The 115,343-nt window shown below is 54.6% G+C and carries 105 protein-coding genes, 1 tRNA gene, 1 other RNA gene, 1 pseudogene and 1 other annotated feature (2 of these 109 cut by a window edge); of the genes and pseudogenes, 39 read left to right on the plus strand and 69 right to left on the minus strand.

Annotated features, from left to right (window positions below):
* The 4 genes from SPL01S_RS04970 to SPL01S_RS04985 form a co-directional block, all read right to left on the minus strand.
* A protein-coding gene (locus SPL01S_RS04970) for a type I polyketide synthase (RefSeq protein ID WP_063197957.1) crosses the window boundary here: on the minus strand, nt 1-4,501 show its 5' portion. Its footprint begins 3,338 nt before the window's first position; the window shows 4,501 of its 7,839 coding nt (coding positions 1-4,501); it begins with the start codon at nt 4,499-4,501; its stop codon lies beyond the left edge, outside the window.
* A gap of 55 nt (nt 4,502-4,556) precedes the next feature.
* The gene (locus SPL01S_RS04975) at nt 4,557-5,231 is read right to left on the minus strand and encodes a hypothetical protein (protein WP_232047455.1); all 675 of its coding nucleotides are present in this window, start codon (nt 5,229-5,231) and stop codon (nt 4,557-4,559) included.
* Nucleotides 5,232-5,423: 192 nt separating this feature from the next.
* On the minus strand, nt 5,424-5,834 hold the full coding sequence (locus tag SPL01S_RS04980; RefSeq protein ID WP_006324029.1) for a membrane protein: 411 nt from the start codon (nt 5,832-5,834) through the stop codon (nt 5,424-5,426).
* 121 nt (nt 5,835-5,955) lie between these two features.
* A complete protein-coding gene (locus SPL01S_RS04985; RefSeq protein ID WP_063197959.1) occupies nt 5,956-7,854 on the minus strand; it encodes a beta-ketoacyl synthase in 1,899 nt (632 codons plus the stop codon).
* Nucleotides 7,855-8,074: 220 nt separating this feature from the next.
* Here SPL01S_RS04985 and SPL01S_RS04990 point away from each other — a divergent pair, with 220 nt between their 5' ends.
* On the plus strand, nt 8,075-9,100 hold the full coding sequence (locus tag SPL01S_RS04990; RefSeq protein WP_044033763.1) for a GlxA family transcriptional regulator: 1,026 nt from the start codon (nt 8,075-8,077) through the stop codon (nt 9,098-9,100).
* Nucleotides 9,101-9,811: 711 nt separating this feature from the next.
* Here the strand turns inward: SPL01S_RS04990 and SPL01S_RS04995 are convergent.
* The 5 genes and pseudogenes from SPL01S_RS04995 to SPL01S_RS05020 all read right to left on the minus strand — a co-directional run bounded on the left by SPL01S_RS04995 (nt 9,812) and on the right by SPL01S_RS05020 (nt 18,509).
* On the minus strand, nt 9,812-11,425 hold the full coding sequence (locus SPL01S_RS04995; RefSeq protein WP_063197962.1) for an SNIPE associated domain-containing protein: 1,614 nt from the start codon (nt 11,423-11,425) through the stop codon (nt 9,812-9,814).
* A 972-nt stretch (nt 11,426-12,397) separates the two neighbouring features.
* Nucleotides 12,398-12,772, minus strand: a pseudogene (locus SPL01S_RS25000) (transposase); the annotation flags it as partial.
* A gap of 80 nt (nt 12,773-12,852) precedes the next feature.
* A complete protein-coding gene (locus tag SPL01S_RS05010; protein ID WP_063197967.1) occupies nt 12,853-15,135 on the minus strand; it encodes an nSTAND3 domain-containing NTPase in 2,283 nt (760 codons plus the stop codon).
* Between the two features lie 216 nt (nt 15,136-15,351).
* Nucleotides 15,352-17,298 (minus strand): ATP-dependent nuclease, encoded by a 1,947-nt coding sequence (locus SPL01S_RS05015; RefSeq protein WP_073972020.1) that lies wholly within the window; start codon nt 17,296-17,298, stop codon nt 15,352-15,354.
* Between the two features lie 284 nt (nt 17,299-17,582).
* A complete protein-coding gene (locus SPL01S_RS05020; RefSeq protein ID WP_063197973.1) occupies nt 17,583-18,509 on the minus strand; it encodes a helix-turn-helix transcriptional regulator in 927 nt (308 codons plus the stop codon).
* 342 nt (nt 18,510-18,851) lie between these two features.
* Between SPL01S_RS05020 and SPL01S_RS25155 the strand changes: the two genes are divergently transcribed.
* From SPL01S_RS25155 to SPL01S_RS05030, 3 genes are all read left to right on the plus strand, one after another.
* Complete coding sequence (locus tag SPL01S_RS25155; protein ID WP_155729004.1) at nt 18,852-19,013, plus strand: hypothetical protein; 162 nt, start codon at nt 18,852-18,854, stop codon at nt 19,011-19,013.
* A gap of 81 nt (nt 19,014-19,094) precedes the next feature.
* On the plus strand, nt 19,095-19,439 hold the full coding sequence (locus SPL01S_RS05025; RefSeq protein WP_063197975.1) for an FxLYD domain-containing protein: 345 nt from the start codon (nt 19,095-19,097) through the stop codon (nt 19,437-19,439).
* Between the two features lie 49 nt (nt 19,440-19,488).
* On the plus strand, nt 19,489-20,163 hold the full coding sequence (locus tag SPL01S_RS05030) for a hypothetical protein (protein ID WP_063197977.1): 675 nt from the start codon (nt 19,489-19,491) through the stop codon (nt 20,161-20,163).
* 516 nt (nt 20,164-20,679) lie between these two features.
* Here SPL01S_RS05030 and SPL01S_RS05035 read toward each other — a convergent pair.
* From SPL01S_RS05035 to SPL01S_RS05045, 3 genes are all read right to left on the minus strand, one after another.
* A tRNA-Arg gene (locus SPL01S_RS05035) sits at nt 20,680-20,756 on the minus strand.
* A 146-nt stretch (nt 20,757-20,902) separates the two neighbouring features.
* Entirely contained in the window at nt 20,903-21,199 is a 297-nt protein-coding gene (locus SPL01S_RS05040) for a hypothetical protein (protein ID WP_063197980.1), read from the minus strand.
* Nucleotides 21,196-21,396, minus strand: coding sequence for a hypothetical protein (locus SPL01S_RS05045; RefSeq protein ID WP_037430385.1), 201 nt, complete (start codon nt 21,394-21,396; stop codon nt 21,196-21,198). The genes SPL01S_RS05040 and SPL01S_RS05045 overlap by 4 nt, the downstream gene beginning before the upstream one ends.
* Nucleotides 21,397-21,605: 209 nt before the next feature.
* Here SPL01S_RS05045 and folD point away from each other — a divergent pair, with 209 nt between their 5' ends.
* Both folD and ybcJ read left to right on the plus strand, forming a co-directional pair.
* Entirely contained in the window at nt 21,606-22,472 is an 867-nt protein-coding gene (folD, locus tag SPL01S_RS05050; protein WP_006324012.1) for a bifunctional methylenetetrahydrofolate dehydrogenase/methenyltetrahydrofolate cyclohydrolase FolD, read from the plus strand.
* 10 nt (nt 22,473-22,482) lie between these two features.
* Nucleotides 22,483-22,695 (plus strand): ribosome-associated protein YbcJ, encoded by a 213-nt coding sequence (gene ybcJ, locus SPL01S_RS05055; protein ID WP_004949428.1) that lies wholly within the window; start codon nt 22,483-22,485, stop codon nt 22,693-22,695.
* A gap of 61 nt (nt 22,696-22,756) precedes the next feature.
* Here the strand turns inward: ybcJ and cysS are convergent, their stop codons facing one another.
* Nucleotides 22,757-24,142: a cysteine--tRNA ligase gene (gene cysS, locus SPL01S_RS05060; protein WP_006324011.1), complete on the minus strand. Its 1,386-nt coding sequence runs from the start codon at nt 24,140-24,142 to the stop codon at nt 22,757-22,759.
* A gap of 331 nt (nt 24,143-24,473) precedes the next feature.
* On the opposite strand from cysS, the gene ppiB reads away from it, so the two are divergent.
* The 4 genes from ppiB (at nt 24,474) to purK (ending at nt 27,456) form a co-directional block, all read left to right on the plus strand.
* Nucleotides 24,474-24,968, plus strand: coding sequence for a peptidylprolyl isomerase B (gene ppiB / locus SPL01S_RS05065; RefSeq protein WP_062793098.1), 495 nt, complete (start codon nt 24,474-24,476; stop codon nt 24,966-24,968).
* A gap of 10 nt (nt 24,969-24,978) precedes the next feature.
* Complete coding sequence (gene lpxH / locus SPL01S_RS05070) at nt 24,979-25,701, plus strand: UDP-2,3-diacylglucosamine diphosphatase (RefSeq protein ID WP_006324005.1); 723 nt, start codon at nt 24,979-24,981, stop codon at nt 25,699-25,701.
* A gap of 166 nt (nt 25,702-25,867) precedes the next feature.
* Nucleotides 25,868-26,392, plus strand: coding sequence for a 5-(carboxyamino)imidazole ribonucleotide mutase (gene purE, locus SPL01S_RS05075; protein WP_062869890.1), 525 nt, complete (start codon nt 25,868-25,870; stop codon nt 26,390-26,392).
* A complete protein-coding gene (gene purK, locus SPL01S_RS05080) occupies nt 26,389-27,456 on the plus strand; it encodes a 5-(carboxyamino)imidazole ribonucleotide synthase (RefSeq protein ID WP_062869889.1) in 1,068 nt (355 codons plus the stop codon). Before purE ends, purK begins: the two co-directional genes overlap by 4 nt.
* 65 nt (nt 27,457-27,521) lie before the next feature.
* On the opposite strand, the gene galE is transcribed toward purK, so the two are convergent.
* From galE to ybbA, 4 genes are all read right to left on the minus strand, one after another.
* Nucleotides 27,522-28,538 (minus strand): UDP-glucose 4-epimerase GalE, encoded by a 1,017-nt coding sequence (galE, locus tag SPL01S_RS05085; protein ID WP_063197982.1) that lies wholly within the window; start codon nt 28,536-28,538, stop codon nt 27,522-27,524.
* Between the two features lie 73 nt (nt 28,539-28,611).
* The gene (locus tag SPL01S_RS05090) at nt 28,612-30,018 is read right to left on the minus strand and encodes a sugar porter family MFS transporter (protein ID WP_063197984.1); all 1,407 of its coding nucleotides are present in this window, start codon (nt 30,016-30,018) and stop codon (nt 28,612-28,614) included.
* Nucleotides 30,019-30,438: 420 nt separating this feature from the next.
* A complete protein-coding gene (gene ybbP / locus SPL01S_RS05095) occupies nt 30,439-32,871 on the minus strand; it encodes a putative ABC transporter permease subunit YbbP (RefSeq protein ID WP_063197987.1) in 2,433 nt (810 codons plus the stop codon).
* Nucleotides 32,868-33,554: a putative ABC transporter ATP-binding protein YbbA gene (gene ybbA / locus SPL01S_RS05100; RefSeq protein WP_013811808.1), complete on the minus strand. Its 687-nt coding sequence runs from the start codon at nt 33,552-33,554 to the stop codon at nt 32,868-32,870. Before ybbA ends, ybbP begins: the two co-directional genes overlap by 4 nt.
* On the opposite strand from ybbA, the gene tesA reads away from it, so the two are divergent.
* The 3 genes from tesA to SPL01S_RS05115 all read left to right on the plus strand — a co-directional run bounded on the left by tesA (nt 33,525) and on the right by SPL01S_RS05115 (nt 35,899).
* Nucleotides 33,525-34,163 (plus strand): multifunctional acyl-CoA thioesterase I/protease I/lysophospholipase L1, encoded by a 639-nt coding sequence (gene tesA, locus SPL01S_RS05105; RefSeq protein ID WP_162136580.1) that lies wholly within the window; start codon nt 33,525-33,527, stop codon nt 34,161-34,163. The genes ybbA and tesA overlap by 30 nt on opposite strands.
* A 25-nt stretch (nt 34,164-34,188) precedes the next feature.
* Nucleotides 34,189-34,965 (plus strand): SDR family oxidoreductase, encoded by a 777-nt coding sequence (locus SPL01S_RS05110; RefSeq protein ID WP_063197989.1) that lies wholly within the window; start codon nt 34,189-34,191, stop codon nt 34,963-34,965.
* A 79-nt stretch (nt 34,966-35,044) separates the two neighbouring features.
* Nucleotides 35,045-35,899 carry a thioredoxin family protein gene (locus tag SPL01S_RS05115; RefSeq protein WP_063197992.1) on the plus strand — a complete coding sequence of 285 codons (855 nt, stop codon included), beginning with the start codon at nt 35,045-35,047 and terminating at the stop codon, nt 35,897-35,899.
* Nucleotides 35,900-36,179: 280 nt separating this feature from the next.
* On the opposite strand, the gene cfa is transcribed toward SPL01S_RS05115, so the two are convergent.
* Nucleotides 36,180-37,331 carry a cyclopropane fatty acyl phospholipid synthase gene (cfa, locus tag SPL01S_RS05120; protein ID WP_013811805.1) on the minus strand — a complete coding sequence of 384 codons (1,152 nt, stop codon included), beginning with the start codon at nt 37,329-37,331 and terminating at the stop codon, nt 36,180-36,182.
* A gap of 262 nt (nt 37,332-37,593) precedes the next feature.
* On the opposite strand from cfa, the gene SPL01S_RS05125 reads away from it, so the two are divergent.
* Complete coding sequence (locus SPL01S_RS05125) at nt 37,594-38,499, plus strand: SPFH domain-containing protein (protein WP_063197995.1); 906 nt, start codon at nt 37,594-37,596, stop codon at nt 38,497-38,499.
* A gap of 2 nt (nt 38,500-38,501) precedes the next feature.
* Nucleotides 38,502-38,963, plus strand: coding sequence for an NfeD family protein (locus SPL01S_RS05130; protein WP_063197998.1), 462 nt, complete (start codon nt 38,502-38,504; stop codon nt 38,961-38,963).
* On the opposite strand, the gene cueR is transcribed toward SPL01S_RS05130, so the two are convergent.
* The gene (gene cueR / locus SPL01S_RS05135) at nt 38,960-39,361 is read right to left on the minus strand and encodes a Cu(I)-responsive transcriptional regulator (RefSeq protein WP_062793112.1); all 402 of its coding nucleotides are present in this window, start codon (nt 39,359-39,361) and stop codon (nt 38,960-38,962) included. The genes SPL01S_RS05130 and cueR overlap by 4 nt on opposite strands.
* A 107-nt stretch (nt 39,362-39,468) precedes the next feature.
* On the opposite strand from cueR, the gene copA reads away from it, so the two are divergent.
* The 6 genes from copA (at nt 39,469) to SPL01S_RS05165 (ending at nt 45,105) form a co-directional block, all read left to right on the plus strand.
* Nucleotides 39,469-42,189, plus strand: a complete 2,721-nt coding sequence (gene copA, locus SPL01S_RS05140; RefSeq protein WP_063198001.1) for a copper-exporting P-type ATPase CopA — start codon at nt 39,469-39,471, stop codon at nt 42,187-42,189.
* 169 nt (nt 42,190-42,358) lie between these two features.
* A complete protein-coding gene (locus SPL01S_RS05145) occupies nt 42,359-43,162 on the plus strand; it encodes a TraB/GumN family protein (RefSeq protein ID WP_063198004.1) in 804 nt (267 codons plus the stop codon).
* 227 nt (nt 43,163-43,389) lie between these two features.
* Complete coding sequence (gene ybaK, locus SPL01S_RS05150; RefSeq protein ID WP_004949396.1) at nt 43,390-43,869, plus strand: Cys-tRNA(Pro)/Cys-tRNA(Cys) deacylase YbaK; 480 nt, start codon at nt 43,390-43,392, stop codon at nt 43,867-43,869.
* 141 nt (nt 43,870-44,010) lie between these two features.
* Complete coding sequence (locus SPL01S_RS05155) at nt 44,011-44,193, plus strand: DinI-like family protein (protein WP_063198006.1); 183 nt, start codon at nt 44,011-44,013, stop codon at nt 44,191-44,193.
* 118 nt (nt 44,194-44,311) lie between these two features.
* Nucleotides 44,312-44,761: an STM2901 family protein gene (locus SPL01S_RS05160; protein ID WP_063198008.1), complete on the plus strand. Its 450-nt coding sequence runs from the start codon at nt 44,312-44,314 to the stop codon at nt 44,759-44,761.
* Nucleotides 44,758-45,105, plus strand: a complete 348-nt coding sequence (locus SPL01S_RS05165) for a DUF1493 family protein (RefSeq protein WP_063198011.1) — start codon at nt 44,758-44,760, stop codon at nt 45,103-45,105. Before SPL01S_RS05160 ends, SPL01S_RS05165 begins: the two co-directional genes overlap by 4 nt.
* Nucleotides 45,106-45,165: 60 nt before the next feature.
* On the opposite strand, the gene ushA is transcribed toward SPL01S_RS05165, so the two are convergent.
* Nucleotides 45,166-46,818, minus strand: a complete 1,653-nt coding sequence (gene ushA, locus SPL01S_RS05170) for a bifunctional UDP-sugar hydrolase/5'-nucleotidase UshA (protein ID WP_063198013.1) — start codon at nt 46,816-46,818, stop codon at nt 45,166-45,168.
* Nucleotides 46,819-47,000: 182 nt separating this feature from the next.
* Between ushA and SPL01S_RS05175 the strand changes: the two genes are divergently transcribed.
* Nucleotides 47,001-48,221, plus strand: a complete 1,221-nt coding sequence (locus SPL01S_RS05175) for an MFS transporter (RefSeq protein WP_063198016.1) — start codon at nt 47,001-47,003, stop codon at nt 48,219-48,221.
* 244 nt (nt 48,222-48,465) lie between these two features.
* Nucleotides 48,466-50,157, plus strand: coding sequence for a YbaL family putative K(+) efflux transporter (gene ybaL / locus SPL01S_RS05180; protein ID WP_004949391.1), 1,692 nt, complete (start codon nt 48,466-48,468; stop codon nt 50,155-50,157).
* A 271-nt stretch (nt 50,158-50,428) separates the two neighbouring features.
* On the opposite strand, the gene SPL01S_RS05185 is transcribed toward ybaL, so the two are convergent.
* From SPL01S_RS05185 to SPL01S_RS05225, 9 genes are all read right to left on the minus strand, one after another.
* A complete protein-coding gene (locus SPL01S_RS05185) occupies nt 50,429-51,733 on the minus strand; it encodes an inosine/guanosine kinase (protein ID WP_063198018.1) in 1,305 nt (434 codons plus the stop codon).
* 76 nt (nt 51,734-51,809) lie between these two features.
* Nucleotides 51,810-52,772: a ferrochelatase gene (hemH, locus tag SPL01S_RS05190; protein ID WP_063198019.1), complete on the minus strand. Its 963-nt coding sequence runs from the start codon at nt 52,770-52,772 to the stop codon at nt 51,810-51,812.
* A 190-nt stretch (nt 52,773-52,962) separates the two neighbouring features.
* Nucleotides 52,963-53,607, minus strand: a complete 645-nt coding sequence (adk, locus tag SPL01S_RS05195; RefSeq protein ID WP_062869875.1) for an adenylate kinase — start codon at nt 53,605-53,607, stop codon at nt 52,963-52,965.
* Between the two features lie 201 nt (nt 53,608-53,808).
* Nucleotides 53,809-55,674 carry a molecular chaperone HtpG gene (gene htpG, locus SPL01S_RS05200; RefSeq protein WP_062869874.1) on the minus strand — a complete coding sequence of 622 codons (1,866 nt, stop codon included), beginning with the start codon at nt 55,672-55,674 and terminating at the stop codon, nt 53,809-53,811.
* Nucleotides 55,675-55,815: 141 nt separating this feature from the next.
* Nucleotides 55,816-56,421 (minus strand): recombination mediator RecR, encoded by a 606-nt coding sequence (gene recR / locus SPL01S_RS05205; RefSeq protein ID WP_004949381.1) that lies wholly within the window; start codon nt 56,419-56,421, stop codon nt 55,816-55,818.
* On the minus strand, nt 56,421-56,750 hold the full coding sequence (locus SPL01S_RS05210; RefSeq protein WP_004949379.1) for a YbaB/EbfC family nucleoid-associated protein: 330 nt from the start codon (nt 56,748-56,750) through the stop codon (nt 56,421-56,423). Before SPL01S_RS05210 ends, recR begins: the two co-directional genes overlap by 1 nt.
* Before the next feature lie 41 nt (nt 56,751-56,791).
* Entirely contained in the window at nt 56,792-58,741 is a 1,950-nt protein-coding gene (dnaX, locus tag SPL01S_RS05215) for a DNA polymerase III subunit gamma/tau (RefSeq protein WP_006323989.1), read from the minus strand.
* Nucleotides 57,395-57,459, minus strand: a sequence feature (DnaX frameshifting element). It overlaps the preceding gene by 65 nt.
* Before the next feature lie 92 nt (nt 58,742-58,833).
* The gene (gene apt, locus SPL01S_RS05220) at nt 58,834-59,385 is read right to left on the minus strand and encodes an adenine phosphoribosyltransferase (protein ID WP_063198020.1); all 552 of its coding nucleotides are present in this window, start codon (nt 59,383-59,385) and stop codon (nt 58,834-58,836) included.
* Nucleotides 59,386-59,708: 323 nt separating this feature from the next.
* Nucleotides 59,709-60,089: a DUF454 family protein gene (locus SPL01S_RS05225; protein WP_063198021.1), complete on the minus strand. Its 381-nt coding sequence runs from the start codon at nt 60,087-60,089 to the stop codon at nt 59,709-59,711.
* Between the two features lie 150 nt (nt 60,090-60,239).
* Here SPL01S_RS05225 and priC point away from each other — a divergent pair, with 150 nt between their 5' ends.
* Together priC and rsmS are read left to right on the plus strand one after the other, a co-directional pair.
* Complete coding sequence (priC, locus tag SPL01S_RS05230; protein WP_004949371.1) at nt 60,240-60,776, plus strand: primosomal replication protein PriC; 537 nt, start codon at nt 60,240-60,242, stop codon at nt 60,774-60,776.
* A gap of 109 nt (nt 60,777-60,885) precedes the next feature.
* On the plus strand, nt 60,886-61,065 hold the full coding sequence (gene rsmS, locus SPL01S_RS05235; RefSeq protein WP_004949369.1) for a pleiotropic regulatory protein RsmS: 180 nt from the start codon (nt 60,886-60,888) through the stop codon (nt 61,063-61,065).
* A gap of 45 nt (nt 61,066-61,110) precedes the next feature.
* Here rsmS and mscK read toward each other — a convergent pair whose 3' ends face one another.
* From mscK to acrR, 3 genes are all read right to left on the minus strand, one after another.
* Nucleotides 61,111-64,497 carry a mechanosensitive channel MscK gene (gene mscK / locus SPL01S_RS05240; RefSeq protein ID WP_063198022.1) on the minus strand — a complete coding sequence of 1,129 codons (3,387 nt, stop codon included), beginning with the start codon at nt 64,495-64,497 and terminating at the stop codon, nt 61,111-61,113.
* Nucleotides 64,498-64,597: 100 nt separating this feature from the next.
* Nucleotides 64,598-64,951: a DsrE/DsrF/TusD sulfur relay family protein gene (locus tag SPL01S_RS05245; protein WP_006323985.1), complete on the minus strand. Its 354-nt coding sequence runs from the start codon at nt 64,949-64,951 to the stop codon at nt 64,598-64,600.
* Between the two features lie 13 nt (nt 64,952-64,964).
* Entirely contained in the window at nt 64,965-65,645 is a 681-nt protein-coding gene (gene acrR / locus SPL01S_RS05250) for a multidrug efflux transporter transcriptional repressor AcrR (RefSeq protein WP_006323984.1), read from the minus strand.
* Nucleotides 65,646-65,787: 142 nt separating this feature from the next.
* Between acrR and sdeX the strand changes: the two genes are divergently transcribed.
* The 4 genes from sdeX to ykgO all read left to right on the plus strand — a co-directional run bounded on the left by sdeX (nt 65,788) and on the right by ykgO (nt 70,727).
* Complete coding sequence (gene sdeX, locus SPL01S_RS05255) at nt 65,788-66,975, plus strand: multidrug efflux RND transporter periplasmic adaptor subunit SdeX (protein ID WP_006323983.1); 1,188 nt, start codon at nt 65,788-65,790, stop codon at nt 66,973-66,975.
* Nucleotides 66,976-66,992: 17 nt separating this feature from the next.
* On the plus strand, nt 66,993-70,139 hold the full coding sequence (gene sdeY / locus SPL01S_RS05260; RefSeq protein WP_063198024.1) for a multidrug efflux RND transporter permease subunit SdeY: 3,147 nt from the start codon (nt 66,993-66,995) through the stop codon (nt 70,137-70,139).
* A gap of 180 nt (nt 70,140-70,319) precedes the next feature.
* Nucleotides 70,320-70,574, plus strand: coding sequence for a type B 50S ribosomal protein L31 (locus SPL01S_RS05265; RefSeq protein ID WP_004949355.1), 255 nt, complete (start codon nt 70,320-70,322; stop codon nt 70,572-70,574).
* Nucleotides 70,575-70,586: 12 nt separating this feature from the next.
* A complete protein-coding gene (gene ykgO, locus SPL01S_RS05270; protein ID WP_004949353.1) occupies nt 70,587-70,727 on the plus strand; it encodes a type B 50S ribosomal protein L36 in 141 nt (46 codons plus the stop codon).
* A 115-nt stretch (nt 70,728-70,842) separates the two neighbouring features.
* Here the strand turns inward: ykgO and SPL01S_RS05275 are convergent, their stop codons facing one another.
* Genes SPL01S_RS05275 through SPL01S_RS05285 form a run of 3 tightly spaced genes read right to left on the minus strand, consistent with a single transcriptional unit; the run spans nt 70,843 to nt 73,314 of the window.
* Nucleotides 70,843-71,721 (minus strand): metal ABC transporter substrate-binding protein, encoded by an 879-nt coding sequence (locus SPL01S_RS05275; protein ID WP_063198026.1) that lies wholly within the window; start codon nt 71,719-71,721, stop codon nt 70,843-70,845.
* Nucleotides 71,722-71,746: 25 nt separating this feature from the next.
* Nucleotides 71,747-72,604, minus strand: a complete 858-nt coding sequence (locus SPL01S_RS05280; protein ID WP_063198028.1) for a metal ABC transporter permease — start codon at nt 72,602-72,604, stop codon at nt 71,747-71,749.
* Nucleotides 72,601-73,314, minus strand: a complete 714-nt coding sequence (locus SPL01S_RS05285) for a metal ABC transporter ATP-binding protein (RefSeq protein ID WP_062869870.1) — start codon at nt 73,312-73,314, stop codon at nt 72,601-72,603. Before SPL01S_RS05285 ends, SPL01S_RS05280 begins: the two co-directional genes overlap by 4 nt.
* 478 nt (nt 73,315-73,792) lie before the next feature.
* Here SPL01S_RS05285 and SPL01S_RS05295 point away from each other — a divergent pair, with 478 nt between their 5' ends.
* The 3 genes from SPL01S_RS05295 to hha all read left to right on the plus strand — a co-directional run bounded on the left by SPL01S_RS05295 (nt 73,793) and on the right by hha (nt 74,901).
* A complete protein-coding gene (locus SPL01S_RS05295; RefSeq protein WP_081113142.1) occupies nt 73,793-74,119 on the plus strand; it encodes a hypothetical protein in 327 nt (108 codons plus the stop codon).
* A gap of 159 nt (nt 74,120-74,278) precedes the next feature.
* The gene (tomB, locus tag SPL01S_RS05300) at nt 74,279-74,647 is read left to right on the plus strand and encodes an Hha toxicity modulator TomB (protein ID WP_004949348.1); all 369 of its coding nucleotides are present in this window, start codon (nt 74,279-74,281) and stop codon (nt 74,645-74,647) included.
* A 50-nt stretch (nt 74,648-74,697) separates the two neighbouring features.
* Nucleotides 74,698-74,901: a hemolysin expression-modulating protein Hha gene (hha, locus tag SPL01S_RS05305; protein WP_006322256.1), complete on the plus strand. Its 204-nt coding sequence runs from the start codon at nt 74,698-74,700 to the stop codon at nt 74,899-74,901.
* A 240-nt stretch (nt 74,902-75,141) separates the two neighbouring features.
* Here hha and SPL01S_RS05310 read toward each other — a convergent pair whose 3' ends face one another.
* Nucleotides 75,142-75,678, minus strand: a complete 537-nt coding sequence (locus SPL01S_RS05310) for a cytochrome b (RefSeq protein ID WP_006323971.1) — start codon at nt 75,676-75,678, stop codon at nt 75,142-75,144.
* 60 nt (nt 75,679-75,738) lie between these two features.
* Nucleotides 75,739-77,160, minus strand: a complete 1,422-nt coding sequence (gene gbpA, locus SPL01S_RS05315; protein WP_062869867.1) for an N-acetylglucosamine-binding protein GbpA — start codon at nt 77,158-77,160, stop codon at nt 75,739-75,741.
* A gap of 279 nt (nt 77,161-77,439) precedes the next feature.
* Between gbpA and gspS the strand changes: the two genes are divergently transcribed.
* Entirely contained in the window at nt 77,440-77,814 is a 375-nt protein-coding gene (gene gspS / locus SPL01S_RS05320; RefSeq protein ID WP_063198035.1) for a type II secretion system pilot lipoprotein GspS, read from the plus strand.
* Here gspS and SPL01S_RS05325 read toward each other — a convergent pair.
* The 16 genes from SPL01S_RS05325 to ffs form a co-directional block, all read right to left on the minus strand.
* Nucleotides 77,811-78,641, minus strand: a complete 831-nt coding sequence (locus SPL01S_RS05325) for a prepilin peptidase (RefSeq protein ID WP_073972022.1) — start codon at nt 78,639-78,641, stop codon at nt 77,811-77,813. The two genes, gspS and SPL01S_RS05325, sit on opposite strands and share 4 nt — an antisense overlap.
* A gap of 32 nt (nt 78,642-78,673) precedes the next feature.
* Nucleotides 78,674-79,135 carry a type II secretion system protein GspM gene (gspM, locus tag SPL01S_RS05330; RefSeq protein ID WP_063198037.1) on the minus strand — a complete coding sequence of 154 codons (462 nt, stop codon included), beginning with the start codon at nt 79,133-79,135 and terminating at the stop codon, nt 78,674-78,676.
* Entirely contained in the window at nt 79,132-80,262 is a 1,131-nt protein-coding gene (gene gspL / locus SPL01S_RS05335) for a type II secretion system protein GspL (protein ID WP_063198040.1), read from the minus strand. Before gspL ends, gspM begins: the two co-directional genes overlap by 4 nt.
* Nucleotides 80,263-80,265: 3 nt before the next feature.
* Complete coding sequence (gspK, locus tag SPL01S_RS05340) at nt 80,266-81,201, minus strand: type II secretion system minor pseudopilin GspK (RefSeq protein WP_062869863.1); 936 nt, start codon at nt 81,199-81,201, stop codon at nt 80,266-80,268.
* A complete protein-coding gene (gene gspJ / locus SPL01S_RS05345; protein ID WP_062869862.1) occupies nt 81,198-81,809 on the minus strand; it encodes a type II secretion system minor pseudopilin GspJ in 612 nt (203 codons plus the stop codon). Before gspJ ends, gspK begins: the two co-directional genes overlap by 4 nt.
* Entirely contained in the window at nt 81,806-82,183 is a 378-nt protein-coding gene (gene gspI, locus SPL01S_RS05350; RefSeq protein ID WP_232246030.1) for a type II secretion system minor pseudopilin GspI, read from the minus strand. Before gspI ends, gspJ begins: the two co-directional genes overlap by 4 nt.
* Entirely contained in the window at nt 82,173-82,664 is a 492-nt protein-coding gene (gene gspH / locus SPL01S_RS05355; RefSeq protein ID WP_063198045.1) for a type II secretion system minor pseudopilin GspH, read from the minus strand. The genes gspI and gspH overlap by 11 nt, the downstream gene beginning before the upstream one ends.
* Nucleotides 82,664-83,140: a type II secretion system major pseudopilin GspG gene (gene gspG, locus SPL01S_RS05360; protein WP_062869859.1), complete on the minus strand. Its 477-nt coding sequence runs from the start codon at nt 83,138-83,140 to the stop codon at nt 82,664-82,666. Before gspG ends, gspH begins: the two co-directional genes overlap by 1 nt.
* A 5-nt stretch (nt 83,141-83,145) precedes the next feature.
* A complete protein-coding gene (gene gspF / locus SPL01S_RS05365; protein WP_081113143.1) occupies nt 83,146-84,357 on the minus strand; it encodes a type II secretion system inner membrane protein GspF in 1,212 nt (403 codons plus the stop codon).
* Nucleotides 84,347-85,843 carry a type II secretion system ATPase GspE gene (gspE, locus tag SPL01S_RS05370; RefSeq protein WP_063198049.1) on the minus strand — a complete coding sequence of 499 codons (1,497 nt, stop codon included), beginning with the start codon at nt 85,841-85,843 and terminating at the stop codon, nt 84,347-84,349. The genes gspF and gspE overlap by 11 nt, the downstream gene beginning before the upstream one ends.
* On the minus strand, nt 85,840-87,732 hold the full coding sequence (gene gspD, locus SPL01S_RS05375) for a type II secretion system secretin GspD (RefSeq protein ID WP_063198240.1): 1,893 nt from the start codon (nt 87,730-87,732) through the stop codon (nt 85,840-85,842). The genes gspE and gspD overlap by 4 nt, the downstream gene beginning before the upstream one ends.
* Before the next feature lie 125 nt (nt 87,733-87,857).
* Nucleotides 87,858-88,364 carry a type II secretion system protein N gene (locus tag SPL01S_RS05380; protein ID WP_062869856.1) on the minus strand — a complete coding sequence of 169 codons (507 nt, stop codon included), beginning with the start codon at nt 88,362-88,364 and terminating at the stop codon, nt 87,858-87,860.
* 49 nt (nt 88,365-88,413) lie between these two features.
* Entirely contained in the window at nt 88,414-88,905 is a 492-nt protein-coding gene (locus SPL01S_RS05385) for a winged helix-turn-helix domain-containing protein (protein ID WP_062793149.1), read from the minus strand.
* A 412-nt stretch (nt 88,906-89,317) separates the two neighbouring features.
* A complete protein-coding gene (locus SPL01S_RS05390; protein WP_062869855.1) occupies nt 89,318-89,812 on the minus strand; it encodes a FidL-like protein in 495 nt (164 codons plus the stop codon).
* Complete coding sequence (locus SPL01S_RS05395) at nt 89,797-90,597, minus strand: winged helix-turn-helix domain-containing protein (protein ID WP_063198051.1); 801 nt, start codon at nt 90,595-90,597, stop codon at nt 89,797-89,799. Before SPL01S_RS05395 ends, SPL01S_RS05390 begins: the two co-directional genes overlap by 16 nt.
* A gap of 344 nt (nt 90,598-90,941) precedes the next feature.
* An RNA gene (ffs, locus tag SPL01S_RS05400) (signal recognition particle sRNA small type) lies at nt 90,942-91,038 on the minus strand.
* Between the two features lie 158 nt (nt 91,039-91,196).
* Between ffs and SPL01S_RS05405 the strand changes: the two genes are divergently transcribed.
* Entirely contained in the window at nt 91,197-91,511 is a 315-nt protein-coding gene (locus SPL01S_RS05405; protein WP_004949344.1) for an MGMT family protein, read from the plus strand.
* 65 nt (nt 91,512-91,576) lie between these two features.
* Here SPL01S_RS05405 and SPL01S_RS05410 read toward each other — a convergent pair whose 3' ends face one another.
* Nucleotides 91,577-92,068 (minus strand): YbaY family lipoprotein, encoded by a 492-nt coding sequence (locus SPL01S_RS05410; protein WP_062869853.1) that lies wholly within the window; start codon nt 92,066-92,068, stop codon nt 91,577-91,579.
* A 230-nt stretch (nt 92,069-92,298) separates the two neighbouring features.
* Between SPL01S_RS05410 and tesB the strand changes: the two genes are divergently transcribed.
* Entirely contained in the window at nt 92,299-93,162 is an 864-nt protein-coding gene (gene tesB, locus SPL01S_RS05415) for an acyl-CoA thioesterase II (protein ID WP_063198059.1), read from the plus strand.
* 87 nt (nt 93,163-93,249) lie between these two features.
* On the opposite strand, the gene amtB is transcribed toward tesB, so the two are convergent.
* The 5 genes from amtB to SPL01S_RS05440 form a co-directional block, all read right to left on the minus strand.
* Nucleotides 93,250-94,536: an ammonium transporter AmtB gene (gene amtB, locus SPL01S_RS05420; RefSeq protein ID WP_062793157.1), complete on the minus strand. Its 1,287-nt coding sequence runs from the start codon at nt 94,534-94,536 to the stop codon at nt 93,250-93,252.
* Between the two features lie 36 nt (nt 94,537-94,572).
* Entirely contained in the window at nt 94,573-94,911 is a 339-nt protein-coding gene (gene glnK / locus SPL01S_RS05425; RefSeq protein WP_004949337.1) for a P-II family nitrogen regulator, read from the minus strand.
* A 299-nt stretch (nt 94,912-95,210) separates the two neighbouring features.
* Nucleotides 95,211-96,989, minus strand: a complete 1,779-nt coding sequence (locus SPL01S_RS05430) for a SmdB family multidrug efflux ABC transporter permease/ATP-binding protein (protein ID WP_062869851.1) — start codon at nt 96,987-96,989, stop codon at nt 95,211-95,213.
* A complete protein-coding gene (locus SPL01S_RS05435; protein WP_063198061.1) occupies nt 96,982-98,757 on the minus strand; it encodes a SmdA family multidrug ABC transporter permease/ATP-binding protein in 1,776 nt (591 codons plus the stop codon). Before SPL01S_RS05435 ends, SPL01S_RS05430 begins: the two co-directional genes overlap by 8 nt.
* Nucleotides 98,758-98,851: 94 nt before the next feature.
* Nucleotides 98,852-99,313 (minus strand): Lrp/AsnC family transcriptional regulator, encoded by a 462-nt coding sequence (locus SPL01S_RS05440; protein WP_004949329.1) that lies wholly within the window; start codon nt 99,311-99,313, stop codon nt 98,852-98,854.
* A gap of 122 nt (nt 99,314-99,435) precedes the next feature.
* On the opposite strand from SPL01S_RS05440, the gene SPL01S_RS05445 reads away from it, so the two are divergent.
* On the plus strand, nt 99,436-100,476 hold the full coding sequence (locus SPL01S_RS05445) for a PLP-dependent cysteine synthase family protein (protein WP_063198064.1): 1,041 nt from the start codon (nt 99,436-99,438) through the stop codon (nt 100,474-100,476).
* A 58-nt stretch (nt 100,477-100,534) separates the two neighbouring features.
* On the opposite strand, the gene cof is transcribed toward SPL01S_RS05445, so the two are convergent.
* Nucleotides 100,535-101,359 carry an HMP-PP phosphatase gene (gene cof, locus SPL01S_RS05450; protein ID WP_020453710.1) on the minus strand — a complete coding sequence of 275 codons (825 nt, stop codon included), beginning with the start codon at nt 101,357-101,359 and terminating at the stop codon, nt 100,535-100,537.
* A 103-nt stretch (nt 101,360-101,462) separates the two neighbouring features.
* Between cof and SPL01S_RS05455 the strand changes: the two genes are divergently transcribed.
* Complete coding sequence (locus tag SPL01S_RS05455; RefSeq protein ID WP_063198242.1) at nt 101,463-103,187, plus strand: SgrR family transcriptional regulator; 1,725 nt, start codon at nt 101,463-101,465, stop codon at nt 103,185-103,187.
* A 121-nt stretch (nt 103,188-103,308) separates the two neighbouring features.
* On the plus strand, nt 103,309-104,007 hold the full coding sequence (gene queC / locus SPL01S_RS05460) for a 7-cyano-7-deazaguanine synthase QueC (RefSeq protein WP_062869849.1): 699 nt from the start codon (nt 103,309-103,311) through the stop codon (nt 104,005-104,007).
* Nucleotides 104,008-104,196: 189 nt separating this feature from the next.
* Here the strand turns inward: queC and SPL01S_RS05465 are convergent, their stop codons facing one another.
* The 9 genes from SPL01S_RS05465 to bolA form a co-directional block, all read right to left on the minus strand.
* The gene (locus SPL01S_RS05465) at nt 104,197-104,610 is read right to left on the minus strand and encodes a YbgC/FadM family acyl-CoA thioesterase (protein ID WP_006323939.1); all 414 of its coding nucleotides are present in this window, start codon (nt 104,608-104,610) and stop codon (nt 104,197-104,199) included.
* Nucleotides 104,611-104,767: 157 nt separating this feature from the next.
* Entirely contained in the window at nt 104,768-105,151 is a 384-nt protein-coding gene (locus SPL01S_RS05470) for a ComEA family DNA-binding protein (protein WP_063198067.1), read from the minus strand.
* A 138-nt stretch (nt 105,152-105,289) separates the two neighbouring features.
* Nucleotides 105,290-107,173, minus strand: a complete 1,884-nt coding sequence (gene ppiD / locus SPL01S_RS05475; protein WP_004949311.1) for a peptidylprolyl isomerase — start codon at nt 107,171-107,173, stop codon at nt 105,290-105,292.
* Nucleotides 107,174-107,355: 182 nt separating this feature from the next.
* On the minus strand, nt 107,356-107,628 hold the full coding sequence (hupB, locus tag SPL01S_RS05480; RefSeq protein WP_062869847.1) for a nucleoid-associated protein HU-beta: 273 nt from the start codon (nt 107,626-107,628) through the stop codon (nt 107,356-107,358).
* Nucleotides 107,629-107,844: 216 nt separating this feature from the next.
* A complete protein-coding gene (lon, locus tag SPL01S_RS05485; protein ID WP_063198069.1) occupies nt 107,845-110,199 on the minus strand; it encodes an endopeptidase La in 2,355 nt (784 codons plus the stop codon).
* Nucleotides 110,200-110,392: 193 nt separating this feature from the next.
* A complete protein-coding gene (clpX, locus tag SPL01S_RS05490; protein ID WP_004949303.1) occupies nt 110,393-111,664 on the minus strand; it encodes an ATP-dependent protease ATP-binding subunit ClpX in 1,272 nt (423 codons plus the stop codon).
* A 162-nt stretch (nt 111,665-111,826) separates the two neighbouring features.
* On the minus strand, nt 111,827-112,450 hold the full coding sequence (clpP, locus tag SPL01S_RS05495) for an ATP-dependent Clp endopeptidase proteolytic subunit ClpP (protein WP_004949301.1): 624 nt from the start codon (nt 112,448-112,450) through the stop codon (nt 111,827-111,829).
* A gap of 439 nt (nt 112,451-112,889) precedes the next feature.
* Entirely contained in the window at nt 112,890-114,194 is a 1,305-nt protein-coding gene (gene tig / locus SPL01S_RS05500) for a trigger factor (protein ID WP_062869846.1), read from the minus strand.
* Between the two features lie 366 nt (nt 114,195-114,560).
* On the minus strand, nt 114,561-114,875 hold the full coding sequence (bolA, locus tag SPL01S_RS05505; protein ID WP_004940361.1) for a transcriptional regulator BolA: 315 nt from the start codon (nt 114,873-114,875) through the stop codon (nt 114,561-114,563).
* Between the two features lie 365 nt (nt 114,876-115,240).
* On the opposite strand from bolA, the gene SPL01S_RS05510 reads away from it, so the two are divergent.
* Nucleotides 115,241-115,343 carry the 5' end (the start) of a lipoprotein gene (locus SPL01S_RS05510; protein WP_006323933.1) on the plus strand. 476 nt of this gene lie beyond the right edge of the window, so 103 of the gene's 579 nt are visible here — the first part of the coding sequence; it begins with the start codon at nt 115,241-115,243; its stop codon lies beyond the right edge, outside the window.

Raw genomic sequence — 115,343 nt, forward strand, 5'->3', positions numbered from 1 at the left:
TTGCGCGATACAGCCTGGACCAGTCGATGTCATGCCCTTGCTGCCACAACGAACCCAGCAGCGTCAGCAGTGATTGGTATTCATGGCGATGATCGGCGGCCGCCAAAATCGGTTGGCTGCGATCGGTGGCGGCGACAAACTTGCCCAGCGAACTGTCGGCGCTCAGATCCACAAAGGTATATTTCCCTTCCTCCTGCAGCGCCTGTATGCCTTGCAGGAAATGAACGGGTTGCCGGATTTGTTGGCTCCAGTAGTCGGCATCGGTGTGCCGGCGCGGCAGCGCATCCAGATTGCTGTAGAAAGGGATATTCCCCTCAGCGAAATCAATATGCTGCGTCAACCAAAGGCGATACGCCGGCAAGATGGGATCCATCAGGTGAGAATGGAATGCGTTGGTGGTTTTGATCCGGCGGGCATGGCCGCCTTGCGCTGAAATCGCCTGCAAGCAGGCATCAATCGCCGGCGAACTGCCGGTGATGGTGGTCAGCGTCGGCGTATTGAACGCAGCAATATCGATATCATCGGCCCAGGGGGCGATACCGCGGCGGACCTCGTTTTCGCCGCTGAACACCACCGCCATCGCACCCCGCTGCTCCAGGCTGTCCATCAGGTGTGCACGCTGATGAACCATCGCCAACCCCTGCTCCAGCGAAATCTGGCCGGCGACAACCGCAGCGCAATACTCGCCCAGGCTATGGCCAATCACCGCCGCCGGGCGTAGCCCGAACTGCAACAAGCTGTCCGCCGTGGCATAACTGCAGGCAAACAGGGCCAACTGGCAGGTTTTGGCGCAATGCTGCCAACGGTCGTCCTGCGCATGCAGCGCTTGCCGAATATCGATTTGATACTCTTCCTGAACCCGCTCAGCCAGGCTATCGAAGCACGTGCGGTAGTGCGGCAGATGCTGGTATAAAGCCGCCCCCATGCCGATTTGCTGCGTTCCCTGCCCAGGGAAGAGCCAGACCTGAGGGCGCGGTTTTTCCACTTTACTCGCGGTGAGTTGCGCCAGGTTTTCTGCCAATTGCCGGCGATTGGCGCCATAGGCAAACCCACGATAGCGCGGGTGGTCATAACGGGTATTGACCAGGCGACACCATGCCGGGACGTCAACGTCGTGCTGCATTTGCAAGGTGCTATAAATGCCGTCACGCTGCGCGTTGAAACCCTGCTCTTCGTGCGAGGCCACCAGCAGCAGCGTCAGCGGCTGGGCCGCCTCATCGCGCTTCGCAGCCTGTGGACAATCACGCAGTATCACGTGGCTGTTCGTCCCGCCGAAGCCAAAACTGCTGACACCGGCATAACGTTGGCCCGCCGCAGACTCCCAGGCGCAAGGGTGACTGCCCGCTACCGCCACCCGGCGGCTAATGGCGGCGATATGCGGATTTTTCTGTTGGAAATTCAAATGAGGCACGCGCTGTTGGCCATGCAGCATCAACGCGGTCTTCACCACCCCAAGCACGCCGGCTGCGGCTTCGAGATGGCCAATATTGGTCTTGATCGATCCCACCTGAACCGGTGCCGGTTGGCTCCGCTCGGCAAACACCGCTTCCAGCGCCTGATACTCAATCAGGTCACCCAGCGCAGTCCCGGTGCCATGCGCTTCCACATAGTCGATGTGATTGCTGTCGATGCCCGCCTCGGCCAGCGCCCGCGCGATCACCGCCTGCTGCGATGGCCCGTTAGGCGCCGTGATGCCGTTGCTGCGGCCATCCTGATTGATGGCGCTGGCAACCAAGGTGGCATAAACCCGATCGCCATCGGCCAATGCCTGCGCCAGGGGTTTCAACACCACGATGCCGCACCCCTCGCCACGCACATAGCCATCGGCGCGCGCGTCAAAGGTTTTGCACTGGCCGTCCGGCGCCAGCATCTGCGCCTCGGTGAAGACCTTTTGCAAATGCGGCGTCAGCGCCAGATTCACGCCGCCGGCAATGGCCAGCGAACTGCGCCCCGAACGCAGGCTTTGCATGGCCCCGTCGATGGCCACCAGCGAAGAGGAACAGGCCGTATCAATGGCGACGCTCGGCCCTTTAAAATCATAAAGATAAGATATGCGGTTGGCGGCAATGCTGTGCGCATTGCCCAGCCCGCTATACGCGGAAACCCGGTCGCCCGAGACCAGGGCATAATCACTGGCGCTGATGCCGATAAACACTGCGGTGTCGCTGCCCCGCAGCGCCGAAGCCTGTAACCCCGCATCGGTCAGCGCCTGTTGCACGGTTTCCAACAGCAGGCGATGTTGCGGATCGATATACTCCGCCTCGCGCGGCGAAATGCCAAAGTAACCGGCGTCAAAATCGCTCACGCGGTCAAAGAAACTGCCCTTGCGGTTAAAACCACCGAGTGCAGAGCCAGCCCAACGGTGAGCGGGTATTTCACCCGTGGTGCTTTGCCCCTGCTGCAACATCGCCCACAGCGCCTGCACGCCACTGTGGCCTGGCAGTTCAACCCCGATGCCAATCACGGCGATATCCTGGCTGGCCACGGCCGTCCTGGCGGCTTCTGGTCGCGCAACGGGTTGCAACAGACCCGCAGCCAGCTTATTGATCGTCGGATAATCGTAAATCAGCGCCGGCGACAGCTCACGCCCCAAATGTTGCTCTAACTCGCCGATCACGCCAACCGCCTGTAACGAGTTCAGGCCAAAGGCGGTAAAAGCCTCATCCCACTGTTCTTCACCGACAGCGCCGTTGACCGCAGTGCCGATGATACCGGCGATAAGCGCGGCCAGGGCAGGCACGCTGTATGAGGCAACATCGGCAACCTGGGCGGTTTGCGGCTGCTCGGCCCGGCTACGCCATTGCACCGCCAGTTCATTTTGCCGGTACATTTCTCTGGCGCGGGTACGTTGCAATTTGCCACTGGTGGTGCGTGGAATGGCCCGGCGGCCGACCCATACCCATTCCCCCAGGGTTATGCCGTGCCGCTCGGCCACTGCGGCATTCAAACGCCGGTTCAACGCTGCGGTATCCAGGGTCTCTTTGAGACGTTCCGGGATCTCCAGCAAGGCCACCGCCTGTTCAGTTTGGGCAACCTCGGCGGCGAAGACGCAAACGGTTGCGTCTGCCAGCAAAATATCTGCTCCCCTGATCGTTTCCTCGATATCCGTCGGGTAATGGTTTTGCCCATTGACGATCAACAGTTCTTTCACACGTCCGGTGACGTACAGCGCCCCCGCTTGCAGGAACCCCAAATCGCCGCTGCGTAACCAATGCGCCGGATCAGGCTCGATGCGCGCCTGGAAGGTGGCCTCCGTCGCCGCCGGGTTATCCCAATAGCCGGCCGCAATGCTGGGCCCACGTAACCAAATCTCGCCGGTTTGCCCGGCCGCAAGCGGTTGTAGCGTCTCGGGATCGACAATGCGGACATCGGTGCCGGGCAGCGCCTCGCCACAGTTGACGACATCCCCCGATTTTTCTTCGGCGACCGCCATCCCCTGGCCTTTCTCCCTGCCGGTAACAATCAGCGTGGTTTCCGCCATGCCATAGCAGGGTAAAAACGCCCGCCCCCGGAAGCCGGCCGGGGCAAAGTGTTCACTGAACTGGCGCAACGTAGCTGGGCGGATAGGCTCTGCACCGCAAAACGCCACATCCCAGCTGGAGAGATCCAGGCCTTCGGCCTGCTGCGGGCTGATTTTGCGCACGCAGAGGTCGTAGGCGAAATTGGGGCCACCCGACGTCGTCGCACGGTACTCTGACACCTGCTTTAACCAGTTAAGCGGGTTTTTCATCAGCATCATCGGCGACATCACCCGGCAGGGGAATGCCCCGAATACCGGCTGAAGCAAGCCGCCGATAAGCCCCATATCATGGAAATGCGGCAGCCATATCATGCCGCGGCTTTCATTGTGGTGACCGAAATAACGATGGATGGCTTGAGAGTTGGCCCACAGGTTGCCATGAGTGACCATGACCCCCTTTGGCGTACCGGTTGAACCCGAGGTGTATTGCAAAAAAGCCACATCGTCGTCGCTCACCGGTGCAGGGTTAAACGCCCCTGAAAAATGGCTATCGAGATGCTGAAGGCGATACCCCACCGGTAATGCCACGGCGGGCAGTTGATCAAAGGTAAAAATTAGCGGCGCCAGCGGTAAACTGAGCGATATTAAGGTTTCAGCGCCTTTCCCTGTGGTGACAATAAATTCCGTTTTCGCATTGCGTAAAACCCCAATAAAGCGCTCCCACGCACTGCCTGAGGCCTTGGCCGGCATAGGAACAGGCACGGCAATCATGCCGGCATAAAGACACCCGAAAAAAGCGCCAATAAAATCTTCGCCGTCGGGATAAAGTAAAATAACCCTGTCGCCCCGATGACCGTATTGCTGAAGTGCGCTAGCCAGAGATGCGGCGCGCTGATGCAATTGTCTGTAACTTTGATTCTTTATTTCTTTGGCACTTCGCAAAAATTCAAATGCCGTCTTGTCGGTATGTTGAACAGCAAGTTCGGGCAATAGTTGGTTGAAGGAATTAAATCCCCTGTTAAACAACTGATGAGACGGCATAATGATTAGCTCTTTATTCTCAATATAAAATATGAAAAGTTAAATTAGCCTGAAATTATTTTGCGGCGCGGCCGGCAAGCAGATCGTTGCAGAAGTCATTCCATACCTTCAGCCACAGATCCACACGTTGTACCATTTCCTCGAAACGATCTTCCGTTATCGCCTGGCAGAATAAAATCCAGGCATCTTCAGAATGACCATCTTCAATCGACTCGCCGGTTTCCGTTTCTACGTGAATGCTGTGATAACCGCGGGAGACGTCGATGTCGGTCGCCACGTCCACGCTCTTCGCCCAAGGCGTCGCAAAATCATGGAACACCGTTTCCGCAACGGCCAGCAGCGCGACCAGCTGCGGGTAATCGCCGTAGGCGTTTTCAAAGGTTGCGCGGCAAGCCACGGAGCTGGACATCGGCAACCAGGCTTTCACCTCGTCCTCACTCATACCCAGCTGTTCAATGGTATTGAAGAATTGTACATAGTGCGCCAATGCAGGCTGGCCATTATAGCTGCCGTCACTGCCGGTCCCCGGGTGGAAACCCAATTCGTCCAGCAGGTTGATCTGCAGCAGGAAACGCGCGGCCATTTTTGCCCGGGCGCCCAGGCGGCCTTCCAACTGTTTTGCCGAGCTCAGCGCTTCGATCACCGCATCGGTAAAGACCTGGGCGAAAGCATGATAAAACTCCAGATGGAAGACTTTCATCTGGTTGAGGTCAAATTCACCGCTATTCATTTTTGACAAGATAGGGTTTCTCATCAACGGATGAGATTCAACGCGATCAATTAATCTCTTTGCAAATTTATGATTACGTTGATAGTTATTCTTTTCTACCGTTGCAGCAATAGCGTCTCTGCCGAGTTGGCGTGCACTCAGTAACGTTTCCATTATTAGGATCTCAATATAAAAACTACGGTTGATAGAAGATTACAAGGCGGATACCTTGCCTACGGCCATAACAACCAAGGCAAACATCCCACAGCTAAAAGGAATAACCTGAATATATTTGAAGGGTAAGTAAAAACAGGCGGCAATCAGCAATACAGGAATACCCACGGAAAGAATGACCATGCATATCGCCGCATAATACTTGTAAACGTACGGAACCTGTAAGGTGTCAATGCTCATGCCATAAAGCATTGATATTAATGGCAGCATAATAAAAGCGATATGCGCCAATCTCAACATCCTGCGGTTTAAATCGGTGTAATTCTCATGCCCTTTAGGCGCCCGAAAAGGCCCCTTAAAAGCGTACATCCCCATTAAGCCGCCCATCATAATACCCACAACAATACCGCCCCAACCAAAGGCAATCAGCATCTCACTGAGATTAACCACTTTACTTCTCCTGATTATTATCACCACACAGATAAGGTGCTTGCGGAATCGCAAGCACCCTTATAAATAAAAAATAGTGTTCTGAATAACTTCAACGCTACAAAGTTATAAATCCGTATAATTAAAAATCTGTAAATTGTTTAACTTTGGAATAATGAATCGGTTGTTCAAATCCCGGCATCGTGATGCCGTTCATGTCGATCTTAACCTCATCCTCATTCATGCCATGCTGCCCAAAAAGATAGATAACGTTCAATTCACCGCGCGATGCCGCCGCATCATAAGCCGCCACCTGTTGTTCTACCTGCCGCCTGCGCTGCCGGTAGTCGGCAAAGGCCTGTTCACCATGCCGCTTGCGCAACCACTGCACCGTCAGTTGCGGTGAGTAGACCACGCCGGTAGCATTATTTCCGCCAAACCCTTTCGAGTTGATAAAAGCGATCTGCGCCTGGTCGGCAGACAAAGGCCGATCCTGGGTTGGGATCAGCAAGCGAGCATCATTCACCTGCGGCGATATTTGATTCACGCTCTTGATTCCCGGCAAGATACCGTACTTAAAGGTACCCAGGCAGCTAATCAACTGATCGCCGCTCGCCGGCCCCAATGAGTGCCCCAGATAAGATTTCACCGCCGTGACGGGCCATGCGTTAATGGAAAAGGCTTCGGCGACCCGGTCAAAGATCTCGGCTTCGGACACGCAGTTTTTTGGCGTGCTGGAACCGTGCGCCTGGATAAAAGAGCCTTTCTGTACGCATGCCAACCCGGCCATCGTGACGGCAGAGGCTACGGCCTTCGCCATAGTGATGTAATTGCCCGGCCCCGGCGAGGCGATAGAGCGTTTATAACCGTCGGCGTTAATGAAAACATCGCTCACCGAGCCGTGGATCTCCGCCCCCAGCTGCAACGCCAGCTCATCATCCATCAGCACAATATATTGGCTGGACTCGGCAATCACAAAACCGCAGCTGTTGCCGAACGGGCGGCTGCTGTTGCGCCAGTCTGCCGTTTCGGTTTCATCGATACGTTTGAGCTTGCTCTCCGTCGCCAGCGCCCCCATCGCATCAAAGCCCTCGATCACTTCCGAGGTGATCGGCGCCTCCGCGCTCCCTACGATGGCCACGCGGATCCTGCCCGCCTTAATATCTTCTACTGCAGCATTCAGGTTGTAGAGGAAAGTGGCGCAGGCGCCCAGGGTAGCGCTGGTGTGCCCCACACTGCCCAGCACATAGGCATTCAAAAAATCGGCGCACATGCTGTTCAGGCCTAACGGGCACTGTTTGGCGCTGACGCGGTTGCCCTTCAGCCGCGATTGCAGCATACCGCCAAACCCTTGATCGTCGAGCTGCCCCAGAATATTGCCGGAATACACCCCTAGCTGGTCTGGCGCAATCAGCGCCCGGATTTCACGCCACGGGATCCCCAGAGCATTAATGGCATCTGAAGCCGCGACGATCGCCATCTGCAACGCACGGGGATGAAACTGCGAGCTGTAGTGGTCACCCGGCCTGAACCCCTGTGGCAATTGCCCGGCGGCCTGCGCTTCAGTGCGCAGCGTGACGTCGATTTTGCAGTCCATTTCACCGCGAACGGTAATGCGCACCCGATCGTCCGGAAGCGGCTCAGCCCGCCACCCCTGCGGCAGAGGCTGGGGCACCTGCCGGCTGGGTAGATCAAAACTCAAGGCTTCCGCGCCCGCAGCCATATTCAATTTGGCATGGCTGGCCACGGCATCAACGTCAAAATACTCTTTGGCGATCTTCCTGATCAGTGTGCCTTGCAACACGGCTTCTTTTATTTCAGCCGCTGCCTGTGCGGCTGAGCGCATATTCCCTTCCGCGTTAAGGTAGCCGTCATCCTGATATTTAAGCAATCCCATCAGTACTGCTAATGATAATAGCGTTTCTTGCTGCTGGTCCTCCGGCAAAGACTCCATGACCATGCGACGAAACGCGTGGTGCGAAGAGCTCCGACCTGCGGGCCCGTAGCCACCGAAGGCGGTTATGACAGGTAACTTGACCATAGAGTATCCTAGCCTTTCTGCGGCATCGTTATGCCTTCACTTACTTTAGATAATTTACAGATATCAGTTTACAAAGCGTGGGCAAAAGCTATTATGAAAATCCGGCCAAAATGCAGACTTTTTTGGCCAAGACAGGTGTGAAAAGCAATAACCAAATAATAAATCAGGTATTTACCGGAAAATGAGAAATACAAAGATAGGATTTGTATTGTGTGAACACATGCTGAGTTCAGGCCTCAGCCTACCGATAGAAATGTGGAAATCAGCAGCAAGCAGTTATTTCGCGGAACAAAGAAACAATCAGAAAAATCAAGATAAATACACACTTACCCTATGCAGACCCGAAAATATCCTCAATATTAGTACGATCAGTATTAATAAAAATCCCATACCTACACACAGCGGTTTTAGCCTGATTGCCGATGACGTACTGGAAGACGATGCCGATTACGACATCATCTATCTGCCCGCCATCTGGCGCAATCCGCGCCCTATAGTAAGACAGAACACGGCCATCACCCGGTGGCTGACAATGCAGGCGGCAAAAGGCACGCGGATAGCCGCCGTCGGGACGGGGTGCTGCTTTTTGGCCGAAGCCCGACTCTTGGACGCTCAACCGGCAACCACCCACTGGCACTATTTCGAACAGTTTGCACATGATTATCCCGAGGTGAATTTAAAAACAAAATACTTCATCACCCAGTCCGAGAATATTTTCTGTGCTGCCAGCGTTAAGGCCCTTTCCGATCTCACGATTCATTTTATTGAGACCATCTACGGTAAAAAAGTGGCAAACCATACGCAACGTACCTTCTTCCACGAGATCCGTAGCCACTTTGAACGCCAGTGTTACAGAGAAGAAAATAAGCCTCATCCTGATGAGGATATAATCCAGATCCAAACCTGGATAAAAGATAATTGCATGACAGATTTACCGATGCAAAAACTCGCCGATATGGTAGGCATGAGTTTGCGCAACTTTAACCGCCGCTTTAAAAATGCGACCGATATTTCACCCTTGCAATATCTATTGAAGGCTAGGATTGAGTCCGCAATCAATATGTTACAAACGACCAATTTGAGTATTCAAGAAATTGCCGGTCTGGTGGGTTACCAGGATATTGCGCACTTTAACCGCCAGTTCAAACGCATCTCCAGCGTTTCACCCGGTGATTATCGCAAAACCGTTCGCGCCAAGATGTTCCGCACGGAACACTCCGCCGCCGAGGCTGAATCAAGACTTTAACCTGACGGGGCCCCGCAAGGGGCCCCCACTCCCATCTCATGCCCAATCAGCCAGCTTTCGCCACGCGTTCGCTCAATGGCAAGCGCCACATCGTCCTGCTCTTGGGATCAAACTTCACGGTGTCATCGGTATTATCGCCTACGGAGCCAAGATCCTGGATTTTTGCGGCAATCTGTTCATCTGTGGCCGCAGTGTTGCACAAGATCTCGGTCGGCACCGCATGAGCGTGCGCATCTGTCGTTCATCATGCCGTGTACCGGTCGGCTAGCGCAGTGGGAATTTTGCGTCGGTGAGCGTGATGTTGACTGAGTGCCCAGTTCATCCATCAAAATTTACGATGACGTATTGGGTGTGGCGTCCTTGGCAAAACAGGGTATCGGCATTTGCCAGAGCTACGAATTTATCGTTCATGACCGAATGGAAAGCGGTCGGTCGATAGGAATAGTGCCGTATTTGCGCGGCCGTTCACACCCCTTCTCGGTGGTATACGTACCGCATCGCCGGCAACTCGGGCCATGATCGAACTGCTGTGTTTATAGGGGATTTTGGGGAGAACTGTCTATAAGAGCAGGGGTTCAGAAATCGAAGATATCCACCCGGGCTTATATTCCGGGTTTGATATATCTGTTTCCTGACAGGCTCTTTTTAGCGAACTGAAGAACAACTCTGCCAATCGAGCCTCTTTTAGGAGAAACTTTTCCGTACTGAAGTTTAAATGGTTTCGGCAAATCGAGGCTGTTTCACTTCATAGTTCGTTAGTGTGGCTTCCGCTGCCTGCTGTTTACGAATTGCCTTCGTTTCATGATAGTGCTGGGCACTTGCGGTTTCGATAAAGTCCACGTCATTACCCGCCACATCAAACACCGCCGCTTTAATGTCTTCCAGACTCACGTTAAAGAACTCTTTACGTTTATTCACTAGGTTGGTGCGCTTCTCGCTGAAATGCTGGTGAAGCGAGTTTTCCATGGCCGGAGCATCATCACTATGGATCATCGCATGGACATCGAACAGGAATGGGACAGAAGCACTACCCAGTTCGTCTACGCGGTCTTGTGGGTCTAGGCGACGCGTCATACCAATTTTAAAGACGTTCTCTCCAAATGAACCGATGTTAGAAATAACGTAAACGTGGCCGCGTTTGGTTTGCTGCGCCATGCTCAGGGCTTTCTGCCCTTTCAGCTCTGCTTCGGTCAGAGCATCTTGTAAGATGTCTATCTTCTCTTGATATTTTGATGCCTGTTCAGCAGTCATTTTTGCCAGTTTCTCGGCCATTTCTTTACGTGCTTTATCCAGAGCTTTCTGAGCACGGCGTTCTTCCTCTTCAGCTTCACGAATGGCCCTGTCAATCTCAGCCTGGGCTTTACGTTCCTCCGCCATCTGAGCACGGATTTCGCGTTGTTCTTCTTTCTCTTCCTGCTTTTTGGCCCGATATTCAAACGTGAGCTGCAGTTCTTCAATTTTCAGATCACGATAAGCGTGGTTGATATGGATCTGGTTCACTTCGTTCAGCTTATTCAACACATCAAAGGCTTTATAGATACGTGACTCCATGGTTGCCGCGTTCTTAAAGTTTGTGTTGGCAATGGCTGCATCACATTCACCGTTAAACGCACGGGCGGTCAAGTTGATACCACGTGTGGTCATCTTCTTACCTTCGGTCTTCGAGCCGCTTACGGTCCATTCTGTGGAGCAGTAGATTGCACCCAGCGCGGTCTTCACACGCAGCATATCTTTCTGACGCTGGCGGTTGGCACGGATAGCATCCTGGAAAGCCTCAGAGGTATCAAAATCGAAGTGCGGTGCATAGAAGCCCATCTCGGCAAAGTCCATGTCGTCTTTATAGATGGACAGTGCTTCTTCCAGCTCGTCAAGAGTGATCTTCTTGTCTCGGTATGAAATGCGTAGCTCGTCAATCTGCCTTTCGATTTCAGCACGTTTGGCGTGTTGCGTTTCCACGGCAGCCAGTGCGTCGGCGTTCAAGCGCTTGGCAGCGACCCGTGCATCAGAAAGGATGCCATCGGCACGCGTGATAATAGTTTTTGCTTCAGCTTCGCTGGCAGCGATAGTGGTAACCGCTACGGTTTTCGCTTCATCCAAAATGCGCTGTGAATCGGTTTCCAGCTCTTGTGCCGTTTCCTTGGCAAGGTTGAGGATACGGTCGGCTTCCGCTTCAGCATCCGTGATAGTCGCGTAACGTTCGAGACGTACGGCTTTGTCTGCAGCATCTGCTTTAGCGGCTTTTAATTTTTTGTTTTTTACCACCAACACAACCAAGACAGCGATGAAAGCAATAACTCCTGCGGCTGAGTAATATATGAAATTCATTGAAAACTATCCCTGTAAATTGACTATCTGTTATGAGTGTGATGAAAGCACCCTACCTACTCGGGCTTTTGTGATCGATATGGAGAGATATAATAGCGAGTCTGGCCACCCATAGTTTTTCGGTATCATCCTACCCATGAGCAGTAGCATTCAGCTGTCTGAGACTGGAATACCTACACTATGGAATATATCTCAGCAGAGATAATACAAAAAACCTGATACACATACACTTTATTAATAAGAATAACGGCAAAATTTTTACTGAGTTGAAGTGAGAAACACTAGCTATTCTCATAGACCTCCGTCACCGGAGCACAGCTCGATATCCGGGTGATGGAAACAAAAACGCCGGGCATTAGCTCAGCTTGTAAATTATTTGCCTGCTAATTCTTTACTTCAGGAGTCAGTGGTATCTTTGGAATCTCATACAACCAATCAGGAAAAATTATGGCATCATTCGCCATTCGAGTAGAACTTCATAATGCAGACTCTGATGATTATTAAGAACTACATAAGGAAATGTCAGGAAAGGGATTCAGGCGAAAAATTATTAGTGGCGATGGAGTTAAATACCAATTATCAGACACTGAGTATAATTATTCGGGTGAGACTACAAGAGACGATGTTCTAGATAAAGCCTAAACTACAGCCAATTCAATTAAAGCCACCCCAAGAGTCTTAGTGACTGAATATTTGGGCAGGAGATGGAAAGGCTTGAGGAAGTTAGATTAAGTGCCGCACTCATCCGAAGCGCTATCACGGCGCTCCATCGCGATAAACGCAGCTGGCAAAAATTCTCTGGTTAATTTTTTGGGTTAAACATTATTAAGGTGACGTTGCTAACAACTCACTGAGATCGATTCTTTTAACTCGTTTGGTAACGCAGAAATTTCATTGTATTATCCAAATAGAAAAGGCTACGCACTGTAAATGTAATAATGGCTATTACCTTTCAGGAGCTAATACCTCTCGGTTATCCGGCTGATAGAGAAACACCGTCCTGCTCAGCGATAATTTTCTGCATGCCTGACGTATACTCATCGTAAATTGCGTTACCATACAGCTGACGAGTTCACGCTTATCGCTGGTTTTAAAGTTTTTTTCGATAACGTCTTTGAGAGCACGACACTCCAGACTAAGGTCGGTAAACATCTATTTCAGACGACGATTATCATCCTCCAGATCTTTGATTTTTCTGATATCAGCGGCTTCCATCCCGCCATATTTAGCCTTCCAGTTGTAATAACTGGCTTCAGAGATAGTGGCCTCACAGCAGACGGTGCGTCCGGCTTCGACAGACTTCAGAACGGCGATGATCTGCTCCTCAATGAATCGGGCTTTTAGCATGTTGATCTCCTCAAAAGATATATTCAGTATGTCTGAAGATCTCTAAAAGTGAATGGTTCGTTTTGCAGGGATGCTTACATTTACTCGTCAACATCATCGAAAATACTCCGCCCTGACGACAAATTTGTACTCTGGGCTTCTTCTGTTTCTAATTCGTCGTAATCCACAGCTTCGGATTGTTTCTGCTTCAGCCTATCTTTCTTAGCTTCGATTTCACGAATGAATTGTTCAGATTTTTGCCATTCATCTTCATCATAAAAATCCTCACAGTAAAGTTCATTGTTCTCGTCACGAAATCGCTCCAAAAGGCGTGTGACATCGTAGAATGCTTCGTCTACATCATCGTCTGTACCCCAGGAATCCTCTATATCTTGGATTATTTCATTCATGTTAGAGTAAAACCCGACTTTTTGGACTGAAAGCCTAGCGGCATTCTCTTCTTGCGAGAGTAAAACTCCGACAAAGTCGGCCTCGATGAAACAATCTGAATGGTTTACTGCGGCAAGGTCGCTCAGCCTGTCCAGTACTTTTATTCTGAGCTCATCACCGAGTAGACCATTTGCATTCAGCCTACCCAGTATTGTAAGGCTATTATCGTATCTTCTCGCAGAGTTGATTAAATCAAGCAAATTAGCCTTTGTTTTGTCGTTATTGAAAAAAAGCCCCAAGAATTCAGGTGAACACCTGCTTGCCAAAAATGAGAGTATTGGCCTACTGATGGAGGCTCTGTTGCCACTAGGATCGATGATGTCCAGAACGCTGTTGAACATACTGTGTGGCACAACCAGTTTTATCCCCTCAATCCCCATATCACCACAACTGATTTCCTCGATTAATCTTTCCTTTGTGACTCCCGAAAGGTAGATATCGACGAGTTCTGGATTACCCGAAACATCGGTTGCGAAAGCATCGCGAATGGTTGGATGCCGGAATGTCCAGCAGTGTTGGTCTTGTGTTTTGCTAATCCTGAGAAGTGAATCATCTAATGCTGACAATGCAGCTTTTACGTCGCCAAGATTTGATTGCATGGACGTGATGATATTGGTTGTCTGAGGGGTTTCTAACCGAATTGGTATTGGTAGTTCCCCTCCATTTGCAAATACGAGGGCTAAGGCCGCTCTTTCAGCGGGTGCAAACCCACCTATAATGTCTGCCATGATCCCTGTGGGATTTGAGAAAAAACCAACGACCCCTGCTTCGTTAGGCACAAGCTTATTCGTGAACTGAGGATTGGCGAATCTTCGGGCAATTTCCGGAAGAAACTTGGGCACTGATACTACTACTGGTAGGAAATTTTTTATCGCCTTTCGAAATGCCTTATTCTGTTTCCCAAGCTTCAAGTGGTTGTACAGGATCATGGCTTTTTCAGGATCGGAGAGTTTCTCAACTTCAATTGTGACTCGGCTATCTTTGAATAACTCGAATTTATTTGTATTTAAGCGATTCTGGGCTGCACGGAAGATATAGCTGCGCGAAGTGAAAATCACTCGCGCTCCCTTATGTATAGCAGCTTTCAACTTAGGGAGCCTTTGATTCCACTCCTGGACTCGGTTAAAGTCGCAATGATTAGATCCAAAAGCATCGTCAACCCAAAAAAATTGTCCTGGATCGTCTGGGTTCCATTGCCTATCCAAATCTTCCGGCGAACTTAAAATCAGTGTTTGCAATCCCCACTCATCAGCCGCTGAGAGCGCTAACAAATTAGCTATCATGGTCTTACCACTTGCAGGTTCACCTATAAGCATCACAAATCCGTGATCCCTGAGAGCGTGTGCACAACGGCGGTATGCCTCTGTGGGGACGAAGCATGCAAGATCGGGAGCAATCGAATCGAGAACACTTTTCGCTTGCCGAAATGCCTGATTTGTAATGATCTGGGAAAGGTCACCAAGGCCATATATTCGGGGTACCATACGCCTAAGACTTGGGTGTAAAGATATGCTGTGGTTTATCCATTCTGCCCCGTAAATCCTTGCGAACCTTGCACCAGCTTTCCGCATGTCCTCTTCCATCACGGCGGCTGTTTCGGCGGAAACTGAACAATTAGTGAATAGAAGGTATACATCGGCTAGCCCTTTACTCACAAGCCGCTCAATCTTAGGAAGTTCATCACTAACAACTCCCTTTGAAAGCTTCATTCCTTGTTTGCTGGTATGTTTACATTGAGTAGTAAAACTACTGCTTATGTCATCACCGAAACCAGTTCCAGACCAAGTGCCATAGAAAGCCCCATCGCGGCCGCCATCAACGCCGTCAGAGAATACTTGAAATGTCTGCCCAAAGGTCTCTTTCAAGATACATGACACGAGATCCTCGAAAGCCTTCCATCCAAGTTTGTGGAGGTCGAACTGGATTGATTGCATTGATTTTCTTAGGATTATGGATTTAATAGACACCTATTTTAAAGTGCATGTTGGGGATGTCTAGAGATTGCTTACAAGGACCTAATAAGGTAAGTGTTTACTCTAGCAATGACTACTATGTTAGTAGTCAATAAAAATTGTCATTTCTGACGTAATCCATCCCCGTTAGATTTCTACTACCTCAGAATAATCATATACATGCCGCTTCCTTCAGCTTTAGACCTTAAAGCGCACATCCTCCGCATATCCATTCAGCTCAGCCCACCCAGAAACAACTCCCAGTAACTTTTCCATATAAAGATCGTGATTGATTTCATTCCCAAACGAGCAATGCTCCTCAGAGTTCAGAAGGGAATCCATTAGCCTCTGAACCCGTTCCGCTAACTCATCATCCAACTTGATCTGCAGGTAAGCATTCAACGGCTTATCCTTGTATGCTTCCCGGTGACCAAGGAAGCGTTCGAAGTCAGGTACACTGACTCGATGGCGGACTGTTAGTCCTGCGTTTCTGGCTTGGCACAATGCTTCATGGATTTTTCGGTTTTCAGTCCACATTCCATTTTTAACTCCATCGGAGCGGTTAGGTGAATCCGAATCATGGACAAGACTGAAGTGGATTTTGAAGTGAGTCAGTACCTTGATGAGCGGTACCAAGATGGCCTTCCCCCTAGCTCGTATGACCGCAATCTGATCCATCAATGCATTATCACGCTCAATGATCGAGGCCATAAATGCAGCATGTTCGGTATCGCCTTCAACGAGAATTGGATGGGAACCGAAGAATACCTCTGAAAAGCTGGGGTCGATATGTTGCAATGCCTGCAAGCGCTGTTTTTCATCACCTTCAAAAGCTATATGGTCAGAGCGGTAAGTTCTTGGTGTAACTGCTGAATTTTCTTCGGAATTATCGCGTTCAAGCCTCACAATAGTTGTGTGATCTTCAAATGGATTGATAAAACACGGAGAGTGGGTAGTCATAATCACCTGCCAGTCTGGATTCTTAGCCAACTGATACAGATGTTTCTGTGCTGCACGAGCAGCCATGGGATGAAGGGCATTCTCGGGTTCATCAATTAACAGCAAATAGCCAGGAAAGGCTGGATCGTCAGGACTATCAGGGATCGGAGCACCACTATCATGGGCATCCAACTGGGCTCTAACCTGAGTAAGTTCATCATTAAGGGCACCCAAATCAGCGTTCTTAGGTGGCTTTTTTAGCTTCTTCTCAAGTTCAGTTACTTCTTTCTCAAGCCGCTTGCGGAATTCAGCACGTACTTCTTTGTCGCGATTAAGTTCATTGTGAACTTGCAACATTGACCAGAATAGTGCGCGGCGAGCGCCCGTGCCCTGCTGGCTAAGAGAGGTATTGGCCCTCCCGTCAGTGATTTTTAAACTAGATCCATTCTTGATGAGATCCGCAACTTTAGGAGCCAGAGGGGCTGCACCGATACTCAGACTAACATCCAGCCCCGGAAAAATACCTTTAAATCCCTCGGAAACTCGGCCCGCAATACCATTGAAATGTTCTTGATGCTGTTCACTAAGCAAGTTGATACTTCCGGAAACACTTTCAATCGCTTTTGCCAATGGCGATTCGGGATTAAGCCGCGCATTTTCAAGCTCTTTCTGTAAAGGGGCGAGAGCAAAACTTAGAAGCACATCTTCTGTTTTGCCTGCATCATCCAGTGATCCTATACGCAAAGGTCTTGGTAGACGTGAGTTGAAAACTGAATCAGCGCCGCCTGCTTTAGTGTCCTCTGCCCAGTCCCCTTCACCATGCTCTCCCGCGGTAGGATCCCAAGTTGTACGAACTTTTAAAAAATCAGGTGCTTTCCACTGCCAACGGCTTTTAACGACCAGAAAACCGTCTCTTTCTTGTTTCCATTTTGCGTCTACATTACCAATACCGTCAGGAATGTGAACTTCAAGCAAAATTTCTGAATGCTCATCCTCTGAAGCATGCTGGTGTCGATCATTGCTGGCATCAAATGCCATCGGCCCTTTAGCTAACTCATATGCTCGTAGGACTGTGGATTTACCAGCGTTGTTTTTACCTACAAGACAAACAATGTTATCGAGCGCTATATCTATGCCTTCATTCCCTATACATCCAATGTTCCGGATGGTCATACGAAGCAATTTTGAACGATTCTCTGCTGCCATACATCCCTCTTAATTACAAACAGATAGCAGTCTTACTCTACATAAACGAACCATCCAAAAAAGTGATGCCAACTATAAATACGTATTTTTACGAATAACATTGCTGATTTTACAGGTATATTTTCCGGCACAATATGGATAGAGGGATGTGATGGATGAGCTTTGTTGCAAAGCCCCTGCTCAGGAGGTAAGCCAACAATGGCTTGTTGGTTAAGATGAGAACAGCCCGTAGAAGATGAAGAGGGTGGCTGCAAAAGCAGCCACAAATCAATCTGTTGTAATAATTACACGTTTTTTTGTTCAAACAATGGTGCTAGACACTGAACTTCTCGTAAAGCCTCGGCATTCAGTACATCAAAGTATAACCACTTATTATTTTCATCATTGGTCAGGTCAATTTTCCAATTGGTTTTCACATAACAGGCCAGTGCTGCGCGGCAGGTGACGGAATGGACGTTACCATTGATAGAGAACTCGCGCGATATCTCATTAATTGTTTCTTTTGGCAAATTCTTTTTAAATTCAATAATAAAGGTGATTTCTTCATCCCACTCCCTATCCGTCTTCTCAGCAAGAGTCGGTGAAATTGATGCATCCAAATGAGCATCAAAAAGCCTGGATAGTTTGAAGTTCTTAAAGCCACTGCGATGTGGTTCTTCTTCATTTCGGTCATAGGCTCTGAAATACCAGTTCTTGCGGTCAACAAACAGTGCTGATGGAAACAGTATCCTTTCCCTGTGATCACCACTTTTTGAACCATATGAGCATCTAATGGCGCATTGTCCTTTTATTGCCCTTGTTACCGCAGCTACCTGTTCTTCTTTGAGACGTTCCGGCTGATAGAGTGGGTCCACCTCATCAATGGGTAGCATAGGCCGCTTTTGCATTAATTCGGAGCGCGTAAACCCATATTGAATAAGGTTAAGGGCAGTGTGAACACTAATCCTGATCAGAGGGGTATAGCTGTCTGCAAGGATAACAGTTCTTTTGGTTGTAGTATCAATGCTGCAGTTATCTGGTTTTAACTCCCGATAGAGAGCAAGATCCTTAGATGCTGCAGCCTGAGCAACCTTGAACTCAGCCATAATTTCAGCTCTGGAGATGCTGCCAAGGTAGCGAATACAGAGATCTATGTACGCAAGTCGTTCTGCCTGGGGGAGTGAATAGGCGTCGACCAGCAGTTCCAGATGAACATCATGAAACATTGTCATCGATACGCTCCAACTTATGATCTATTAAATATACTGTGTATTATCACATGTTGCGCTGCTTTACGCAATGAGATAGGATCGCCTCAGTCGAGAAAGTAATCAAATCGACATGATAGCTCAGGAAGGTTCATTCAGGTGAAGTTGTTGGTCTGGTTGGATTAATTCTGAGGGGGGGTGAAGGACTGTTTGCAGACAGTCCTTCACCAGAAAAACAAAAACTCTGCGGAGCGTCATTCACCACTGAGTCTTGCTGATCCGAATGTTGAGTATACGTTAATCATAGCGTAGCCGACAAGCCTGCCTCCGGTGAAATGACACTCCGTGCAATACAAGGAGTGGTATATGACCACACCACGAATGGGCTACTGCCCACGCTGTAAACAGGATTGTGAAATCACTTTTGCTACAAAAGCCATTCATGAAAAGACGGGTAAGGTGATTCTGCCGAAAAAGGGTAAAGTTCTGGTTATTCCCCATTGCACGGCTTGCCGTAAAACAAAGTAGTTGCATTACCGGTATTAGGCAGGTCATTACGTCCTGCCTTTATTCACCACCCGTAGCTCAATACTTATAATTGGTAACTCAATGAAAAAAACTCTTCGCAATATCATCTTTACTGTCGCTATGGTCTCTGGTTCAGTGCTTGCTGCAGATGGTAGCCAACAGGTATCCCTTTCTGACCTTCGCTTTGCCACAACTCCAAATGGAATGCAGCAGATTGAAGGTAATGGTATTAATATTACCAGTCAGACACTAAAGCATGTGTTCGTGAAATTTAACCTTCTTCAAAATAATACCGTAGTGGGGCAAACTATCGCGATGGTAGAAAATCTTGAGGCCGGACAGCGCTGGAAAGTACAGGCTCCTTATAACAGCTTTGCTGTTAAGCCTGATAGTTTTAAGGTTACTGAGGTTGATGTTATTAATTAAGGATTTTATTAAATGGTTTGTTCTCAGGAGTGAATCATCAGGAATATAAATGAACACATTGACAGTATCTCTGGTAACAATAATGATTCCCGGTGTCATTATGGCCCTGATTTATGATACCTACACGCAACATAAATCGTGGGATTCATTTCGATATGTTCTGATGTCTGTGGTTTTTGGCATCGCCACTTATCTGGCAATGCAGGCAGCAGTAAGTTTATTTCAACTGATTGCGGGGATCGGTGATACCAAGTCCATTAACTGGAGATTACTGTCAGTCTGGTCAATTCCCAATGAGGAAAAGATAGCGATTAATCCACTGGAGATCTTATTTGGCGGGCTTTGTGCTATCCCCTTGGGGCTGATAGCTGTCTATCTTGCGACCAAGCGGACATTTCATGAACTGTTACTGCGTAAGGGCATTTCAAATAAATACGGTGATGATAATGCCTTTATACGGTCAGTTGAAATCATGCACAGAAATGCAGGGCAATGCTACGTTCTGTTGCATGAAAATAACATGCTCATTCATGGAACAGTCTATCTGTATAACGAAAATGAGAAAACGCAGGAGCTGGGGCTTTTAAATGCTACCGTGCTCAATTCGGAAACAGGAGTTGTTCTCTGGACGACTGGGTTTATTTATTTATCAAAAGAATACGGTAAAATGATCGTATTTGAAAATTACATTGAGGTTCCACATGAAAAACAATCAGACGCCTAAAAAAACCAGCATGCCGACTTTTGATGGTCGGCAGGTCAGGATTCAAGATGGGCTACAGATGGCAACAAATGGTGCTCAGGTAATGTCTGAGGGTCTTCAGATGGTAACCCGGCCACAGCAAGGTACTCAAACTCCCGGATATGGTTGTCAGACTTCGGGTCAGACGACATCCCAGACTTCTTTTGTGCCAGCAAGTGGCCCGAAAATCCCACCAATAAAGAAATAATAGCGACATAAAAAAGCACCAGTAAAGTAACGGTGCTTTTTTATTTTATCAAAAAAAATATTCTGCTGACAATTTACAAAGCCATTTTTTATAACTTAATGTAATTGGCCATAGGTGTCTTAAGAGAAGCAAGGATAATTTCATTAAAGACAGTACATATCGATAAACTACTTCATTTTATTTCCGATCTAACAAGATGGCTAGCTGCCACGATGGCGGGCAATGTCACTAATCTGGCACTTTTGGAAAATGTAGTTGTTGGAAAGCAGAGGTAACTCATTGAATCTTAATGGTACGCCCTACAGGGCTCGAACCTGTGACCTACGGCTTAGAAGGCCGTTGCTCTATCCAACTGAGCTAAGGGCGCATTGGGATGCGGCAACCGGGGGTTGCGGGTTGGGATTATACGGTCAGAGGTCACTGAGTCAATGCCTTTTCATGACGTTACGGCGGCAGCCGTGCTTTATGGCGATTTTTCGCCCATCACCCGTGCCGCCCATTGGGCCAACGCCTTCATTTATCTTGGGTGAGATCCGGCAGCAGGCTGCTGCTGCGCTGGGCCAGGCCGCGATCGGCGGTGGTGGGAAGGCGTTCGGATTGCTCCTGCCCTGCCGGGCGTTGCAGGCAAACGCGGGCCGAACGCACCACCGCGTTGATATTCCCCCAGTCGGCATGTTGCGCCGTCAGCAGGTTGCAGGCCGCCGTTAGCTGCTGGCTGAGCGCGGCGCTGACCGGTGCAGCATTTAACGAGGCGTGGCCCAAGGGCATCCACGCCAGCAGCATAAAACCTATGCCCACGAGTTTTCTCATGCTCGCATCCTCCGGTACAACGCGTGCAGCCGCGCTCTCCATGAAGGCTGAGCCTTGTGTACGGCGAGTTGGTGCAACGCAATCAGTTGAGCCACATCCGCCGGGTGCAAAGAAGAGTCGAACACCGTTTCACCGACGTGTTTCGGTTGGCTATCAATCGGGTGGTGCAATGAGTGCAACCGGGCGATGACCATCATGATTTTTACTCCCGTACCGCAGTATGAATAATGCCAGCTTACGCAGCAGCCGGTAAAAAAGGCGTAGAGGATCATTCCGTTGGCATAAAAAAAACGTAAATCCCCACCGGCAAACGCCGACGATCGCGATTCAACGCCTGACAGCACGCTCAGCTTCTGACAAAATAGCGCCATCCCCCGCTTTTCTTAATTGATGGATTTCCTCACTGATGGCAGCAAAGATTATTGATGGTAAAACGATTGCGCAGCAGGTTAGAAACGAAGTGGCTGAGCAAGTTAAACAACGTCTGGCGGCCGGCAAACGCGCCCCGGGCCTGGCGGTTGTGCTGGTTGGCGTGAACCCGGCGTCACAGATTTACGTCGCCAGCAAGCGCCGCGCCTGTGATGAAGTGGGCTTCCTTTCCCGCTCTTACGATCTGCCTGCCACCACCAGTGAGGCCGAGCTGCTGGCACTGATCGACAAGCTGAACGCCGACGGCGAAATCGACGGCATTCTGGTGCAGTTGCCGCTGCCGGCCGGCATCGATAACGTCAAAGTACTGGAACGTATCCATCCGGATAAAGACGTCGACGGTTTCCACCCGTACAACGTCGGTCGCCTGTGCCAGCGCGCGCCGAAGCTGCGCCCCTGTACCCCGCGCGGCATCGTCACCCTGCTCGAGCGTTATAACATCGACACTTACGGCCTGAATGCCGTGGTGGTTGGCGCATCCAACATCGTTGGCCGCCCGATGAGCATGGAGCTGCTGCTGGCAGGTTGCACCACCACCGTGACCCACCGTTTCACCAAGAATCTGCGTCATCATATCGAAAACGCGGATCTGCTGGTGGTGGCGGTCGGTAAACCGGGCTTTATTCCGGGCGATTGGATCAAACCGGGCGCGATCGTGGTCGATGTCGGCATTAACCGTCTGGAAAGTGGTAAAGTGGTCGGTGACGTGGATTTCGATGCCGCCAGTGAGCGTGCAGCCTACATCACCCCGGTTCCGGGTGGCGTTGGCCCGATGACCGTTGCTACACTGATCCAAAATACCTTGCAGGCCTGCGAGGAATATCACGACGTTCAACCTAAATAAGTAAGGCAGTATGGAAACTTTTAATCTGGATAGTCACCCGCACGTCGAACTGTGCGACCTGCTCAAGTTCCAGGGCTGGTGTGAAAGCGGCGGTGCCGCCAAAGAAGTCATCGCCGAAGGGTTGGTGAAAGTGAACGGCAAAGTCGAAACGCGCAAACGCTGCAAAATCGTCGCCGATCAGGTGGTGGAGTTTAACGGCGGCCAGGTTGTAGTTAAGCCGTAAGCCCCGCTCCATAGAAAAAGGCGCTGATAGTCAGCGCCTTTTTTGTTTGCGGCTGCGCCTGTTACTTACGGCGCCAGGTGGTCCCCTGCGGGCCGTCTTCCAGCACGATATTCATCTCGTTCAACCGATCGCGAGCGGCATCCGCCAGCGCCCAGTCTTTGGCTTTGCGCGCGTCGTTACGCTGTTTGATTAACGCCTCGATCTCCGCCACTTCACCGTCGTCAGCCTGTGCGCCGCTTTGCAGGAACTGTTCCGGCTCCTGTTGCAGCAGGCCCAGCACCTTCGCCAGCTTGCGCAGTTCCGCCGCCAACCCGTTGGCCGCCGCCATGTCTTCGCCTTTCAGGCGGTTAACGTCACGCGCCAGATCAAACAGCGCCGAGTAGGCTTCCGGGGTGTTGAAATCGTCGTCCATCGCTTCGCGGAAGCGGGCTTCGAAGGCTTCGCCGCCGGCCGGTTGCGCGTTGGCGTCGGTGCCGCGCAGTGCGGTATACAAACGCTCCAGCGCGGTGCGCGCCTGCTTGAGGTTCTCTTCGCTGTAGTTTAGCTGGCTGCGATAGTGGCCGGACATCAGGAAGTAACGCACCGTCTCGGCATCGTAATGGCCGAGCACGTCGCGGATAGTGAAAAAGTTATCCAGCGATTTCGACATCTTCTCGCGGTCGATCATCACCATGCCGGAGTGCATCCAGTAGTTGACGTACGGGCCGTCGTGGGCGCAGCTGGACTGGGCAATCTCGTTCTCGTGATGCGGGAACATCAGATCCGAACCGCCGCCGTGGATGTCGAAATGGGTGCCGAGCTGCTTGCAGTTCATGGCGGAACATTCAATGTGCCAGCCTGGGCGGCCCGCGCCCCACGGTGATTGCCAGCTCGGTTCGCCCGGTTTGGACATCTTCCACAGCACGAAGTCCATCGGGTTGCGCTTCACGTCGTCAATCTCAACGCGCGCGCCGGCCTGCAACTGATCCAGATCCTGGCGTGACAGCAGGCCGTATTGCGGATCGCTATCAATCGAGAACATCACGTCGCCATTGCTGGCTACATAGGCGTGATCGCGATCGATCAGGCGTTGGGTGATCTCGATGATCTCGGCGATATGCTGGGTGGCGCGCGGCTCTTGATCCGGGCGTTCGATCAGCAACGAATCGAAGTCCGCGTGCATCTCCGCCAGCATGCGTGCGGTCAGTTGATCGCAGCTTTCGCCGTTTTCCGTCGCGCGGCGGATAATTTTGTCGTCAACGTCGGTCACATTGCGCACATAGTTCAGCGAATAGCCGAGATAACGCAGGTAACGCGCCACCACGTCGAAAGCGACAAAGGTACGCCCATGGCCGATATGACACAGGTCATAGATGGTTACCCCGCACACGTACATGCCCACTTTACCGGCATGAATGGGTTTGAATTCCTCTTTTTGACGACTCAGGGTATTAAAAATCTTTAGCATCGGGACATTCCGTGGTGTGCGTGATAACAAAAATGATAATTAGGCTGTTCATCCAGCAACGTATTGAAACCCGAAGCCTGATCTAATGCAAGGTTAAGCCCGCGCTTTGCTGCGCCGGGTTGCGCAAATCGGTGATATACCCGCCATCTTGCAAGCCGCAGGGTATAAATCAATGCCGCCGCCATTGTTATAATATAACAACCCCCAATTTACCACAGAGCCTGCGCGGTTTAGCCGCTGCTGACTCGTTAATAGAGATATGTTATAAGGTCGGTCTGAATGTTCACTCGCTCTACGTGACGTCTCACTTCATCTTGTTAGGACTAAAACTATGGTTACTTTCCACACTAATCACGGCGACATCGTTATCAACACCTTTGCTGACAAAGCGCCGGTTACCGTTGAAAACTTCCTGAGCTACTGCCGTGCAGGTTTCTACGACAACACTATCTTCCACCGTGTTATCAACGGTTTCATGATTCAGGGCGGCGGTTTTGAGCCTGGCATGAACCAGAAAGACACCAAAGCGACCATCAAGAACGAAGCCAACAACGGTCTGAAAAACACCGTGGGCACCCTGGCGATGGCGCGTACCAACGATCCGCACTCCGCTACCGCTCAGTTCTTCATCAACGTGGCTGACAACGACTTCCTGAACTTCCGCGCTGAGAACGCGCAAGGTTGGGGTTACTGCGTATTTGCCGAAGTGGTTGAAGGCATGGACGTGGTCAACAAGATCAAAGCCGTGAAAACTGGCCGCAGCGGCATGCACCAGGACGTTCCGGTAGAAGACGTGATCGTCACCAGCGTTACCGTCGGCGAGTAATCGCGGCTGCATGAACACGCTGTTCATCGCGGATCTGCACTTATGCGCACAGGAACCGGCAATTACTGCCGGTTTTCTGCGCTTTTTGCGGCACGATGCGATTCACGCCGAAGCCCTGTACATTCTTGGCGATCTGTTCGAAGCCTGGATCGGCGATGACGATCCCGAACCCTTGCACGCGGAGATTGCCGCCGAGCTGAAGACGCTGCAACAAGCCGGCGTGCCTTGCTACTTTATCCACGGCAACCGCGATTTCCTGCTCGGCAAGCGCTTTGCCCGCGCCAGCGGCATGCATCTGCTGCCGGAAGAAAAAGTGCTGGAGCTGTACGGCCGCAAAATCCTGATCCTGCACGGCGACACGCTGTGTACCGACGATCAGGCCTACCAGCAGTTCCGCCGCAAGGTGCACAATCCGTTAATCCAGAAGCTGTTTTTGGCCATGCCCCTGCGCTGGCGCCTGAAGATCGCCGCCAAGATGCGCGCTCGCAGCCGGCAGAGCAATCAGGGCAAATCGCAAGCCATTATGGACGTCAACCCGCAGGCGGTTGAGCAGGCGATGCTGAGCCATAACGTGCACTGGATGATCCACGGCCACACCCACCGCCCGGCGGTGCATGAGCTGGAATTGAGCAACGGCAAGGCTCACCGCGTGGTGCTGGGCGCCTGGCACGCTGAAGGTTCGATGATCAAAGTCAGCGCCGACGCCGTCGAACTGATCCAATTCCCTTTCTAACCCCCTGACTTGCCACGCGAGTGAAAAAATTCGCGTTTTCGACGGTGAAAACCGGCGACGCAACCGTTTTCCTCGCCGTGCGCTCATGGTATGATCTGCGCCCTCATTCGGCCTCCCGCCGCAGGCAACCGGCCGTCGTTTGTACACTTACAGGAGCCTTACACCCATGGGAGCCAACGCCGCTTCAGCCACCAACGCTGGGGTTAAAATCGCAATTGTAATGGGATCGAAAAGTGACTGGGCCACCATGCAGTTCGCGGCCGAAATCCTGACCCAACTCGATGTCCCGTTCCATGTCGAAGTCGTTTCCGCTCATCGCACGCCAGACAAGCTGTTCAGTTTCGCCGAACAGGCCACCGCCAATGGCTTTGACGTGATCATTGCCGGTGCGGGCGGTGCTGCGCACCTGCCGGGCATGCTGGCGGCGAAAACGCTGGTTCCGGTGCTGGGTGTTCCGGTACAAAGCGCCGCGCTGAGCGGTGTAGACAGCCTGTATTCTATCGTGCAAATGCCACGCGGCATTCCGGTCGGCACTCTGGCGATCGGCAAAGCCGGTGCGGCCAACGCCGCGCTGCTGGCGGCGCAAATTCTGGCGCTGCACGACACCGCGCTGGCGCAACGTCTGGCCGACTGGCGCCAGGCACAGACCGAAGAGGTGCTGAACAACCCGGATCCGCGGGAGGAAGCATGAAGCCGGTTTGCGTACTGGGCAACGGCCAACTGGGGCGCATGCTGCGCCAGGCCGGTGAGCCGCTGGGCATCGCCGTTTACCCGGTCGGCATCGACGCCGAACCGGAAGCTGTGCCCTATCAAAACAGCGTGATCACCGCCGAAATCGAACGCTGGCCGGAAACCGCGCTGACGCGTGAACTGGCGACCCACAGTAGCTTCGTCAATCGAGATATTTTCCCCCGTCTGGCGGACCGCCTGACGCAAAAACAGCTGCTCGATCAGCTCGGCCTGGCCACCGCGCCGTGGCAATTGCTGGCCGATGCCGCCGAGTGGCCACAGGTGTTCGCCACCCTCGGTGAACTGGCGATCGTCAAACGTCGCGTTGGCGGTTACGACGGCCGCGGTCAATGGCGCTTGCGCCCGGGCCAGGAAGCGGAACTGCCGGCGGATGCCTACGGCGAGTGCATCGTCGAGCAGGGGATTAACTTCTCCGGCGAGGTTTCGCTGGTCGGCGCGCGCGGGCACGACGGTAAGTCGGTGTTCTACCCGCTGACCCATAACCTGCATGAAGAAGGTATTCTGCGCACCAGCGTGGCGCTGCCGCAGCCTGCCCCCGCTCTGCAACGGCAGGCTGAACAGATGCTGGCGGCGATCCTCGACGAGCTGAACTACGTCGGCGTGATGGCGATGGAGTGCTTTATCGTTGGCGACAGTCTGCTGATTAACGAGCTGGCACCACGGGTGCACAACAGCGGCCACTGGACGCAAAACGGCGCCTCTATCAGCCAGTTCGAACTGCACCTGCGCGCCATTCTCGCCCTGCCGCTGCCGAAACCGGTGGTGAGCACGCCCTCGGTGATGGTCAACCTGATAGGCACTGCCGTGAATCAACAGTGGCTGGCGCTGCCGTTGGTGCATTTGCACTGGTATGAGAAAGAGGTGCGCGATGGCCGCAAGGTCGGCCACCTCAACCTGAACGATCCTAGCGCCGCCGCGCTGCAACAGGCGTTGCAGGCACTGGCACCGCTGCTGCCGGCCGAATACCAGAGCGGCCTGGCCTGGGCGCAACAGAAGCTGGCTTAAGGTTTACTCCGCAACAAAATCAAAGGGTTCAGCAAGCTGAACCCTTTTTTACTGCCAATGAAAAACTACCGGGCATAGCCCTGCGGATTTTTGCTTTGCCAGTTCCAGGTATCGCGCATCATTGCATCGAGCCCGCGCTGCACTTCCCAGCCCAGTTCGCGTTTAGCCAAACTGACATCGGCCCAGAAAGCGGGCAAATCCCCGGCACGGCGCGGTAAAATCTGATAAGGCACGGCAACGCCGGCAGCTTTCTCAAACGCATGCACCATCTCCAGTACCGAATGCCCCACCCCGGATCCCAGGTTATAAGCTTTAAAACCGGCGATCTGCTTTAGGTGATCCATCGCCGCCAGGTGACCCTGCGCAAGATCCATCACGTGAATGTAATCGCGCACGCCGGTTCCGTCTTTGGTGGGATAGTCCCCGCCGAACACGCTCAGATGATCCCGCTTGCCGACGGCCACCTGAGCAATATAAGGCAGCAGATTATTCGGGATCCCGCTGGGGTCTTCCCCCATCAATCCAGACTCATGGGCGCCCACCGGGTTGAAGTAGCGCAGAGACACAATGGAAAAGGACGGTTCAGCCTTGGCGAAATCCTGCAGGATCTGCTCCACCATCCACTTGGAGGTGCCGTAAGGGCTGGTCGTGCCGCCGATCGGCATGTCTTCCCGGTAAGGCACCGGCGCATCTTCGCCGTACACCGTCGCCGAAGAGCTGAAGATAAACTGATGAACCCCGGCGTCGCGCATGGCTTCCAGCAATACCAGCGTGCCCGCTACGTTGTTCTGGTAATATTCCAGCGGTTTGCGGGTGGATTCTCCCACCGCTTTCAGGCCGGCGAAATGGATCACCGAAGCGATCTTGTGCTCGGCGAAGATCCGGCTCAGGCACGCCGCGTCCCGCACATCCCCCTGGCAGAACACCGCCGCTTTACCGGTCAGTTGCTCTGCACGGCGTAAGGACTCTTCGGAGGCGTTGATCAAATTATCCAACACCACCACCTCTTCACCGCGCTCCAACAGCGCCAGTACCGTATGTGAACCTATGTATCCGGCGCCGCCGGTCACTAAAATCGCCATCATGCTCCCCTTTCACCAGCATCGGGCGCTAACACCCGATGCATAAGCCTGTTTCATGCGCGCAGCCAGCCGACTAGCGCGTACCTATATTGCGTAATGGTTTGCCGGCCATCAGATTGCGTTCGATATGTTCCAGAGAGATATTTTTGGTCTCTGGGATCAACGCCAGCGTAATAAAGATAAACACTACGTTGAGCGCCGCGTAGACCCAAAAGGTATAGGCGCTGCCCAGCGAATTGAGCATAGTCAGGAAAGTCACGCCGACGATCATATTGGCGATCCAGTTGGTGGCGGTGGAACAGGTGATGCCAAAATCACGGCCCTTAAGCGGCTGGATCTCTGAACACAGCACCCAAATCAACGGGCCGGCGCTCATGGCGAAACCGACAATAAACATCAACAACATGATGACGGCGAAATATTGCGTCGCCGGCGAGCTCATGCCGATACTCATCATTGTTCCCAGAGCGCCCATGCCCACCGCCATCACGATAAAACCGAGGATCAGCGTCGGTTTGCGGCCCCAGCGATCCACCAGCCCAATGGCGATAAAGGTCGCCAGCACGTTAACCAACCCAACGATCACCGTTCCCCACATCTGCTGTTCGGTACTGGCAAAGCCCGCCAGGCCAAAAATCTTCGGCGCGTAATACATGGTGACGTTCATGCCGGTAAACTGCTGCATAACCTGCAACAGAATGCCGAGGAATACGGCGCGGCGGAAATTTTTATTATCCTTGAACAGCGCCCAGCCACTCTGCTTCAGCTTGAGGCTTTCACGGATTTCGTTCAGTTCATGCTGCGCCTGGGCGCTGCTGTCGCGCAGCTTTTCCAGCACCTGACGCGCCTGTTCATGGCGATTGCGCGAGGCCAGCCAGCGCGGGCTGTCCGGCAGGAAGAACACGCCAACCAGCAGCAAGCCGGCTGGAATGGTGATAACCCCCAGCATCCAGCGCCAGGCGCCGGTGTAACTGAACGCGGTATCAGACAGGTAGGCGGCCAAAATCCCGATGGTGATCATCAATTGATACATCGAGATCATGCTGCCGCGAATTTTCTCCGGCGCGATTTCAGACAGGTAAATCGGCGCAGTATAGGAAGCGATGCCCACCGCCAGCCCCAGCAGAATGCGCGAAAGTATCAATATGTCCACATTGGGCGCCGCTGCGGAACATAGCGACCCCGCCACGAACAGGATCGCGCCGATCATCAGGCTGTATTTGCGCCCGATGCGGAAATTCATCCAACCGCTGCCCACGGCGCCGACCGCCGCGCCGAACATCATCGAGCTGACCACCCACTCCTGCTGGGAACTGGTGATGTGAAAAGAGTCGGCAATAAACGGCAAAGCGCCCGCAATCACGCCGATATCCAGACCAAACAGCAGCCCGGCTAACGCAGCCAGAAAACAGACGAAAAAAGTCATACCGGCATTCGTCTGGCTTTTCTCAGCCGACGCAATTTTGACGGCAACACTCATACAGCCTCCAATAGATAACGTTGAATCAGTTAGCCGTCATGATAGGAGGCAATCCGCAGGCGGTAAGTGAGTGAGATCACATTAGTGGAAACGGTTACATTATTTCCATTTTTGAACCCCTACGTATCGACGTGAAAAATTAAACATATAACATTGATTATATTTAAAAATAACTTTATGTCGTTTGCTATAACTCTCAAGTTAAAAAGCACCGCTTGTCAGACTTCAATATTAACTTTGAATGGCAGCCATTTATTTGTAATCGATTTCACTTGAGTGACATCTGTAACGAAGGATCAAGGTGGACGGGAAAAGGCGCTTTTTAGACAGAGAGTCTGGAAAGGAAATCTTTGGATTTTCAATAATAAAGGTCTCGGCCCGACTCCCGATAACAGGGGGCCGGGCCGACTTTGCAGCGGTTTAACCGTCGTAACTGCGGAACAATGCCTGGCCGCGCAACAGCCGTACGCCCAGCCAGCCGCCGCACAGCGACAACAGCAGCGCACTGAGCAACGGCAACGCCCACCACAGCACCGGCGTGGGGGCCCACGGGAAGTCGAATACCTGGCTTTGCAGCAACCATAGCGCCGCTTCCGCCCCCACCGCCGCCGCGATGCCCGCCACCAGCCCCAGCAGCGCAAACTCGCACCACAGCGTGCTGCGCAACAAGCGCTTGCCGGCCCCCAGAGTACGGTACACCACCAGTTCCTGCCGCCGTTGCCGCATGCCCACCTGCACCTGCGCCATCAGCAACAAGCCACCGCAGAGCACCACCAGCACCACCATCACCTCCAGCGCGCGGCTGACCTGTTGCAGCACCCCGCCGACCTGTTTGAGGATTGACCCGATGTCCAGCAGGCTAAGCGTCGGGAATTGCCGGTTGAGCTGGGTCAGCATCTGGCCGTCCCCGTCATAGCGGAAGCTGGTAAGCCAGGTCTGCGGTTGACCGTCCAGCGCACCCGGCGGGAAGATGAAGTAAAAGTTCGGCTTCAGGCTTTCCCAGTCCACCTGCCGCAGGCTGGTGACCCTGGCGCTGAACGACTGGGTATCGCCGCTGAAGGTCAGCGTGTCGCCCAGCTTAACCTTGAGGCGCCCGGCAATGCCCTGATCCATCGACACCTCACCGGCCTTCGGCGGCCAACTGCCCGCCAGTAGCGGATTGTGCGCCGGCAGATCCGCCAGCCAGGTCAGGTTCAGCTCGCGGTTAACCGCCTCACCGCCCGGATCGTCCTCATGCACCCGTTCGGTCGCCACCTGCTGATTAATCTCGGTCAGGCGCACGCGTACAATCGGGTAATAAGTTTCCGGCTTGACCTGATGCTGTTGCAGGAAGGTTTTCACCTGCGGCACCTGCGCTTCAGTCAGGTTCAGCAGGAAGTAGTTCGGGCTGTCCGGCGGCAGTTGCTGTTGCCAGCGGTCGAGCAGATCGCCACGCAGTACCAGCAACAACGCCAGCAACATAAACGACAGCGAAAACGCCGCCAGTTGGCTGACCGTTACCCAGGGCTGATGCAGCAGACGATTGACCGCCAGCCGCAGCGCCAGATTCTTCAGCGTAATGCGGCGCAACAGCAGCAGGCTGCCCCAGCCGATAGCCCCCAACAACAGCGCCAACACCAGAATACCGGCGAGGATCGACCACAGCAGCGTGCTGGCTCCCATCAAGGCCGTCAGCAGCGCCACCACAATCACCGCCGTTACCGGCAAGAAATAGCGCAGCGGCCAGACGTTGGCCACCACGTCGCGGCGCAATACCCGTAGCGGTTGGGTCGCCAGCAACTGCCGGTACGGCCGCAGCCCCACCAGCAGCGAAATCATCAGCAACGCGCCGACCGCCCACAACCACGGCCAGGCCCCGGCGGCCGGCAGTTCCGCCGGTAGCACCGGCGCCAGCAGCCGAATCAGCACCGCTTCAAACCCCAGGCCGATAATGCCGCCGCACGCTGCCGCCAGCGAAATGACCGCCAGCCACTGGCCGACAATCAGCTTGCGCAAGGCGCTGCGGCCGGCACCCAGCGTTTTCAGCACCGCGATCAGATCATAACGGCTGCGGCAATAGTGGCCCATGGCCACCGCCACGGCGGCAATCGACAGCAGCAGAGTCAGCAGCGCCGACAACAGCAGGAACTGTTGCGATCGTTGCAGCGATTTGCCCAGCGCGCTGCCGGACTCCTGCAACCCAAACCAACGCTGGTCGGGCTGGAGCTGTGGCGTCAGGCGCGTTTCGTAACGCTGAATGTCCTCCGGCGAACCGGCGAACATATAGCGGTAACTCAGGCGGCTCCCCGGTTGCACCGCCCCGGTTTTATCCACATCCGCCAGGTTGATCATGATGCGCGGCGCAGTCTGGAACGGATTGAAGCCGGAGTCCGGCTCCTGAAGGATTTCACCGGCAATGCGCAGGCGGGTGTCGCCCACGTCCAGCGAGTCCCCCACTTTCACATTCAGCAACGCCAGCAAACGCGGCGCCACCAGTACCGACCCCGGAGCAAGCTTGACGTTGGCCGGGCGCGTCTCCAGCTTGCCGTACAGCGGATAGGCCAGATCGGTGGCCTTCACGTCCGCCAACTGCGGCCGGTCACCGGCGTAGGTCATGGTGGTGAACGACAGCTGGCGGCTCACTTTCAGCCCTTCTTGTTGCGCATCCAGCAGCCAGCCTTCCGGTACTGGTCGCGCGCTGCGCAGCACCCGGTCACCGGCGATAAAATCACGGCTTTGCTGGCTCAGCCCCTTGTCCATGCGATCGCTGATGCTGCCCAGCGCCAGCACGCAGGCCATCGACAGCGTCAGCGCCAGCCAAACGATCAGCAGTGACGGCGAACGCCATTCCCGCCAAAACCAACGCCAGATCATGCTTCCTCCCACAGCTTGCCTTCACGCAGGCGCAACCGCCGCTGGCAGCGCGCCGCCAGGGTTTCGTCATGGGTGACCAAGATCAGGGTGGTGGCGAAATCGCGGTTGAGGGAGAACAGCAAATCGGCGATGCGTTCGCCGGTCTGGCGATCGAGGTTGCCGGTCGGCTCATCGGCAAACAGCACCCGCGGCCGGCCGCTGAACGCACGCGCCAACGCGACCCGCTGCTGCTCGCCGCCGGAAAGTTGCGCCGGCAGGTGATCGAGCCGTTTGCCCAGCCCCAGTTGCTCGAGCAACTGAACCGCCTGCTCGCGGCTCTGCCTGTCGCTTTCGCCGCGCAGCAGCGCCGGCAGTTGCACGTTCTCCAGCGCGTTGAGCGTCGGCACCAGCATGAATGACTGAAATACAAAGCCGACGTTTTTGGCACGCAGGGCCGCGCGCCCTTCTTCGTCCAGCGCGGTCAGCGATTCCCCCAACAAATGCACGTCCCCTTCACTGCCGTCGTCCAAGCCGGCGAGGATCCCCAGCAGCGTCGATTTACCTGAGCCGGATTCACCAATCAGGGCAATTGTCTGTGCGGGTTTGACAACCAGCTCGACTCCGGTAAGGATGGAGAGCTGATGCTCACCCTGACCAACGTGTTTACTAAGATGATGAACTTCAAGAACGTTTTCCGCTGGCATCTTCCCTTCCTTTTGCTGTTGGGATTATTCAGTTTACGCGCTGTCGCCGCCGATACCTTATTGATTTTAGGCGACAGTTTAAGCGCCGGTTACCGCTTGCCGGTGGCGCAGGCCTGGCCGACGCTGCTGGCCGACCAATGGCAGAAAAAACCGGGCGATCCGCAGTTGGTGAACGCCAGCATCAGCGGCGACACCGCCGCACAAGGGCTGGCGCGCTTGCCCGCCCTGCTGAAACAACACCAACCGCGCTGGGTGCTGATCGAACTGGGTGCCAACGACGGCCTGCGCGGTTTCCCGGCGCAGGACGTGCAACGCGATCTCAGCCAGATCATTACTCTGGTGCAGCAGGCCGGTGCGCAGCCGCTGCTGATGCAAATCCACATTCCGCCCAACTATGGCCGCCGCTATACCGAGGCTTTCAGCGCGATTTACCCGCAGCTTGCCGGGCAGTTCAACATTCCGCTGCTGCCGTTCTACATGGAACAGGTGGTGATCAAAGCAGAATGGATGCAGGATGACGGATTGCACCCCAATAAGGACGCCCAACCGTTTATCGCCACCTGGATGGCGGAACGCCTGGAACCTCTAGTAAAACATGAGTCTAACTAAATAGGGTTGTACACTAGGTAAAGTTATGCAAAAAGCGGTATTGATAACCGGCTGTTCCAGCGGGATAGGACTGATTGCAGCGCAAGATCTGCGTAATCGCGGCTACCGGGTGCTGGCCGCCTGTCGCAAGCCGCAGGACGTGGAGAACATGCGTCAACTGGGGCTGGAAGGCATTGAGCTGGATCTGGACGACAGCGACAGCGTCGAACGCGCCGCGGCGCAGGTGATCGCGCTGACCGGCGGCCGGCTGTATGGCCTGTTCAACAATGGCGGTTTCGGCGTTTACGGCCCGCTGAGCAGCATTTCCCGTCAACAGCTGGAGCGGCAATTCTCCACCAACCTGTTTGGCACCCACCAGTTGACCCAGTTGCTGTTGCCGGCGATGCTGCCGCACGGCGAAGGGCGCATTATTCAAACCAGTTCGGTGATGGGGCTGGTCTCCAGCGCCGGACGCGGCGCCTATGCCGCCAGCAAGTTTGCGCTGGAAGCCTGGTCCGACGCGCTGCGCATGGAGCTGCACGGTACCGGCATTCAGGTCAGCCTGATTGAACCCGGCCCGATTTCGACCCACTTTACCCAGAACGTGAACCAGGCGCAGAGCGATAATCCGGTGCATAACCCCGGCATCGCCAAACGCTTGACGCTGCCGCCGGAGGCCATTTTGCCCAAGTTGCGCCACGCGCTGGAAAACCCGCGCGCCAGGCTGCGCTATCCGGTGACCCTGCTGGCGCACGCGCTGAGCATATTGCGCCGCATCCTGCCCGGCCGCTGCCTGGACTGGCTGCTGCGCAGCAACGGTTAATTTGGGCGCCGGGGTTGAAGAATGCCGCCCCGCCCCCATCTAAGAGCCAATGGCTCCGCAAGATCAGAGAGAGAATCACATGCTAGCTCAAGCTGTTGTTGATATTAACGAAACAAACCTGCACCAAACGCTGGAACAATCGATGTCCCTGCCGGTGCTGTTCTACTTCTGGTCAGATCGCAGCCAACACTGTCTGCAGCTCACCCCGATCCTGGATAAGCTGGCGGCGGAATATGCCGGTCAGTTCATATTGGCCAAAGTGGACTGCGACGTAGAACAAGCGATCGCCGCCCAGTTCGGGCTGCGCTCCCTCCCTACGGTTTACCTGTTCAAAGACGGCCAACCGGTCGATGGCTTCCAGGGCCCGCAGCCGGAAGACGTCATCCGCGAATTCCTGCAGCGCTTCCTGCCGAAGGCAGAAGATCTGAAACTGGCGCAGGCAACCGATCTGCTGGCCGAAGGCAACGCGGCTGAAGCGCTGCCGCTGTTGAAAGACGCCTGGCAAGCCAGCCAGCAACGCAGCGATATCGGCCTGACACTGGCAGAAACCCAGATTGCGCTGAACCGCAGCGAAGACGCCGAGGCGGTGCTGGCGACCATCCCATTGCAGGATCGCGATACCCGTTATCAGGGCCTGGTAGCGCAAATTGAGTTGCTGAAGCAGGCGGCCGACACGCCGGAAATCCAGTTGTTGCAGCAACAGGTGCAACAACAGCCGGAGAACGTCGAGCTGGCCGTGCAACTGGCGCTGCAACTGCATCAGGTTGGGCGCAACGAAGAAGCGCTGGAACTGCTGATGGGGCATTTGAAGAAAGATCTGGCTGCCGCCAACGGCAGCGCGCGCAAGACGCTGATGGATATTCTGGCCGCACTGGGCACCGGTGACGCGCTGGCCGCCAAGTACCGCCGTCAGCTGTACTCTCTGCTCTACTGATATACCCTTCGTCTTTCCAGCCGCATCGTTGTTGGCTTCACGTTCGAACCCCAGTCACTTAGTTATCTAAGCTCCTGGGGTTTCTCGCGTTTGCCGCCTAGATACAACTGGAAATCCATTGGGTCTCTATCCCAAAGTAAATAATTGAGGAAATATCCTCTAAATAGTTCGAGTTGCATCCAGGCGGCAAGTTTGTAAGTCCCCAGGAGCTTACTCAAGTAAGTGACTGGGGTGAGCAAACGCAGCCAACGCCGAGGCAGCTTGAAATATGACGAGGATATTAGCGGTAAACCCGTACCCCACCTTCGACGCCTTTCGGGCTGAACAACACTTGCCACAGCTGAATATCGCGTGAACGGAACGCGCCGGCGCAGGCATTCAGGTAATAAGTGAACATCCGCTCGAAGCGTTCAGAGTAATTTTCTGACAACGCCGGCCACGCCCGTTTGAAATTCTCATACCAGGCCATCAGCGTGCGATCGTAATCGGCGCCGATATTGTGCCAATCCTCCATCACAAAACGCTTTTCGCTGGCTTCGGCGATGTGGCGCACCGAAGGCAGACAGCCGTTGGGGAAAATGTATTTATCAATCCAGGCATCGACATGGAGATTGGTTTGGTTGGCACCAATGGTGTGCAGCAGGAACAGGCCATCGGGCTTCAAATTGCGCGCCGCGACGCTGAAATAGGTGTCGTAGTTTTTCGGCCCGACATGTTCAAACATGCCGACGGAAACAATGCGGTCAAACTGGCGGTTCAAATCGCGGTAATCCTGCAGCAGGATCTCCACGTCCAGCCCCTGGCAGCGTTCCTGCGCCAGCTTTTGCTGCTCGGCGGAAATGGTCACGCCGTACACCGATACGCCGTAGTTTTCCGCCGCATATTGCGCCAGCCCGCCCCAACCGCAGCCGATGTCCAGCAGCGACATGCCCGGTTTCAGTTGCAGCTTCTCGCAGATCATTTTCAGCTTGGCCAGTTGTGCCTGCTCCAGCGTTTCCGCGTCCTTCCAGTAACCGCAGGAATATTGCATATAGGGATCGAGCATCGCACGAAACAGATCGTTGCCGATGTCGTAATGCTCTTTCCCCACCTGCCAGGCGCGTTTGCGCGATTGCCGGTTAAACAGCCGCGCACAGGCGATCCGCGTAATGTCCGCCAGGCTTTTGGGCAGGCGTTCATCAACGCCGAAATGCAGGATGCGGGTAAACAGCGCGTCCAGTCTTTCGCAATCCCACCAGCCGTCCATATAGCTTTCGCCAAACCCGAGCGAGCCTTCCTGCAGAATGCGTTTAAATAAGCCCGGATTGTGCACCTGAAGATCAAATGCATTATTCCCGTTGATGGTAATGCCGGCTGCAGCCAACATTTCTTCCACGATGAGATACCAGCGATCTTTTTTCTGGGCGAGTTCATCGACACTGATTGAGTCCATAACGATCCTTGGCGCAAGATGTCACTTCAAAAAGCATAGTCGCAAATAGAAATGACAAAAGTTTGAAGATAAGCGCAGCGACAGGTTCCACTCTAGCCAAGGCAGACAACGTCATGAAATGAATTAAAATTATTGGAAACATGCCTATTTGGAATGTTATCGATCCCTTATGCTGATTTATCTCCTGAAACGACGGGGATATTAGGCTTTCCCCCCGCTCTGGCGTAAAATCTTCTTACATATGTCTGACAGGAGGTTTGCCATGTTTACCCTTATTCCCATCGTGATTGTCGTCGCGCTGATCATCGTCTTCGCCGGCGTCAAAATTGTACCGCAAGGGTTCCAATGGACGGTGGAACGCTTCGGCCGCTACACCAAAACGCTGATGCCCGGTTTAAATCTGGTTGTGCCCTTTATGGATCGCATCGGCAGAAAAATCAATATGATGGAACAGGTGCTGGATATTCCTTCGCAGGAAATCATCTCGCGCGATAATGCCAACGTGGCCATCGATGCGGTGTGCTTTATCCAGGTGGTCGATCCGGCGCGCGCCGCTTACGAGGTCAGCAATCTTGAGAGGGCGATCGTCAACCTGACCATGACCAACTTCCGTACCGTGCTCGGCTCAATGGAGCTGGACGAAATCCTGTCGCAGCGTGACAGCATCAACAGCCGCCTGCTGCATATCGTCGACGAAGCCACCAACCCGTGGGGCGTCAAGATCACCCGTATCGAGATCCGTGATGTACGTCCACCGGCAGAGCTGATCTCGGCAATGAACGCCCAGATGAAGGCCGAACGTACCAAGCGTGCGGACATCCTTGAGGCCGAAGGTGTGCGCCAGGCGGCCATCCTGCGCGCCGAAGGGGATAAGCAATCGCAGATCCTGAAGGCCGAGGGCGAACGCCAGTCGGCATTCCTGCAGGCCGAAGCGCGTGAACGTGCCGCAGAAGCGGAGGCGCGGGCCACTCAGTTGGTTTCCGACGCTATAGCCAGCGGCAATATCCAGGCGGTGAACTATTTTGTGGCGCAGAAATACACCGACGCGCTGCAGAAAATCGGTTCCGCCAACAACAGTAAAGTCATTATGATGCCGCTGGACGCCAGCAGCCTGCTCGGTTCAATCGGTGGCATTGCCGAGCTGTTGAAAGACACCAAAGGCAAGTAATCATGCTCGAACAAATTGCAGCAAACCCGCACTGGTTCTGGCTTTCACTCGGCGGGCTGCTGCTGGCGGCCGAGATGCTCGGTGCCAGCGGTTACCTGTTATGGAGCGGCGTGTCGGCGGTGGTGGTCGGCGCGATGATCTGGCTGCTGCCGCAACTGGCCTGGGAGTGGCAGGGGGTGATTTTTGCCGTCCTGACCATTGTCGTGGCCTATCTGTGGTGGTACTGGCTGCGCCAGCGGCCGGCGGCGGCAACCAGCGGTTCGCAGGTGCTGAACCAGCGCAACCGCCAGTTGATCGGCACCCGCGCAACGCTGACCGAAGCCATGCACAACGGCATGGGCCGCATTAACATCGGCGACAGCAGTTGGCGCGCGCAGGCCAGTGAAGATCTGGCGATAGGAACCGAAGTGGAAGTGATCGCCGTCGAGGGTGTCACCCTGGTGATCCGTGCCGTTACGCGCTAGTGATTGTGGCAGCAACCGGCCAGGTTATTAATAATGGGGCATTCCGCCCCGTCATCGCCCGGGCATTCGTTAGCCAGCGCCAGCAAACGCTGGCGCATCTCGCCCAACTCACTGATGTGCTTTTCAATATCCGCCACTTTTTGCAGCGTGCGCGCTTTGACATCGGCGCTGTGGCGGGCCGGATCGTTGAACAGCGCCACCAGCTCACGGCACTCGTCCAGGTTAAAACCCACCAGCCGCGCCTGGCGCAGCAGCGTCAGCTCTTCGATATGCTTCGGGTTATAGCTGCGGTAACCGTTATCGGTACGGATCGGCGCGGTAACCAGCCCTTTCTCTTCATAAAAGCGGATCGCCTTGCTGGTTAAACCGGTTTTTTTCGCCACGTCGCTGATATTCATTTTCACTCCTTGACCTTCCCCTTGCTGGAAGGTTTAACCTTCATTCTTAGTGAAAATAGGCTAAGCGGTCAACCTTTAAACACCGCACTTGAGCGAGGAACCGAATCATGTCACAAACCACCGTGCTGGCGTTGCAGGGGCTAACCTGCATGAACTGCGCGCAACGGGTGAAAAAAGCCCTGGAAAGCCGCAACGATGTCGAACAGGCAGAGGTCAACGTCCATTACGCCAAAGTCACCGGCGATGCGCCGAGCCAGGCATTGATCGACAGCGTGATCGCCGCCGGTTACCAGGCTGTCGTAGCGCAACGGCCGGATACCGAACTGCAGCTGAGCGGCCTGAGCTGCATGCACTGCGCCGCCAGCACCCGTAAAGCGCTGGAAGCGGTACCGGGCGTGATCGCCGCCGACGTCGGCATTGAGTCGGCCAAGGTCTATGGCGATGCCGCTCCCGAGGCGTTGATCGCAGCGGTAGAGGAAGCCGGTTATCACGCCAGCGTCAATGGAGCCGCCCTTCTCCCAAAAACTGAGCCGTTGACTGAATCAGCCCCTGATTTGCCGGAACCCCAGGCAGCGGCCCCCTCTTCCCTTCCGGTAACTCGCCACAGCGACGATGATGACAGCGTTCAACTGCTGCTCAGCGGCATGAGTTGCGCCAGCTGTGTCAGTAAAGTCCAAAGCGCGCTGCAAAGCGTGCCCGGCGTCGAACAGGCGCGGGTCAATCTGGCGGAACGCAGCGCGTTGATTACCGGCGGTGCCGATCCGCAGGCGCTGGTGGCGGCGGTGGAAAAAGCCGGCTACGGCGCGGAAATGATCCAGGACGAAACCGAACGCCGCGAGCGCCAACAGCAGACCGCACAGGCCAACATGAAGCGCTTCCGCTGGCAGGCAGCGCTCGGCCTGGCGCTGGGCATTCCGCTGATGGCCTGGGGTCTGTTTGGCGGCAGTATGTCGCTGACACCGGAAACCCAACGCCCGTGGCTGTGGGTGGGTCTGATCACGCTGGCGGTGATGGTGTTCGCCGGCGGGCATTTTTACCGCAACGCCTGGCGCGCGCTGCGCAACGGCAGCGCCACCATGGATACGCTGGTCGCACTCGGCACCGGCGCCGCCTGGCTGTATTCGATCAGCGTCAACCTGTGGCCGGATTTCTTCCCGATGGAGGCGCGGCACCTGTATTACGAGGCCAGCGCCATGATCATCGGCCTGATCAACCTCGGCCATGCGCTGGAGCAGCGGGCGCGCCAGCGTTCGTCACAGGCGCTGGAGCGGCTGCTGGACCTGACGCCGCCGACGGCGCGGCTGGTGACCGACGACGGCGAGAAAACCATTGCGCTGGCGCAGGTGCAGCTTGGTATGACGCTGCGCCTGACCACCGGCGATCGTATCCCGGTGGACGGCGAAATTGTGCAGGGCGAAGTGTGGCTGGACGAAGCCATGCTGACCGGCGAAGCCGTGCCGCAGCAGAAAGGCGTTGGCGATACGGTGCATGCCGGTACGGTGGTGGATGACGGCAGCGTGCTGTTTCGCGCCGGCGCAATCGGCAGCAAAACCACGCTGGCACGAATCATCAAACTGGTGCGCCAGGCGCAGAGCAGCAAGCCGGAGATTGGCAAACTGGCGGACCGCATTTCTGCGGTGTTCGTGCCGGTGGTGGTGGCCATCGCCCTGTTCAGCGCGGCGATCTGGTATTTCTTCGGCCCGCAGCCGCAGTTGGTTTACACGCTGGTGATCGCCACTACGGTGTTGATCATTGCCTGCCCTTGCGCGCTGGGCCTGGCGACGCCGATGTCGATCATCTCCGGCGTTGGTCGCGCGGCCGAGTTCGGCGTACTGGTGCGCGATGCCGATGCGTTGCAGCAGGCCAGCACCCTGGATACGCTGGTGTTCGATAAAACCGGCACCCTGACCGAGGGCCAGCCGCGCGTAGTGGAGATTTTCACCTTCAATCAGATCGGCGAGCAGCAGGCGCTGCGCTGGGCCGCGGCGCTGGAACAAGGTGCCAGCCACCCCTTGGCGCGCGCCATCGTTGAGCACGCCGCCGGGCAAGCGCTACCGCCGGTTGAGCAGTTCCGGACCCTGCGCGGTGCCGGCGTCAGCGGCGAAGTGGACGGCGTGAAGCTGCTGCTGGGCAACGCCGCGCTGTTGCAACAGCACCAGGTGGCGACCACCGCGCTGGAAGCGCAGATGCAGCAACAGGCCGAGCGCGGCATTACGCCGGTGCTGCTGGCAGCCGACGGCCAGCCGGCTGCGCTGATCGCCATCCGCGATCCGCTGCGCAGCGACAGCGTTGAGGCGTTGCAGCGCTTGCATCGTCAGGGCTATCAACTGGTGATGCTGACCGGCGACAACCCGGTGACCGCCAACGCCATTGCCAAAGAAGCCGGTATCGACAAGGTCATCGCCGGCGTGCTGCCGGACGGCAAAGCCGAGGCGATCAAACAGTTGCAGGCGCAGGGCCACCGCGTGGCGATGGTCGGCGATGGCATCAACGACGCCCCGGCACTGGCGCAAGCCGACGTGGGCATCGCGATGGGCAGCGGTAGCGATATCGCTATCGAAACCGCCGCCATCACCCTGATGCGTCACAGCCTGAACGGCGTCGCCGACGCGCTGGAACTGTCGAAGGCCACGCTGCGCAACATGAAACAGAACCTGCTCGGGGCATTCATTTACAACACGCTCGGCATTCCCATCGCCGCCGGGGTGCTGTATCCGTTGACCGGCACTCTGCTCAGCCCGGTAGTGGCGGGCGCGGCGATGGCGCTGTCTTCCATTACCGTGGTCAGTAACGCCAACCGGCTGCTGCGTTTTAAACCGAAACGCTGAATGCCGCTGCGGGGCGCAAATCCTTGCGCCCCGCTTCCTTTGGGATAATTCCTTCACTCTTCAGGCTTTCTTGTGCGCCGGATAGCGTTTAGCATGGCATAAACGCGCTACCCGCCAGAGGCCAGGCCGTCGTCTGCACACTCGCGGGGAAAATAAGGAACCACGCTGTATGGGTAAGCTATTACGCCGCCTGGCCGCCTTTCTCGGCATTATTTCTCCGATGACCTACGCCTACCCGGCGCTGGATATCCGGCTGCCCGGCGATCGTCAATTCCATCTGGTGGGCAGCATTCATATGGGTACGGTGGATATGTCGCCGCTGCCTGCCACGCTGGCGACTCGCCTGAAACAGGCTGATGCCCTGATTGTCGAAGCCGATATCACCGGCTCCGCCTCGCCGTTTGGCCACAGCGCCCCACAGCCCGACCTGGTAGAACGTCTTTCCGATACCGAGTTTCAGCAGTTATTGGTCCTGTGCCACGAACTGGGCGCCGACGCAGAGGTGTTCTCGACCCTCCCCGGCTGGCAGGTGGCGTTGACGATGCAGGCTCGTCAGGCTCAGCGACTGGGGCTGCGCGCCGAGTACGGCGTAGACTACCAACTGTTGCAGGCCGCCAGGCAACAACACAAAAAGGTGATTGAGCTGGAAGGCGCGGAACAGCAGATGGCGATGCTGGAACAGTTGCCGGAAGGCGGTATGGCGCTGCTGCGCGATACGCTGGAACACTGGCACACCAACGCGCGCCTGCTGCAAACCATGGTGAGCTGGTGGCTGGACGCAAAACCCAACGGCGCGCTGGAAACCCTGCCCGCCACCTTCAGCGCCGATCTGTACGACGTGCTGATGCATCGGCGCAACCGGGACTGGCAGCAGAAACTGGAGGCGTTGCCGGCCGGCAACTACGTGGTGGCGGTGGGCGCACTGCATCTGTACGGCGAAGATAATCTGCCGGCGATGCTTCAGGCGCAGTAAAAAAAGTGGCCAATATCGCTACTGGCCAGTCAAAGAGGAATTTCTTGTATTTTAGTTATACGCATAGCAACCGTGTTAACGGTTACAATAGACAGGGTAGCAACCCAGTGAACACCTTGGCAACCCGCTTTATGTAACAGCAGCTCAGGTTGCTGCCGCCGTTAGATTTTTGTAATTTTGTTGCTTTGCTTTGCAACTTCCCGTGCGAAGGGAAATAGGAAAACAGTATGACGCCCGCAGTGATCCTGCTTGAGAAACAAAAAATCGCGTTTACCCTTCATCCCTATCATCACGACAGTGCGGAAACCCACTTCGGTGATGAAGCGGTGCAGAAACTTGGGCTCGATGCCGATCGCGTCTATAAAACGTTGTTGGTGGCGCTGAACGGCGACGCCAAACATCTGGCGGTGGCGGTAACGCCGGTCGCGACCCAGTTGGATCTGAAAAAGGTCGCTCGCGCCCTGGGCGCAAAGAAAGCGGAAATGGCCGACCCGCAACTGGCACAGCGCGTAACCGGTTATCTGGTCGGCGGCATTAGCCCGCTGGGGCAGAAAAAGCGGCTGCCGACGGTGATCGACAGCCCGGCGCAGCAGTTCGCCACCATTTACGTCTCCGGCGGCAAACGCGGGCTGGATATCGAACTGGCCGCCGGCGATTTATGCCGCCTACTGGCCGGCAGCTTCGCCGATATCGCCAAGCGCGATTAGTGACAGGGAGAAGCTTAACCGGATACTGGAGGATATGTTCTAAGAGTCTGACAATGGCTGGTGACTGATATTTGAGGGGGTAATCATGATTTACGTTGATGTGACCATCGGTAAGAAAAACAATTTCCCGCCGGCACTGCCTTGGCCAAGGCGGTCGAGCTGAACAAGCGGCTGCAGCGTAAATTCTCTGACATTAAAGCTACCGTTCGTTTGGCGGATCTGGATGAGCTTTTGGTGCGCAATGGTACTACGGCGGACAAAGAGGTTGTAGAGGAAATGCAGCAGGAAACGTGGGAAAGTGCAGATGACTGGTTTCAGTCTTAGAAGGTTGTGACTTGTATCAGAATATACACCGGGCAATTTTCTCTAAACCGCACCTTATATGGATATTTTTGCCGCTGCTGAATATATTGGGAAACAGCCAAACTAACAAGGAAAAGTGATGGATACGGTTGAAGAGTTAAATGGAACTTATTTTTTTGATGGAATGATAGGGTTATCGGCAGGTGAATTGGCTTTTTGGATCATCGTTGATGAGGCTCAGAAAGAACTAGGGACCCAAGATGTAGTCGCCTTAGCATTACTCATCGGTGGATACCCTTTTATCCCCGTCACAGGAAAGTTAGACGTTCGTAGAGCGACCGCTGGTACATCACCTTTATCCTATGCGGCAAGACATATGATTCGCTATAAAATGAAAAAACCGCTAAAAACACTCACGTGGGAAAATATGCTGCGTGGGAAATGGTCACCGACAAGAAGTCTCGGCGCGTTTGTTGGCAGGTGGGTACCTTGGATTGGCGTAGTTATTACAATGTATGACTTATGGACGATCTCCTCGCGCTCATTGCGCCGATATAACTTGATTGCGAAAAAAGGTGATCGGCTATGAACCTAGGGGATAACCTCTCAGAATATGTGATTGCGTTCGTTCAGCAAGAGCTATTTGGCACTCAAAAACCCCCCTTTACCATCGATGAAAACTTCCCAATTAATGTGGGCGAATATCCCATCGACAGTGAAGATGCTGACGAATTGTTGGTGGCTTTCGCAGAAAAATTCCATGTCGATTTTAAATCTATGGAATGGAATGACTATTTTCCAAGAGTCGGTATTCCCTTCATTCCTAACTGCCTTTTGCCTAAACACCTCCAAACTGATCACAACAATCCAAAACCACTAACCATTGCTATGCTCATCGATTCTGCCAAAGCTGGCCGCTGGCTCTATGACTGAGCAGGTAAAAGCAGGCAATTTACCCCGTACTGAGACAAAGAAAACTGCCTTTATATTTAACTACTGATAAACAATCTCGCCCTTCGGCTCATAGGCCGCCGCATCCAGCGGAGAGTGCTTCTCGATATACTGTTTCAGCACTTCGGCATCGATAAAACCGGTGTTGACGTAGCTTGGCAGGGTATCGAGTTTCGGATAACCGTCACCGCCCAACGCATTGAAGTTCAGCGTCGCCATACGGTAGGTTTTGTCCGCCTGCAATGGCTCGCCCTTGATCTTCACGTTGCTGACGCCCTTGCCGTCCGCCGTCAGGCTGACGTTGGCAAACTGCGCGTAAGCGCCGGAATCCACCTTCATGTTGGCGACCACCGCCAGGTATTTTTCTACCTCGCTGCCTTTCATCTCGGCATAGACCAGCGTATTGCCAAACGGCTGCACCTTGAGCACATTTTTATAGGTAATGTCGCCGGACTCGATCGAATCACGCACCCCACCGCCGCTCATCACCGCAAAATCGGCTTCGGCACGTTCCATTTGCGCCGCCAGCAGCACCCGCGACAAGTTGGTCTGAACGAAGCGCACCTTGCTGCGATCGCCCTCCAGCTTGCCGTTCACGCTGCCGATTTTAACCTCAAGCTGCGCCTTGCCCTTGTCCTGGAATGGCGTCAGCAGTTTCATCATGGAAGGATCTTCCTGAATTTGCTGGGTGTAATACACTCGCTCGCTGGTGCCGTCGGCTTTTTCCACCTTCTTCTTCAGGTTGACCGGGATCAGTTGATAATGCACCAGCTTCAGCTCGCCGTTGCGGAACTGGAAGTCGGCGCGGCCGACGTATTTGCCCCACTCGTGCGCCTGGACGATCCAGGTGCCGTTTTGGCGATCCGGCGAACACGGAGTGCCCGGCACGTAGTCTACCTGCTTGTGGTTTTCGCCGGCCATACAGACCGGATCCTGCGAGTGACCGCCGACGATCATATCCAGGTAACCTGCCGGCAGGTTGCGCGCCATCTCGACGTCGCCCGGCGCGTTGGAGCCGTGGTTGCCGTCATCGTAATGGCCCATGTGAGTGGCGGCGATGATCACGTCCGGCTTTTCATCCTTGCGCAGTTGCTCAACCACTTGTTTCGCTTCCTGCGCCGGTACGCGGAACTCGATATCGGTAAAGTATTCCGGGTTGCCGATCTTGGCGGTGTCGTCGGTAGTCAGGCCGATAACCGCAATCTTGATGCCCTGCTTGTCAAATAAGGCGTAGGGTTTGAACAGACGCTGTTGAGTGCTTTTCTGATAGATATTGGCCGACAGCAGCGGGAAGGTCGCCCATTTCTCCTGCTGACGCAGCACGCTGAGCGGATTGTCGAACTCATGGTTGCCGATCGCCATCGCATCGTAACCCACCAGGTTCATGCCACGAAAATCCGGTTCGGCATCCTGCAGGTCGGACTCCGGCACGCCGGTATTGATATCGCCGCCGGACAGCAGCAGCAGGCTGCCGCCCTTGGCCGCCACTTCCTGGCGAATGCTGTCTACCAGGGTTTTCTGCGCGCCCAGACCATACTCACCGTGATCGTTCTGCCAGAAATGGCCATGGTGATCGTTGGTATGCAGGATGGTGATGTCGTAAGTTTTATCCTTTTCCCAGGCGCTGGCGGCTCCCGACAGGAAAGTCAGGGACACGGCCAAGGCGCATGCGGTGGTTTTTAACGAAAAACGCATGGCGGCTCTCCATGATGAAAATGCACTGTTTTTTGAGGTGGCCGAAATTGTAGCGCGAAACAAAGGCGAGTGATTTCAAATTTTTGCGATATACGTCAAATTATGTCGGATGTGGTAAAAATTGAACAACTTGCCTAAGATAATCTGCTCTGAACTCTAAAACTTACCAGGCTAATAATAAAATGACCGACCGTAGCGAAACCGCCATGCCGCCGGCCAAGGGCGGTGCGGTTAAAGGCACCGCTTTCTCGATCCTCGGCGCCATCAGCGTATCCCATTTGTTGAACGACATGATTCAGTCGCTGATCCTGGCGATTTACCCGATCCTGCAGGCCGATTTCAATCTCAGCTTTGTGCAGATCGGCATGATCACCCTGACTTATCAATTGACCGCCTCGCTGTTGCAACCGTTGATCGGCCACTTCACCGATAAACACCCGCAGCCTTATTCGCTGCCGATCGGCATGGGCTTTACCCTGTGTGGTCTGCTGCTGCTGTCGGTAGCCAATACTTTCCCGCTGGTGTTGCTGGCTGCGGCGTTGGTCGGTACCGGCTCTTCGGTGTTCCACCCGGAGTCGTCCCGCGTGGCGCGCATGGCTTCCGGTGGCCGGCATGGTCTGGCGCAGTCACTGTTCCAGGTCGGCGGCAACTTTGGCAGTTCTCTGGGCCCCCTGTTGGCGGCGCTGATTATCGCGCCTTACGGTAAGGGCAACGTCGCCTGGTTCTCACTGGCGGCGCTGCTGGCGATTGTGGTGCTGTTGCAGGTCAGCAAGTGGTATCAGCAACAGCATCGGGCAACAAAAGGTCTGCCAAAAACCGCCGCTGCGCGGCAACCGCTGCCAAAACGTACCGTTACCTACGCTCTCGGCATCCTGCTGGTGCTTATTTTCTCAAAATATTTCTACTTGGCCAGTATCAGCAGCTATTACACCTTTTATCTGATACATAAGTTCGGCGTTTCGGTACAAAATGCCCAGATACATCTGTTTACTTTTCTGTTCGCCGTAGCCGCCGGCACCATTATCGGCGGGCCACTGGGCGACAAGATAGGTCGAAAATATGTCATTTGGGGCTCCATACTTGGCGCAGCACCTTTCACGCTTGTTTTACCCTATGCATCTTTATACTGGACCGGTATTTTGACGGTGATCATAGGGGTAATTCTCGCCTCGGCGTTTTCGGCCATTTTGGTCTACGCTCAGGAGCTGATCCCCGGGAAAGTGGGTATGGTTTCCGGTTTATTCTTCGGTTTTGCTTTTGGTATGGGTGGGTTAGGCGCGGCAGTTCTTGGTTATGTCGCAGATTTGACCAGTATCGAATTGGTCTACCAAATCTGTGCTTTCTTACCCTTGATCGGCATTATCACCGCACTGCTGCCTAATATGGATCATAACTCACAATAACCCTGCTACAGCCCGGTTGATAAATATTATTCAGCCGGGTTATCTCCCACATAAATCAATGTTATTTGACTTATTCGTTGATAAATCCCCTCACTGGCCTGCCCAACGCGGAATCCTCTGCTTTTTCGCAAAAAGGCCAAATTTAGCTAAGCAAAGCACGCACAAATGCAATAAACTAAATGTATCTTTTCGTAACTTCGTTGCGTTTTCCCTCTACCGCCATGCATAGCTAGAAGGAGTCTGGATGCATAATTCAACACCGTTAATCACCACCATTGTCGGAGGGTTAGTACTCGCCTTCCTCCTCGGTATGCTGGCGAATCGCCTGCGCATCTCCCCACTGGTAGGATACCTTGCAGCAGGCGTGCTCGCCGGCCCCTTTACCCCCGGGTTTGTTGCCGACACCTCGCTGGCACCGGAACTGGCGGAAATTGGCGTGATTTTGTTGATGTTCGGTGTTGGCCTCCATTTCTCTCTTAAAGACCTCCTCGCAGTAAAACATATCGCCATTCCCGGCGCCGTGGCACAGATTGCCGTCGCCACCTTGCTGGGTATGGGGCTGTCCAAGTTGCTCGGCTGGGATTTGATTTCCGGCCTGGTGTTCGGGCTGTGTCTGTCCACCGCCAGTACCGTGGTGTTGCTGCGTGCTCTGGAAGAACGCCAGTTGATCGACAGTCAGCGCGGGCAAATCGCCATCGGCTGGCTGATCGTGGAAGATCTGGCGATGGTGCTGACATTGGTGCTGCTGCCGGCCTTCGGCAACATGATGGGCAATGACAACGCCAGCAGCAGCCAGTTGCTGATGGAGCTGGCCATCACCATCGGCAAGGTCATCGCCTTTATCGCGCTGATGATTGTGGTCGGCCGTCGCCTGGTGCCGTGGATCCTGGCGAAAACCGCCAGCACCGGCTCTCGCGAGCTGTTTACCCTGGCGGTGCTGGCGCTGGCGCTCGGCATTGCCTATGGCGCCGTGAAGCTGTTCGACGTTTCCTTCGCTCTGGGGGCGTTCTTCGCCGGCATGGTGCTGAACGAGTCGGAGCTGAGCCACCGTGCAGCCCACGACACGCTGCCGCTGCGCGATGCTTTTGCGGTGCTGTTCTTTGTCTCGGTCGGCATGCTGTTTGACCCGATGATCCTGATCAACGAGCCGCTGGCGGTGCTGGCGACGCTGGCGATTATCGTGTTCGGTAAATCGGCGGCGGCGTTCCTGCTGGTGAAAATGTTCGGCCACTCCAGGCGCACCGCGCTGACCATTTCCGCCAGCCTGGCGCAGATCGGCGAGTTCGCCTTCATTTTGGCCGGCCTTGGCATCTCGCTCGGCATGATGTCGGAGCACGGCCGTAATCTGGTGCTGGCTGGCGCCATCCTGTCGATCATGCTCAACCCGCTGCTGTTCACCCTGCTCGAACGTTATCTCGCCAAGACTGAAACCATGGAAGACCAGATTCTGGAAGAAGCGGTGGAAGAAGAAAAGCAGATCCCGTTCGATATGTGCAATCACGCTCTGCTGGTCGGCTATGGCCGCGTCGGTAGCCTGTTGGGTGCCAAACTTGCCGAGGCCGGCATCCCTCTGGTGGTGATCGAGAACTCTCGCCCTCGGGTCGAAGCGCTGCGTGAACAGGGTATCAAAACGGTGCTGGGCAACGCCGCCAATCCGGAGGTAATGGATCTGGCAAGGCTCGACTGCGCACGCTGGCTGTTGCTGACCATTCCAAACGGCTACGAGGCCGGGGAGATCGTCGCCTCTGCGCGCAACAAGCGGCCAAACATCGAGATTATCGCCCGTGCGCATTACGATGACGAGGTGTCATACATCTCAGATCGCGGTGCCGATCAGGTCGTGATGGGCGAGCGGGAAATCGCCAACAGCATGTTGAATATCCTTAAGCTGGATACGCTGAGCGAAGAAGAGAAAATGGGCGCCTGCCCGATTTGACGTGAAAACCGGTGATCAAAAAGGTCCGGCTTGCCGGACCTCAGACTGCTGACAAAGCCGATTATTAGGGAGAGGGTGCCGAAGGGGTCGTAACGGCTTACCCGCCGACCAATTTGCCGGGAGCAAATTGGAACGACTTCATGTCGGCCCGCAGGGTGGGACACACGAATGTGTCCCATAATGGCCCCTCGGTGCGCCAGGCCCGGGTATCTCGGACTCAAAAGCAACTTTGTCATCAACCTCAGGTCCGGCTTGCCGGACCTTTTGCTTTTTACCGTTCCCAGTAAGCCTCTTCCAGGCTGTCTTCCCGCTCCGGCAGGCCACGCGTCAGGCGCGGTGAATGCTGGTTCAGCACCTGATAGCTGACGCGGTTGGCGTATTTGCACACCTGCGCCAACGAGGAATACGTCAGGTAACTGCGCACATGCTTGCTGGAATTCGGCACGTTATTGCGGTGAAAACCGTTGGCGGCGATATCATGCAACAACGCCGACAGCGCGCCGTCGCCGGCGCCGTTGGTATTCATGATTTTCTCCGGCCCGCCCATGTACGGCGCAATATGCGAATAGATGCGGAACGGGTTCTCGCAGCTTTCACGACGCATGGCACGGCTGAACTCATAACGGTTGAATTCGGCGATATGCCCCGGCAACAGCGGATGCTGAGTTTCCCGCTTATTCGATTCTTCGGTATAACCCGCCATATACAAGCCGTTTGGCCCGGCGGTGCACAATACTAAGTCCACCCACTCGAGGGCCATATCAGAGGCGGTCAAGGGATCGCTCAGCCCGGTCAGCTCCAGCGCTTCATCTTCGTTCATCGCCAGAATCGACACGTGCTGCTTCAGGAAGTCGCGCCACCACTGCGGGTTATCGGCAATCACATACTTGGTGCCCAGCGTCAGCACCACCGGCACGTCGTGTTTTTTGGCAAATTCTATGGCTTGCATGGTGGCGGCAGGCATCGGTTCCCCTTCCTTGCAGCGCACCAGATACGACGTCAACACCAGCGCCGAAGCACCTGCTATCACCTCTTCCGGTACGCTCTCCGGCCGCAACTGATTCATCTGCCCAGGGCTGATGGCAAAAGTGCGCTCGCCGCTTTCGGTGATCAACGTAAAGCAGCGGCCAATAGCGCCGTCAACCGCCTGCAGGTGGTTAAGATCGGTGCGGCTCGAGGTATTGCACAAATAACGGTAGGCGTAGCTGCCGATTTTAATGTTGCTGCACATGACGCCAAGCAGGACCGAACGGTCATCCGCCAGCACCGAATAGTTGTGCAGAGTATTGCCGATGGTGCCGCCGGCGAACTGATGGTCGATCAGATTGTTTTCGCTTAGCTCCTGATACAGTGCCTCGGCGACGTCATCCTCAATCACCAGGGAATGCCCCAGGCTCAAGCCGTAGCGTTGGATAAACGCGTCATCCACTTTTGCTTCGATATCCACCAGCGTCTGGTCGATGCCGACGATATAAGAGGTGCTGACTTCATTTTCAGGCTGAACTTGCTGCAAGAGCGGATCGCGAGCGTTCACCGGAAAATAGTGTTTGGACTTACGTTTACCAGGAAATTTCATGTGATTGGCGGCAGTGGCTATTATCAGGCAGAAAATGTTAGCACATTTCTGCCTGATTGAGGGGGTCGCATGACGATCAGAAACGCTGAGCCACCAGTTGCTGCATCATATCGATATGCGCCGGTTCGTCGTTCAGCGCGGCTATATACTCGAACTTCTCACCGCCGGCTTTGAGGAAGATCTCGCGGTTCTGCTCTTTGATTTCTTCCAGCGTTTCCAGGCAGTCCGCCGAGAAGCCGGGGCAAATCAGCTGAATATGCTTGATACCCTGCGCCGGCAAGCTTTTCAGGGTTTCATCGGTGTAAGGTGTCAGCCACGGCTCGCGGCCAAAGCGAGACTGGTAGGTCATCATCACCCTGTCCGGTGCCAGCGGCAGCGTGGCGGTTAAGGCACGCAGCGTATCTTCGCATCGTTGCGGGTAATCGTCGCCGAGGCGGGCATAACGCTTGGGAATGCCGTGGAAAGACAACACCAGACGGTCAGGCAGGCCGTGCTCGGCGAACGAGCGCTCAACGCTCTGGCGCAGCGCGGCAATGTAGGCCGGGTGCTCGGCGTAGTCGCGGATAAAGCCTATCGACGGCAGGCGGCGGTAGCCTTTCAGCACGCGAGCCACGCCATCCCACACCGCTGCACTGGTCGAGCAGGAGTATTGCGGATACAGCGGCAACACCACCAGATTGGTTACACCCTGCGCCAACAGCTTGTCTATCGCTTCCGACAGGCTCGGCGAACCGTAGCTCATGCCCAGCTCTACCGGGGTGTTCGGCATACGTGCGGCCAGCGCGCGTTGCTGACGGCGGCTGTAGACCAACAGCGGCGAGCCTTCGTCCATCCATACCGACTGATACAGCTTGGCGACGCGCGGCGATCGGAGCGGCAAGATCGCGCCATTAAGGATAGGCCACCAGATCAGCGGTGAAGTATCGACTACGCGGTCGTCGCTGAGGAATTCCTTTAGATAGCGTTTTACCGCCGACGAGGTCGGAGCATCCGGCGTGCCCAGGTTCACCAGCAATACCCCGTGTTTCTCTTGCTTCATCTCAGCTCCCTTTGATGCCTTGCAGGCTAATACCCCTTTCTGGGTCAGGGCGTTAACGTCAATTAATGGCGTCTATTGTAGCGGAAAAGCGCTTCACCGGAACCGATATCAGCAACAGGCGATACCTTAGTCGCCAGATAAAAAAACGCCAGACCTAAGGCCTGGCGCTATGCACAGCAATAAAAATCGATCAGCCGAGGATGTTCGCCAGTTCAGCGCTCACTTCGGTCACTTTACGGGTGCCGTCGATTTTACGGTATTGGGTGTGGCCTGCTTGCGCTTCTTTACTGTAGTAGGAAATCAGCGGTGCGGTCATCTGATGGTATTCCACCAGGCGCTTGCGCACGGTTTCTTCCTGATCGTCTTTACGGGTGGTCAGCTCTTCGCCGGTCACGTCGTCTTTGCCTTCCACCTGCGGCGGATTGAATTTAACGTGATACACGCGGCCAGACGGCGCATGTACGCGGCGGCCAACGATGCGATCGACGATCAGTTCGTCCGGCACGGCGAACTCCAGCACGTAGTCCACGTTGATGCCGGCTTCTTTCATCGCATCAGCCTGTGGAATGGTGCGCGGGAAACCGTCCAGCAGGAAGCCATTACGGCAATCTTCCTGAGTGATGCGTTCTTTAACCAGTGCAATTACCAGCTCATCGGTCACCAGCTTGCCGGCGTCCATGATTTCTTTCGCCTGCTTGCCCAGCTCACTGCCGGCCTTCACGGCTGCGCGCAACATATCACCGGTGGAGATTTGCGGAATACCGTATTTCTCCATGATGAATTGAGCCTGAGTACCTTTACCAGCGCCCGGAGCGCCCAGCAGAATGATACGCATTGCGTAAATCCCCTTGCTATGTAGTTTTTATAAAATTGCGAAAACGCTCAACCATACCATTTCCGGGGGGGCTGGCTCAAGGTACGCAAGGAAATCGATTGCGGAACGACAGGGACAATAAGGCGGGTAAAACAGGAAAATCAGGGAGAAAAGCAAAGAATGCGCCCTTAACCCTGCGGTTAAGGGCGCATAAGCCGGGAATTAGGCCGACAACAGCTTATTCATGCGACGGATAAACTGGTTTGGATCTTCCAGCGTGCCGCGTTCAGCCAGCAGCGCCTGATCCATCAGCAGATCGATCCATTCGGCGAATTGTTCGTTATCACCCACATCGGATGCGCGTTTGACCAACGCATGCTCCGGATTTAACTCGAAAATGTATTTCACTTCCGGCGCTTCCTGGCCCGCAGCGGCAAACAATTTTGCCATCTGGGTGCTCATTTCATCGGCGCCGGTGGTGACAATGGCCGGCGTATCGGTCAGGCGGTGCGTCAGACGCACGTCCTTCACGCGATCGCCCAGCAGCGTCTTCACACGGTCGACAAACGGCTCCAGCTGCTTCTCGGCGGCCTTCTGCTCTTCGGTTTCATCCGCCAGCTTGTCCAGCGCTTCGTCCGCCTTGCTGACCGACTGGAATGGCTTGCCGTCGAATTCGGTCAGGTAGCTCATCATCCATTCGTCGATGCGATCGGAAAGCAGCAGCACTTCGATGCCTTTCTTGCGGAACAGCTCCAGGTGCGGGCTGCTCTTGGCGGCGGCATAGCTGTCGGCAGTGATGTAATAAATTTTATCCTGCCCTTCCGCCATACGCCCGACATACTCTTCCAGCGAGACGGTTTGCGCCGAGCTGTCGCCCTGGGTAGAAGCGAAGCGCAGCAGTTTGGCGATGGCTTCTTTGTTGCCGCCGTCTTCTGCCGGGCCTTCTTTCAGCACCAGGCCGAACTGCTGCCAGAACTTCTGGTAGCCTTCAGCATCGTCTTTGGCCAGTTTTTCCAGCATCTGCAGTACGCGCTTGGTCAGCGCGCCGCGCAGGTTTTGCGTCACGCGGCTGTCTTGCAGGATTTCACGCGAAACGTTCAGCGGCAGATCGTTGGAATCTATCAGGCCACGCACGAAGCGCAGGTAGTTCGGCATGAACTGCTCGGCGTCGTCCATGATAAACACCCGCTGCACGTACAGCTTCAGGCCGTGTTTATGATCGCGGTTCCACATGTCCCACGGAGCCTGCGCCGGGATATACAGCAGGCTGGTGTATTCCTGCTTGCCTTCTACCCGGTTGTGGCTCCAGCTCAGCGGATCGGTAAAGTCGTGAGCGATGTGTTTGTAGAACTCTTTGTATTCTTCGTCGGTGACGTCCGCCTTGCTACGGGTCCACAGGGCCTGCGCCTTGTTGATTTTTTCCCAGGTGACGGTGCCGTCTTCTTCGTTTTTGCTTTCAATTTCAACCGGCAGCGCGATGTGATCGGAGTATTTGCCAATCACCGAGCGCAGACGCCAGGCATCGAGGTATTCATCTTCGCCTTCGCGCAGATGCAAGGTGATCTCGGTGCCGCGATCTTCTTTGGTGTCATCGGCAATAGTGTAATCGCCTTCGCCGACAGACTCCCAGAACACGCCCTGATCCGCCGCTGCGCCAGCGGCACGGGTGCGCACGGTGACTTTATCCGCCACGATGAACGCCGAATAGAAACCGACGCCGAACTGGCCGATCAACTGGCTGTCTTTGGCCTGGTCGGAACCGATAGATTCCAGGAAGGATTTAGTGCCTGATTTGGCGATGGTGCCGAGGTTCTCGATCACTTCATCGCGGCTCATGCCGATACCGTTATCGGCGATGGTCAGCGTGCGCTGATCTTTATCGAAGGATAGGCGCACACGCAGCTCGCCGTCGCCTTCATACAACTCAGGCGCAGACAGCGCGCGGAAGCGCAGCTTGTCGGCGGCGTCTGAGGCGTTGGAGATCAGCTCGCGCAGGAAAATTTCTTTATTGGAGTACAGCGAATGAATCATCAAATGAAGCAGTTGTTTTACTTCAGACTGGAAACCGCGGGTTTCTTGACCTTTCATACTCAGATTACCTCAAAGACAGTGGCTACCAAAATCGGACAATGAGGAGTAAATGGGGACAAGCGCGTTGTTTTTCAAGCGGCTGGCGGGAAATTTTTGCGGGGGAATAACGGGGCCGCATGGGCCCCGTCTGGGAAAACATTAAAACTTGATGACGTTACGGCCGGCCAGCGAATGCGACAGCGTGGTGCCGTCGACCATCTCCAACTCGCCGCCCACCGGCACGCCATGGGCAATGCGGCTGGCGACCACGCCATACTGGCCGCACATCTCGGCGATGTAGTTGGCGGTTGCGTCGCCTTCCACCGTCGGGTTAGTGGCCAGGATCACTTCGGTAATGCTTTCCTTTTCCAGCCGTTGCTCCAACCGATCCAGACCGATATCGCCGGGCCCGATGCCATCCATCGGCGACAGGTGGCCCATCAGCACAAAGTAGCGCCCGGCGAACTGACCGGTCTGCTCAATGGCATGAATATCGGCCGGGCTTTCCACCACGCAGATCTGGCCGTTTTGCAGACGGCGTGGATTGGCGCAAATGGTGCAGATATCCTGCTCGGTGAAAGTGCGGCAATCGGCACAGTGGCCAATTTCCGACATGGCTCGGGTCAGCGCCTGCGCCAAGCGCATTCCGCCGCTGCGATCGCGCTGCAGCAGTTGGAACGCCATGCGCTGGGCTGACTTCGGGCCAACGCCCGGCAGGCAGCGCAACGCCTCCATTAATGTTTCAAGGAGCGGGCTGGTTTGCATCAGAACGGCATCTTAAAGCCAGGTGGCAATTGCATGCCGCTGGAAACAGACGCCATCTTCTCTTTCTGGGTTTCGTCGATGCGGCGCGCGGCGTCGTTAAACGCAGCGGCGATCAGGTCTTCCAGCATCTCTTTATCGTCTTCCATCAGGCTTTGATCGATCTCCACGCGACGGCAGTTGTGCGCGCCGTTAATGGTGACTTTCACCAGGCCAGCACCAGATTCGCCAGTCACTTCCAATTTGGCGACTTCTTCCTGCATCTGTTGCATTTTTTCTTGCATTTGCTGGGCTTGCTTCATCAGGTTGCCCAGACCGCCTTTACCAAACATAGTCGTCTCTCGTCGCTAGGGCCGCGCACTTTGCGCAGCGTTTAAAGGGGGCGAATACTCTCTTCATCCAGATCCGCGTCGAAGAACCGGCGCAGCGTCTGGATATTGGTATCCGCAACGATGGACTGGCGCGCCTGCGCCAGTTTTTCTTCATAAATGGCTTGCCGCCACTCCAGCGGAGTCCGCTCCGCCGGATTATCGTCTTCCACCACGGTCAACTCAACCGGGCTGCCGTACAACTCGCTGAGCGCGTCAGTCAGCACCTTCTGCGCCGAAGGCGAGTTCAGATGGCGCTGCGAAGACCGCAGGCGGAGACAAATTTTGCCTGGTTCCAGCTGTTGTTTCACAGCGTTCAACGCCAGTTGCTGCACCAGTTTCGGGATTTTCAGCTTATCGATCTCTGCCGCCCAAGGGTCACGCTCAAGCGACTCAACCACCAGTTTGGCCGACAGCTCGGGCGTTTTCTCATGCTCAAGTGCGGTGCGCAACGCTTTCGGTGTCGCCAGCGGTTCCGGCTCCGGTTCCGGCTCGGTCAACGCCCGCCAACGGTAGGCTTCCGGTTTGGCCGGTTTTTCCTGCACCTGTTTTTCCGCCAAGCGCTGCTGGCTGCGCTCAGTCACTGAAGCCAAGCGCTCCAGTGCTGAGTTTGCCGGCCGCGCTTTTCCAGGCGCCGCCGGCTCATTCTTTTTTGGTGTGGATGCTCCCTGCCGCAGCAGTTGGGTGCGCGCTTTTAATAACTGCGCGGTGGCATCCGGTAGATTCGCCGGTTGATTGTTTTGCGGTGCGGCCTGCCCTAACGGCGGTGGCGCATCCTGAAACTGTGGCGGCTGGGCAGAGGGGGCCCGCGGCTGCGCCATCTGCGCAGGGGCCATTTGCACCGGCGCCACCGGCTCTGGGATCACCGCTTTCGGGTGAAACGCCAATGCACGCAGCAGGGTCATCTCAACCCCCATGCGGCGATCCGGCGCAAAAGCCAGCTCTTTGCGCCCTACCAGCAGCGTTTGGTAATAAAGCTGTACGTCAGTCGGCGGCAAGGTACGCGCCAGTTCACGCAGCCTTTGTTCAATAGCGGCGTAATGATTATCCAGTACCGACGGCAGCAATTGCACCATCGCAATGCGGTGCAACAGCGCCAGCGTCTCGATCAGCAAATTCTCCCAATCTACACCGCGAGAAGCCGCCTGTGCGACCTGCGCCATGACCTTTTCGCCGTCTGCGCTAACCAGCGCCTCAAGGATGGCCAACGGCTGTTCGTCGTCCAGCGTGCCCAGCATCTGACTGACGGTGGCGGTCGTCACCTGACCCTGCCCCATGGCAATCGCCTGGTCGGTCAGGCTGAGCGCGTCGCGCATACTGCCGTCGGCGGCGCGCGCCAACAGTTGCAACGCACGCTGATCGCTGGTGATTTTCTCCGCCTGCAGCACCGTTTCCAGTTGGTTGCGGATCTGATCGACATCCAGCGCTTTGAGATGGAATTGCAGACAGCGTGACAGAATGGTCACCGGCAGCTTTTGCGGATCGGTGGTCGCCAGCAGGAACTTCACGTGCGAAGGCGGCTCTTCGAGCGTTTTCAACAGCGCATTGAAGCTGTGACGCGAGAGCATGTGCACTTCGTCAATCAGGTAAACTTTGAAACGGCCGCGGGCGGGCGCGTATTGGACGTTATCCAGCAGATCGCGGGTGTCTTCCACCTTGGTTCTGGACGCGGCGTCGATCTCTATCAGATCGACAAAACGCCCCTGCTCAATCTCGCGGCAGTTATCGCATTGGCCGCACGGGGTCGCGGTGATGCCGGTTTCACAGTTCAGGCCTTTGGCCAGCAGGCGCGCAATGGTGGTTTTACCCACGCCGCGCGTGCCTGAAAACAGATAGGCGTGATGAATCCGCCCCAGCGAGAGGCCGTTAGCCAGCGCCGTCAGGACGTGTTCTTGTCCGACAACATCTGCAAACGTTTGAGGGCGCCACTTACGGGCAAGAACCTGATAGCTCATTAATACCGGAGAAGTCGAGGAATCTAGAGGGTCATGCTAACACAGCCCCGCGGCGATCCGCGAGGCCGTTGTGGCATTGGGACAATGCAGGATCAGTGGCCTGCGAAGCAGACCAGGCTGTAGCATTCGATGCCCTGCTTATTTAAACGCGCTTCGCCGCCGAGCTCCGGCAGATTGATGATGAAAGCGGCGTCGTTAACTTCCCCGCCCAGACGGCGGATCAGTTTCGCGGTGGCCTCAATGGTACCGCCGGTCGCCAGCAGATCGTCAACCACCAGCACTTTATCGCCGGCCACGATGGCGTCGGTGTGGATTTCCAATTGATCGGTGCCGTATTCCAGCTCATAGATTTCGCTGAGGGTCGCGCGCGGCAGCTTGCCCGGCTTGCGTACCGGCACAAAACCCACGCCCAGCGCCAACGCCACCGGAGCGCCAAACAGGAAACCGCGCGCTTCGGTGCCCACCACTTTGGTCACGCCCGCATCGCGGTAGCGCTCAACCAGCAATTCAATGCTGGCCGCGTAAGCCAGCGGATTTTCCAGCAGGCTGGTGACGTCACGGAACAGTATGCCCGGCTTCGGGTAATCCGGAATGGTTTTGATACTGTCTTTAATAAACTGAAGCTGCTGCGCAGTAGCGGTCATAATTGTTGCCTGATAAAACTACCTGAAGACTTGCGCGCAAACTGCGTTACCCAGCCCGGTATAAAGAAGGAATGGGAAGCAACTCGCGCACGAAAACGCCCAAATCTATGCAAACTGGCGGACAAATGCAACCATCCCCGTCATCTTTCAAGTTACAGCGTTGTTATCCGCACTCGCCCATCGCCAGTGACTTGCCTGAGTAAGCCTCTGAGGATGAGAGAGCGGATCGCCTGGCTGCGTTAGAGAGGGATGCACAAATGCCGCGAGCGCATGAATGTGCAGGAGCGGCCGACTTGAAAGCCCCAGGGCATAATAAGACAGGATCAGCGCTGTTTTTGTTGCGACAGATCAACAACCGGCAAACGCAGCATAAAGGTCAGCAGAATAGCCAGCATCAGCAACAACACCCCGCGCACCCACCAGAGTTTAACCAGCCACAGCGAAACCGCAAACGTCAGCACAATCACCGCTACCGCCTTCCCTTTGGCCCCTGGCGGCAACGCACGATGCTGTTGCCAATGGCGCAGATAAGGGCCGAACCAGGAACGATACAGCAGCCAATGGTGAAAGCGCGGCGATGAGCGGGCAAAACACCAGGCGGCCAGCAGCAGAAATGGCGTGGTCGGCAGCAGCGGCAGCACCACGCCCAGCGTCGCCAGTACCACCGCCAACCAACCGAGGATAATCAATAACCAACGCGTCATGCGAGCCCTTGTCCGCTAGTCTGTCTGGCGTTACTTTATCACCCTCCTCCCCTGCGCCACCAGCCGCAATGGCCGGAATATGAGCGCCGCGCTTGTTTCACGGCGGGATCGCGGGCAAGCTGAGCCCTGTGAAATTTGAATGGAGCCAACGTGAGCACTCACCGTCTATTACAGGTGTTAGAACAGCAGATCGCGGCCTTGGCCGCCGAGGTGACGCCGCGTGGCGACGCCCCTATCCCTCAGGCGCGCTTTGACGCCGCGCTGTTTTCCAATCGCGGCACCCGGCTGCGTGATTATCTGGCGGAAGTGCAAAGGAACTTCGCCCAGTTGCAGACGGCAGCCAACGACAGCCGCATCAGTCAGGTCGCCTTTCTGGCAGAGAAGCTGGTGGCCCAGATCACCGCTCTGCAGCGCGAGCTGGCGACACAGGCGTTGCGCCGTAAAAATCAGCCGAAAGAAGTGGTGGCGGTCGATTTGTATCACAAGCTGGCCGAGCATCAGGATTATGAACGCCGGTTAATGTCGATGATTCAGGATCGGGAAAGCCTGCTGGGCAGGCAGACCACATTCGCAGCGCAGCAAAAATTGCAGCACGAATTGGCGGCATTGGAAGGCAGGTTGGTGCGTTGTCGACAGGCGCTGGCGCGCATTGAGCGCAGCATCGAGCGTAAAGAAAACGGTTTTTGAAGATTTATCACAATACTTTAATGATTATTCCCTGCCGCGCGCCTTGTTCACTATACTCAGCCGAAGCGACACCTTATTCATTCACCTACTAAACAAAAATGTTGGTTTTATGTCTCTAGATAATGCCTCACCAGAATTGCAGCTGGCGGTAGACCTGATTTACCTGCTGGAATGTAACGAGATCGATCCAGCCATCGCGCTGGCGGCGCTGGATATTGTCAAACGGGACTATCAGGAAAAACTGCAACGCAACGGCGTCACCACGCCTTACCTGCCCGCCGGGCAGTAAAAAGGGTTCAGCCTTGAATTGAACTGAACCCTCGCTTTCATCCCATTATCCAGCCGACGAGCTGCCCTCATCCTGCGACAGCGTCCGTTTCACTTCCTGTACCTCGTTACCCTGCTGGTTGTGCAAATATACCTCCAGCTGGTTGAAGGCGATATTAATGTCGTTCTCCCGGCACAGGCGATCGATCGAGCGGTTCAGCTCATCGACGGTATAGCTGCGGTCACGCAATTCACGAACATAAAGGCGCAATTCGTGATCCAGCGTACTGGCGCCAAAGTTAAGGAAGAAAACCTGCGGTTCCGGATCGGTCATCACCCGCGGGTTATCATGCGCAGCCTGCAACAGCACCGCTTTCACCTTGTCCAGATCGGAACCGTACGCCACCCCAACCTTGATCAACACCCGGGTAATGGTGTCTGACAGCGACCAGTTGATCAGCCGCTCGGTAACGAACGCCTTGTTCGGGATGATCACCTCTTTACGATCGAAATCGGTAATGGTGGTGGCGCGAATGCGGATTTTGCTGACCGAGCCGGAGAAGGTGCCGATAGTAATGGTGTCGCCGATGCGGATCGGCCGCTCGAACAAAATGATCAGACCAGAAACAAAGTTGGCGAAAATCTCCTGCAGGCCGAAGCCCAGACCGACGGTCAACCCGGCGGCCAGCCATTGCAGCTTATCCCAGGACACGCCCAGCGATCCGAGCGCGGTAACGGCGCCCACGGTGGTGATCAGGTAGGTCAGTATGGTGGTGATGGCGTAAGACGCCCCTTGCCGCAGTTGCAGCCGCGACAGCACCACCACCTCCAGCAGGCCGGGCAGGTTGCGCGTCATGACATAGGCGACGATCACCGCCGCGATGGCCACCATCATGTTGCCCAGCGTCACCGCCTGCGGCACGCTGCCGCCGGCAACGGTGGTGGTGTAATGCCACAGCGTGATGCTGTCCAGATACGAAATCACCGTCACCAGATCTGACCAAATGCCGTAGAAGGCGCAGGCAAAGATGATAAACAGCGCCATGGTGGTCAGACGCAGCGACTGCTGGTTGATCTGATCCAGCGCCAAAGGCGCCTCCTCGACAGGTTCCCCGCCTTCTGCCCCCTCTTTCGCCAGGCTCTGGCGACGCGCCAGCGCGCGGCGGTAAGCCAAGCGACGTGCCGCAACGCTCAGGCCGCGAATGGCGGTCAGATAAACGATGTTCCACAGGAAGAACAGATACAGGCTGTCGATCCAGCGGCCGGCCAGACGCAACGTGGTGTAGAAATAACCGGCGAACATCAGGCCGAGCAGGATTAGCGGCGTGGCGGCAATGGCGGTGATGATCACCAGTTGCACCGCGTGCGAACCTTTCTCGCGCCAGCCGTCGCGGCACAGCGGAAACACCAGCACGGCAAGCAGCGCCAGCGTCAACATCACCACCACCTGGCCAATAACGTCCTCGACCAGCCGCAGCGGCGCTTTCTCGCCCAGCACCGACCAGAAGATCAGCGGCAGCAGCGCCAACCCCAGGCGCAGGGTCTGCCGGCGGTAGTGCGCGCACAGTCCGGTGGAAAAGTTGAAGTGGCGCTCGGTAACGCCGCCCGGCGCCAGCGTACGGTAGGTAAAACCGAAAATCAGCCAGAACAGCGCCAGCTGTTGCGACAGTGCCCACAGAAAATCGCTGAGGCCGATTTCCGCGCGGTAACACCAGAAACCGGCACCCAGCAGCAGCGCCGAGCCGGGCAGCACTTTCAGCAAGGTCAGCATAATGGCCTTCGGCGTGTGCAGTTGGCTGTCGCGTTTTAGCTGCCCGACATCATTAGCCAGCTTTTGCAGGTGCGTATCGATCAGCTTGTAGCGCCAGCGCAGCAGGGCTATCAGAATCAGCATCGGGATGAGGAACACCAACGCATTCAACCCGCCCTGCAGCATTTTGCCGGTGTCCAGTTTGAAATCGAGTGCGGCAATCTGATCTTTGACCGCGCCCGGCAGGGCTTTCAACCACGCCAGATCGATCGGTTTGTTGCTGTTAACCCAGAATATCTGCTGGGTCAGCGTATCTTGCAACGAGCTGTAAACGCTGGTCAGTTGCTGCTGGTTAATCTGCAAGCTGATCGACTGCGCAAGCTGGTTGCTGAGCTGCTTATTCAACTGATCCAATAGCTCACGGCGCATATCAACGATTTCGTTCAACGCATCGAGCACGTCCGCACTGGCTTTCTCTTTGCTGTCGACAAGCAGCTTATTGATGTAGTCGTCGCCCTTGAACAGGTCGTCGCGCTGCTGGTTGATATCAAACTGCTCCAGGCGCAAATCGGCGATTCGCGTGCCCATATCCGCCACCAACGTGCCCTGCGGCAAGTTTTGCTGCTGCTGGTAGAGAATGCGCGACAGCACCAGGCTGCCTTTCAGCACCTGGATCTGCTCCTTCAGGTTACGCTCCGACTGCAGGCCGCGATCGAGCCAGTTCTTTACCCGGATATTCTGTTGAAACAGTATGTTGCTCTCTTCCGTAGCGGCAATCAGCCGCTGACTGAGTTGGCGATTGACGTCCAGCTCTTTACTGACCAGCTTATCCTGTTGGATGTCCGTGGCGTCTTCCGGATTCTGCGCCTCTTTGGCGGTTTTTTCAGACAGAGTCAGGCGTTTGCTGTTAACCACTTCTTGCAGCAACTGCACCGATCGGTCCAACGCGTCGATGTGCCCGGTGGTGTAATCGCGCTGTTTCTGTAGCAGGTCCTGCAAAGTGGTGTTGGCTTCCAGGCTCCTGCGCTGCAGATCAATTTGCGCATTGAGCAACACCTGCTCCGTTGCCAACATCACCTGCTGGCTGTCGCGCAGCGAGTTTTGGCCCGGCGTCTGGTCGTTGAGCTGGTTACGGATCTCCTGCAGACGCTGCGACGCGGTATACATGCTGCTTTGCACCCGTTCCGGCTGGGTCTGCAGCGAAACCAGTTGGCTGTTATAGGCGGAGAGGTTTTCCTGCGCGGTTTGCAGTTCGTCCAGCGTCTGGTAAAGGCGGGTTTCCAGTTGGCGCAGGGAGAGCGGCAGCAGATCGGCTCTGGCGGCCGCGCTATCCACAGGGACTTTCAGCGCATCCAGATCCTCGGTCACCTGGCGTAGCTTGCCCGGCGCCAACTGCAACTGTTGTTTAAGCTCAGCGCCATCCTGTTTGACGCGTTCGATGGCGTCCAGCAGTTCGAGCGTGCGGGTCAGATCCTGCTGGGTGAGCTTATTGACCGGCGTCAGCGTCTTTTGCTTATTCAGCGCATCAAGCTGGTTTTGAATTTCACTGCGCGACGGCGCATCGCCGTTCAACGCCGCATGGGCAACAGGCTGGCAGACCGCACAAAGGGCGATCAATAAAAACAGAGCGAGGGCGCGGGAGATATCCCCCCCGAAGAACGAGGGTAACGTCGGAAAAGGACGTTTAGCTAACCTGCGATGCATGATTTGACTTCGAATCAATAATGAAGCCGAAAGATTATCACGATCGCAGATAGCCAACGAATAAGAAAAACGTTGCTGGTGATGTACAGATGTAGCGGGATCAGAACGTCAGTACTTTCTCGGCGGCCAGCGTCCATTGCGCCAGTTCCACCAGCGTACCGATTTCCACCCCGTCTGCCAGCGGCAACCGGCTGACGCCACGCGCGTCGGCGCAGGTTTTGCACAGTTTTACCGGCACTTGCTGCGCGGTGAGGATCTCCAGCATCTGTTGCAAATGATAACCTTCGTGCGGCTGTTGCCCGGCGAGGCCGGCCACCACTGCGTCCGACATCAAAAACAGTTTCAGATTGAGATCGGCCTGCTGCTCTTTCAGCGCAATGCCCAGACGCAAGGCGTTAAACAGTGATTCCTGGCCATAGGCCGCGCCACTGGCGATCAACACAACGGATGACATGGTGCATCTCCTTTTAAGGATGACAGTCGGCACAGTGCGGCTCGGCCGCCTGCTCTTCCGGTTTGACCCTTAAGGTCGGGCAGAATTGGGTCATTTCGAGGAATGAATCGACCAGGGCTGCCGCTTCGGCTTTCAGATCAAAACTTTCCGGCATAAAAAGCCAGTTTTCCATCAGGCCGGTGATATAAGCGCGCAGGATAATCGCCGCCCGGCGGGTATTGAGATCGGCGGGAAGTTGGCCGTGGCGCATGCTATTGCGCAGCACCGACTCGATGCGCTCGTAGCCTTCCAAACTAAGCACTTTACGCGCGTCTTGCAGCGGCATCATTTCACCGACAAATTCGCATTTGTGGAATACGATTTCCATCAGCGCTCGCCGGCGGCCGTCATCGACCGTCGCCGTCAGTATATAAATTAGTATTTCACGTAAAATACGCAGTGGATTATCAGGGTACTTTGCCTGATACTCTATTTCGAGATCGCCTATTTTCGACTCTGACAATTCCCAAACTTCGTTAAACAGGTCTACCTTATTCTTGAAGTGCCAATAAATAGCACCACGCGTAACACCGGCAGCGGTGGCAATATCTGTCAGTGACGTTGCAGAAACGCCACGTTCAGAAAATTCCTGCACCGCAGCATCAAGAATGTGCTGTCGAGTTTCTAGCGCCTGCTGTTTGGTTTTTCGTGCCATGGCGTTGTTTTTTCGGGGGAGTGTGATTTACATACATTCGCGTATGTATGTACCATAGCACGCACATATAATTAACGCAGCAATGGGTTTTAAAGCTTGTGATCCATTGATCATTTTGAAATCGGACACTTGGGGTTTTTCTATGAACAAAAACAGAGGGTTAACGCCTCTGGCGGCAGTTCTGATGCTTTCAGGCAGCTTAGTACTTACAGGATGTAACGATAAGGAAACCCAACAACAAGGCGCCCAACCACCGGCTCCCGAAGTGGGCGTAGTGACATTGAAGGCCGAGCCTCTCAACATTACTACCGATCTTCCTGGCCGCACTGCTGCGTATCGTATCGCCGAAGTTCGCCCTCAGGTCAGCGGCATCATCCTGAAGCGCAATTTTGTTGAAGGCAGTGACATCAAAGCAGGTTTTTCCCTGTATCAGATCGATCCCGCCACCTATCAGGCAACCTATGACAGCGCCAAAGGCGACCTGGCCAAATCTCAAGCCAGCGCTTCGATCGCGCGCGTAACGGTGAACCGCTATAAACCCTTGCTGGGCACCAACTACATCAGTAAGCAGGATTACGATACCGCAGTTTCCACGCTGCAGCAGGCAGAAGCCGCCGTGGTAGCCTCGAAAGCCGCAGTGGAAACCGCACGCATCAACCTGGCTTACACCAAAGTGACCTCGCCGATCTCCGGCCGCATCGGCAAATCCGCCGTGACCGAAGGCGCGCTGGTTTCCAACGGTCAAGCCACCGCGCTGTCTACCGTGCAACAGCTGGATCCGATGTACGTGGACGTGACTCAGTCAAGCAACGATTTCCTGCGTCTGAAGCAAGAACTGGCCAGCGGCGCGCTGAAACAGGAAAACGGCAAAGCCAAGGTGAAATTGCTGCTGGAAAACGGCACGGAATACGCCCAAGAAGGCACGCTGGAATTCTCTGACGTTACCGTTGATGAAACCACCGGTTCCATCACCATTCGCGCATTGTTCCCTAACCCGAACGATACGCTGTTGCCGGGGATGTTCGTTCGCGCCCGTCTGGACGAAGGCGTTCGCAGCGATGCATTGCTGGTACCGCAACAGGGCGTGACGCGTAACCCGCGCGGCGAAGCTACCGCCATGGTGGTGGGCGCTGACGATAAAGTCGAGTTGCGTACGCTGAAAGCGGATCAGGCTATCGGCGACAAATGGCTGGTTACCGACGGTTTGAAAGCCGGCGATCGCGTGATTGTCACCGGCCTGATGAAAGTTCGCCCGGGCGCTCAGGTAAAAGTGCAGGAAGTTGACACTCAGGCGCAGAAACAGCCGCAGTCTGAAGCGCAGAAGTCATAAAAAGGAGCCGGTAAGACATGGCTAAGTTCTTTATAGATCGCCCGATTTTCGCCTGGGTAATCGCCATCATCGTCATGTTGGCGGGGGTGCTTGCAATAATGAAACTGCCGATCGCGCAGTATCCCACTATTGCACCACCGGCGGTGAGTATTTCCGCCAACTATCCAGGCGCGGATGCAAAAACGGTGCAGGACACCGTGACCCAGATTATCGAACAGAACATGAACGGTATCGATAATCTGATGTACATGTCCTCCACCAGTGATTCCTCTGGTAGCGTCACCATTACGCTGACGTTTAACTCCGGTACCGACCCTGACATTGCGCAGGTTCAGGTCCAGAACAAACTGTCGCTGGCTACGCCGCTGTTACCGCAAGAAGTGCAGCAGCAAGGCCTGAAAGTAGAGAAATCCAGCAGCAGCTTCCTGATGGTAGCCGGCTTCATTTCCGACGATCCGAACATGACTCAGGACGACATCGCGGACTATGTAGCTTCAAATATCAAGGATCCTATCAGCCGTTCACAGGGTGTGGGTGAGGTGCAACTGTTTGGTGCACAGTACGCCATGCGCATCTGGCTGGATCCGGGCAAGCTGAACAATTTCCAACTGACCACGACGGATGTGACGTCCGCCATCACCGAGCAGAACAACCAGATCGCCGCAGGGCAATTGGGTGGGATGCCACCGGTACCGGGCCAGCAGCTTAACGCCTCAATCATCGCGCAGACCCGTCTGACCTCTCCGGAAGAGTTCGGCAAAATTCTGCTTAAGGTGAATGCAGACGGCTCGCAGGTTCGCCTGAAAGACGTAGCGCGTATTGAGCGTGGCGGCGAAAGCTATGCCGTAACCGCACGTTACAACGGCAAACCGGCGGCAGGCCTGGGTATCAAACTGGCTACCGGTGCCAACGCCCTGAACACCGCCAAAGCGGTAAAAGACACGTTAGCCAAGATGCAGCCGTTCTTCCCTCAGGGGATGAAAGTGGTTTGGCCGTACGACACCACCCCGTTCGTCAAGATTTCGATCAACGAAGTGGTGAAAACGCTGTTCGAAGCGATCGTGCTGGTATTCCTGGTCATGTATCTGTTCCTGCAGAACTTCCGCGCGACGCTGATCCCAACCATCGCGGTACCGGTCGTCTTGCTGGGCACCTTTGCGATACTGGCGGCCTTTGGCTTCTCGATAAACACCCTGACGATGTTCGGCATGGTGCTGGCGATAGGCTTGCTGGTGGATGACGCCATCGTGGTGGTGGAGAACGTCGAGCGCGTAATGTCCGAAGAGGGGCTGCCGCCGAAAGAAGCGACCAAGAAATCGATGGAGCAGATCCAGGGTGCGTTGGTCGGTATCGCCATGGTGCTGTCAGCGGTATTCGTACCTATGGCATTCTTCGGCGGTTCAACCGGTGCCATCTATCGTCAGTTCTCCATCACCATCGTTTCCGCTATGGCACTGTCGGTGCTGGTGGCGTTGATTCTGACGCCGGCGCTGTGCGCCACCCTGCTGAAACCGGTGCAGAAAGGCGATCACGGGGCTAAAACCGGCTTCTTCGGCTGGTTTAACCGCATGTTCGAAAAGAGCACCCACCACTACACCGACAGCGTAGCCAGTATCCTGCGCAGCACCGGTCGCTATCTGGTGATCTACCTGCTAATCGTCGTCGGTATGGGCCTGCTGTTCCTGCGCCTGCCGTCCTCGTTCCTGCCGGAAGAAGACCAGGGCATCCTGCTGACCATGGTGCAGTTGCCTGCGGGCGCCACCGAGGCTCGAACCTCGAAGGTGCTGGAAGAAGTCACCGACTACTTCCTGACCAAAGAAAAAGACAACGTGGTGTCGGTATTTACCGTTGCGGGCTTCGGCTTTAACGGTAACGGCCAGAACAACGGTCTGTCGTTCGTCAGCCTGAAAGACTGGTCCGAGCGTAGCGGGGAGCAGAATAAAGTACCGGCAATTGCAGGTCGCGCCATGGGTGCGTTCTCGCAAATCAAAGACGGCCTGGTATTCCCATTCAACCTGCCTGCAATTATCGAACTGGGTACCGCTACCGGTTTTGACTTCCAGCTGATTGACCAGGGTGGCCTGGGCCATGAAAAACTGACCGAAGCGCGTAACCAGCTGTTGGGCATGGCAGCCCAGCATCCGGACCTGCTGGTCGGCATGCGTCCTAACGGCCTGGAAGATACGCCGCAGTTCAAACTGATTATCGATCAGGAAAAAGCCAAGGCGTTGGGTGTCAGCATCACCACCATCAACAGCACGCTGACCACCGCGTTGGGTGGCTCGTACGTGAACGACTTCATCGACCGCGGTCGTGTGAAGAAGGTTTACGTGCAGGCTGAAGCACCGTTCCGTATGTTGCCTGAGGACATCAACAAGTGGTTTGTCCGTGGCACCAGTGGCCAGATGGTTCCGTTCTCCGCATTCTCTTCAGCGAAATGGGAATACGGTTCGCCGCGTCTGGAACGCTATAACGGCCTGCCTTCCATGGAAATTCTGGGTCAGGCGGCACCGGGTAAAAGTACCGGTGAAGCAATGAACATGATGGAAGAGCTGTCCTCCAAGCTGCCGAGCGGCATCGGTTACGACTGGACCGGTATGTCCTACCAGGAACGTCTGTCCGGTAACCAGGCCCCTGCCCTGTACGCCATCTCGATTCTGGTGGTGTTCTTGTGCCTGGCCGCGCTGTATGAAAGCTGGTCGATTCCGTTCTCGGTCATGTTGGTTCTGCCTCTGGGGGTTATCGGTGCGTTGCTGGCGGCCACCATGCGTGGTTTGAACAACGACGTTTACTTCCAGGTGGGGCTGCTGACCACCATCGGCCTGTCGGCGAAGAACGCCATCTTGATAGTGGAATTCGCCAAAGACCTGATGGATAAAGAAGGTAAAGGCCTGATAGAAGCCACGCTGGAAGCGGTGCGCATGCGTTTGCGCCCGATTCTGATGACTTCACTGGCCTTCATCCTCGGGGTACTGCCGCTGGTTATCAGCAGCGGTGCAGGCTCCGGCGCGCAAAACGCGGTAGGTACCGGCGTTATGGGCGGGATGATTACCGCTACCGTGCTGGCCATCTTCTTCGTTCCTGTCTTCTTCGTGGTGGTTCGCCGCCGCTTCAGCAAGAAGTCTGAAGATGTGGAACACAGCCATCCGGTTGAGCATCACTGATAACCCAGTGAGTGCTTACCACTGAACACAAAGGCCGCTTATGCGGCCTTTTTCTTTGGCTTCATCCGCTTAATGCAAACCACTCTCATTAATTCGCCTGTCGCTGCATTTTGTACTTGATCCGCTCTGCCGTGCGGCGCATAATTATTGTTATAGTATAACATTACATGAGAGGGCATCATGAAAGCAGGCATCCATCCAAACTACCGTACCGTGGTGTTCCACGATCTGAGTGCCAACACCTATTTTAAAGTGGGTTCGACCATTAATACCGATCGCACCATTGAACTCGATGGCGAAAACTGGCCGTACGTCACTATCGACGTCTCTTCCGCTTCGCATCCGTATTACACCGGCAAGCAGAAAGAGTTCTCCAAAGAAGGCAGCACCGCGCGCTTCCAGCAGCGTTTTGGCCGCTTCCTTGGCAGCAAATAAAAGGGAATCAACATGCAGGTTTTAAGTTCGTTGCGGTCGGCGAAGAAGCGCCATCCGGATTGCAAAGTCGTACGCCGCAATGGCCGTATCTATGTGATTTGTAAAAGCAACCCGCGCTTCAAAGCGGTGCAGGGACGCAAGAAAAAACGTTAACGTCTGAAGTGTCATCTGTCGCAAAGCCCCGTTGCTGCTCAACGGGGCTTTTTTATGGAGAAAGGAAACTGAAACGCAACCCGTTGCCCCGCCTTACCGGCAGGGCCGCTACGGTTTATTTCATGCTGCCTAACAGCGTATCGACGTTGTGCCGGAACGCCTGTACATAGGTCGCCGCCGGCCCTTGCGGTTTGGACAGCGCCTCTGGATACAGTTCACCACCGGCTTTCGCGCCGGTGGCGGCGGCAATCTGTTTCACCAGCCGCGGATCGGTTTGGTTTTCAATAAAGTAGGCATTAACCTTCTCCTGTTTGATCTGCTTAATCAAACCGGCCACGTCGCTGGCGCTGGCTTCAGCCTCGGTAGAGAAACCGACCGGAGCAAGGAAAGTGACGCCATATTCTTGGCCAAAATAACCGAAAGCATCATGACTGGTCAGCACCTTGCGTTTTTGCTGCGGTACCGCGGCAAACTGGGTTTTGGCCCAGAGATCCCATTTCTGCAACTGCTGGATATATTCTGAACCGCGCTGGCGGAAATAGTTGGCGTCCTGAGGATCGGCAGCAATCAGCGCATTCATCACGTTGGTTGCGTATTGCACTCCGTTCTTCATGCTGTTCCAGGCATGGGGATCGGTGACCTCCTTGCCGTCTTCGCTCATCTGGCGGGTGTCGATCCCCTGTGATGCGGTAACCACCTGCCCTTTATACCCCGAGGCACCGACCAGGCGATCAATCCAGCCCTCCAGCCCAAGCCCGCTGACGAACACCACATCGGCCTGCGACAGCACCTTGCTGTCTTTCGGCGAAGGTTCAAAGCTGTGCGGATCGCCGTCCGGCCCCACTAATGTAGTGACCCTGACGTGTTCTCCCCCCACCTGCTTCACGATATCGCCGAGGATCGAAAAGCTGGCGACGGCTTCAACGGTTTTCGCCATCGCCAATGGGCTGGACAGCAGAGCAGCGACTGCCAGCGAAATAGGTAAACGTTTCATACTTTCTCCTTGAACTTGGCACTTCTCAACGGCGCGCGAGAGAATAAATTCCCCCACGCGTCCCAAACAAAATCGACCCAAAAAAGATCACGCTGGCGCTGAGCACAATCGCCGGGCCGGCGGGCAATGACGCGTAATAAGACCATTCGAGGCCAATCAGGCTTGAGAGCATGCCAATCCCCATCGCCACCGCCAACGTATGCGGCAGATTACGCGCCCAGAAACGCGCGCTGGCGGCAGGCAGCATCATCAACCCCACCGACATCAGCGTGCCGAGGATCTGGAACCCCGCCACCAGATTTATCACCACCAGAGCCAGAAACAGCCCGTGTATCAGCGCCAGCCAGCGCGGCGCACTGACTCGCAAAAAGGTGGAGTCGAAAGATTCAATGACTAGGGCGCGATACAGCGCCGCCAGTGCCAACAGCGAAAAACTGGCTATTACACCCACCATCAAAATGGCGTTCGTGTCCACCGCCAGGATAGAACCGAACAGCACATGCAGCAGATCGACGCTGGAACCGCGCAGTGAGACCAGTGTCACCCCCAGCGCCAACGAACCCAGATAAAAACCGGCGAAACTGGCGTCTTCTTTCAGCGGCGTTCGGCGGCTGACCAGCCCGGAGAGCATCGCCACCGCCAGCCCGGCGATAAACCCGCCGACACCCATCGCCACCAGCGACATGCCTGAAATCAAATAGCCTATCGCCGCCCCAGGCAGCACCGCATGGGACAACGCATCGCCAACCAGACTCATGCGCCGTAGCAACAGAAACACCCCCAACGGCGCGGCGCTGAGCGACAGCGCAAAACAGGCCACCAGCGCACGACGCATAAAGCCGAATGAGGCAAAGGGATCGATGAGAGGATCAAGCAGCATCATGGCGCTACCGCCCTCAGGCACTGGGGCCGGCAGGCGACGTTCAGCGCCGGAATATGTTCCAGCACCCGATCGGCATCTCCCCAATGGCAACACTGTGGCGTTAACAGCAACGCCTGAGGAAAATGATTAGCTACCATCGACATATCGTGCAACACGGCAATCACCGTTCGCCCCTGTTGGTGCAGTTGTGCGATCACCTGCAGCAATAATTGGGTGGTGGCGCTGTCGATGCCGGTAAAAGGTTCATCCAATAAAATCAACGGTGCCTGCTGGACCAGCAGGCGAGCAAACAGCACGCGTTGCAGCTGGCCACCTGAAAGCTCGCCTACCGGGCTTCTCGCCATCGACGCCATGCCCACGGCATCCAGCGCCTCGACAATCTGCAGCCCGGCGCGCTTGTTCAGCCCACGGAACATACCGCACTGCGGCCAGCTTCCCATTGCCACCAGATCGCTCACCAGGATCGGGAACTGACGATCCAGTTCAGCCTGCTGCGGCAGATATGCCATGCGCGGTAACTTGTTGCCGCTGAAAAGCAGGCTGCCGCTCTGCAAGGGTAAAAGCCCAGCCAAGGTTTTCAGCAACGTGGACTTGCCGGCACCGTTAACACCAACCACCGCCGTCAAAGAGCCGGCAGCGAAATGTCCGCTAAGCGGTGGAAACAACGGAGTGCCGCCGTAACCAACCACGGCCTGTTGCAGCGTAATCATGGCAGCAATACCGCCCAGCGAATGCCCAGCCACAACAGGGCCAACAATGCTGCCGCAATGCCGCAGCGTAATCCCGCCGATGCGGTGAACAGGGAATGCAGTGACGGCTCAGCGTCATGTTGATGGGGTGCGGATGTCAGTTTCATAGCCAAAGAGAAGAAAGATTTATTGTTACAGTATAACATCACATAACCATCGACACCTCAAGCGCTCCCCCGGCGATTTATGTAACGGAACTTAACAAAGAAAGTTATGCTTGCACCGATAATTAGCAGATTAACGAATAACGGGGCTACTCCCTTTGAGATATACCGAATAACATCAGGGTTATTAAGCAGTAAACAACGTTGAGAAACTGTAAAAAAGCCCCCGATAAACGAAAAGTTTACCGACGAGGTGACGAAAAAGGAGTAAGATAAATAGATTGGATAGCGGTACGGCCAGACATTAAATGCATGTGACTCTTCGTTGCGACACAATGACGGAAGCACTTTCCGTTAAAAAACTAAAAAAAATGATTAACGATAAAATTTCAGAGTTGGTGCCGGCATTGACCAGCGGCCTGAGTTTTTATTCGGAAAGCGCAGGTTACGCCGAGGGCTCATTAGAAATACTTGATATTCAAAATGTGAGCAGCAACCAGTATTCAATGAGTTATCGCTATAAATGGACAATTTTCAACGCCTGTCTGGATATCAGCGCCGAGGAATACATCAGCGACAGCGTGACTTTTAGCGTTGTCGAAACGGGATTAACCTTTGACATCATTGATAACTCCCGCCCCTCTACCGCAGATGAATTGTAAGTTTACGTAATAACAGCAGGCCAAATGCGAAAAAATGATTTATATTCATTATACGGAAAGTTTATTTTGTCACCGTTAAGCTGCCTCCGTCCATGATGTAAATCAGCTTACTCACAGAGTGTTATCAACACCGAAATTAAGACTTACGGAGGGGATGATATGGATGAGTATTCGCCTAAAAGGCACGATATTGCTCAGCTCAAATTCTTGTGCGAAAATTTGTATGATGAAGGTATCGCAACACTGGGCGACAGCCACCACGGCTGGGTGAACGATCCAACGTCTTCCGTCAACCTCCAGCTTAACGAGTTGATTGAACATATTGCTTCGTTTGTGATGAGTTATAAAATTAAATACATGGACGAAAGTGATTTATCGGAGTTAGTCGAAGAGTATCTCGACGATACCTACACACTGTTTAGCAGTTATGGTATTAATGATTCCGATTTGCGCCGCTGGCAAAAAACCAAAGCGCGATTATTCAGAATGTTCTCAGGAGAGGGCATCTGTACGACAATGAAAACTTAGGGGATAATTATCCCCAAATTACTCTACGGTTTATAAAACTAAAGGCTATCATGACTAAAATTGACTATCTGATGCGTTTACGTAAATGCACCACGATTGACACCCTGGAACGCGTTATTGAAAAAAATAAGTATGAGCTTTCGGATGACGAACTAGAGCTGTTCTACTCTGCAGCGGACCACCGTTTGGCCGAGCTCACCATGAATAAGCTTTACGATAAAATCCCCGTTGCCGTTTGGAAATTCGTACGATAATCCAGGTGATAAATGCGTTGAGCCGATACCTTTATCGGCTTCAATGTTTACGGCAAGCACGCATTTATCTTATTGACTTGCAGTGATTTTCATTCACTGCCGAAATCCCGCAATATAGTCGGAAGCCCCCCCTCAATAATAGCCACTGTCAATTCCCCGCCCCTTATTACACCGCCAGAAAATCCATCGGATAACGGCGGCGCACCAGCGGAAAAACCGGCGCGCCAAACAGTACGCAGGCTACAACATGCGGCGCAGAATCGCATTCTTTTCAAAGTAGTGATGCTTTATCACCGCAGCCACGTGGAGCACAATCATTCCCGCCAGCGCCACACACGAACAGCGATGTATGACAAAAAAGAATCTGTTCACCTCCAGGCTGTCCACCGGGCGGGGGAAATCTATAACGCCAAAGACCTGAAATCCCTTTTCCAACATTAAAAAACCGCTGATCAATACCACGAAAATAAGCAGGTAGAATACCTCGTGCAGCAAATGCACCAGCCCCTTCCCATGCCCTTTCAGCATTTCGCCATAGGGGACCGAAGGTCTGAAAAAACGCCAGAGAAAGCGTGCCATCATCAGCGGCGTCAGCACCAGGGCCAACGACATATTGGTTTCCGAGAAAAAGGTAAATATCCGCTCATTCGGCATAAAATGCAGTGAATATCCGACAATCATGACGTAAAACATCGCGACGGCAATGATCCAATGCAATAGGCGGCTGAAGAGATCGTAACGAGTGCGGATGCCAATCGTTTCAGTTTGATGTTGCATAAAACCCTCTTAAAAGCGGCCATTGCTGGCCGCTGAATATTCTGTTCGTTATCGGATCGCTTACTTCTTCACAACCCACGCGTCCTGCCAGTTGGAACCCACACCCGGCTCATAATTGTTTGATGCGCTGTTCCACTGCATGCAGTAGCCGCTGTACGGGAATGGCTTACATTCGTAAACCTTGCCATCTTTCGGCTGCAACACGGTGGTGCCGGCGGTGTATTTGCTCAGGTCGTTCGGGAAGACGAAGTTATATTCTCCGGTGCCGCCGGTAGACTCGGCTTCAAGATTGAAGTTCTCAACGTCAGGCTGAATGCTATGCCCGTTATCGTTAGTCGCAATCACCTTCAACATATGGTGACCTTCGCTGACGTTGTTCAGATCCATGCTCAACGGCTGGCTGGCGTCATCTACGATGGCTTTCAGGTAGCCTTTCTCGGTCTGATGATGATCGAACACGCGCGCTTCGACGGTCAGCTTGCCTTTCACCTCAGCGTTAAAGGTCAACTGGGATTTACCGTCTTTGATCTTGGTGCTCGACAGCCCGCTAATGCGGATTTCCTCGGTAACGGCCGGTGTTTCTTCCTCATAGGAAATCACCACGCTCTTCAGCGTGCTGCCTTTCTTGGCGAAGACGTAGTTGTTACCGGCGATTGGGTTGACGTTGCCGTCTTTATCTTTAACACCGGCGCGCACGTCGGCGTGGGTGGCGTTAATTTTTTCCGCGAGCGCCTGGCTCCAGCGATTTTTATCGGTCAGCGCTTCGCTGTTGATATCGAGTTCGACCTGCATGGCGATCACTTCGCCGGCATCACTGAAGAAACGGGCGATCGCCTTATCGCCGATCAACAGGTTTTTACCGTTGATCTGCCCTTGCAGTTGCTGGTTCCACTCGGAAACAATGCCGCCATCTTCAAAGTTAACGTCGACAGCCTGATAGAAGCTGTTTACCGTGTCGTTAATTTCCCACACGCCATAAATCACCTGGTAACCGGTTCTTTCCGGAACTACGCACTGGTGAACTTCACGCTCTTTTGGCGCATCGCCGTGACCATCGACTTCACAGAAAGGCTCACTTTCGAAAGATTCACGCGACAGCGGCTTATTCACATCCCAGTTCTGCTTGGTGATGTAATAACGCCAGTTGTTGGTTTTATGCTTGGCGGTATGGTACCAAGTGAAGGCCTGCGGACCCGGCTTCATGGTATTCAGCGCCCAAATGTTGATGCCCTGACGGTCAAGTGGCTCAAAGCCCCCGACGCCGCCGCTGGCCAATTGGCCATCAAGAGGCTGGTCATTAGCCGGAAAACCAGAGATTTGCTCCACGCTCTGCGGTTCATACTGCGCCCGACCGCAGTCGGTGTTTGAACCCAGTTTGCATTTAAATGCGCGGCTCTCGGGGACTTCAATATAACCGTGTGACCATGCAGCGGAAGAGGCGGCAAGTGTTGCCATCATCAAGGCAATTTTTGATAATTTCATTACTACTCCAGTTAAACTGTTCGGCTTTCAACTGATAAAAGTCAAATAACTTTCAGTCGAGTTATTTACTGTTCTAATAAACGCGGTAACTTCCCGCCCCAAGAGAATAAAACGAATAAATAAGCCTGAGATACTTAGGTTGCCTTAACTTAATGCACATTAATGGCAGCAAACCCTTAGTAAATATGAAGAATACTTAAAAAAAAGCGGGAGCATTGAAACCATCATAAGTCGAAGATAAAATAACCAGCCACTCCCAATACCGAAGATGAGAATAGCGTGTTTACTAAAAATATTGCTGCGTTAACGATATCCCTCGGACTGCTGTCCGGCTGTCAGCATTCTGCAGAACATAAAACCACACCGCCAACGGCTGAGCATCAGCTGGAACAACTGTCCTCACTGGTCGGAGCCAGCCAGTTTCTTCGGGAAAAATGCAGCCGCGCCGACATCCCGACCAATGATAAGTTGGCCGCAGCGGCATTGAACGAAGCAAATAAAAAAGGTTGGCCAAGCCAAGACGTGAATAAAACCCAATTACTCGATGCGGCCAAAGGGGTATTTGATCGACTGAATGCCGACGCTACGCCCCTGGCGCAGAAATGCAGCAGCTTTAACCAGTCGCTGGCGCGTTTTCTTGAGCATACGCGCTAGCCGACAACCGGCTGGATAATCCAGTGGTAAAGCATCCACGACCATCCGGCTATCGCCAGTCCTGGCCCGAACGGCAAGGGCTGCGAGCAGCTGCGGGAGCGCATCACGCGCAGTAGCAGCAGCCAGATCAGGCTGCTGGAAGAACCGATAAGCAGGATAGGCGGCAGGGCTTCATATCCCCCCCACGCCCCCAACGCCGCCAGCAATTTAAAGTCGCCATACCCCAAGCCTTCACGCCCGGTCGATAACCGGAAACCCCAGTAAAGCAGCCAAAGGGTGAGATAGCCCGCTACCGCCCCGATTACCGCGGCGGGTAAAAATTGCGGCTGCGCGATGCTATGCCACAACAACCCGGCCCACAGTAATGACAGCGTCAAACAATCGGGCAATAGCTGCCGCTCCACATCGATAGCCGACAGTGCCAACAATAATGAAAATAACGCCAACATGAAAAACCAGTCGATACCGACGCCGATAAAACAGGCTATCGATATACCGGCCAGCATGGTAACTAATTCCACCAGCGGATAACGCGAGGAAATATCCCCCCCGCAGTGGCGGCAACGCCCGCGCAATATCAACCAACTCAGCAGTGGAATATTATCATAGGGTTTTATTTTCTCTAAACAATGTGGACACGTTGACCCTGGCAGAAAAAAATTAAATACATCAGGATGACGACCATTAACCCTTTCATCCTCTTCACGCTCAAGCATCTTGGGCAGTCGGTAAATTATCACATTAATAAAACTGCCCAAACAAAGGCTCAGCACTGCGCTGAATAATAGCCAGCAGTCACTGGCCATATTTTCAATGACGGATAACATATTTCCCTCTGAATGAATAAAACCGGGATCGCTTATAAAATGGCTTGCTGCGCCGCCACCAACAGTTGGCTGACCTTCACCACGCCCTGATCCTGTTCGCTACGTTCTACGGCAAGTTGCACCACCCGAATCCCTTGCTCGCGCTGCAATTCGGCCAGCCAGATCGTTAAACGCGCGAACGGGATGGAGACTAACGTCATCCGCACGCCTTCTTCGCTTTCTTCCCAGGCCGTAACGGGAATTTGATTTTCTTGCGCGCTCTGCCGCAGGCGTTCCTGCAACAGCACAGGGGGGGCGGCGTCAGGCGGTAATCGCGATTGCAACCTGGCGACGTTGATCATCTGCCCATTAAGCGCCTCCAACCGCTGCGTATTTTTTTTCACCTGATAAAACTGATACAGACAATAACTGAAGGCCGCCAACAGCATCAGACTCAACGCCACCGCCGCCTGCAAGCTTTTATCGGCTCTTAAATCGGCTATCCGCGCTTTCATTGCTCTTCTCCAACCGTCAGGGTCACCAAATTATCCGAAGGCCCTTCCGTCATGGCGATGCTGATGCCATTGTCTTCGGTTGGTGGCGCCAGTTGCGTATCCTCTTTTAACAGGGTGATAACCAGCTCATTTTTAGCGCCATCGAAAATTAACGACTGCAGTTGCGGCTGCTCCCACAGAGACAGCGCCTCGGTGGCATAAGGCAACAGCTTAAACAGTTGAGGCTCCTTCAATATATTTTGCATCTGTCTGACTTTTTTTCTGGCCTCCTCAACGGGCGAAGCCGTTAGCGGCTGCCCCGGCGACAAATGCTGATATAAAGCGGCCATCTGCCTTTCGGCTTGCCCGGCCTTCAGTTGATGGTACAAACCGCAAACCAACAACGAACAACTGACCAATATCAACGCACAGGCGATCTTTCCCGGAATAAACCGCGGCCATCTGAGGGCGGGTTTAAATTTCCCCTGCAGCAGGTTGCTCTTGCTGCGCCCGGCTTCGTTCGCCAATTGCCATAGCGGATCCCCTGCGCAGGATCCGCTCTCCCATGTCGAGGGCACACTGCCACCGGCGTGAATGCAAAGATCCGGCGTGACCGGAAGTTCGGTGTCCTCCCATGCGCACGGCAATTGCATGCCCTGCCATTTTCCCGTTCTTATCAACCATCGATCGGGCCAATAGGCCACGCTGCACTCTCCGGGCAGGGGCAATGCCAGCACGTCCGGGAGCATTTTATCGGCATGAAGGCCGCAGGCACGCAGCCGTTCGCACCAGGTTTGCATTTGTGTCAGTGTGACCCCGGCAATGCCGAAATTCATCTGCTCCTTGCCCAAGATTACCCAGTGCATCTGCTCCACGTCGGTCAGCAGTTCGCTTTCATGCTGGAACGCCAACGCCATCGGTGTCGCCAGCCTGGATTTCCCCTGAAACTGCGTATTGCGCAGCACCACATGGCGCGCAGGAACCAGCACCACCACCCTGCTGTTCCGCGCCATAACCGCCAGCTCGGCATCCGCATTATCCAGATCGAGGCTGGCGGCAAAGACGCTTTGCGCTTCCCCCACCTTGCCCCAGCGCACATCGGCGACGGCGCCGTGTCCCAGGGCGATTAACAGAATATTGTCCGACATACTCTAGTGTTCTCCCCAGCCAAACTGGCGCCGAATGACCTTAGTGCCGGTACTGTTCCGTTGCAATGCGCTGACCAAGCGATACCTGCCGTCATCCAGTTTCACCCGCAGTTCCACAGTAAAGCGGTTGCCGGTAGTGACCAGTCCGTCAGCCAGGCCGCCGTCTTTCAGCTTACGCAGTTCGGGGTAGTTATCCGTGGTTAAAAAGTCCAATGAGTTCCAGCCAAGCTGCGGCCGCCCGGCGATGATCGCCAGGAGTTGCTCGTTACCCAAAGCATTCAGCAACATCGCCCTGATCAGCGGCAACTGCCGCTCCGTGGCGGTATTGAGGTTAATTTGCAGCGTATTATCCGGTAAGGCGCAGACCAATGGCGCTATACGCAGGTACAGTTCAGGGTTTATGACGCCGATCTCCCGCAGTTCACTGACGTCTTCAATCAGATAGCCCGTTTCAGACGTGCCGCGTTGTGCGCTGATTTTCATAATAACAGCGTCGGCGATAGCGCCGGCCTGCGGCTCGTCAACGCCCAGATTGGTGAGCAACAGCATGAATATCCGCTTCTCTCTCGCTATTTTCGGCTTTTCGCCCCCGGCATCATCCACCGGGGATGACGCTGCGAGCGCATTCAAATTAAAACAGACATCGGCGCTGACGATACGCACTGAAACCTCTCCCTCTTCCGTGCGCATGGCCATATCTTCACGCGCCCATGCCTGCCCCAAACTCACCGAGACCTGCTTATCCAACGCCTGTTGCAACTGCCTTTTGGCATAGATTTCTCCGCCCAACAGCAGCCATTTGGCCCTTAATTGATCCTGCTGAAACTGCGCTCGCGTCAACGACCGCTGCCAGTAGCTATTGATATTCACCGCAATAATCGTCATCACCGACATCATTAACAAAACCATCAACAACGCCATTCCCCGCTGTTTATTCATGATTTTTCCTCAGGCGACAGCGGGACAATGCGCCGCACCACGCCGAAAGAACCTGTTTCGACGGTGATCTCGACTGCCTGAGGCAGCCAGGTGCTGGCATGCCATGCCGCTAACCATTCGCCTTGATAATAAAAACGCAGTTGGAACCGCAACACGTCCGACAACAGCGCCACACTGCGCGCGGCAGACGGCGGGCTGTTCAGGGCTGGGGAGCTCAGGCGGTCCAATCTCCCCTTCTGAAACCGATATTCCACCCGCTCCAGCGTCGAACGCGGCAGCCTGGCACCGGGGTTATGCCAGTAATTTCTGATCATCGTGACCCGATAGCCGCCATCCCCCTCCTCTGCCCCGCGTGCCATAAACTCCGGTATGCCGGGTTGACCGGCCAAACCGGCCGGCGTGCGGGTGAGTGCATGGGTAAAGTCCCGTTCAATGAGGGTTAGCACCCGTTGCAACTGAACCATTTGCGTCGATTTTCGCTGGGTGATCTCACTGTTTCTCAATACACCTTTGAAAATCATCATCGCCGTGAGCGACAGCAAAGAAAAAATAACGATGGCCAGCATCATTTCCACCAGAGTAAAACCGCGCTCCGCTTCCCTGTTCATGGCAATTCTCTGTAGGCCAACAGCCTGATCAAGGCGCCTGGCGCCTGCGGATCGCGCCGAACTTCCATTTCTATCGCCCGTATCCCGGCATCCGTGGTGTCTCTGCCGCGATAACGCCAATACCAGGTTTCATCCGCCATTTCCGTCGTCCCCTGACGCCATGCCTGCGCAGGCGGGACCCTATCAAGCTGCAATAAAGTCAATTGGTTATCCGCTACCCACAGGGCGATATTCTTCGCCTCGATGGCCCCCAGGCTTTGCACCTGCCCTCCGGTGGTTTTGATTAACGCCATGCAACCAATGGCGAATATCATCAGCGCAACCATCACCTCCAGCAGGGTCATGCCTCGCTGCCGTTTATATTTAAGCTTCATCACAGTGGGCTTCTGTCGTTTCAAACGTAAAGAAACCGGTCGCGCTGAGTTGCCACTGGCATTTCCCCTGCAGCAATGTGACGGAAAACACGGTGGTTTCACCGCCCGGATACAGCCAAACCTGCGGTTCCTCCTGCGGTGGCCACTCGCCTTTCAGCGAAACCGCCTGCCGTTCCAGGGCCAACGACAGTTCAACCCCGGCCGGTAACGGTGAGCCTATCGCCACCGCAGTTTTATCCTGCGGTTGACCGGCGGCGACAATACGCCACCCCTTGCGGCTGAATGCCACGCCATAGGTTGTTCCCTCACGCTCAGCCCGTTCCGCAACCTCATTCAGTTGCCAGGCCAATTGCTCACCCTGCCGTGCCAGTTGATTTTCAACTGCGGGAGAACGCAGCATCACCAGGCTGCTGGTGATGCCTAACAACAGCAGCACCAGCATAATTTCCAGCAGGGTAAAACCGCGTTCGCACCTCATCATTACTCTGCTTTATCCGCCGTTTTCTCAGGCCAGTTACCGATGTCATCCTCACTGTCGGCAATACCATCCTGGCCGCTGGAAAACACGTCCAGCTTGCCGTTCCGCCCGGGATTGCGCAGTTGATACGCATTGCCCCAGGGATCCTGCGGCAGGCGGCGGATATAACCGTCTTCAGGATAATTGCGGGGAACCGGCGCCACTTCAGGCTTGGCCGACAGCGCCGCCAACCCCTGCTCCGAACTGGGATAACGCCCGTTATCCAACTTGTACATATCCAGCGCATTCTCCAGGGCGACAATATCGCTGGTCGCCTTTTGCTTATCCGCTTTCTCTTTATTTCCCATCAGGCTGGGAATAGTCAAACTGGCCAATAACCCCAGAATCACAATCACCACCATAATTTCCAAAAGCGTAAAACCCTTTTGGCGAAACTTGCGTACACGACTGCTCTTTCTCACTTTATTTTCCGTTAACATCTTTCTCATCCAATCATGTTATTGAGCTGCAATATTGGCTGCAGGATAGCCAAAATAATAAACAGCACCGAACTGGCCATCACTATCACCAATAAAGGTTCAAACAGCCCCAGAGCCAAGGTTATTTGCCGATTAAAGGCATCCTGTTGCATATTCGCCGCCCGCTCGAGCATCATTTCCAATTCACCGCTGCGCTCACCGGACATGATCATGTGCCGCATCATCGGCGAAAAAAGCGCGGTCCCCTCCAGAGACGGCGACAGCCCTTCGCCTTCACGCACCCGTTCCATCGCCGCCAGCAACCGCTGCCGGGCATGATCATTGCCCAACACGCTGGCGCTGATGCGCATCGCCTCCAGTAACGGCACCGCGCTGGCGTTCAAAATGCTCAACGTTTTGGCATAGCGCGCCGTATTCACGCCCAGGGTCAACTTGCCGATAACCGGCAGCCGCAGGATAAAAGCATGCCACCGGGTACGCCTGGCCGGTACCTTCAGGCAATAGCGAAACAAACCGACGCCCGCCAGCAACAGCATCAGCACTGCCGGCCCCCATTGTCGGATCGCGTCACTGGCACCGATCAGCAGCCGGGTGGACAACGGCAAGGCCTGTTTCATATGAATAAATTGCTCGATGACTTTAGGCACCACCGCAGTAAGCAAAATGGCCACTACCCCGATCGCCACCACCGTCAGCACCATTGGGTACACCAACGCCTGAGTGATCTTGTTTTTCATTTGCTGACGCTGTTCGACATAGTCGGCCAAACGCTCCAGCACCGGCGCAAGATGGCCGGAGATTTCGCCGGCAGTCACCATGGCGCAGTACAGGCGATCAAAAATAGGCGGGTATTGCCCCAGGGCATGCGCCAGGGAAAACCCCTCCAGGATCCGCAGGCGTACCTGCGTCAGCACCGCCTGCAAGCCTTTCTTTTCCGTTTGCCGCGCCACCGCCATCAGCGCTTCTTCTAGCGGCAACGCGGCGGACATCAACGTCGCCAACTGACGGGTCAACAACGCCAGATCGCTGCTCGTGACGCCGGAGGTCAGCCTGAATCCTGCCAGCTTGTTGAAACTGCGCGTTTTTTTGGCTTTAACCGCCAGCACCTGCCATCCTTTTTCACGCAACAGGTCACGGGCATGGCGCAAGGAATCTGCCTCGAGCTCCCCGCGTCGGGCACGTCCTTGCCTGTCGCAGGCATGATAATCAAACCTCATCGCCATCCCCTTCGCGGGTCACTCTCAGCACCTCCTCCAGGCTGGTCTCGCCGGCGCTCATTTTGGCGATCCCATCCTGACGTAAAGACTGATAGCGCGAGGCGGCCAACCGCATGATGTCGATCTCGCTGTCTCCGCGGTGGATCGCCAGCCGCATGGGTTCATCCAGCACCAGCAGCTCATGCAGCCCGATACGGCCAAGGTAGCCCTGCCCACTGCAGGCGTTACAGCCTAGAGGTCGCCAGCAAGTGACGTCCTGATCCACAGGCAGATCAAACGCCCGCCGTTGCCGATCAGACAGGGCGTAGGGTTCGCGGCACTGCGGACACAGCCGCCGCACCAGGCGCTGCGCCAACACGCCGCTAAGCGAACTGGACAGCAAGAATGGCTCAACCCCCATATCTCGCAGGCGGGTAATGGCGCCGATCGCCGTATTGGTGTGCAATGTGGACAGCACCAGGTGCCCGGTCAGCGAAGCCTGAACCGCAATCTGCGCCGTTTCGCCGTCGCGGATTTCACCGATCAGCACCACATCGGGATCTTGGCGCAGCAACGCACGCAGCCCGCGGGCGAAGGTCATGTCCACCTTCGGATTCACCTGAGTCTGCGCAATGCCGCTCAACTCGTACTCGACCGGATCTTCAATGGTCATGATGTTGCGGTTTTCGTCGTTAATCTGGTTCAGCAAGGTATAGAGCGTGGTGCTCTTGCCGGAGCCGGTCGGCCCGGTAACCAGGATGATGCCGTGCGGCTGCTGAATCAGACGCATAAGCGCCTGTTGACGCTCCTGCGTCATCCCCAAACTGGGCAGATCCAGCCTGACGCTATTTTTGTCCAGCAGGCGCATAACCACCCGTTCACCGTGGCTGGCCGGCATCACCGATACGCGCACGTCGATCGCCCGTCCACCGACCTTCAACGTCATGCGTCCATCCTGCGGCACCCGTTTTTCAGCGATGTCCAGTTTCGACATCACCTTGATGCGCGACACCAGCAGCGCGGCCAATTTGCGCTGTGGCGCCAGAATGCGTTGCAGCGCACCGTCAATGCGAAAACGGATCACCAATTCGCTTTCGTAGGTTTCGATATGGATGTCTGAAGCACGGGCTTTGATTGCCTCGCTCAGCATCGCGTTGATCAGGCGGATGATTGGCGCATCGTTCTGCTCATCCAGCAGGTCTTGTTGCTCCGGCAGCTCTTCCGCCAGCGTGTAAAAGTCCAGCTCGCCGCCCAGATCGTCGATCATCTTCTGCGCATGACCGGCCTCCTGCTGGTAATACGCCACCAGCTTTTGTTCAAATATTTCAGGCTCCAACCGCACCAACATCGGCTCGCCCGGCAAACAGCGGTATGCCTCCATCAGTGCGGCCTGAGCCGTTTGCTGATGGCAATACAGCAGTGTGTCGCTCTGTTCGGCGACGGCGAGCACGCCGTGCTGGCGCGCCCAGGCAAAAGGCAACAGGTGGCCTGAGGGGCTCGGCGTCATGGTTTTCCCTCTTGGTCATAGAACGCATTGACCTGCGAAATGACGCGGAGAAACGCTTGATTGTCACCCGCGGTTTGGCCGGAGGAGATTTCCTCGCGCAACGCCGTTTTCAGCTCGATATCTTCCCGCTGCTCAACATCAAATTTGCCGACTTTACGCTGGCTCTGCTGAGAGAATCCTTCGGTCGTCCGGATGATGGTCGGGCGGATGAACAGCATTAAATTGCGCTTGCTCTCTTTCACCGACGTAGAACGGAACAGCGCGCCCAATACCGGAATTTTCCCCAACAGCGGAACGCTGCTTTCCACCTCTGAATTGGTTTTATCCAGCAGACCGCCAACCACTACCGTTTCGCCGCTGTCGACCAACACGGTGTTATTTACCGTACGGATATTAAAAGTGGCGCCCAGGGAATCGGCGGAGACCTGCGTATTGTCGGCAACGCTGGAGACTTCCTGCTCAATCTGCATCAGGACCGATTGGCCCTTGTTAATCTGCGGTTTGACCTTGAGTTTTATCCCCACGGTTTTACGCGAGACGGTATTGAAAACGTTATCGCTGTTGGTGGTTTGCGAACCGGTCAAAATAGGCACATCCTGGCCTACGCTGAATTCCGCTTCGGCGTTATCCAGGGTGACAATGCTCGGCGTAGCCAGAATATTATTTTGATTATTGCTGGCGATAGCGGATAGCAATACCCCCCAGTTTCCGCTGTAAAAGCCGGTCATCAAACCACTGGCCTTGTTGAAAGCCTCGAGCATGCCACCGTCAAAACCCGATGAAACGCCAGGTACATTGCCGCCAAACTGCGTGCCGCCGCCGTATTTATTGGCCCACTGGACGCCGATATTCAGCCCCTGGCCATCCTGCACTTCGACAATCACCGCCTCAACCAGCACCTGAGCACGGCGGACATCCAGCTTGGTCACCACCTCTTCCAGGTCGCGCATCACATCCGGCGCAGCGGTGATGATCAACGCATTGGTTTGCTCATCGGCTTTGATCACCACATTTTTCAACAAGGCTACATTGGTTGCCGCGCCCTCTTTTTCATTTTGCAGGCCTGAGCTAATCCCCGTCAGCACCTCGACCAGGCTCTGCGCCTTGGCGTATTTCAGTTGAATGACTTGGGTATTGCCTTGATTGACGCTCTTGTTATCCAGCTGATAAATCATGTCCTTAACATATTCGCGGATCCGATCGTCGCCGGTGATCATCACAGTATTGGTTCTTTCATCCGCGACCAACCGCAGCGTCGCAGCACCCGCCATCCGCTGCTTGCCCTCTTCGCGGAACAGCGCATTGACCATACGCACAATCTCGGCCGCCGCCGCATGCTTCAGCGCAAGCGTTTCTATCTGATTGCTGTCGTCCTGATCCATCTCCCGAACAATATCGATCAACCCATTCACTACCGCGGCTCTGCCGGTGATCAACAACGCGTTGCCCTGTTCATAATGCGCCACGCTGCCTACGCCCACGCTGTCATTCAGTTGACGTAATAATGGGGAAATATCCTTGGCCGCGATATTGCGCAAAGGAACAATACGCATTACAACCTCATCCCCTTCCCCAATCAGTTCACCGCCGGCCTGCGACAAAGCGGCTCTTTTCCCGTCTTTCGCCACAATGACTTTAAGTACGTTATTTGGCATACCAATGACGGTATATCCGTACACGTCCAGCACGTTCAGGAAGAATTGATAATATTGTTTATCGTTAAGCTGCTCATAGCTACGTACGGTGACTTTTCCTTTCACCGCCGGATCAATAATGATCGTTTTGCCCAGGTTTTTACTGACCGTGTTGATAAATTCCTGAATATCCGTACCTTTGAAATTGGCAGAGAATGACGCTGCATGCGTTATCCCGGGGGTAGCCGCCAACATTGATACCACCACCAGTTCCCGCCAGGGAAGGCGGGCCAGTTGATGGCCAAAATGGTAAAAAAGATGCGTAATCACAATGTAGCCTTATGACCTTAAAAAGTTCCAATTCTAAAAAGAAAGCACACCTAGTCTTTTAAAATCATCAAGGCGTAGTATCCATTCTCGTCAAGCAATATCTTGTCTTGCAGTATCCGTAATACGACCACGTTACTGTTAGCAATGCGATCGCCCATACCATAACTGGCCTGTTTGCCGGAGCGTTCTATTATCGCCAGGCTGTGTTTGGGGTTATCGCTAAACAGCAAGCCGGTAACTTTTCCCGCCAGACGCGTTTCAGGGGCATTGTTGATAACATCGTCGTTTATCCCCTGCGAGCTAATCTTATAGCTCATACCGTTATTTCCCTCTCCCCGACTTTCCCCATAGCGGCCAAAAAAATCAGCATTGTTGATTTTTTCTATATCATCTTGCGCAGGGAAACCAACATAACGTCCCCTTTCAGGCACGAAATTACGCTGCGACGATACATCTGTCTGATCGATACGATAAATTTTCCAAAGCTGAGAAAAAATAAACACCGCATTCGCCAAGAAGAAAAATGAAATAAAAAAAACAATAAACCGTTTACTCACTTAGGCCTCGGGGTAATCAGATAAATTGGCGACACGTTTTCATCGGGCGCTAAGCAGACACACCCACAAACATCGCCACCGAAAACAGCAGAGTCAACGTCAGTGCAATTTTGTAGTTAATGGTTTCCAAAATGCCCTTCTTCCCTTTTTTACTTTCCGCCAGTTTTTTATTTTCAGACCCAGCACCCTCAGTGGTTTCCCGCTCGCAGGCCTGAAAACTCAGCATGACGCCAAATCGGGGAATGGTTTTAATCACCTGACCAGGGATACCGTGCCGCGACAACAACGACCGACATTGAAATATAATTTGATGGTAATTATTATCGCTGATGGTTTCATGATTGCAAAACCATACTGCGCGAATGATATCATTCTTTTTATATATGCCACTAAGCAGACAGAGAATAAACCGACGCTGCAACTCCGTCATTTCAATAACGATATTCTCTCTTTTAAAAAACAATGTTTTATTATTGTTATCCAATACAACCGACTCATTTTCCATCAGAGTGTCATTCAGAGCAATGTCATGTATATCCATATCTCACCTATTGACTAGAAAAAATAATAATCAGGTATTTTTTTGCATTCCCACCCCCAACCTGCCCTGTTCAAGGAAGAAGCAAAACAATAGCGTAATTAAAGAGGCTGTCTAATAAAACATGAACGATAAGGAATGGCAACAGCATCCAAATGCAATATATAAGATAAAATTAATAATATTTCACAAAACAAACAAAAACAAAAATATCCAATAAAAACAATAAATTACATTAAAATATAAAATGAATAAAATAACATATATAAAAATATATATCATTTTCTATAATTATAGACATCCTGATGTGGGGCGGGAGTCAGGAATAGAAAAGCTAAACCTGACTATAATAACAAAGGAGACAAATAGTAGTTCATTAATAATTTCTATCGTTACTATGCTCTCACACCATAGATTATGATTTCACATTACAAATAAACATCGGAGTATAAACGTTACTAAACATCAGAGTGTCCTTATCAAGATAATTGATATGATATAAGTTAGATTCACTATTAAAAAAATAGGAGTACACTTCAGAGGGTAAGGTATCTCTTACCGAACGCTGTTCATTGCCATATTTAAATTTATAAAAATCATCTTGTGCAACATAAGTGAAATTAACATTGCGACTCACAAAAAACCGTTTATCTCCGCTGCTCGCCACGCCATTCAGAGTCATAATGCCCTTATTGCTTGTAAAAAAAACGTAGTGCATTTTTAAAATGAGGCGAATATCCATAGGTGCACTGGCATTATCCAAATCATTGGCGTAAGTGAACTTCGCATTAGCTTCGCAGGCAATGCCCTTTAAATCCTGCTGGGAATGGGTGAGGTAATATATGCTACTGCCAAAAACAATGCACAGAACAATGAGTATCATCGACAGTACGGTTAACTTTTTTTCCATGCGCGGATATACTCGCTTTCACAATGATGATAAAAATGATCGCTGTCCATTACACATTTTGCGATAAACTGACGGCCACTGTCTTCTGTGGTGTTAAGTGAGTGATTGAGCCGTGTAATAATCAATTCATCCTTACCACATCGATTGCCATAAAGATCCTTTTCGGTCAAAAACTGCAGGTAGCGATCCGTTTTTTTATCGAGATACCTTCCAGAGTAATAAATCGGGCAACCTTTGACCACACCAAGATAAGAGATAAACGGGCGTTTCTCATTTTCACGGTAATGCTGATAATAAAAAAACAAGAAAACCAGGATGGCAAGCGGCAATGCAATTGATAAGGTACGAAGTAACGTCATCAGATAATAATGATGTGCATATGGCCTTTGGGTACCACTGGCGTCAGACATTAACGGGGGGGCATCTTCCGGCGATTGGCTGGGAGGGGCAATTTCCAAGATTTTAATTAAAATGGTTTTATTAATTCTATAACCTGTTTTAGCCACCGTGATTATCAAGCGATCGCTGAATCCTACGGAAAGCAATGCCCGGCGAGTCAGGCTAATATATTGGTTCAGGGTTGCGGAAGATACACTCAGACTTTGCTCACCCCAAACCTGCTTAAAAATATCCTCTCTGCTGACCGGCTTCACGCCATGTTCAAGCAAGCATTTGAACACTCTGACATTCAGGCTCGATAAAAATACTTCCTTACCATTTCTCATGCTCTTTAAAGAGCCGTTCTCGGTATTAAAGGCAACTTTGTTATCAATGATATAAATCATGTTACAGCCTAATCTGATGCCTGATTATTGTCCAAAACGCCGTACCGACCCATTATAGTCAATATCAAAATTATTGCCTGACAACGCCAAGCATCAACAATATTTTAACCACAACATCGATACCCCGCAACATCAAGATAATTCTCATCCTATTCAGGTATCGCTGAAAAAGAAAAAACATCGAGACCAACATTCTTGAGACATCATATTATTTTTTAGGTGAAAATCTGATCGGATGACTGATTAAAACGTCTATTTATCGAGCGGACAGGCTAAACGACGATAGACAAAAACAGTGCGTAAACGGTGGGGAAGGAAAAGGCGGAGGCTGAAATTGGTGGAGGCCCTGCCAGCTACATCCCGGCACACACGTCACCTGCTACGGCTGCTTCCTTCCGGATCTGACCGAGTTCACAAGTTAGTGTTGCGGGAGAACCAACAGGGCCCCCATTGACGGCTTCTATGACTGCGAAGCGGTGGGCATTATCGGCGATGACCAGCCAAATAGCAAGCCAACCGGGGCTAACCGCTGTTTTCTTACCCACCCTGGCTATGGCACACTTCCATCCTTGGCTTTTTGCCGCAGCAGGAAAACATAAATGGAACCAGAAGACGCCACATTCAGCCAACGCGTGTTCCACGTGATAGCCGCCATTCCCTATGGCAAGGTCACGACCTATGGCGAGGTAGCACGGCTGGCGGGCTCACCGCGTGCCGCACGTCAGGTCGGCGGCGTACTGAGGCGTCTGCCGGAAGGCAGCAGCCTGCCCTGGCACCGGGTGATTAACCGTCACGGCCAAATTTCGCAGCAGGGGGAGGACTTTCAACGTCAGCGCCAGGCGCTGCTGAGTGAGGGGATCATCTTCGGCGCGCACAGCACGGTCGATCTACTGATTTATGGCTGGCGCTGGTAGCAACAAAACAGCCTTTGGCCGGAGCGCAAAGGCTGTTGATCTCTTACTGCTTCAGGATTGCCGGTTTACGGCATGGCTGTTGGTGTCGCCTGAACCGGCATGCCCTGCACCGGAACCAACTGCAGGTCGGCACGAGTGCCGTTGCGGGTCACTACTTCCTGGATAGTGTCGGTAATAAAGGTCATCCGACCGTTTACCGTAATGGCCGCGCTCAGAATGATACGCGCGTTGGGCTGAATATCAGCCGGGTTGTAAGGAAGTACAAAATTAAACGGCGCCTGCTTGCCTTCAGTGCGCACCGCGCGCTGGGCAATCACTTTCGACGGCGCATCCGACAATGAAGCATCAGAGAGCGTAACCGTCAGTACGGCATCCGGTGGCAGCGCAATACGCTGGCGAATGTTAACCGAACCAGTTACCGCCGGGCCCTGAATCTGCGTTTGCGCAATCGCTGGGTTTCCCGCTGCCGGCACAGGCACATTTGCGCTCTTTTGAGCACAACCCGCCAGGGTGATCGTCAATGCTGCTGCTCCACCTACGATTTGCCAGAGTTTCATGGATCGGTCTCCTTTTTTATTATCAACACCTTGGTGGCTTTCACCACCTCACTCATTAAACTTAGCACAAAATACTGAAAAATCCATTTAGCACTGCCTGTTAATCACTTAGCCTTCTAATAACGCTCAGTATTCAGGCAATTTTCCCTGTGCCTTAACGCAACATATTGACGTCTTGCCGTGATATTCCGCACACTGCGCAAAATGATTATTAAAAGGGTAGTAACTTTATGAGCCAGGCACTGCAAAACCTCCTCGATCTGCTGGATCTGGAGAAAATCGAAGAAGGGCTATTCCGCGGACAAAGTGAAGATCTGGGTCTGCGTCAGGTATTCGGCGGACAGGTGGTCGGCCAGGCGCTGTATGCCGCCAAACAAACGGTACCGGCAGAACGCAGCGTGCACTCGTTCCACAGCTATTTCTTACGCCCAGGCGACAGCAGCAAGCCGATTATTTATGACGTGGAAATCCTGCGCGACGGCAATAGCTTCAGCGCCCGTCGCGTCAGCGCCATTCAGCACGGCAAACCGATCTTCTACATGACCGCCTCTTTCCAAAGCCCGGAAGCAGGGTTTGAACACCAGAACACCATGCCGGACGTGCCGCCGCCAGAAGGGCTGATGTCCGAATCAGACATTGCCCAGAAGTTGGCGCATATGCTGCCGGACAAGGTTCGCGAAAAGTTTATCGGCCAAAAACCGATTGAAATGCGCCCGGTCAAATTCCACAACCCGCTGAAAGGTACGGTGGAAGAACCGCACCGTTACGTGTGGTTCCGCGCCAACGGCACCATGCCGGACGATCAGCGTATCCACCAATATCTGCTGGGCTATGCGTCAGATTTCAACTTCCTGCCGACGGCGCTACAGCCGCACGGCGTCGGCTTCCTTGAGCCGGGCATGCAGGTGGCGACTATCGATCATTCGATGTGGTTCCACCGGCCGTTCCGCCTGGACGACTGGCTGCTGTACGTGGTGGAAAGCTCCTCCGCCTCTGGCGCACGCGGCTTTGTGCGCGGCCAGTTCTACACCCGTGAAGGCGTACTGGTCGCCACCACGGTGCAAGAAGGCGTGATTCGCCAGCGCGACGCCTAAAAAAGAAAAAAAGGGCGATGTCACCATCGCCCTTTTCGCATCATCATTATTTTTCGTGTTATTTAGCGCACTGCCCTTCTTCAAGGCTTATTGGTTATAGGCACTCTCGCCATGGCTGTTGACGTCCAGACCTTCGCGCTCCTGCTCTTCCGGTACGCGCAGACCGACGATGGCGCCCGCCACTTTAAAGGCGATGAAAGCAGCCACACCGGACCAGACCAGGGTGATTGCCACGCTCATCAGTTGGACCAGCACCTGATGGCTCATGGTAACGCCTTCTGCGTACCCGGTGCCGCCCAGTGAGGCAGAGGTGAACACGCCGGTCAACAGACAGCCGACGATGCCGCACACGCCATGCACGCCGAACACGTCACAGGTATCATCCACATTCAGCCATTTCTTCAGCGTGACCACGCCCCACAGACCGGCAACGCCGCCCACCAGGCCGATAATCAGCCCCCCGCCGATACCCACGGTACCCGCAGCCGGCGTGATAGCGACCAGCCCGGCGATACAACCGGAGCATGCGCCCAGCAGTGAAGGTTTGCCGCGCACAATCCACTCGGCAAAGGTCCAGGAGAGGATCGCGCCGGCGGTAGCAACCACGGTGTTCAGGAACGCCAGTGCCGCAATGCCGTTAGCCGCGCTGGCAGAACCGGCGTTGAAGCCAAACCAGCCGACATACAGGATTGAAGCGCCGGTAAACACCATCGGCAGGTTGTGCGGCTTGAAAGCTTCTTTGCCGAAGCCGGCACGTTTACCCAACAGGTAGGCGCCAATCAGCCCGGCGCTTGCCGCGTTGATGTGCACTACGGTGCCGCCGGCAAAGTCCAGCGCGCCGTCAGCGGCCAGGAAACCGCCGCCCCATACCATGTGCGCAATCGGCAGGTAGGAAATGGTGAACCAGATGGCCGCAAAAATCACTACCGCAGAGAAGCGGATACGCTCGGCAAAGCCACCCACCACCAGCGCAACGGTAATACAGGCAAAGGAAGCCTGGAATGCCACGTGGATCATCTGGCTAAAGGTGCCGGTGACGCTATCGATGCCAATGCCTTTCAGCATCGCCGTCTGGAATCCGCCGAAGAATGCATTGCCCTCGCTGAAAGCCAGGCTGTAGCCATAAAGCACCCACAGCACGCACACCATTGCGAAGGTAACGGTGACCTGAGTCAACATGGAGAGCACGTTTTTGGAACGCAGCAAACCACCGTAAAACAGAGCTACGCCCGGCAAGGTCATGAACAGCACCAAAGCGGTGCAAATCATCATGAACGCGTTGTCAGCCTTGTCTGCGACCGCCGGAGCGGCCAGGGCCAAAGAAGGAACCATGGTTACCGTACTCAGGCCCAACATGGATAAAAGTTTTTTCATTATCAATCCATCCCCATTACTTTACTGAGCCTGTGATTACAGTGCTGCTTCGTCTGTTTCGCCGGTGCGAATGCGAATGACACGTTGCAATTCGGCAACGAAAATTTTGCCGTCACCGATTTTACCGGTGTAGGCCGCTTTACTAATGACATCAACCACTTCGTCCAACTGATCGTCGGCGATAGCAATGTCGATTTTGACTTTAGGTAAGAAGTTGACGCTGTATTCCGCTCCGCGATAGAGCTCAGCATGACCCTTCTGGCGACCAAACCCTTTCACTTCGGTTACGGTCAGCCCCTGAATACCTACAGAGGATAGGGCTTCACGCACGTCCTCCAGCTTGAATGGTTTAATCACCACGGTAACCAGCTTCATATTGCCCCTCCACGAATTAAGCCCAAACTCCCCCTTGGTACGAGTCTTATAAAGCAAAGGCTATGCCACAAATGGTTTTGTGCGCGAATTCAGCAAATTAACCGACGGGCTGGCGATGCGACGTACCGAGGCTACCCGGCAACCGGTTCCTGCGAGGGTGATCGATTAAATATTGCGCACTAATTTGGTGCGTGATGCGTCGAAAAAGTGCAGAGCAAGGGATTTGAAAAGGATGGATGCCTGTTTGTGGTGCGTGGCGGGAAAAAGAAAGGGCCGGTTTTGATGACCGGCCCCTGGGATTAGGCGGTTTGCGTTTCTTCGCGGCTGGCAGCGGCCAGCTCCTCGCCCACCAGTTGCAGTTGATACATCTGGTAGTAACGCCCCTGCTGCGCCAGCAGTTGCTGATGATTGCCCTGCTCGACTGCCTGACCGCGGTGCAACACCAAAATCGAGTCGGCATCGACAATGGTCGACAGACGGTGAGCGATCACCACCAACGTGGTGTGTTCACGGATCAAACGCAGCGCGCGCTGGATCGCCTGCTCGGTTCCGGAGTCAATGTTGGCGGTCGCCTCGTCCAGGATCAGGATCTGCGGCGCCTGCACCAACACTCTGGCCATTGCCAACAGCTGTTTCTGGCCCACCGACAGATTGTTGCCCTGCTCGCCCAGACGGGTATGGATGCCCTGCGGGAAGGTCCGTACCAGCTCAGCCAACTGCACCGTTTCCAGCGCCTGCCAGACCGTCTCTTCGCTGATGTTGCGCCCCAGAGTCACGTTGGCCAGCACCGATTCGGCGATCACCACCGGATCTTGCTGCACCATTGCCACACCCTGGCGCAGCGTGCGGTGCGACAGGTTGGACAGCGGACGGCCGTCAAGGCGCACTTCGCCTTCGTTGACCGGGTAATAACCCATCAGCAAATTAGCCAAGGTGCTCTTGCCGCTGCCGGTATGGCCGACCAGCGCCACGAAACCGCGCGAAGGCACCGACAGCGAAATATGTTGCAGCACCTTTTTATCTTCACGGTAAGCAAAGCTCAGGTTGTCGATGTCGATACGGCCGCTTTCCAGTGGGCGATCGTCCGTCCCGTAACTTTGCTGGCTGCGGTCCATCAACTCGAAAATGCGCTCGCCGGCCACCACCGCCTGTTGCAGGATCGACTGTTGCGACGTCAGTTCGATTAGCGGCTCATTCAGGCGCCCCAGGTAGTTGATAAAAGCATACAGCACCCCGACGCCTATCGACCCTTCGCCGCTGAAACCGAACAGCATCAGCAGGCCGCACAGCACCAGCGCCGAAAACAGGCTGAGCAGCGGCCGCAGCAGAAAACCGTCCAGGCGCAGCGTCTGCATACGCGCGGAATAGTGTGACCGACTGGCTGCGCTCATGCGTTCGCCAAAGCGGATCTGCTGACGGAACTGTTGGATCACGCCCATGCCGTTGATCACTTCATTAAAACCGTCGTTGATGTCCGCCAGATAGCCGCGCATCCGGCGTACGACCGGCGTGCTGTAGTACTGATAAATACCCATCACCACAAATACCGCCGGGAAGATGCAAATCGCCACCAGCGCCATGCGCCAGTCGAGGCTAAACATCGCCACCAGCATGGCACCAATCAACGCGGCACTTTTCAGCACGGTGGAAACCACCATTACGTACAGATCTTTAATCACTTCGGTGTCATTGGTCACCCGGGAGATTAACTGCCCGACCGGTTGCGTATCGAAAGCGCTGAGCGGCTGACGCAGTGCAGCGTCCATCACATCGGTGCGCAGACGTTGAACCACCCCCACCGCGGCCTGATTGAACAGCAGCGCCTGAAAATAGTGCAGCGCCGCCGCCAACAGCTCCAGCAGAATGTAGGCCGCCGCCAGCCCGCAGACGATCATCAACGGCAATTGCCCTTTGGCGACGTAATTATCGATAAAGTAACTGACCAGAATCGGCCCGGCGACTTCCGCCGCGGCCGCTACCCACAGCATCAACACCGCCAGCCCCAGCGGTTTGCGGTAGGGCGAACCATAAGCCAGCAGCCGTTTCAGCGTCGGCCACAGCTTTTGCATTTTATTCATTGGTTAACATCTCCTCGCCGGCTTGCGGAGCTTCATCCAGCGCCGCCTCCAGTTGCTGATAGCGATACATATCGCGATACCAGCCTGGCTGAGTTGCCAGCGACGCATGCTGGCCGCGCTGCGCCACGCCGCCGTGCTGTATCACCAGGATCTCGCTGGCTTCGGTCAACGCCGAAAGCCGGTGCGCGCTGATAATCACCGTACGGTTCTGCCCCCAGCTGCGTAAATTGTGCAGGATCTGATGTTCAGTACGGCCATCCACCGCCGAGAGCGCGTCGTCGAGGATCAGGATCTCCGCATCCAGCAACAAGGCACGTGCAATGGAAATACGCTGTTTCTGCCCACCGGAGAGCATTACGCCGCGCTCGCCCACTTCGGTTTCATAGCCCTGCGGCAGCCGCAAGATATCCTCGTGCACGCTGGCCAGACGAGCTGCGCGTTCAATCTGCTCCTGCGTCGCTCCCGGCTTGCCCAGCGCAATATTGTTGGCAACGCTGTCCGAAAACAGGAACGGCGTCTGGCTGACCACGGACAGCCTCGAGCGCCAATCGTCAAGCTTCACCTGAGTCAGCGGCATCCCCTGATAGCTAATCTGGCCCTCGTCAATGTCAAACTGACGCTGGATCAACGACAGCAGCGTCGACTTCCCGGCACCGGTTGGCCCGCACAGGCCGAGCATCTGCCCCGGCGCCAGTTTCAGCGCCACGTTGTGCAGAGCCGCGTGCGAATTTCCCGGGTAATGGAATGCCCGGATGTCGACCTCCAGGTTGCCGCGCCCGGCCGGCAACAGGCTCTCGCCGTCGGTCACCGCCGGCGCTTCCTCCAGCAGGCTGCGAATACGGCCATACGCCGCGCTGCCGCGCTCCACGATGTTGAACATCCAGGCCAGCGCCAGCATCGGCCAAATCATCAGGCCAAGGTACATCACGAAGCTGGTCAATTGGCCAAGCGTCAGCGAACCGTTGACCACCATCCAACTGCCGCCGCCGATCGCCAGCAAATTGGAAGCGCCGATGGCGATATAAATCGTCGGATCAAAACGGGCGTCTATTCGCGCCACGTGCATATTTTTGGCGCCGGTTTGCGCGGCGACTTCCGCAAACTGGTTGGACTGATGATCTTCCAGGCCGAATGCCTTGATCATACGAATGCTGGTCATGCTTTCCTGAGCCTGATCGTTCAGGCTGGAAAAGGCTGCCTGCGCCGATTTAAAGCGCTGATGCAACTGATCGCCATAATACTTAATCACAATCGCCATGATCGGCATCGGGATCAGCGACAGCAGAGTCAGTTGCCAGCTGATTTGGGTACTCATCACCACCAGCACCGCCAACCCCATCACCAGTGAATCCACCAGCGTCAGCACCCCTTCACCGGCGGCGAAAACCACCCGATCCACATCATTGGTGGCGCGCGCCATCAGATCACCGGTGCGGTGACGCAGATAAAAGGCCGGATTCTGCCTGCTGAGCTGGCGATAAAAATTCTCGCGCAGTTCAACGGCGAGTTGGTAGGAAGCACCAAACAGCAGCACCCGCCACACGTAGCGCAGCAGGTAAACAATCACGGCGGTGCCGAGCATCAGCCCCAGCCAGGCCATCAACACGCCGGCGGACATCTGTTTTTCGGTGATGCCGTCGACAATGATGCCCACCAGCTTGGGCGGCAACAGTTGCAGTATGGCGATGACGATCAGCAGCACCACCGCCCCCAGGTAGCGGCGCCACTCGCGGCGGAAATACCAGCCGATTTGAGCAAATAATCTCACGCAGTTTTATTCCAGGATAATGTAGTCGATTTTACTCTTGCTCTGACTCAGCAGAGTAGAATACCACCGTTACTTTGCCAGTTTGGTGAACATTTCACTCGGGAACCGGCAGCGCGGTGGTGTATTTGATTTTTTCCATCGCGAAGCTGGAAGTGACGTCGATCAACCCCGGCACGCCGTTCACCAGGCGCTTGTAAAAGCTGTCGTAACTCTTCATGTCCGCCACTTCCACCTGCATCAGGTAATCGTACTCTCCCGCCATGCGATAGAACGCCAGCACCTCTGGCATCTGTTGGGTCAGTTGCACGAACTTCTGATACCACTCGCTGCTGTGCTGCTGGGTTTTGATCAGCACAAACGCCGTCAGCCCCAGGCCCAGCTTTTCGTTATCCAGCAGCGCGACGCGCCCACGGATGTAGCCTTCATCTTCCAGCCGCTTCAGCCTTTTCCAGCAGGGCGTCGACGTCAGATTGACCGCGTCGGCCAGCGCCTGCAGCGACTGCGTGCAGTCCTGTTGCAGCATGCACAGTAATTTACGGTCTGTTTTATCTAACATATCGCCAACCAGGAGAAAAATTTTCTCCTATTAGGCGATTAAACAGGGAAAATGGCAATCCTTTTTTCCCAGCGACAGGCTATGCTACGCGGTAAACAAGCCCCCTATTCTGAGGCCAGACGATGACAAATTCTTGGGTAAAATATGCGATCGGTGAAATAGAAGCGGATTTCCAACGCTCCGCCGACACGCACCTGATCCGCCTGAACCTGCCTGAATTTCCCGGTATCTGCCTGTACCTGAAAGATGAAAGCACTCACCCGACCGGCAGCCTGAAGCACCGGTTGGCCCGTTCGCTGTTCCTGTACGGTTTGTGCAACGGTTGGATCACCGAAAACACCACGATTATCGAAGCCTCTTCCGGCAGTACCGCGGTATCCGAGGCCTACTTCGCTCGGCTGATTGGTTTACCGTTTATCGCCGTGATGCCGTCCTGCACCGCGCGCCGCAAAGTTGAGCAAATCGCCTTCTACGGCGGCCGTTGCCACTTTGTCGACCATGCGGCGCAAATTTACGCCGTCTCCGAACAATTGGCGAAAGAGCTGAACGGCCACTATATGGATCAGTTTACCTACGCCGAGCGTGCGACAGACTGGCGCGGTAACAACAACATCGCCGACAGCATCTTCCGCCAGATGGCGCGCGAGCCCTTCCCGGTACCCAAACATATTGTGATGAGCGCCGGTACCGGCGGCACCTCTGCAACTCTGGGGCGCTATATTCGCTATCAAGGGCACGACACGCGCCTGACGGTGGTCGATCCGGAAAACTCGGTGTTCTACGATTGTTTCCACCAGCGCGACCGCACCATTATCGGCAGTTGCGGCAGCCGGATCGAAGGCATTGGCCGCCCACGCGCCGAGCCTTCATTTATTCCGTCGGTAGTCGACGCTATGCTGCGCGTACCGGATGCGGCCAGCGTCGCCACTATCCACTGGCTGGAAAAAGTGTTGGGGCGCAAAGTGGGTGCCTCCACCGGCACCAACGTTTGGGGCGCGCTGCAATTGGCGAAACAAATGCGTGAAAAGACTGAGCAGGGATCGATCGTTACCCTGTTGTGCGACAGCGGCGAACGCTATCTGGACACTTATTACAACCCGGAATGGGTGAACAACAATATTGGTGACCTGACACCCTGGCTGGCGCAACTGGAAGATCTGTAAGCATCGAGAACAAAAAAAGCCGGGTAAGTCATACCCGGCCGGCTGTAAAAGTAAAACCTCATAATTCGGGGGAATAGGTGAGGTAAGGTGAACGCAGCCAATGTTGCAAATAGTGAGCCACCGCCTGCTGTTCGCAGTGGCCGATAACCGGTAGCCGGGGCAGCAGCGACTTCAACTGCGGCAAGGCATTGCCCATCACCACGCCGTGCCCCACCGTCGCCAGCATCTCCTTGTCGTTCATCGCATCGCCAAACGCCATGCAGTCCGCCATCGTTATCCCCAGGTGGCGGCTCAGCATATCCAACGCAGTGCCCTTGTTGCAGCCGAGCGGCAGCACCTCCAGGCATTCGTAAGCGGAAAAACAAAGATCGGCCCTGTCGCCCAGATGCGCCTGCAGTTGCAGCTGCAATGCCAGTAACGCCTCGTGCGGCGCGATAAAACACACTTTACTGTTGCCGAACGCCGGCAGCCGGCGCAGTTCCGCCAGTTGGAAACGAAAACCGCTCAGGTGATGTGCCCTTAGCATCTCGTCCGGTACCGCAAATTCCGTTATCCAGCCTTCATCACGAAAAACGTGCATGCTGGCCTCGGTGCGCCAGTGGGTATGCAGCACCTCTTCGGCAATATCGGCGGGCAAATCGGTGGCGTGCAGTTGCTGCCCCCGATTGTCGTAAACCCGGGTACCGTTGCCGGTAATCAGATAGCCCTGCAGGCCGAGTTGCGCCATGATCGGCTGAGCATCAAGGTAGTGGCGCCCGGTGGCGAAGGTCACGATCATGTCTCGTTCAACCAGTTGCTTCAGCACCGCCAGGGTTTCCGATCCGACCCGGTGATCCGGCGTCAGCAAAGTGCCATCCATATCAAAAGCCGCCAGACGATACATAAAGACCTCGTGAATGTGAACGCGATTACAATCACTGCAGTATGGGATGGTATTTGCGGAAGTAATAGTGAACAATTCTGCAAAACTGTTCCGGATTTCTATCATGCGCCTGACCCACCGTCTCAGCCAATATCAACGCCTGTACCAGCAGATCGGCGGCGCGCCGGTGGCGATCACCATCGGCGAGCTGGCGGCGCTGTTCTATTGCAGCGAACGCCATGCCCGCACGCTGGTGCAGCAGTTGCAGGATCAAGGCTGGCTGAGCTGGCATTCACAGGCCGGGCGCGGCAAACGCGCTCGTCTTCACTGCCTGAAAACCCCGGATGAACTGCGGGCCGCTCATCTGCAAAGATTGTTGCAAAACGGCGATCATCAGGGCGCATTGGAAATGGCGCAGTTGGATCCGCAACATCTGCAAGAGTTGCTCAGCCCACACCTCGGCGGCCAATGGCAGGCGGGCAGCCCGACGCTGCGTATCCCCTACTACCGTACGCTGGAAACCCTGGATCCGCTGACCCTCACCGGCCGTGCCGAGCAACATCTGGTCGCCACACTGCACGCCGGATTGACGCGCTTTATGACCGGCAACCCCGAGCCACAACCGGATCTGGCCCATCACTGGCAAATCAGTGACGACGGGCTGTGCTGGCAGTTTTTTCTGCGCAGCCAGTTGCGCTGGCATAACGGCGAACCGCTGACCGGGCAACAGCTGCTGCAAACGTTGGAGAAATTACTCCAGCATCCGCGCAGCCAGCCAAGCCTGGCCAGCGTTGCCGCCATCAGCCTGCCTCATGCCTTGTGCATCCAGTTTGATCTGCTGCGCCCGGACTTTTGGCTGGCACACCGGCTGGCAGAGTTGCCCTGTCTGCTGACCCACCCGGACTCGCCGGGCATTGGCGCCGGCCCCTTTAAGCTCACGCTAAATGAGCCGCATCTGGTACGCCTGGAGCAGCATCCGTTTTACCATTTGCAGCATCCTTATCTGGAAAGCATTGAGTATTGGATCACCCCGGAACTGCATGCCGGCGGCGCTTACACCAGTTGCCAGCACCCGGTGCGTATTACCATCGGCCCTCAGGAAGAGCTGGCGCTGGCCCGGCCGGTGCAACGCAGCATGAGCCTGGGCTGGTGCTATCTGGCGATTAACCTGAAGCATGGCGTGATCAGTGAAGCACAGGGGCAGAAACTGCTGATGCTAATCCAGCAATCCGGCCTGATGGCCAATCTGCCGGTCCCCAACAGCGTCATCACCCCCAGCCACGAGATGCTGCCTGGCTGGGCGATCCCGCAACATCTGGCCTGCGAGGATATTGCCCTGCCCGCCAGGCTGACGCTGTTGTACCGGCCGCCGGTTGAGCTGGAGACGGTCACGGTGGCGCTGCAACAATTATTGGCGCGCCATGGCTGTGAGCTGGAGGTGCGTTACTATGCGGGCAAACGCTGGCAAAGCGCGGAGCAAATCGAACAGGCCGATCTCCTGCTGGCGGATAACCTGATCGGTGAGTCGCCAGAAGCCACGCTGGAAAGCTGGTTGCGGCAAGATACGCTGTGGCGTGGCATTTTGCCTGACTCACGCTGGCAGCATCAGCAACAAACGTTGCAGCGGATCCAGCAATTTCCCGCGCAGCAACCGCGTTTTGAGCAATTGAAAACTTACTATCAGCAGTTGATGGCAGCGGCGATCATCACCCCGCTGTTTCACTACCAATATCAAATCAGCGCACCACCGCGTATTCATGGCGTTACCCTGACCGCCTATGGCTGGTTTGATTTCTGCCAGGCCTGGCTGCCACCCCCGGTGGAGAATCAACCACAGCCTCCTCAGTGATAAATGGAAGCGGCGGCTACGACATGCAGCCATTTCTGCTACCCTAGTTGCCGCACGCATTTTTTATCCGGTCGCCCGAGGGTGCCTCGGCCCGGTTTCAGCCATAAAATAAGGTGATTTTATGAAACGCGCGGTTGTCGTTTTCAGCGGTGGACAAGATTCCACGACCTGCTTGATTCAGGCATTGCAGCAGTACGATGAAGTGCATTGCATCACGTTCGATTACGGCCAGCGTCACCGCGCCGAAATCGAAGTCGCTCAGGCGCTGTCGGTCGCGCTTGGCGCCAAAGCGCATAAGGTGCTGGACGTAGGGTTACTCAACGAACTGGCTATCAGTAGCCTGACCCGTGACAGCATTCCGGTGCCTGCCTATAACAACGAGCAGGAAGGCGGGCTGCCAAGCACTTTCGTACCGGGCCGTAATATCCTGTTCCTGACGCTGGCCGCTATCTATGCCTACCAGGTGGAAGCCGAAGCCGTGATCACCGGCGTTTGTGAAACCGACTTTTCCGGTTACCCGGATTGCCGCGACGAGTTTGTCAAAGCGCTGAATCACGCAGTGGTGCTCGGTATCGCCCGCGATATTCGCTTCGAAACGCCACTGATGTGGCTGAATAAGGCAGAGACCTGGGCGCTGGCGGATTACTATCAGCAGTTAGATCGGGTACGTCAGGATACCCTGACCTGCTACAACGGTATTCAGGGTGATGGCTGTGGCGAATGCGCAGCCTGCCACCTGCGCGCCAACGGCCTGAAGCACTATCAAATCAACAAAGCCGAAGTGATGGCGAGTCTGAAACAGAAGACTGGCCTGGCCTGAGTGTACCTACCCGAAATAATTCGAGTGGCGTCGAAGCGGCAAGCAAACGCATCCCGATGAGCTTACTCAAGTAAGTGACTCGGGTAGCCAACAAGGGTGCCGCTTGAAGTATGACGGATATAACGGCGGCAAAGATTGCCGCTTGAAGTATGACGGATATAACGGCGGCAAAGATTGCCGCTCGTTGCTTTACCGATTCTCCGGCTGCGTGAGCACCTGCAGATGTTCGCGCAGTTGCCCCTCAATCGGCAATGCCTTCTGGGTTTTCAGATCGACACACACAAAGGTCAGTAGCGCATCCGCAACCAGCGTGCCCGTTGCATCCTGCGTCACCTTCTGGCTTAGCACACCGCTTTTGCCGTTAAGTTGCACCATCTGGCTGTCGATGCGCAGTTTGTCTCCCAACACCGCCGGAGTGCGGTAATTGATATTGATGTTCACCACGATAAAGGCGATGTCGTTTTCCGTCATCCAACGGAAGCCTTCATGATTCTCCAGCCAATCCCAGCGCGCCTCCTCCAGAAACTCCAGATAGCGGGCATTATTAACGTGTTGATAAACATCAAGATGATAACCACGGACTTTAATAAAGGTATGATGCATAGGGAACGGCCGCTCCTGCCTGGTGATTACAGAATAAAGCGGGGACGGCGTACTGCCCCCGCACCCGTTTGGTCAACACGCCAAACTGGTAAGACCTGTAGAATGTAGCAGAGGAAAAAGGCTGCAATGGCACTTTGCCACGCAGCCGTGAACAGCATCACATTTTGAGTCGTGCGCGATTCCTTTCAAACAGTGCAGACCCAATGCCCGGCACTTCCTGGAGTTGTTCTATCTGTGTAAACGGACCGTTCTGCTCGCGATAGCGCACAATGCTCTCCGCTTTCTTCAGCCCTACCCCCTTCAACACACTGGCCAGTTGCTCGGCATCGGCCTGATTGATGCTGACTGAGGCTTCGTCATCGACGGCGACCTCACTTCCCTGCGCCGCCTTAACCGCCGGCGCAGATAATACCGGCGGAGCAGCCGCCGCTTTTTCCACGGCGGCCATCGACGGCCCCGCCAGGCAAATCAGGGCCGCCGTCAACAACGCTTTGACGCTGAAACCATAACCATTAACTGCTTTTATTTCTGCAAGTTGCATGCTGTATCCTCCTTGTGTTTAACAGCATGGCTACCTTGCCGCAGCGGGTGACGAACGGCAATTGGCGGATTTCAGATATGGAAAAGGCCGCGAAAGCGGCCTTTGGTTATTACATTGCGTTGCACAAAAATGCGGGGCTTACTGAGGCTGTTGCTGCTCAGCGGCACCCATTTTGATCTTGGCTTCTTTACGCAGGCTAGCCAGCAGGGAGTCGAAGGACACGCCGGTCGCCCCTTCTTCCATCTTGCCGACGAAGGTTTTCATTTCTTCTGCCGGCAAGGTGCCCGGGTTCACCGCATCAAGCGCAATCAGCACCACGTTGTCCTGGCGATCTTGCGACATGCCGTAAACCGGTTTGCCTTCCTGCGGATGCGGCAGCGCAAACACGCTCTGCACCAGTTGGCTGTCTTCCGGCGCACGCGCCATCTTCTGCACGCTGCCAAAGCTCAGGCCGGCCGCTTTCATCGCTTCGTCGCCCTTGCCCTGTTTCAGTTCAACCAGCAGTTTCTCGCCCTGCAGTTTAGCTTCTTGCTCAGCCTTGTTGCGCTTGACCAGCTCAGCCACACGATCTTTAACCTGGTCGAACGGCTCAATGCCTTCCGGCTTGTGACCAGACACGCGGATCACGAAGGCGCGGTCGCCATCAACGGTGATCACGTCGGAGTTGCTGCCCGGAGAGCCGCCCTCGCCAATCAGTGAACCGTCGAAAATCGACTGGATGACCGGTTTAAAGTTCAGCGCTGCCGGAACGTTGTCGCGGGTGAACCATTCGGTTTGTGCCGCTTTCACGCCGGCGGCCTCTTCGGCTGACGCCAGAGACTCGTTATCGCTGGTGGCCGCTTCGCTCACCTTCTGCTGCAGCGCGTAATAAGCGTCTACCGCTTTCTCTTGCTTGACCTGTTTGGCGATGTCGTCACGCACTTCGCTCAACGGCTTCACTTTCTCCGGTGCGATGTCGTTCAGGCGCACCACCAGATAACCTACGGAGGACTTCACTACGCCGGAAAGCTGGCCTTTTTCGGTCAGATTAGCCTGCTTCAGTTCGTCCGCGGTGGTTTCCGGCTCCAGCCAGCCCAGCTCACCGCCGGTGCGGCGAGAGATGATGTCGGTGGATTTTTCTTTCGCCAGAGTGGCGAAATCGCCGCCTTTTTTCAGCTCATCCAACACCGCATTGGCTTCCGCCTCGGTTTTCAGCTGGATCACGCTGTAATTTTTGCGCTCAGGCTGGCCATAGCTGCTTTTGTGCTGGTCGTAGTAGGCGCTGATATCCGCATCTGCCACCGTCACCTTGTCTTGCATCGAGGCGGCGTCCAGCGGGATATAGCTGACTTTGACCTGTTCCGGCGCAATGAAGCTGTTCTTGTTTTGGCTGTAGTAGTCTTTCAGCTCATCGTCGGTCACGGTCTGTTTAGCCTGCAGCGCTTTCAGATCCAGGGTCGCCAGACGCACGTTGCGCTCCTGCAGCACCAGAGCAGCCATGCCTTGGGACTCGGATGGCAACACGAAGCCTGATTGACCGAAAGCCTGGATCACCTGCTGATTAACCAGTTGCTGGCGCATCGACTGCGCAAAGTTATCGGCGGTGTATCCCATGCGGCTAATCAGATCGAGATACTTGGCATTATCGAACTGGCCGTTGGTCTGGAAGTAAGGCGCCTTGCGGATGGCGTCTTTTACCTGATCGTCGCTGACGCTCAGGCCTAATTTTTTGGCGTATTGATCCAGCAGCATGTTGTCGATCAACTGCGACAGTGCCTGATGGCGCATCTGCTGCATATAGCCTTCGTTGCCCGCCAGCGCGGAGAACTGGTCACCCAGTTGTTGCTGCATCCGGCTGCGTTCGCTTTGGAAAGCCTGTTCCAGCTGAGCACGCTCGATCACCTGGCCATTGACCTTCGCTGCATAATCACCGGCACTCCCCTGATAGCTGACCACCCCTGTCAAAAGAAATGACAAAATGATCAGGCCCAGGATGATTTTGAGCACGACGTGATTAGCTGCCGCGCGTAAATTGTCCATCATAGTGTGACAACACTCCGCTGTGATGTGGATTAAAAACACCCTTGCGCAGGCGCGTTCCCTGCGACAAAAATAAAAAAAGCGCATCAATCTGATGCGCCTTATATCTTACCTTACCAGCACCGTTGCGTCAGGTGATTGTTTATTACAAAACCCTGTAACGCTAACCGGTTAGACGCAAACGATCAGTTTACTGCGTCTTTCAGCGCTTTCCCTGCACGGAAGGCCGGAACTTTGGCTGCCGCGATGCTGATCTCTTTACCTGTTTGCGGGTTGCGGCCAGTACGGGCCGAACGCTCACGCACCGTAAAAGAACCGAAACCAACCAGGGCCACGTCATCCCCTTCCTTCAAGGATTCGGTAACAGAAGCAATTACTGCATCTAAAGCACGTCCAGCTGCCGCTTTGGAAATATCAGCACCTGCGGCAATTTTGTCGATCAGTTGTGACTTATTCACTCTATCATCCCCTCTAGAATTCAATCGTCGCACCGAAAAATCCCTACGGTGGCGACAGCGCAGCTGTTATATCAATCCCATCGAACCTTGGCAAGCCACCGAAAGCGTGGCAAAACGCGGGCCGACAGCTGTCTAACTTAGCGGTACAAAAAAAGACTGGCAAGTCCGAAATGACTTGCCAGCATAAGTTTTATCAATGGTTTTTGCTATTCGTCACTATTTTGCCGCTACCGGCAGCGCGCCGAACGCCGGGTTTTGCAACGCAAGGTTCAAAACTTCATCAATTCGCTGCACCGGATGAATATCCAGATCGGCGATGACATTATCCGGGATCTCTTCCAGATCGCGCTTGTTCTCATACGGGATCAGCACGGTTTTGATACCGCCGCGATGCGCCGCCAGCAGTTTTTCTTTCAGACCGCCAATCGGCAATACCAGGCCACGCAGCGTGATCTCGCCGGTCATCGCCACGTCGGCGCGAACCGGGTTGCCCGTCAGGCAGGAAACCAACGCAGTGCACATGGCAATACCGGCGCTTGGGCCATCTTTCGGCGTTGCACCTTCCGGCACATGCACGTGGATGTCACGCTTCTCGTAAAAATCAGCGTTGATGCCCAGCTTGTCCGCGCGCGCGCGGACCACGGTCAGCGCCGCCTGAATCGATTCCTGCATCACTTCACCCAAAGAACCGGTGTAAGTCAGCTTGCCTTTGCCCGGCACGCAGGCGGTTTCAATGGTCAGCAGATCGCCGCCCACTTCCGTCCATGCCAGACCGGTGACCTGGCCCACGCGGTTTTCGGTGTCCGCACGGCCGTAGTCAACGCGCTGCACGCCCAGGTAATCTTTCAGGTTGTCGCCGTTGATCTCGATATGCTTGATCTTTTTGTCCATCAGCAGCGTTTTCACCGCTTTACGGCACAGCTTGGAGATTTCACGCTCCAGGCTACGCACCCCGGCTTCGCGGGTGTAATAGCGGATAATGCCGGTGATGGCGCTGTCGTCGACCGTCAGCTCACCTTTTTTCAGGGCGTTACGCTCAAGTTGCTTCGGCAACAGGTGCTGCTTGGCGATGTTGAGCTTCTCGTCCTCGGTGTATCCAGACAGGCGGATAACTTCCATACGGTCCAGCAGCGGCGCAGGAATGTTCATCGAGTTCGAGGTAGCAACGAACATCACGTCGGACAGATCGTAATCCACTTCCAGATAATGATCGTTAAACGCCACGTTCTGTTCCGGATCCAGCACCTCAAGCAATGCAGAAGCTGGATCGCCGCGCATGTCGGAAGACATCTTGTCGATCTCGTCCAGCAGGAACAGTGGGTTTTTCACCCCAACCTTGGCCATTTTCTGGATCAGCTTGCCCGGCATCGAACCGATATAGGTACGGCGGTGACCGCGGATTTCCGCTTCGTCACGCACGCCGCCCAGCGCCATACGCACGTACTGGCGGCCGGTCGCTTTGGCGATCGACTGGCCAAGCGAGGTTTTACCCACGCCCGGAGGCCCTACCAGGCACAGGATAGGCCCTTTGATTTTGCTGACGCGGCTCTGTACTGCGAGATACTCAAGAATGCGGTCTTTGACGCGCTCCAGGCCGTAGTGATCGATATCGAGCACTTCCTGCGCCTTGATCAGGTCCTTTTTCACCTTGCTGCGCGCATTCCAGGGTACCTGCAGCATCCAATCGATGTAACCGCGCACCACCGTCGCTTCCGCAGACATCGGTGACATCATTTTCAGCTTTTGCAGCTCCGCTTCGGTTTTTTCACGCGCGTCTTTCGGCATTTTCGCCGCTTCAATCTTGCGCTTCAGCGCTTCGTGCTCGTCCGGCGCGTCGTCCATCTCGCCCAGTTCTTTCTGAATCGCTTTCATTTGGTCATTCAGATAGTACTCGCGCTGGCTTTTTTCCATCTGTTTCTTGACGCGGTTACGGATACGTTTCTCAACCTGCAGCAGGTCGATTTCCGATTCCATCATCGCCATCAGGTATTCCAAACGCTCGGTGATGTCGAACATCTCGAGTACCGACTGCTTGTCGCTGAGTTTCAGCGGCATGTGCGCGGCGATGGTATCCGCCAGGCGTGCAGCGTCGTCGATGCTGTTCAATGACGTCAGCACCTCCGGTGGAATTTTCTTGTTCAGTTTGATGTAGCCTTCAAACTGATTGATTGCCGTGCGCACCAGGACTTCTTGTTCACGTTCGTCGATCGCCGGTGATTCAAGATATTCTGCCTGGGCGGCAAAATGCTCTCCGCTATCGGAAAGCGTAGTAATGCGTGCCCGCTGCAAGCCTTCCACCAGCACTTTTACCGTGCCGTCCGGCAGTTTCAGCATCTGCAAGATAGACGCGACTGTGCCGACAGAGAACAAATCGTTAATGCCAGGTTCATCCGTTGAGGCCTCTTTCTGTGCCACCAGCATGATCTTTTTATCATGATCCATTGCTGCTTCGAGGCACCGAATTGATTTTTCCCGGCCAACAAATAACGGGATCACCATGTGCGGATAAACCACCACGTCGCGCAAAGGCAAGACGGGGATTTCAATGCGTTCGGAACGCTCAGGGTTCATAGAGCTCTCTCTTAGTTTAGTTTCCGCCAGGTTGAGGGGAATCTCATGAGACGCAAGCATCAAACGTTTCATAAAATCTGGTTAATGAGTATATGGGGATGAATCTCTGACATTCAACGGCCAGAACGCAGGAAAAAGAAATGGGGGATAAAATCCCCCATTTTGGTATTAACTTTCTGGTTTGACTGGCTAATTATTCGCCTGAAGCCTGTGCTTCCGGTTTGCCGTAAATCAACAGAGGTTTGGACTGACCGGCGATGACCGATTCGTCGATCACCACTTTATCGACGCTGTCCATTGACGGCAGGTCGTACATGGTGTCCAGCAACGCACCCTCAACGATAGAGCGCAGGCCGCGCGCACCGGTTTTACGCGTCATGGCCTTCTTGGCGATAGCGTTCAGCGCTTCATCACGGAACTCCAGCTCCACACCTTCCAGATTGAACAATGCCTGATACTGTTTGGTCAGGGCATTTTTCGGCTCTTTCAGGATCTGAATCAACGCATCTTCGCTCAGTTCGCTCAGCGTCGCGACGACTGGCAGACGGCCGATGAACTCAGGGATCAGGCCAAACTTGATCAGATCTTCCGGTTCGGCCTGCAGCAGCAGTTCACCTTCGGTCGCTTTCTCGGACTCGCCCTTCACGGTCGCGCCGAAGCCGATACCGGAACCGGTATTGACGCGCTGGCCGATCACTTTATCCAGGCCGGCAAAGGCGCCGCCACAGATAAACAGGATTTTCGAGGTATCAACCTGCAGGAATTCCTGCTGCGGGTGCTTGCGGCCACCCTGCGGCGGAACGGCGGCGATGGTGCCTTCGATCAGTTTCAACAGCGCCTGCTGCACGCCCTCGCCCGACACGTCACGGGTAATGGACGGGTTGTCTGACTTACGGGAAATCTTATCGATTTCATCGATATAGACAATACCGCGCTGCGCTTTTTGCACGTCGTAGTCACACTTCTGCAACAGCTTCTGGATAATATTCTCCACGTCCTCACCCACATAACCGGCTTCGGTCAACGTGGTGGCATCGGCCATGGTGAAAGGCACATCCAGGAAACGCGCCAGCGTTTCCGCCAGCAGGGTTTTACCGCTACCGGTCGGGCCAATCAGCAGAATGTTGCTTTTCCCCAACTCGATACCGTTGCTGCTATCGCCGTTGCGCAGGCGTTTGTAGTGGTTATATACCGCTACCGCGAGCACTTTCTTCGCCTGTTCCTGACCGATGACATAGTCATCCAGGTGGTGACGGATCTCATGCGGCGTCGGCAGCGCGCTACGCTCACGATGCGGGGAAACTTCTTTAATCTCTTCGCGAATAATGTCGTTACACAGGTCAACACATTCATCGCAGATATACACTGACGGACCGGCAATCAGCTTACGCACTTCATGCTGGCTTTTGCCGCAGAAAGAGCAATACAGCAGCTTTCCTGAACCGTCTTTGCGCTTATCTGTCATCAGTAAACCTCTTCTTTAGTCTTTTTCCCGCAGGAAAATCACGGCGGCAGTGCGCCCAAAACTCATACCGGGAACGCCGATAATGCTCACCAGAGCGAGCCGCGCCCACTCTGATTACTATAGTCTATCGGCTCGCACATATACCTCGCCAGCCGCGTGGTTCTAGCTGCGGTGCGTCAGAATGCCGTCAACCAGACCGTATTCTACTGCTTCTTCCGCGGTCATAAAGCGATCGCGCTCGGTATCGCGTTCGATCTGCTCCAGCGTCTGGCCGGTATGTTCCGCCATCAACTCGTTCATGCGAGCCTTCACCTTCAGGATTTCACGCGCATGGATTTCGATATCCGTCGCCTGGCCCTGATAGCCGCCCAGCGGCTGGTGAATCATCACGCGCGAGTTCGGCAGGCAGAAACGCTTGCCCTTCGCACCGGCGGTCAGCAGGAAAGAGCCCATCGAGCACGCCTGGCCCATACAAATGGTGCTGACGTCCGGCTTGATGAACTTCATGGTGTCATAGATTGACATGCCTGCGGTGATCACGCCACCCGGAGAGTTGATGTAGAGGTAAATGTCTTTTTCCGGGCTTTCCGCTTCCAGGAACAGCATCTGCGCCACAATCAGGTTGGCCATGTGATCTTCTACCTGGCCGGTCAGGAAAATAATGCGCTCTTTCAGCAGGCGGGAATAGATGTCGTAAGAACGCTCCCCGCGTGAAGTCTGCTCTACCACCATCGGCACCAGGGCCATGTTAGGTGCAAATTGATCTCGTTCGCCACTGTATGACATTACCGTCTCCTAATAGAAATTGCCTTGGCGGCCAGGGTTACACCCTATTGCACCGATTCTACTTGAGAACGGTCATGATGACTATGCTCAAGCATTCGACCGCGCCACACGTACCCGACGGTTATAATCATCCCGCGCACTCTGGCAAACAGCACATATATATACATTTTACAGATTGGGGCCATTGGCAGCATTTCAAGTCCGGCACAGTATTTTTACCGGCCTGACCGATGCGTCGAGCTAACGGTAATGACCATAATGCCAGACTGCCCCAAGCGCAACAGGGTAAATATAGTGCATATTGGCACGCTTAACCTGAGATTAATCAGCAACGTGGCAAAAAGAAAAGCCCGCAACCGAAGGTTACGGGCTTTTTATCACGCAGGAGCCAGCATGCCGGCCCTGAGGGCGCAACAAGTTGCGCCCCTGCGTACAGACATTACGCCTGTTGAGTCTGATTCATCAGCTCGCTGAAAGTAGTGGCTTTCTCAGTCACTTTCGCTTTCGCCAGCAGAGCTTCAACCGCTTGTTCTTCCAGAGCAACGTTGCGCATATTGTTCATCAGCTCTTTGTTTTTGCTGTAGAACTCAACAACTTCACTTGGATCTTCGTAAGCGGAGGCCATTTCTTCGATCAGGGTCTTGACGCGATCTTCATCAGCTTTCAGATCGTGAGTGCTGATCACTTCGCCCAGCAGCAGGCCAACAACAACGCGACGTTTTGCCTGCTCTTCGAACAGTTCACGTGGCAGTTCCAGCGCTTGCTTCTCGTTGCCGCCGAAACGTTGTGCAGCCTGACGGCGCAGAACGTCAACTTCGCCGTCGATCAGCGCTGCAGGAACGTCAATGTCGTTAGCACTGACCAGGCCGTCGATTGCCTGAGTCTTGATACGGTTACGTACTGCGCCTTTCAGCTCGCGCTCCATGTTTTTACGCACTTCAGCACGCAGGCCTTCAATAGAACCATCAGCCACGCCGAAACGCTTGATGAATTCTTCAGTCAGCTCTGGCAGCTCACGCTCTTCCACTTTCTTCAGAACGATAGCGAATTTAGCCGCTTTGCCCTTCAGGTTTTCAGCGTGATAATCTTCCGGGAAGTTAACGTCGATGGTGAATTCTTCACCGGCTTTATGACCAACCAGACCTTCTTCGAAGCCTGGGATCATGCGGCCCTGGCCCATGGCCAGTACGAAGTCAGAGGCTTTGCCACCTTCGAACTCTTCACCGTCGATAGAACCGGTGAAGTCAACGGTTACGCGGTCTTCAGCCTGCGCTGCGCGATCGCTGTCTTTCCAGGTCGCCTGCTGCTTGCGCAGAGTGTCCAGCATGGTGTCAACGTCAGCATCGTTAACGTCAACCACTGGTTTCTCAACTTCGATCGCATCCAGGCCTTTCAGCTCAACTTCAGGATACACTTCGAATTCAACCGCGAAAGTGAAGTCTTCACCTTCTTTATACTCGCCCGGCACGTAGTTTGGTGCGCCAGCCGGGTTAATTTTTTCTTTGATGATCGCGTCAACAAAGCTGCGTTGCATCGCTTCGCCCAGCACGTCCTGGCGAACGGAGGCGCCATAACGCTGCTCAACGATGTTCATCGGCACATGGCCTTTACGGAAACCGTCGATACGAACGCTTTTCGCTGCTTTGATCAGCTCTTTTTTAACAGCCTGATTAATAGTATCAGCGGGTACAGTAATAGAGAGACGGCGCCCAAGGCCTTGAGTGGTTTCTACAGAAACTTGCATCTTGTTACCTCAAAAAAATCACAGTGCTCGGTCAACTCCGTTCCAAGAACCAGGACGGCTACATTACAGAACCGAATTCCCTGATGACTGAAGCGTCCCGAAACCATTCCGGAAAAATAAGACGCGACATTATAGCGGCGCAAGCGAAGCGAGTCGAGGAAAGCAAGGCGGCACCGGCGCGCTAAAACTCACACTTTTGCCGATTTGATCGCCAAAAGACCGCCGAAACCGACCTGGCCTTAGCTGCATTGCGCATCGGCTGTGTCGTCGTCAAAAACAGAAACGGCCCGCAGGCCGTCCCAAAATTCGTCAGTAGTAATACCCTAATTCGTGGTTAAAGTTCCACTGATACTGCAAATTTACCTGTCAGGCCAACGTACCGGCCCCGCGACAAGGGGGGGAAGCCGGCACAGTATCCTGCAGCCCTTCCCACTCTTTCAGCGTGTAAGTATGTAACGCCAGGGCGTGTACGCCATCGGCCAACTCCTCCGACAGCACGCCGTAAATCGAACGGTGACGCGTCAGGAAACGTTCTCCGACAAAGCGATCGCTGACCAACACCACCTTAAAATGGCTTTCTGAACCCGCCGGAACGTTATGACGATAGCTTTCATCAACGACTTCCAGATACGCGGGCTCAAATGCCGCCCTTAACTTTGCTTCTATTTGCTCGCGAATCATAGGATCTCCTTACTACACCGGCAGAGGACCGTGCCCATCTATTTCAATATTAGCCGGTTTCACCCCTTTTAGACTATTCATCACGTAAATTTCTCTTCGCCGCCCGCCAAAAATCGCCAACATCCGCTATCGCTTGAGGTTTATCTGATTGAGACGGTCAAAAAAGCATGTTTTTATCAACGGCAGGTAAAAATTTGTCACTCCGGTGCGTTCTGCACTTCCCCCGGCCGGCGGCGATGCTATGATGTCGACAATTCGTTGTTGGCTATCCCGCTCTGATTATTACAGAAAGTTTACTCAAACCGGCCTCTCTATCATCAGCAGTTTGAGTCGGCTTAAAATCCATCGAGAATGAGACAGTAACTATGTTAAAAAAACTTTGCCTTCCACTGTTGGCCGCTCTGATGCTGGCCGGTTGTGCTACCAGCAGCAACACCCTGAACGTCACGCCCAAGATCGTACTGCCGC

This window comes from Serratia plymuthica NBRC 102599 (assembly GCF_001590925.1).
Taxonomy (GTDB): Bacteria; Pseudomonadota; Gammaproteobacteria; order Enterobacterales; family Enterobacteriaceae; genus Serratia; species Serratia plymuthica.

Coding starts and splice junctions, on each gene's coding strand:
- gspD (WP_063198240.1), bottom strand. CDS start 87,732: ATGTTGGCGGCTACCCCCGGGATAACGCATGCAGCGTCATTCTCTGCC.
- SPL01S_RS05225 (WP_063198021.1), bottom strand. CDS start 60,089: ATGACGCGTTGGTTATTGATTATCCTCGGTTGGTTGGCGGTGGTACTG.
- tesA (WP_162136580.1), top strand. CDS start 33,525: ATGAACTTCAAGAACGTTTTCCGCTGGCATCTTCCCTTCCTTTTGCTG.
- acrR (WP_006323984.1), bottom strand. CDS start 65,645: ATGGCACGAAAAACCAAACAGCAGGCGCTAGAAACTCGACAGCACATT.
- SPL01S_RS05010 (WP_063197967.1), bottom strand. CDS start 15,135: ATGCAATCAATCCAGTTCGACCTCCACAAACTTGGATGGAAGGCTTTC.
- SPL01S_RS05125 (WP_063197995.1), top strand. CDS start 37,594: ATGTTTACCCTTATTCCCATCGTGATTGTCGTCGCGCTGATCATCGTC.
- cysS (WP_006324011.1), bottom strand. CDS start 24,142: ATGCTAAAGATTTTTAATACCCTGAGTCGTCAAAAAGAGGAATTCAAA.
- dnaX (WP_006323989.1), bottom strand. CDS start 58,741: ATGAGCTATCAGGTTCTTGCCCGTAAGTGGCGCCCTCAAACGTTTGCA.
- bolA (WP_004940361.1), bottom strand. CDS start 114,875: ATGATTCGCGAGCAAATAGAAGCAAAGTTAAGGGCGGCATTTGAGCCC.
- SPL01S_RS05265 (WP_004949355.1), top strand. CDS start 70,320: ATGAAAGCAGGCATCCATCCAAACTACCGTACCGTGGTGTTCCACGAT.
- SPL01S_RS05430 (WP_062869851.1), bottom strand. CDS start 96,989: ATGAATAAAATGCAAAAGCTGTGGCCGACGCTGAAACGGCTGCTGGCT.
- SPL01S_RS05020 (WP_063197973.1), bottom strand. CDS start 18,509: ATGACAATGTTTCATGATGTTCATCTGGAACTGCTGGTCGACGCCTAT.
- SPL01S_RS05185 (WP_063198018.1), bottom strand. CDS start 51,733: ATGAAATTTCCTGGTAAACGTAAGTCCAAACACTATTTTCCGGTGAAC.
- SPL01S_RS05310 (WP_006323971.1), bottom strand. CDS start 75,678: ATGCAACATCAAACTGAAACGATTGGCATCCGCACTCGTTACGATCTC.
- SPL01S_RS05145 (WP_063198004.1), top strand. CDS start 42,359: ATGGGTAAGCTATTACGCCGCCTGGCCGCCTTTCTCGGCATTATTTCT.
- SPL01S_RS04985 (WP_063197959.1), bottom strand. CDS start 7,854: ATGGTCAAGTTACCTGTCATAACCGCCTTCGGTGGCTACGGGCCCGCA.
- recR (WP_004949381.1), bottom strand. CDS start 56,421: ATGCAAACCAGCCCGCTCCTTGAAACATTAATGGAGGCGTTGCGCTGC.
- ppiD (WP_004949311.1), bottom strand. CDS start 107,173: ATGATGGACAATTTACGCGCGGCAGCTAATCACGTCGTGCTCAAAATC.
- sdeX (WP_006323983.1), top strand. CDS start 65,788: ATGAACAAAAACAGAGGGTTAACGCCTCTGGCGGCAGTTCTGATGCTT.
- SPL01S_RS05130 (WP_063197998.1), top strand. CDS start 38,502: ATGCTCGAACAAATTGCAGCAAACCCGCACTGGTTCTGGCTTTCACTC.
- gspL (WP_063198040.1), bottom strand. CDS start 80,262: ATGTCGGACAATATTCTGTTAATCGCCCTGGGACACGGCGCCGTCGCC.
- purE (WP_062869890.1), top strand. CDS start 25,868: ATGGGAGCCAACGCCGCTTCAGCCACCAACGCTGGGGTTAAAATCGCA.
- tesB (WP_063198059.1), top strand. CDS start 92,299: ATGAGCCAGGCACTGCAAAACCTCCTCGATCTGCTGGATCTGGAGAAA.
- hha (WP_006322256.1), top strand. CDS start 74,698: ATGACTAAAATTGACTATCTGATGCGTTTACGTAAATGCACCACGATT.
- SPL01S_RS05025 (WP_063197975.1), top strand. CDS start 19,095: ATGAAAAAAACTCTTCGCAATATCATCTTTACTGTCGCTATGGTCTCT.
- amtB (WP_062793157.1), bottom strand. CDS start 94,536: ATGAAAAAACTTTTATCCATGTTGGGCCTGAGTACGGTAACCATGGTT.
- gspG (WP_062869859.1), bottom strand. CDS start 83,140: ATGTTAACGGAAAATAAAGTGAGAAAGAGCAGTCGTGTACGCAAGTTT.
- SPL01S_RS05465 (WP_006323939.1), bottom strand. CDS start 104,610: ATGCATCATACCTTTATTAAAGTCCGTGGTTATCATCTTGATGTTTAT.
- SPL01S_RS05455 (WP_063198242.1), top strand. CDS start 101,463: ATGCGCCTGACCCACCGTCTCAGCCAATATCAACGCCTGTACCAGCAG.
- SPL01S_RS04995 (WP_063197962.1), bottom strand. CDS start 11,425: ATGAATTTCATATATTACTCAGCCGCAGGAGTTATTGCTTTCATCGCT.
- tomB (WP_004949348.1), top strand. CDS start 74,279: ATGGATGAGTATTCGCCTAAAAGGCACGATATTGCTCAGCTCAAATTC.
- sdeY (WP_063198024.1), top strand. CDS start 66,993: ATGGCTAAGTTCTTTATAGATCGCCCGATTTTCGCCTGGGTAATCGCC.
- ybbP (WP_063197987.1), bottom strand. CDS start 32,871: ATGATCTGGCGTTGGTTTTGGCGGGAATGGCGTTCGCCGTCACTGCTG.
- gspM (WP_063198037.1), bottom strand. CDS start 79,135: ATGAAAGCGCGGATAGCCGATTTAAGAGCCGATAAAAGCTTGCAGGCG.
- queC (WP_062869849.1), top strand. CDS start 103,309: ATGAAACGCGCGGTTGTCGTTTTCAGCGGTGGACAAGATTCCACGACC.
- cof (WP_020453710.1), bottom strand. CDS start 101,359: ATGTATCGTCTGGCGGCTTTTGATATGGATGGCACTTTGCTGACGCCG.
- folD (WP_006324012.1), top strand. CDS start 21,606: ATGGCAGCAAAGATTATTGATGGTAAAACGATTGCGCAGCAGGTTAGA.
- SPL01S_RS05440 (WP_004949329.1), bottom strand. CDS start 99,313: ATGTTAGATAAAACAGACCGTAAATTACTGTGCATGCTGCAACAGGAC.
- ykgO (WP_004949353.1), top strand. CDS start 70,587: ATGCAGGTTTTAAGTTCGTTGCGGTCGGCGAAGAAGCGCCATCCGGAT.
- SPL01S_RS05295 (WP_081113142.1), top strand. CDS start 73,793: ATGACGGAAGCACTTTCCGTTAAAAAACTAAAAAAAATGATTAACGAT.
- SPL01S_RS05045 (WP_037430385.1), bottom strand. CDS start 21,396: ATGATGGTCATCGCCCGGTTGCACTCATTGCACCACCCGATTGATAGC.
- SPL01S_RS05470 (WP_063198067.1), bottom strand. CDS start 105,151: ATGCAACTTGCAGAAATAAAAGCAGTTAATGGTTATGGTTTCAGCGTC.
- SPL01S_RS05385 (WP_062793149.1), bottom strand. CDS start 88,905: ATGGATATACATGACATTGCTCTGAATGACACTCTGATGGAAAATGAG.
- ybaL (WP_004949391.1), top strand. CDS start 48,466: ATGCATAATTCAACACCGTTAATCACCACCATTGTCGGAGGGTTAGTA.
- SPL01S_RS05395 (WP_063198051.1), bottom strand. CDS start 90,597: ATGATTTATATCATTGATAACAAAGTTGCCTTTAATACCGAGAACGGC.
- ushA (WP_063198013.1), bottom strand. CDS start 46,818: ATGCGTTTTTCGTTAAAAACCACCGCATGCGCCTTGGCCGTGTCCCTG.
- gspI (WP_232246030.1), bottom strand. CDS start 82,183: ATGAAGCTTAAATATAAACGGCAGCGAGGCATGACCCTGCTGGAGGTG.
- htpG (WP_062869874.1), bottom strand. CDS start 55,674: ATGAAAGGTCAAGAAACCCGCGGTTTCCAGTCTGAAGTAAAACAACTG.
- SPL01S_RS05160 (WP_063198008.1), top strand. CDS start 44,312: ATGGATACGGTTGAAGAGTTAAATGGAACTTATTTTTTTGATGGAATG.
- adk (WP_062869875.1), bottom strand. CDS start 53,607: ATGCGTATCATTCTGCTGGGCGCTCCGGGCGCTGGTAAAGGTACTCAG.
- copA (WP_063198001.1), top strand. CDS start 39,469: ATGTCACAAACCACCGTGCTGGCGTTGCAGGGGCTAACCTGCATGAAC.
- gspH (WP_063198045.1), bottom strand. CDS start 82,664: ATGATGAGGTGCGAACGCGGTTTTACCCTGCTGGAAATTATGCTGGTG.
- SPL01S_RS05210 (WP_004949379.1), bottom strand. CDS start 56,750: ATGTTTGGTAAAGGCGGTCTGGGCAACCTGATGAAGCAAGCCCAGCAA.
- ppiB (WP_062793098.1), top strand. CDS start 24,474: ATGGTTACTTTCCACACTAATCACGGCGACATCGTTATCAACACCTTT.
- SPL01S_RS05165 (WP_063198011.1), top strand. CDS start 44,758: ATGAACCTAGGGGATAACCTCTCAGAATATGTGATTGCGTTCGTTCAG.
- SPL01S_RS05275 (WP_063198026.1), bottom strand. CDS start 71,721: ATGAAACGTTTACCTATTTCGCTGGCAGTCGCTGCTCTGCTGTCCAGC.
- SPL01S_RS05285 (WP_062869870.1), bottom strand. CDS start 73,314: ATGATTACGCTGCAACAGGCCGTGGTTGGTTACGGCGGCACTCCGTTG.
- hemH (WP_063198019.1), bottom strand. CDS start 52,772: ATGAAGCAAGAGAAACACGGGGTATTGCTGGTGAACCTGGGCACGCCG.
- galE (WP_063197982.1), bottom strand. CDS start 28,538: ATGGCGATTTTAGTGACCGGCGGCGCCGGATACATAGGTTCACATACG.
- SPL01S_RS05015 (WP_073972020.1), bottom strand. CDS start 17,298: ATGGCAGCAGAGAATCGTTCAAAATTGCTTCGTATGACCATCCGGAAC.
- SPL01S_RS05110 (WP_063197989.1), top strand. CDS start 34,189: ATGCAAAAAGCGGTATTGATAACCGGCTGTTCCAGCGGGATAGGACTG.
- apt (WP_063198020.1), bottom strand. CDS start 59,385: ATGACCGCTACTGCGCAGCAGCTTCAGTTTATTAAAGACAGTATCAAA.
- ybcJ (WP_004949428.1), top strand. CDS start 22,483: ATGGAAACTTTTAATCTGGATAGTCACCCGCACGTCGAACTGTGCGAC.
- SPL01S_RS05030 (WP_063197977.1), top strand. CDS start 19,489: ATGAACACATTGACAGTATCTCTGGTAACAATAATGATTCCCGGTGTC.
- gspJ (WP_062869862.1), bottom strand. CDS start 81,809: ATGAACAGGGAAGCGGAGCGCGGTTTTACTCTGGTGGAAATGATGCTG.
- SPL01S_RS05325 (WP_073972022.1), bottom strand. CDS start 78,641: ATGTTATCCGTCATTGAAAATATGGCCAGTGACTGCTGGCTATTATTC.
- clpX (WP_004949303.1), bottom strand. CDS start 111,664: ATGACAGATAAGCGCAAAGACGGTTCAGGAAAGCTGCTGTATTGCTCT.
- rsmS (WP_004949369.1), top strand. CDS start 60,886: ATGTCTCTAGATAATGCCTCACCAGAATTGCAGCTGGCGGTAGACCTG.
- clpP (WP_004949301.1), bottom strand. CDS start 112,450: ATGTCATACAGTGGCGAACGAGATCAATTTGCACCTAACATGGCCCTG.
- SPL01S_RS05175 (WP_063198016.1), top strand. CDS start 47,001: ATGACCGACCGTAGCGAAACCGCCATGCCGCCGGCCAAGGGCGGTGCG.
- SPL01S_RS25155 (WP_155729004.1), top strand. CDS start 18,852: ATGACCACACCACGAATGGGCTACTGCCCACGCTGTAAACAGGATTGT.
- SPL01S_RS05410 (WP_062869853.1), bottom strand. CDS start 92,068: ATGAAACTCTGGCAAATCGTAGGTGGAGCAGCAGCATTGACGATCACC.
- lpxH (WP_006324005.1), top strand. CDS start 24,979: ATGAACACGCTGTTCATCGCGGATCTGCACTTATGCGCACAGGAACCG.
- SPL01S_RS04990 (WP_044033763.1), top strand. CDS start 8,075: ATGCTGAGTTCAGGCCTCAGCCTACCGATAGAAATGTGGAAATCAGCA.
- SPL01S_RS05405 (WP_004949344.1), top strand. CDS start 91,197: ATGGAACCAGAAGACGCCACATTCAGCCAACGCGTGTTCCACGTGATA.
- cfa (WP_013811805.1), bottom strand. CDS start 37,331: ATGGACTCAATCAGTGTCGATGAACTCGCCCAGAAAAAAGATCGCTGG.
- SPL01S_RS05280 (WP_063198028.1), bottom strand. CDS start 72,604: ATGATGCTGCTTGATCCTCTCATCGATCCCTTTGCCTCATTCGGCTTT.
- SPL01S_RS05390 (WP_062869855.1), bottom strand. CDS start 89,812: ATGGAAAAAAAGTTAACCGTACTGTCGATGATACTCATTGTTCTGTGC.
- ybaK (WP_004949396.1), top strand. CDS start 43,390: ATGACGCCCGCAGTGATCCTGCTTGAGAAACAAAAAATCGCGTTTACC.
- gspK (WP_062869863.1), bottom strand. CDS start 81,201: ATGAATAAACAGCGGGGAATGGCGTTGTTGATGGTTTTGTTAATGATG.
- tig (WP_062869846.1), bottom strand. CDS start 114,194: ATGCAAGTTTCTGTAGAAACCACTCAAGGCCTTGGGCGCCGTCTCTCT.
- SPL01S_RS05115 (WP_063197992.1), top strand. CDS start 35,045: ATGCTAGCTCAAGCTGTTGTTGATATTAACGAAACAAACCTGCACCAA.
- SPL01S_RS05245 (WP_006323985.1), bottom strand. CDS start 64,951: ATGTCATCCGTTGTGTTGATCGCCAGTGGCGCGGCCTATGGCCAGGAA.
- ybbA (WP_013811808.1), bottom strand. CDS start 33,554: ATGCCAGCGGAAAACGTTCTTGAAGTTCATCATCTTAGTAAACACGTT.
- glnK (WP_004949337.1), bottom strand. CDS start 94,911: ATGAAGCTGGTTACCGTGGTGATTAAACCATTCAAGCTGGAGGACGTG.
- SPL01S_RS05040 (WP_063197980.1), bottom strand. CDS start 21,199: ATGAGAAAACTCGTGGGCATAGGTTTTATGCTGCTGGCGTGGATGCCC.
- SPL01S_RS05090 (WP_063197984.1), bottom strand. CDS start 30,018: ATGAGTGTTGCCGTCAAAATTGCGTCGGCTGAGAAAAGCCAGACGAAT.
- cueR (WP_062793112.1), bottom strand. CDS start 39,361: ATGAATATCAGCGACGTGGCGAAAAAAACCGGTTTAACCAGCAAGGCG.
- lon (WP_063198069.1), bottom strand. CDS start 110,199: ATGAACCCTGAGCGTTCCGAACGCATTGAAATCCCCGTCTTGCCTTTG.
- SPL01S_RS04975 (WP_232047455.1), bottom strand. CDS start 5,231: ATGAATAGCGGTGAATTTGACCTCAACCAGATGAAAGTCTTCCATCTG.
- gspF (WP_081113143.1), bottom strand. CDS start 84,357: ATGAGGTTTGATTATCATGCCTGCGACAGGCAAGGACGTGCCCGACGC.
- purK (WP_062869889.1), top strand. CDS start 26,389: ATGAAGCCGGTTTGCGTACTGGGCAACGGCCAACTGGGGCGCATGCTG.
- SPL01S_RS05445 (WP_063198064.1), top strand. CDS start 99,436: ATGACAAATTCTTGGGTAAAATATGCGATCGGTGAAATAGAAGCGGAT.
- mscK (WP_063198022.1), bottom strand. CDS start 64,497: ATGCATCGCAGGTTAGCTAAACGTCCTTTTCCGACGTTACCCTCGTTC.
- gspE (WP_063198049.1), bottom strand. CDS start 85,843: ATGACGCCGAGCCCCTCAGGCCACCTGTTGCCTTTTGCCTGGGCGCGC.
- gbpA (WP_062869867.1), bottom strand. CDS start 77,160: ATGAAATTATCAAAAATTGCCTTGATGATGGCAACACTTGCCGCCTCT.